At 67.3% G+C, this 115,343-nt stretch carries 98 protein-coding genes and 2 pseudogenes (1 of these 100 running past the window's edge); 60 read left to right on the top strand and 40 right to left on the bottom strand.

Annotated features, from left to right (window positions below; genetic code table 11):
• Together A5758_RS19550 and A5758_RS19545 are read right to left on the bottom strand one after the other, a co-directional pair.
• Positions 1-483, bottom strand: partial view of a hypothetical protein gene (locus A5758_RS19550; protein WP_067743324.1) — the 5' portion only. The gene continues 159 nt to the left of window position 1, outside the view; the window shows 483 of its 642 coding nt (coding positions 1-483); its start codon is at positions 481-483; its stop codon lies beyond the left edge, outside the window.
• A gap of 9 nt (positions 484-492) precedes the next feature.
• Positions 493-1,677 carry a hypothetical protein gene (locus A5758_RS19545; RefSeq protein ID WP_067743322.1) on the bottom strand — a complete coding sequence of 395 codons (1,185 nt, stop codon included), beginning with the start codon at positions 1,675-1,677 and terminating at the stop codon, positions 493-495.
• Between the two features lie 88 nt (positions 1,678-1,765).
• Between A5758_RS19545 and dop the strand changes: the two genes are divergently transcribed.
• The 11 genes from dop (at position 1,766) to A5758_RS19490 (ending at position 13,941) form a co-directional block, all read left to right on the top strand.
• On the top strand, positions 1,766-3,274 hold the full coding sequence (gene dop, locus A5758_RS19540) for a pup deamidase/depupylase (RefSeq protein ID WP_067206855.1): 1,509 nt from the start codon (positions 1,766-1,768) through the stop codon (positions 3,272-3,274).
• A 117-nt stretch (positions 3,275-3,391) separates the two neighbouring features.
• Positions 3,392-3,586 (top strand): ubiquitin-like protein Pup, encoded by a 195-nt coding sequence (locus A5758_RS19535; protein ID WP_007170369.1) that lies wholly within the window; start codon positions 3,392-3,394, stop codon positions 3,584-3,586.
• Complete coding sequence (gene prcB / locus A5758_RS19530; RefSeq protein WP_067206858.1) at positions 3,583-4,458, top strand: proteasome subunit beta; 876 nt, start codon at positions 3,583-3,585, stop codon at positions 4,456-4,458. Before A5758_RS19535 ends, prcB begins: the two co-directional genes overlap by 4 nt.
• Positions 4,455-5,225 carry a proteasome subunit alpha gene (gene prcA / locus A5758_RS19525; protein ID WP_067743319.1) on the top strand — a complete coding sequence of 257 codons (771 nt, stop codon included), beginning with the start codon at positions 4,455-4,457 and terminating at the stop codon, positions 5,223-5,225. The genes prcB and prcA overlap by 4 nt, the downstream gene beginning before the upstream one ends.
• Before the next feature lie 188 nt (positions 5,226-5,413).
• On the top strand, positions 5,414-6,772 hold the full coding sequence (gene pafA / locus A5758_RS19520; protein WP_156622714.1) for a Pup--protein ligase: 1,359 nt from the start codon (positions 5,414-5,416) through the stop codon (positions 6,770-6,772).
• A gap of 205 nt (positions 6,773-6,977) precedes the next feature.
• On the top strand, positions 6,978-7,973 hold the full coding sequence (locus tag A5758_RS19515; RefSeq protein WP_067743357.1) for a YafY family protein: 996 nt from the start codon (positions 6,978-6,980) through the stop codon (positions 7,971-7,973).
• Complete coding sequence (locus A5758_RS19510) at positions 7,970-8,941, top strand: YafY family protein (protein WP_067206868.1); 972 nt, start codon at positions 7,970-7,972, stop codon at positions 8,939-8,941. Before A5758_RS19515 ends, A5758_RS19510 begins: the two co-directional genes overlap by 4 nt.
• Positions 8,942-9,013: 72 nt before the next feature.
• Complete coding sequence (gene tatA / locus A5758_RS19505; RefSeq protein ID WP_067206871.1) at positions 9,014-9,301, top strand: Sec-independent protein translocase subunit TatA; 288 nt, start codon at positions 9,014-9,016, stop codon at positions 9,299-9,301.
• Positions 9,302-9,346: 45 nt separating this feature from the next.
• Complete coding sequence (tatC, locus tag A5758_RS19500; protein ID WP_156622713.1) at positions 9,347-10,312, top strand: twin-arginine translocase subunit TatC; 966 nt, start codon at positions 9,347-9,349, stop codon at positions 10,310-10,312.
• Between the two features lie 19 nt (positions 10,313-10,331).
• A complete protein-coding gene (locus A5758_RS19495; protein ID WP_067743317.1) occupies positions 10,332-13,103 on the top strand; it encodes an RNA helicase in 2,772 nt (923 codons plus the stop codon).
• A 79-nt stretch (positions 13,104-13,182) separates the two neighbouring features.
• A complete protein-coding gene (locus A5758_RS19490) occupies positions 13,183-13,941 on the top strand; it encodes a DUF4333 domain-containing protein (RefSeq protein ID WP_067206879.1) in 759 nt (252 codons plus the stop codon).
• Between the two features lie 4 nt (positions 13,942-13,945).
• Here the strand turns inward: A5758_RS19490 and A5758_RS19485 are convergent, their stop codons facing one another.
• The gene (locus A5758_RS19485; RefSeq protein ID WP_067743314.1) at positions 13,946-14,902 is read right to left on the bottom strand and encodes a 5'-3' exonuclease; all 957 of its coding nucleotides are present in this window, start codon (positions 14,900-14,902) and stop codon (positions 13,946-13,948) included.
• 47 nt (positions 14,903-14,949) lie between these two features.
• Between A5758_RS19485 and A5758_RS19480 the strand changes: the two genes are divergently transcribed.
• The 5 genes from A5758_RS19480 to A5758_RS25385 all read left to right on the top strand — a co-directional run bounded on the left by A5758_RS19480 (position 14,950) and on the right by A5758_RS25385 (position 22,037).
• Positions 14,950-16,077 carry a Xaa-Pro peptidase family protein gene (locus A5758_RS19480; protein WP_067743310.1) on the top strand — a complete coding sequence of 376 codons (1,128 nt, stop codon included), beginning with the start codon at positions 14,950-14,952 and terminating at the stop codon, positions 16,075-16,077.
• A gap of 35 nt (positions 16,078-16,112) precedes the next feature.
• Positions 16,113-18,368 (top strand): alpha/beta hydrolase-fold protein, encoded by a 2,256-nt coding sequence (locus A5758_RS19475; RefSeq protein WP_067743307.1) that lies wholly within the window; start codon positions 16,113-16,115, stop codon positions 18,366-18,368.
• Positions 18,369-18,458: 90 nt separating this feature from the next.
• Positions 18,459-21,506, top strand: a complete 3,048-nt coding sequence (locus A5758_RS26090; RefSeq protein ID WP_197503983.1) for a hypothetical protein — start codon at positions 18,459-18,461, stop codon at positions 21,504-21,506.
• Positions 21,507-21,518: 12 nt separating this feature from the next.
• Entirely contained in the window at positions 21,519-21,782 is a 264-nt protein-coding gene (locus tag A5758_RS25390; RefSeq protein ID WP_082939772.1) for a hypothetical protein, read from the top strand.
• Positions 21,783-21,824: 42 nt separating this feature from the next.
• On the top strand, positions 21,825-22,037 hold the full coding sequence (locus A5758_RS25385; protein WP_082939769.1) for a hypothetical protein: 213 nt from the start codon (positions 21,825-21,827) through the stop codon (positions 22,035-22,037).
• A 50-nt stretch (positions 22,038-22,087) separates the two neighbouring features.
• Here the strand turns inward: A5758_RS25385 and A5758_RS19460 are convergent, their stop codons facing one another.
• Positions 22,088-22,501, bottom strand: coding sequence for a F420-dependent biliverdin reductase (locus tag A5758_RS19460; RefSeq protein ID WP_066949040.1), 414 nt, complete (start codon positions 22,499-22,501; stop codon positions 22,088-22,090).
• 35 nt (positions 22,502-22,536) lie between these two features.
• Here A5758_RS19460 and A5758_RS19455 point away from each other — a divergent pair, with 35 nt between their 5' ends.
• From A5758_RS19455 to A5758_RS19440, 4 genes are read left to right on the top strand one after another with little or no spacing between them, the layout of a single operon-like run.
• The gene (locus A5758_RS19455) at positions 22,537-23,286 is read left to right on the top strand and encodes an SDR family NAD(P)-dependent oxidoreductase (protein WP_067743301.1); all 750 of its coding nucleotides are present in this window, start codon (positions 22,537-22,539) and stop codon (positions 23,284-23,286) included.
• Positions 23,287-23,335: 49 nt separating this feature from the next.
• Positions 23,336-24,508: a bifunctional cobalt-precorrin-7 (C(5))-methyltransferase/cobalt-precorrin-6B (C(15))-methyltransferase gene (locus tag A5758_RS19450; protein ID WP_067743298.1), complete on the top strand. Its 1,173-nt coding sequence runs from the start codon at positions 23,336-23,338 to the stop codon at positions 24,506-24,508.
• Entirely contained in the window at positions 24,505-25,260 is a 756-nt protein-coding gene (cobM, locus tag A5758_RS19445) for a precorrin-4 C(11)-methyltransferase (protein ID WP_067743354.1), read from the top strand. The genes A5758_RS19450 and cobM overlap by 4 nt, the downstream gene beginning before the upstream one ends.
• A complete protein-coding gene (locus A5758_RS19440; protein WP_067743295.1) occupies positions 25,260-25,985 on the top strand; it encodes a cobalt-precorrin-6A reductase in 726 nt (241 codons plus the stop codon). The genes cobM and A5758_RS19440 overlap by 1 nt, the downstream gene beginning before the upstream one ends.
• Here the strand turns inward: A5758_RS19440 and sigC are convergent.
• Both sigC and A5758_RS26325 read right to left on the bottom strand, forming a co-directional pair.
• A complete protein-coding gene (sigC, locus tag A5758_RS26330; protein ID WP_231987362.1) occupies positions 25,982-26,539 on the bottom strand; it encodes an RNA polymerase sigma factor SigC in 558 nt (185 codons plus the stop codon). The two genes, A5758_RS19440 and sigC, sit on opposite strands and share 4 nt — an antisense overlap.
• Before the next feature lie 114 nt (positions 26,540-26,653).
• Positions 26,654-27,337 (bottom strand): annotated as a pseudogene (locus A5758_RS26325) (DUF2275 domain-containing protein); the annotation flags it as partial.
• 162 nt (positions 27,338-27,499) lie between these two features.
• On the opposite strand from A5758_RS26325, the gene A5758_RS19430 reads away from it, so the two are divergent.
• Positions 27,500-29,083, top strand: a complete 1,584-nt coding sequence (locus tag A5758_RS19430) for a PPE family protein (protein WP_067206919.1) — start codon at positions 27,500-27,502, stop codon at positions 29,081-29,083.
• Here the strand turns inward: A5758_RS19430 and A5758_RS19425 are convergent.
• From A5758_RS19425 to A5758_RS19410, 4 genes are all read right to left on the bottom strand, one after another.
• Positions 29,080-30,561, bottom strand: a complete 1,482-nt coding sequence (locus A5758_RS19425; protein ID WP_067743292.1) for a precorrin-2 C(20)-methyltransferase — start codon at positions 30,559-30,561, stop codon at positions 29,080-29,082. The two genes, A5758_RS19430 and A5758_RS19425, sit on opposite strands and share 4 nt — an antisense overlap.
• On the bottom strand, positions 30,558-31,184 hold the full coding sequence (locus A5758_RS19420) for a precorrin-8X methylmutase (RefSeq protein WP_067743289.1): 627 nt from the start codon (positions 31,182-31,184) through the stop codon (positions 30,558-30,560). Before A5758_RS19420 ends, A5758_RS19425 begins: the two co-directional genes overlap by 4 nt.
• 4 nt (positions 31,185-31,188) lie before the next feature.
• Complete coding sequence (gene cobG, locus A5758_RS19415; protein WP_067743287.1) at positions 31,189-32,286, bottom strand: precorrin-3B synthase; 1,098 nt, start codon at positions 32,284-32,286, stop codon at positions 31,189-31,191.
• 62 nt (positions 32,287-32,348) lie between these two features.
• On the bottom strand, positions 32,349-33,173 hold the full coding sequence (locus A5758_RS19410; protein WP_067743284.1) for an SDR family oxidoreductase: 825 nt from the start codon (positions 33,171-33,173) through the stop codon (positions 32,349-32,351).
• A 155-nt stretch (positions 33,174-33,328) separates the two neighbouring features.
• On the opposite strand from A5758_RS19410, the gene A5758_RS19405 reads away from it, so the two are divergent.
• Positions 33,329-33,997 carry a S9 family peptidase gene (locus tag A5758_RS19405; protein WP_067207203.1) on the top strand — a complete coding sequence of 223 codons (669 nt, stop codon included), beginning with the start codon at positions 33,329-33,331 and terminating at the stop codon, positions 33,995-33,997.
• A 3-nt stretch (positions 33,998-34,000) separates the two neighbouring features.
• The gene (cobN, locus tag A5758_RS19400) at positions 34,001-37,573 is read left to right on the top strand and encodes a cobaltochelatase subunit CobN (RefSeq protein ID WP_067743281.1); all 3,573 of its coding nucleotides are present in this window, start codon (positions 34,001-34,003) and stop codon (positions 37,571-37,573) included.
• A gap of 11 nt (positions 37,574-37,584) precedes the next feature.
• On the opposite strand, the gene A5758_RS19395 is transcribed toward cobN, so the two are convergent.
• From A5758_RS19395 to A5758_RS19380, 4 genes are read right to left on the bottom strand one after another with little or no spacing between them, the layout of a single operon-like run.
• A complete protein-coding gene (locus A5758_RS19395) occupies positions 37,585-38,388 on the bottom strand; it encodes an SDR family NAD(P)-dependent oxidoreductase (protein ID WP_067743278.1) in 804 nt (267 codons plus the stop codon).
• Between the two features lie 14 nt (positions 38,389-38,402).
• Complete coding sequence (locus tag A5758_RS19390; protein WP_067206940.1) at positions 38,403-39,074, bottom strand: TetR/AcrR family transcriptional regulator; 672 nt, start codon at positions 39,072-39,074, stop codon at positions 38,403-38,405.
• The gene (locus A5758_RS19385; RefSeq protein WP_067743274.1) at positions 39,061-40,206 is read right to left on the bottom strand and encodes a sulfotransferase; all 1,146 of its coding nucleotides are present in this window, start codon (positions 40,204-40,206) and stop codon (positions 39,061-39,063) included. Before A5758_RS19385 ends, A5758_RS19390 begins: the two co-directional genes overlap by 14 nt.
• Complete coding sequence (locus A5758_RS19380) at positions 40,203-41,426, bottom strand: DUF1214 domain-containing protein (RefSeq protein WP_197503982.1); 1,224 nt, start codon at positions 41,424-41,426, stop codon at positions 40,203-40,205. The genes A5758_RS19385 and A5758_RS19380 overlap by 4 nt, the downstream gene beginning before the upstream one ends.
• Before the next feature lie 122 nt (positions 41,427-41,548).
• On the opposite strand from A5758_RS19380, the gene A5758_RS19375 reads away from it, so the two are divergent.
• Together A5758_RS19375 and A5758_RS19370 are read left to right on the top strand one after the other, a co-directional pair.
• Positions 41,549-41,935, top strand: a complete 387-nt coding sequence (locus tag A5758_RS19375; RefSeq protein WP_067206947.1) for a PPOX class F420-dependent oxidoreductase — start codon at positions 41,549-41,551, stop codon at positions 41,933-41,935.
• A 7-nt stretch (positions 41,936-41,942) separates the two neighbouring features.
• The gene (locus A5758_RS19370; protein WP_067743271.1) at positions 41,943-42,797 is read left to right on the top strand and encodes a type 1 glutamine amidotransferase domain-containing protein; all 855 of its coding nucleotides are present in this window, start codon (positions 41,943-41,945) and stop codon (positions 42,795-42,797) included.
• 5 nt (positions 42,798-42,802) lie between these two features.
• On the opposite strand, the gene A5758_RS19365 is transcribed toward A5758_RS19370, so the two are convergent.
• A complete protein-coding gene (locus tag A5758_RS19365; RefSeq protein WP_067743268.1) occupies positions 42,803-43,510 on the bottom strand; it encodes a dienelactone hydrolase family protein in 708 nt (235 codons plus the stop codon).
• 73 nt (positions 43,511-43,583) lie between these two features.
• On the opposite strand from A5758_RS19365, the gene A5758_RS19360 reads away from it, so the two are divergent.
• The 3 genes and pseudogenes from A5758_RS19360 to lnt all read left to right on the top strand — a co-directional run bounded on the left by A5758_RS19360 (position 43,584) and on the right by lnt (position 48,604).
• Positions 43,584-44,120: an FxsA family protein gene (locus A5758_RS19360; protein ID WP_067743265.1), complete on the top strand. Its 537-nt coding sequence runs from the start codon at positions 43,584-43,586 to the stop codon at positions 44,118-44,120.
• 96 nt (positions 44,121-44,216) lie between these two features.
• Entirely contained in the window at positions 44,217-45,758 is a 1,542-nt protein-coding gene (locus A5758_RS19355; protein WP_067743345.1) for an amidohydrolase, read from the top strand.
• A gap of 181 nt (positions 45,759-45,939) precedes the next feature.
• Positions 45,940-48,604, top strand: a pseudogene (lnt, locus tag A5758_RS19350) (apolipoprotein N-acyltransferase).
• Here lnt and A5758_RS19340 read toward each other — a convergent pair.
• A complete protein-coding gene (locus tag A5758_RS19340; protein ID WP_067206967.1) occupies positions 48,579-48,914 on the bottom strand; it encodes an RNA polymerase-binding protein RbpA in 336 nt (111 codons plus the stop codon). The pseudogene lnt and the gene A5758_RS19340 overlap by 26 nt on opposite strands.
• A 169-nt stretch (positions 48,915-49,083) precedes the next feature.
• On the opposite strand from A5758_RS19340, the gene A5758_RS19335 reads away from it, so the two are divergent.
• The 3 genes from A5758_RS19335 to A5758_RS19325 all read left to right on the top strand — a co-directional run bounded on the left by A5758_RS19335 (position 49,084) and on the right by A5758_RS19325 (position 64,914).
• On the top strand, positions 49,084-49,443 hold the full coding sequence (locus A5758_RS19335) for a hypothetical protein (protein ID WP_197503981.1): 360 nt from the start codon (positions 49,084-49,086) through the stop codon (positions 49,441-49,443).
• Between the two features lie 338 nt (positions 49,444-49,781).
• A complete protein-coding gene (locus A5758_RS19330; RefSeq protein ID WP_067743257.1) occupies positions 49,782-62,291 on the top strand; it encodes a type I polyketide synthase in 12,510 nt (4,169 codons plus the stop codon).
• Between the two features lie 25 nt (positions 62,292-62,316).
• A complete protein-coding gene (locus A5758_RS19325; RefSeq protein ID WP_067743253.1) occupies positions 62,317-64,914 on the top strand; it encodes a sugar epimerase family protein in 2,598 nt (865 codons plus the stop codon).
• Here the strand turns inward: A5758_RS19325 and A5758_RS19320 are convergent.
• The 11 genes from A5758_RS19320 to A5758_RS19275 form a co-directional block, all read right to left on the bottom strand.
• Positions 64,911-66,161, bottom strand: coding sequence for a cytochrome P450 (locus tag A5758_RS19320; protein ID WP_067743340.1), 1,251 nt, complete (start codon positions 66,159-66,161; stop codon positions 64,911-64,913). The genes A5758_RS19325 and A5758_RS19320 overlap by 4 nt on opposite strands.
• Positions 66,162-66,175: 14 nt before the next feature.
• The gene (locus A5758_RS19315) at positions 66,176-66,598 is read right to left on the bottom strand and encodes a hypothetical protein (protein ID WP_067743250.1); all 423 of its coding nucleotides are present in this window, start codon (positions 66,596-66,598) and stop codon (positions 66,176-66,178) included.
• A gap of 19 nt (positions 66,599-66,617) precedes the next feature.
• The gene (locus tag A5758_RS19310) at positions 66,618-67,670 is read right to left on the bottom strand and encodes a dihydrodipicolinate reductase (protein WP_067743240.1); all 1,053 of its coding nucleotides are present in this window, start codon (positions 67,668-67,670) and stop codon (positions 66,618-66,620) included.
• Positions 67,667-68,098 (bottom strand): hypothetical protein, encoded by a 432-nt coding sequence (locus tag A5758_RS19305; RefSeq protein WP_067743236.1) that lies wholly within the window; start codon positions 68,096-68,098, stop codon positions 67,667-67,669. Before A5758_RS19305 ends, A5758_RS19310 begins: the two co-directional genes overlap by 4 nt.
• A gap of 18 nt (positions 68,099-68,116) precedes the next feature.
• On the bottom strand, positions 68,117-68,815 hold the full coding sequence (locus A5758_RS19300; protein ID WP_067743232.1) for a hypothetical protein: 699 nt from the start codon (positions 68,813-68,815) through the stop codon (positions 68,117-68,119).
• On the bottom strand, positions 68,812-68,940 hold the full coding sequence (locus tag A5758_RS26400; RefSeq protein ID WP_046182590.1) for a hypothetical protein: 129 nt from the start codon (positions 68,938-68,940) through the stop codon (positions 68,812-68,814). The genes A5758_RS19300 and A5758_RS26400 overlap by 4 nt, the downstream gene beginning before the upstream one ends.
• A 14-nt stretch (positions 68,941-68,954) precedes the next feature.
• Positions 68,955-69,764: a CbbQ/NirQ/NorQ/GpvN family protein gene (locus A5758_RS19295; protein WP_067743229.1), complete on the bottom strand. Its 810-nt coding sequence runs from the start codon at positions 69,762-69,764 to the stop codon at positions 68,955-68,957.
• Positions 69,761-71,296, bottom strand: coding sequence for a nitric oxide reductase activation protein NorD (locus tag A5758_RS19290; RefSeq protein ID WP_067743226.1), 1,536 nt, complete (start codon positions 71,294-71,296; stop codon positions 69,761-69,763). Before A5758_RS19290 ends, A5758_RS19295 begins: the two co-directional genes overlap by 4 nt.
• Before the next feature lie 261 nt (positions 71,297-71,557).
• Entirely contained in the window at positions 71,558-72,304 is a 747-nt protein-coding gene (locus A5758_RS19285) for a hypothetical protein (RefSeq protein WP_231987361.1), read from the bottom strand.
• 107 nt (positions 72,305-72,411) lie between these two features.
• Positions 72,412-73,485: a dihydrodipicolinate reductase gene (locus A5758_RS19280; RefSeq protein WP_067743223.1), complete on the bottom strand. Its 1,074-nt coding sequence runs from the start codon at positions 73,483-73,485 to the stop codon at positions 72,412-72,414.
• Between the two features lie 69 nt (positions 73,486-73,554).
• The gene (locus A5758_RS19275; RefSeq protein WP_197503980.1) at positions 73,555-74,472 is read right to left on the bottom strand and encodes an NAD(P)-dependent oxidoreductase; all 918 of its coding nucleotides are present in this window, start codon (positions 74,470-74,472) and stop codon (positions 73,555-73,557) included.
• Positions 74,473-74,790: 318 nt separating this feature from the next.
• On the opposite strand from A5758_RS19275, the gene A5758_RS19270 reads away from it, so the two are divergent.
• Positions 74,791-75,918 (top strand): dihydrodipicolinate reductase, encoded by a 1,128-nt coding sequence (locus A5758_RS19270; RefSeq protein ID WP_067743220.1) that lies wholly within the window; start codon positions 74,791-74,793, stop codon positions 75,916-75,918.
• Between the two features lie 12 nt (positions 75,919-75,930).
• Here the strand turns inward: A5758_RS19270 and A5758_RS19265 are convergent, their stop codons facing one another.
• On the bottom strand, positions 75,931-76,530 hold the full coding sequence (locus A5758_RS19265) for a TetR/AcrR family transcriptional regulator (RefSeq protein ID WP_067743217.1): 600 nt from the start codon (positions 76,528-76,530) through the stop codon (positions 75,931-75,933).
• 211 nt (positions 76,531-76,741) lie between these two features.
• Here A5758_RS19265 and A5758_RS19260 point away from each other — a divergent pair, with 211 nt between their 5' ends.
• The 3 genes from A5758_RS19260 to A5758_RS19250 all read left to right on the top strand — a co-directional run bounded on the left by A5758_RS19260 (position 76,742) and on the right by A5758_RS19250 (position 79,497).
• Positions 76,742-77,530 carry an SDR family NAD(P)-dependent oxidoreductase gene (locus tag A5758_RS19260; RefSeq protein WP_067207019.1) on the top strand — a complete coding sequence of 263 codons (789 nt, stop codon included), beginning with the start codon at positions 76,742-76,744 and terminating at the stop codon, positions 77,528-77,530.
• A 64-nt stretch (positions 77,531-77,594) separates the two neighbouring features.
• Complete coding sequence (locus tag A5758_RS19255; RefSeq protein ID WP_067743214.1) at positions 77,595-78,677, top strand: dihydrodipicolinate reductase; 1,083 nt, start codon at positions 77,595-77,597, stop codon at positions 78,675-78,677.
• A gap of 4 nt (positions 78,678-78,681) precedes the next feature.
• Positions 78,682-79,497 (top strand): mycofactocin-coupled SDR family oxidoreductase, encoded by an 816-nt coding sequence (locus tag A5758_RS19250; protein ID WP_067743211.1) that lies wholly within the window; start codon positions 78,682-78,684, stop codon positions 79,495-79,497.
• Positions 79,498-79,502: 5 nt separating this feature from the next.
• Here the strand turns inward: A5758_RS19250 and A5758_RS19245 are convergent, their stop codons facing one another.
• Entirely contained in the window at positions 79,503-80,132 is a 630-nt protein-coding gene (locus A5758_RS19245) for a TetR/AcrR family transcriptional regulator (RefSeq protein ID WP_067207027.1), read from the bottom strand.
• Between the two features lie 93 nt (positions 80,133-80,225).
• Here A5758_RS19245 and A5758_RS19240 point away from each other — a divergent pair, with 93 nt between their 5' ends.
• The gene (locus tag A5758_RS19240) at positions 80,226-81,449 is read left to right on the top strand and encodes a cytochrome P450 (protein WP_082939766.1); all 1,224 of its coding nucleotides are present in this window, start codon (positions 80,226-80,228) and stop codon (positions 81,447-81,449) included.
• 8 nt (positions 81,450-81,457) lie between these two features.
• The gene (locus A5758_RS19235) at positions 81,458-82,405 is read left to right on the top strand and encodes an SDR family NAD(P)-dependent oxidoreductase (RefSeq protein WP_067743208.1); all 948 of its coding nucleotides are present in this window, start codon (positions 81,458-81,460) and stop codon (positions 82,403-82,405) included.
• On the opposite strand, the gene A5758_RS19230 is transcribed toward A5758_RS19235, so the two are convergent.
• Positions 82,392-83,063, bottom strand: a complete 672-nt coding sequence (locus tag A5758_RS19230) for a hypothetical protein (RefSeq protein ID WP_067743205.1) — start codon at positions 83,061-83,063, stop codon at positions 82,392-82,394. The two genes, A5758_RS19235 and A5758_RS19230, sit on opposite strands and share 14 nt — an antisense overlap.
• 79 nt (positions 83,064-83,142) lie before the next feature.
• On the opposite strand from A5758_RS19230, the gene A5758_RS19225 reads away from it, so the two are divergent.
• Genes A5758_RS19225 through A5758_RS19215 form a run of 3 tightly spaced genes read left to right on the top strand, consistent with a single transcriptional unit; the run spans position 83,143 to position 87,164 of the window.
• Positions 83,143-84,648: a carboxylesterase/lipase family protein gene (locus tag A5758_RS19225; protein ID WP_067207032.1), complete on the top strand. Its 1,506-nt coding sequence runs from the start codon at positions 83,143-83,145 to the stop codon at positions 84,646-84,648.
• Positions 84,649-84,666: 18 nt separating this feature from the next.
• Positions 84,667-86,673 (top strand): phosphotransferase, encoded by a 2,007-nt coding sequence (locus A5758_RS19220; RefSeq protein ID WP_067743197.1) that lies wholly within the window; start codon positions 84,667-84,669, stop codon positions 86,671-86,673.
• Positions 86,670-87,164, top strand: a complete 495-nt coding sequence (locus tag A5758_RS19215) for a gluconokinase (protein WP_067207037.1) — start codon at positions 86,670-86,672, stop codon at positions 87,162-87,164. Before A5758_RS19220 ends, A5758_RS19215 begins: the two co-directional genes overlap by 4 nt.
• A gap of 4 nt (positions 87,165-87,168) precedes the next feature.
• Here the strand turns inward: A5758_RS19215 and A5758_RS19210 are convergent, their stop codons facing one another.
• A complete protein-coding gene (locus tag A5758_RS19210; RefSeq protein WP_067743194.1) occupies positions 87,169-88,200 on the bottom strand; it encodes a DoxX family protein in 1,032 nt (343 codons plus the stop codon).
• Between the two features lie 95 nt (positions 88,201-88,295).
• On the opposite strand from A5758_RS19210, the gene pncA reads away from it, so the two are divergent.
• Positions 88,296-88,856, top strand: coding sequence for a pyrazinamidase PncA (pncA, locus tag A5758_RS19205; protein WP_082939770.1), 561 nt, complete (start codon positions 88,296-88,298; stop codon positions 88,854-88,856).
• On the top strand, positions 88,856-89,656 hold the full coding sequence (locus A5758_RS19200; RefSeq protein ID WP_067743188.1) for a ketosteroid isomerase family protein: 801 nt from the start codon (positions 88,856-88,858) through the stop codon (positions 89,654-89,656). Before pncA ends, A5758_RS19200 begins: the two co-directional genes overlap by 1 nt.
• A gap of 13 nt (positions 89,657-89,669) precedes the next feature.
• Here the strand turns inward: A5758_RS19200 and A5758_RS19195 are convergent, their stop codons facing one another.
• Positions 89,670-90,020 carry a DoxX family protein gene (locus tag A5758_RS19195; protein ID WP_067743185.1) on the bottom strand — a complete coding sequence of 117 codons (351 nt, stop codon included), beginning with the start codon at positions 90,018-90,020 and terminating at the stop codon, positions 89,670-89,672.
• 168 nt (positions 90,021-90,188) lie between these two features.
• On the opposite strand from A5758_RS19195, the gene A5758_RS19190 reads away from it, so the two are divergent.
• From A5758_RS19190 to A5758_RS19165, 6 genes are read left to right on the top strand one after another with little or no spacing between them, the layout of a single operon-like run.
• Positions 90,189-91,181 carry a sigma-70 family RNA polymerase sigma factor gene (locus tag A5758_RS19190; protein ID WP_067743183.1) on the top strand — a complete coding sequence of 331 codons (993 nt, stop codon included), beginning with the start codon at positions 90,189-90,191 and terminating at the stop codon, positions 91,179-91,181.
• Positions 91,171-92,493 carry a sugar ABC transporter substrate-binding protein gene (locus A5758_RS19185; RefSeq protein ID WP_067743181.1) on the top strand — a complete coding sequence of 441 codons (1,323 nt, stop codon included), beginning with the start codon at positions 91,171-91,173 and terminating at the stop codon, positions 92,491-92,493. Before A5758_RS19190 ends, A5758_RS19185 begins: the two co-directional genes overlap by 11 nt.
• Entirely contained in the window at positions 92,490-93,431 is a 942-nt protein-coding gene (locus A5758_RS19180) for a carbohydrate ABC transporter permease (protein WP_067207060.1), read from the top strand. The genes A5758_RS19185 and A5758_RS19180 overlap by 4 nt, the downstream gene beginning before the upstream one ends.
• Positions 93,432-93,435: 4 nt before the next feature.
• Positions 93,436-94,260: a carbohydrate ABC transporter permease gene (locus A5758_RS19175; RefSeq protein ID WP_369816465.1), complete on the top strand. Its 825-nt coding sequence runs from the start codon at positions 93,436-93,438 to the stop codon at positions 94,258-94,260.
• 3 nt (positions 94,261-94,263) lie between these two features.
• On the top strand, positions 94,264-95,334 hold the full coding sequence (locus A5758_RS19170; protein WP_067743169.1) for an ABC transporter ATP-binding protein: 1,071 nt from the start codon (positions 94,264-94,266) through the stop codon (positions 95,332-95,334).
• A gap of 24 nt (positions 95,335-95,358) precedes the next feature.
• The gene (locus tag A5758_RS19165; RefSeq protein WP_231987358.1) at positions 95,359-96,324 is read left to right on the top strand and encodes a patatin-like phospholipase family protein; all 966 of its coding nucleotides are present in this window, start codon (positions 95,359-95,361) and stop codon (positions 96,322-96,324) included.
• Between the two features lie 22 nt (positions 96,325-96,346).
• Here A5758_RS19165 and A5758_RS19160 read toward each other — a convergent pair whose 3' ends face one another.
• Entirely contained in the window at positions 96,347-96,634 is a 288-nt protein-coding gene (locus A5758_RS19160; RefSeq protein WP_067207077.1) for a DUF3349 domain-containing protein, read from the bottom strand.
• Positions 96,635-96,850: 216 nt separating this feature from the next.
• Here A5758_RS19160 and A5758_RS19155 point away from each other — a divergent pair, with 216 nt between their 5' ends.
• From A5758_RS19155 to A5758_RS25380, 11 genes are all read left to right on the top strand, one after another.
• Positions 96,851-97,684 carry a DUF3097 family protein gene (locus tag A5758_RS19155; RefSeq protein ID WP_067743164.1) on the top strand — a complete coding sequence of 278 codons (834 nt, stop codon included), beginning with the start codon at positions 96,851-96,853 and terminating at the stop codon, positions 97,682-97,684.
• 60 nt (positions 97,685-97,744) lie between these two features.
• Positions 97,745-99,352 (top strand): iron uptake transporter permease EfeU, encoded by a 1,608-nt coding sequence (efeU, locus tag A5758_RS19150; RefSeq protein WP_067743161.1) that lies wholly within the window; start codon positions 97,745-97,747, stop codon positions 99,350-99,352.
• 43 nt (positions 99,353-99,395) lie between these two features.
• The gene (gene efeO / locus A5758_RS19145; RefSeq protein ID WP_369816464.1) at positions 99,396-100,565 is read left to right on the top strand and encodes an iron uptake system protein EfeO; all 1,170 of its coding nucleotides are present in this window, start codon (positions 99,396-99,398) and stop codon (positions 100,563-100,565) included.
• A gap of 4 nt (positions 100,566-100,569) precedes the next feature.
• Positions 100,570-101,853 carry an iron uptake transporter deferrochelatase/peroxidase subunit gene (efeB, locus tag A5758_RS19140; protein ID WP_067743151.1) on the top strand — a complete coding sequence of 428 codons (1,284 nt, stop codon included), beginning with the start codon at positions 100,570-100,572 and terminating at the stop codon, positions 101,851-101,853.
• 163 nt (positions 101,854-102,016) lie between these two features.
• On the top strand, positions 102,017-102,541 hold the full coding sequence (locus A5758_RS19135) for an OsmC family protein (protein WP_067207089.1): 525 nt from the start codon (positions 102,017-102,019) through the stop codon (positions 102,539-102,541).
• Between the two features lie 22 nt (positions 102,542-102,563).
• The gene (gene cynS, locus A5758_RS19130; protein WP_067743144.1) at positions 102,564-103,040 is read left to right on the top strand and encodes a cyanase; all 477 of its coding nucleotides are present in this window, start codon (positions 102,564-102,566) and stop codon (positions 103,038-103,040) included.
• Positions 103,037-104,104 carry an acyl-CoA dehydrogenase family protein gene (locus A5758_RS19125; RefSeq protein ID WP_067743141.1) on the top strand — a complete coding sequence of 356 codons (1,068 nt, stop codon included), beginning with the start codon at positions 103,037-103,039 and terminating at the stop codon, positions 104,102-104,104. Before cynS ends, A5758_RS19125 begins: the two co-directional genes overlap by 4 nt.
• Positions 104,105-104,114: 10 nt before the next feature.
• On the top strand, positions 104,115-104,735 hold the full coding sequence (locus tag A5758_RS19120) for an RNA polymerase sigma factor (protein WP_067743138.1): 621 nt from the start codon (positions 104,115-104,117) through the stop codon (positions 104,733-104,735).
• The gene (locus A5758_RS19115; RefSeq protein WP_067207098.1) at positions 104,732-105,001 is read left to right on the top strand and encodes a hypothetical protein; all 270 of its coding nucleotides are present in this window, start codon (positions 104,732-104,734) and stop codon (positions 104,999-105,001) included. Before A5758_RS19120 ends, A5758_RS19115 begins: the two co-directional genes overlap by 4 nt.
• On the top strand, positions 104,998-105,912 hold the full coding sequence (locus A5758_RS19110) for a formate/nitrite transporter family protein (protein ID WP_067207104.1): 915 nt from the start codon (positions 104,998-105,000) through the stop codon (positions 105,910-105,912). Before A5758_RS19115 ends, A5758_RS19110 begins: the two co-directional genes overlap by 4 nt.
• A 136-nt stretch (positions 105,913-106,048) precedes the next feature.
• Positions 106,049-106,939 carry a universal stress protein gene (locus A5758_RS25380; RefSeq protein ID WP_082939765.1) on the top strand — a complete coding sequence of 297 codons (891 nt, stop codon included), beginning with the start codon at positions 106,049-106,051 and terminating at the stop codon, positions 106,937-106,939.
• Here A5758_RS25380 and A5758_RS19095 read toward each other — a convergent pair.
• From A5758_RS19095 to A5758_RS19085, 3 genes are read right to left on the bottom strand one after another with little or no spacing between them, the layout of a single operon-like run.
• Complete coding sequence (locus tag A5758_RS19095) at positions 106,831-108,468, bottom strand: bifunctional 3-(3-hydroxy-phenyl)propionate/3-hydroxycinnamic acid hydroxylase (RefSeq protein ID WP_067743129.1); 1,638 nt, start codon at positions 108,466-108,468, stop codon at positions 106,831-106,833. The two genes, A5758_RS25380 and A5758_RS19095, sit on opposite strands and share 109 nt — an antisense overlap.
• Positions 108,465-109,415 carry a fumarylacetoacetate hydrolase family protein gene (locus A5758_RS19090; RefSeq protein WP_067743125.1) on the bottom strand — a complete coding sequence of 317 codons (951 nt, stop codon included), beginning with the start codon at positions 109,413-109,415 and terminating at the stop codon, positions 108,465-108,467. The genes A5758_RS19095 and A5758_RS19090 overlap by 4 nt, the downstream gene beginning before the upstream one ends.
• Positions 109,412-110,542: a VOC family protein gene (locus tag A5758_RS19085; RefSeq protein ID WP_067743122.1), complete on the bottom strand. Its 1,131-nt coding sequence runs from the start codon at positions 110,540-110,542 to the stop codon at positions 109,412-109,414. Before A5758_RS19085 ends, A5758_RS19090 begins: the two co-directional genes overlap by 4 nt.
• 95 nt (positions 110,543-110,637) lie before the next feature.
• Here A5758_RS19085 and A5758_RS19080 point away from each other — a divergent pair, with 95 nt between their 5' ends.
• Complete coding sequence (locus A5758_RS19080) at positions 110,638-111,279, top strand: TetR/AcrR family transcriptional regulator (RefSeq protein WP_067743119.1); 642 nt, start codon at positions 110,638-110,640, stop codon at positions 111,277-111,279.
• On the opposite strand, the gene A5758_RS19075 is transcribed toward A5758_RS19080, so the two are convergent.
• From A5758_RS19075 to A5758_RS19060, 4 genes are all read right to left on the bottom strand, one after another.
• Positions 111,276-112,127: a pyridoxamine 5'-phosphate oxidase family protein gene (locus tag A5758_RS19075; protein ID WP_067743116.1), complete on the bottom strand. Its 852-nt coding sequence runs from the start codon at positions 112,125-112,127 to the stop codon at positions 111,276-111,278. The genes A5758_RS19080 and A5758_RS19075 overlap by 4 nt on opposite strands.
• 79 nt (positions 112,128-112,206) lie before the next feature.
• A complete protein-coding gene (locus tag A5758_RS19070) occupies positions 112,207-112,680 on the bottom strand; it encodes a type II toxin-antitoxin system Phd/YefM family antitoxin (RefSeq protein WP_156622711.1) in 474 nt (157 codons plus the stop codon).
• A 15-nt stretch (positions 112,681-112,695) separates the two neighbouring features.
• Positions 112,696-114,252 carry an MlaD family protein gene (locus A5758_RS19065; protein ID WP_067743113.1) on the bottom strand — a complete coding sequence of 519 codons (1,557 nt, stop codon included), beginning with the start codon at positions 114,250-114,252 and terminating at the stop codon, positions 112,696-112,698.
• On the bottom strand, positions 114,246-115,340 hold the full coding sequence (locus A5758_RS19060) for a virulence factor Mce family protein (protein ID WP_067743330.1): 1,095 nt from the start codon (positions 115,338-115,340) through the stop codon (positions 114,246-114,248). Before A5758_RS19060 ends, A5758_RS19065 begins: the two co-directional genes overlap by 7 nt.
• Positions 115,341-115,343 lie beyond the last annotated feature (3 nt).

Here is a 115,343-nt window from a genome sequence, read left to right as displayed (position 1 = left end):
TTGCGACAGGTTGGGGTCGGCGACCTGGCTCAAGGTCTGCATCACCCAGTGCTGTCCCTGGGGGTCGGTGAGTTCGTAGATCTGTTGTCCGGCGTTGAAGACGAAGACCGTGTGGCGATTGACCTTGTTCGGGATATAGGGCGCGGGATTCATCGAGGACAACAGGACCGTTGCCTGCTGGATCATCTCGATGCCGCCGAAGGTCTTGGTTACCTGGGGACCTTGGGCTTCTTTCTCGATGGCGTTCATCAGCCAGTACCGCGGACCGTTGAGCAGCGCTGCGGCCACGCCGTTTTCGGCGGCGATGGCGTGCGGGTCGAGCGCGGACCACAGTTCGGCGGGGCAGTCGTTGAGCGGAAAGCTGTTGTAGACCGTTGCCTGCGGGCCGGCCTCGCCGGCGGTTACCAGCAGCACTTCGCCGTAGCGTTTTCCGGCCAGGTCGAGCGCGTGTTTACCGACGTGGTCGGATTCGGGGGCGGACACACGGTGAAGTTAGTCACTACCGTCGGTGCCGTCAACAGCAAGCGCGGACGACGCGACGGCGCCGCGGTAGCGGTTGCGGGCCGCCAGGGCAGTGTGCAGATCGTCGATCAGCGGGTCGAGGAACATTCCCCGGTACTCGGCGTCGTCGACCGCGCGGGCGCTGATGTACATGAACGTCAGCGCGCCCAGGAACAGGCACATGTGGATCAGCGAATCTGGTGCCGGGAACGTGAAGCCGAATACCGTCGAGGTGGTGGCGGTGTTGTGCGCCCATTCCTTGAGCAGCGGTGGCGTCAAAATGATCAGGCCTAGGACCAGATACATCGTCGCGCCGACGGCGGCCACCACCAGGATCTCGATGAGTTGTGAGGTCGCCAGCAGGAACACCACGTTGAGGCGCTCTGCGCGTTTCAGCGGGGAGCCGGCCGCGTTCTCATGCATCGTCGCAAACGGCGTGCCGGCAAGGTTCTCGCTGCCTTGGGGCAGCGATGCCATCGACTCCAACAGGGGCCGCACCCGTTCCACGGTCTTGGACACGACGAAGGTCCCTGCAATGCCGAGCAGGAAAACGATTGCCAGCGAAAGTCTTTCGCCATTGATGTTCGCCGCCATCAGCCAGACGTACGTGTTGAAGAACACCAACGCGGTCAGCAGCACGATGGGCAGGGCACGGACCGCCAGCGTGCCGACCGTGGACAGGTGCTCCATCGTCATGCGCACCGCCCAGGCGAACACCGACCCGACGCCGCTGCCGGTCAGCACCAACACCAGGACCAGGATGACGGCGTGCCGGGTCAACTGCATGGGGCCGGATTCGATGACACCGCACGCGACCGCGAGGCCCAGTGCCACGGTCGCCACGGTCGCGCGGTTGCGCCCGCTCGACGTCCGCGACACCAGCCAACCGGCCAGCACGGCCAGCGGGAGAGCGAGCGCGAGCAGCGCCAGAATCACCCACTGGTGAGTCGTCGGCGTTCCGCTGATGAAGACCTCGTTGCCGTCGCTGACGAAATAGACGCCCAGCAGGCAGACCTCCACCGCCGCCCAGGCCGCCAGCACGGGAGCGCATCGCGGCCACAGCCGCCGCCACCGGCCGCGCCGGGTCAGCACCGACGGCAACCCACGCTTTAAGAACCACTGTTCAGCCGCGGCCGCCTGCCTGCGGTCCGGCGTGCGGCGCAGAGTTGGGTCCACATCCGGTCACCCTAGTGGCGCGGCAACCTCGTGCCGGGCGTTTTCCCCCTGCGCGAGGACGGATAGTCGCCCGGCCTACGCTGAACGCATGCAACGGATTATCGGGACGGAGGTCGAGTACGGAATTTCGTCGCCGTCCGACCCGACCGCCAACCCGATCCTCACCTCGACCCAAGCGGTGTTGGCCTATGCGGCCGCCGCCGGCATTCAACGCGCCAAGCGCACCCGATGGGACTACGAGGTGGAATCGCCACTGCGCGACGCCCGTGGTTTCGACCTGAGCCGCTCGGCCGGACCGCCGCCGGTGGTCGACGCCGACGAGGTCGGCGCTGCCAACATGATCCTGACCAATGGGGCGCGGCTCTACGTCGACCACGCCCACCCCGAATACTCGGCGCCCGAGTGCACCGACGCGCTCGACGCGGTGATCTGGGACAAGGCCGGCGAGCGGGTGATGGAGGCCGCCGCCCGGCACGTCGCCAGCGTGCCCGGGGCCGCCAAGCTGCAGCTCTATAAGAACAATGTGGACGGCAAAGGCGCCTCCTACGGCGCGCACGAAAACTACCTGATGTCGCGGCAGACGCCGTTTTCGTCGATCATCGCCGGGTTGACCCCTTTTCTGGTGTCCCGGCAGGTGGTGACCGGCTCCGGCCGGGTCGGCATCGGGCCGTCCGGGGACGAGCCCGGGTTCCAGCTGTCGCAGCGCTCCGATTACATCGAGGTCGAGGTCGGCCTCGAAACCACCCTCAAGCGCGGCATCATCAACACCCGCGACGAACCGCACGCCGACGCCGACCGGTACCGCCGGTTGCACGTCATCATCGGCGACGCCAACCTGGCCGAGACGTCGACCTATCTGAAGCTGGGCACCACGGCGCTGGTGCTGGACCTGATCGAAGTCGGCCCGGAGCACGGGATCGATCTGAGCGACTTGGTGCTGGCCCGGCCGGTGCATGCGGTCCACGCGATCAGCCGCGATCCGTCCCTGCGGGCCGTCGTGGCGCTGGCCGACGGTCGCGAATTGACGGCCCTTGCGTTGCAACGGATTTACCTGGACCGCGTGGCGAAGCTGGTCGACAGCCGCGACCCCGACCCTCGCGCCGCCGACATCGTGGAGACCTGGGCGGAGGTGCTCGATCAACTCGAGCGGGACCCGATGGAATGCGCCGAGGTGCTCGACTGGCCGGCCAAGCTGCGCCTGCTCGAGGGTTTCCGGCAGCGGGAGAATCTCAGCTGGTCGGCGCCGCGGCTGCACCTGGTCGACCTGCAGTATTCCGACGTCCGGCTGGACAAGGGCCTGTACAACCGGCTCGTCGCGCGTGGCTCGATGAAGCGTCTGGTCACCGAACACCAGGTGCTGGAGGCCGTGGACAACCCGCCGACCGACACGCGCGCGTACTTCCGCGGTGAATGCCTGCGCAGGTTCGGCGCCGACATCGCCGCGGCCAGTTGGGACTCGGTGATCTTTGACCTGGGTGGCGACTCGCTGGTGCGGATTCCGACACTGGAGCCGCTGCGCGGCAGTAAGGCGCACGTCGGAGCACTGCTGGACTCGGTGGATAGCGCCGCCGAACTGGTGGAACAACTCACCAGCTAAGCCGGTTAAACCGGGGAACGTCGGGGTTGACCGGTAGGGTAGAGATACCAGCGGGGCAGTGTGGCTTTGGAACCAAGCAAGCCGCTGAACAAGTTCAGATGAAGCAGGAGGCCGGCGATGGCTCAGGAGCAGACCAAGCGTGGCGGTGGTGGTGGCGACGACGACGATTTCGCCGACAGCACGGCCGCGGGCCAGGAACGCCGCGAGAAGCTAGCCGAGGACACCGACGATCTGCTCGACGAGATCGATGACGTCCTCGAAGAGAACGCTGAAGACTTCGTCCGGGCATACGTCCAAAAGGGCGGACAGTGACCTGGCCCTTCTCTGACCGCCTGTTCACCAACTCCCCACTCCCGGCAAATCCCGCCGTAGACCTGTCGTCGTTTGCTGACTTTCTGCGCCGTCAAGCGCCGGAGCTGTTGCCGGCGAGTCTCGGTGGCGCGCAAGCCGGCGGGGCCGGCTCGCAGCTGCCGCACGGCACCACCATCGTGGCCCTGAAATATCCCGGTGGCGTTGTCATCGCCGGCGACCGTCGCTCGACCCAGGGCAACATGATCGCCGGGCGTGACGTGAAGAAGGTGTACATCACCGACGACTACACCGCCACGGGCATCGCGGGCACCGCGGCCATCGCCGTCGAGTTCGCGCGCCTCTACGCGGTGGAACTCGAGCACTACGAGAAGCTCGAAGGCGTGCCGCTGACGTTCGCCGGCAAGGTGAACCGGCTCGCGATCATGGTGCGCGGCAACCTGGCCGCCGCGATGCAGGGCCTGGTGGCCCTGCCGCTGCTGGCGGGTTACGACATCCACGCGGCCGACGCTGAGGGCGCCGGCCGGATCGTCTCGTTCGACGCCGCCGGCGGCTGGAACGTCGAAGAAGAGGGCTATCAGTCGGTTGGGTCGGGGTCGATCTTCGCCAAGTCGTCCATCAAGAAGTTGTACTCGAGGGTCGTCGATGCCGATTCCGCGGTGCGGGTGGCCGTCGAGGCACTGTACGACGCCGCCGATGACGATTCCGCCACCGGCGGACCCGACTTGGTGCGCGGTATCTACCCGACGGCGGTCACCATCGGTGCCGAAGGGGCGGCCGAGGTGCCCGAGCGGCGGATCGCCGAGCTGGCCCGCGAAGTCATCGAAAGCCGCTCGCGCGCAGATACTTTCGGCCCCGATGGCGGTGAGAAGTGAGCTTTCCCTATTTCATATCGCCCGAGCAGGCGATGCGCGAGCGCAGCGAGCTCGCACGCAAAGGCATCGCGCGCGGCAAGAGCGTGGTCGCGCTGGTCTACGCCGGTGGTGTGCTGTTCGTGGCGGAGAACCCGTCGCGGTCCCTGCAGAAGATCAGCGAACTCTACGATCGCGTGGGCTTCGCGGCCGCGGGCAAGTTCAACGAGTTCGACAATCTGCGGCGCGGTGGAATCCAGTTCGCCGACACCCGGGGCTACGCCTACGACCGCCGCGACGTCACCGGGCGCCAGCTGGCCAACGTTTACGCCCAGACCTTGGGCACCATCTTCACCGAACAGGCCAAGCCGTACGAGGTGGAGTTGTGCGTCGCCGAGGTGGCGCACTACGGCGAGACGAAACCGCCTGAGTTGTACCGCATCACCTACGACGGGTCGATCGCCGACGAACCGCATTTCGTGGTGATGGGCGGTACGACGGAGCCGATCACCACTGCGCTCAAGGAGTCCTACGCCGAGAACGCCGACCTGCGCGACGCGACGCAGATCGCCGTGAAGGCGTTGCGGGCCGGCAGTGCGGACGGTTCCAACGGGGATCCGTCTCCGGATGTGGGCAGCCTGGAGGTTGCCATCCTGGACGTCTCCCGGCCGCGGCGAGCGTTCCGGCGGATCAACCGGGCCGCCCTGGAAAGCCTGCTGCAAGAGGGGGATTCGAAGCAGCCGGAAACCAACGGCGAAGCACCGGATTCCAACGGCGACTCCGCGGGCTGAATCGGGCGTGTCCGCGCGTGTTCGCTATCGGCAGAACACCGAGCGCACGGGCGCGGTTCTGGGACAGCTGGTGCCCAGGGTGCTGGTGAGCCGTCGCGGGAGGCGCTAGCGGGCCGCGCGAAACTCGTCGGGGCCCGTAGGCGCGGCTTCCGTGCCCTCCCGGTCAGACAACCAGTACCCTCGATTACGTGCAGCGACGAATTATGGGCATCGAGACCGAGTTCGGTGTCACCTGCACCTTCCACGGCCATCGCCGGCTTTCCCCGGACGAGGTCGCCCGTTATCTCTTCCGCCGCGTCGTGTCTTGGGGGCGCAGCTCCAACGTCTTCCTCCGCAACGGTGCCCGGCTGTATCTCGACGTGGGCAGCCACCCCGAGTACGCGACGGCCGAGTGCGACAGCCTGGTGCAGCTGGTCACCCACGACCGGGCCGGCGAATGGGTGCTGGAAGACCTGCTCATCGACGCCGAACAGCGGCTCGCCGACGAGGGCATCGGCGGGGACATCTACCTGTTCAAGAACAACACCGATTCGGCGGGCAACTCCTACGGCTGCCACGAGAACTACCTGATCGTGCGGGCCGGCGAGTTCTCCCGGATCTCCGATGTGTTGCTGCCGTTCCTGGTCACCCGACAGCTGATCTGCGGGGCCGGCAAGGTGCTGCAAACCCCCAAGGCGGCGACGTTCTGCCTTTCCCAACGTGCCGAGCACATCTGGGAGGGTGTCTCCTCGGCCACCACCCGCAGCCGGCCGATCATCAATACCCGCGACGAGCCGCACGCCGACGCCGAGAAGTACCGGCGGTTGCACGTGATCGTCGGCGACTCCAACATGTGCGAGACCACCACCATGCTCAAGGTGGGCACCGCGGCGCTGGTGCTGGAAATGATCGAGGCCGGCGTTCCCTTCCGCGACTTCTCGCTGGACAACCCTATCCGTGCCATCCGGGAGGTCAGCCACGATGTCACCGGCCGGCGGCCGGTGCGGCTGGCCGGCGGGCGTCAGGCCAGCGCGCTGGACATCCAGCGCGAGTACTACACCCGCGCCGTCGAACACCTGCAGACCCGTGAGCCCAACGCCCAAATCGAGCAGGTGGTGGACCTGTGGGGGCGTCAGCTCGACGCGGTCGAGAGCCAGGACTTCGCCAAGGTCGACACCGAAATCGACTGGGTGATCAAGCGCAAGCTGTTCCAGCGCTACCAGGACCGCTACAACATGGAGCTGTCCGACCCCAAGATCGCCCAGCTGGACCTGGCCTATCACGACATCAAGCGGGGGCGCGGCGTGTTCGACCTGCTGCAGCGCAAGGGCCTTGCGGCGCGCGTGACCACCGACGAGGAGATCACGGAGGCGGTCGACCATCCGCCCCAGACCACCCGCGCCCGGTTGCGTGGCGAGTTCATCAGCGCCGCCCAGGCCGCGGGCCGCGACTTCACCGTCGACTGGGTGCACCTCAAGCTCAACGACCAGGCCCAACGCACCGTGCTATGCAAGGACCCCTTCCGGGCGGTCGACGAGCGGGTCAAGCGGCTGATCGCCAGCATGTAGCTCGACCGCTCACCATTGGTCGCACCGGTCACACGAGCCCCGCCGTGGCTGCCCATGCTCGCGCCGGAAACGTGATAGCGCCGGCGCTATCAAATCCTCAAGGGCTGGGGTGCCCGCCAGCTCGTGACTGATGTGGCGATTGTTAATGCTGCGACTCGCCAGCCGGTGCAGGCGCGGCGCGCGCGCCAGCTATAACCTGGTGCGAATGGCGACCTCGAAAGTCGAGCGGTTGGTCAATCTCGTCATCGCCCTGCTGTCCACCCGCGGCTACATCAGCGCGGAGAAGATCAGGTCCAGCGTGGCCGGGTACGCGGACAGTCCCAGCGCCGAGGCGTTCTCCCGCATGTTCGAGCGCGACAAGAACGAGCTGCGCGATCTGGGCATACCGCTGGAGGTCGGCAGGGCGTCGGCCCAGGACCCCACCGAGGGCTACCGCATCAACCGCGACGCCTACTCGCTGCCGGCAGTCGAGCTGACTTCGGACGAGGCGGCCGCGGTTGCCGTCGCGACGCAATTGTGGGAGTCGCCCGAACTGATCACCGCCACCCAAGGCGCGTTGCTCAAGCTGCGTGCCGCAGGGGTGGACGTGGACCCGGACGCCCCGGTGGCCATCGCTTCCCCGGCCGGCGTGCCCGGGCTGCGCGGGTCGGAGGAGGTTCTCGGAGTCCTGTTGTCGGCCATCGATTCCCGGCAGGCGGTGCAGTTCCCGCACCGGCCGTCGCGGGCCGAGCCGTACAGCATGCGCACCGTGGAACCGTGGGGCGTCGTGACCCAGAAGGGTCGCTGGTATCTGGTGGGCCACGACCGTGACCGCGACGCCACTCGCACCTTTCGGCTGTCGCGGATCGGCGCCGAGGTCAGGCCGATCGGGCCGCCCGGTGCAGTCGTTGTGCCCGAGGACGTGGACCTGCGCCAGATCGTCGCCCGTACCGTGGCCGAGATCCCGACCGGGGGGCAGGCGCGGGTGTGGGTCGCCGACGGGCGGGCCACCGCGCTGCGGCGCGCCGGGAGGTCCACCGGCACGCGGCAACTGGGCGGCCGCGACGGCGACGTGGTCGAGATCGACATCGGATCCAGCGACCGGTTGGCGCGCGACATCGCCGGCTATGGGGCCGACGCCGTCGTGCTCGAGCCACAGTCACTGCGCGACGACGTGCTGGCGCGGCTGCGCGCCCACGTGGAGGAGGCGAACCGCCCATGACTCCCATATCCACCCGATTGATCCGGCTGCTCAATATGGTGCCGTATTTCCAGGCCAACCCGCGGGTCACCCGGGCCAAGGCGGCCGCCGACCTGGGGGTATCCGCCAAGCAACTGGAAGAGGACCTCAACCAGCTGTGGATGTGCGGCCTGCCCGGCTACTACCCGGGTGACCTGATCGACTTCCAGTTCTCCGGCGACACCATCGAGGTGACGTTCTCCGCGGGCATCGACCGGCCGCTCAAGCTCACCTCGCCGGAGGCCACCGGTCTGTTGGTGGCGCTGCGCGCACTCGCCGATATCCCGGGCGTCGTCGATCCGGAGGCGGCGCGCAGCGCGATCGCCAAGATCGAGGCGGCGGCCGGCGCCATCGGGCACGACGCCGCCGGCTCGGTGGCAGCGGTCGACGAGCCAGCGCCTGCGGAAAGCCGCGCGGCGGCCGCAGTCCGCACGGCCGTGCAGCACAAACACGCGCTGGCCATCGACTATTACTCCGCGTCGCATGACACCCTTACCAGCCGGATCGTCGACCCCGTCCGGGTACTGCTGATCGGCGGCCACAGCTACCTGGAGGCCTGGTCACGGGAAGCGGACGGGGTGCGGCTGTTCCGCTTCGACCGGATCGTCGATGCCACCGAGTTGGACGAGCCGGCGGCTCCACCCGAACTGGCGCTGCAGGCGCCGCCGGACACGTCGTTGTTCGACGGAGATCCGTCACTGCCGTCGGCCAAACTGCGGGTCGCGCCTTCGGCGTCGTGGATGTTCGAGTACTACCCGATGCGTGAGGTGCGGGAGTTGCCGGACGGATCCTGCGACGCGGTGATGACCTACGCCTCCGAGGACTGGATGACGCGCCTGGTGCTCGGCTTTGGGTCGGACGTGCGGGTGCTTGAACCGGAGTCACTCGCGAGACGTGTCCGGGATGCGGCGGCCGCGGCGTGCGAGTCCTATCAGGCGCTAACCCGTTGACGTGACGGCGCGGGCGGCCCGGTGGACCGTCGCACTGCGGTAGCATCGGGTAGACGTCTGGAGGTAATCAAAGTGGGCAGTCTTAGTCCGTGGCACTGGGCGATCCTCGCTGTGGTGGTGATCCTGCTTTTTGGTGCCAAGAAGCTCCCCGATGCAGCACGTTCGTTGGGCAAGTCGATGCGCATCTTCAAGTCTGAGCTGCGCGAAATGCAGACCGAGAACAAAGCGGAGTCGCCGGCCTTGGAGACCAACAGCGCGACCAACAGCGCCCCCTCCGCGGCGAACCCCACTCCCGTGCAGTCGCAGCGAGTTGACGCTCCGGCGGCCGAGCAGGGGCACTCCGAAGCACGCCCGGCGTAGCCCGCCGTCATCGTCGCGGTGGCCGAACGCTACTGAACGAGCGTTGTGAAAGTTTTCAAGGTTTCAGCGCGCACTGCCGGCGTGCTGAAGCGCCTCAATCCGCGTAACAGGCGCAGCCGAACCAATCCCCACGCGACGATGTCGCTCGTCGATCACCTGACCGAGCTGCGCACCCGGTTGCTGCTCTCGCTGGCCGCCATCCTGATCACCACGATCTTCGGGTTCTTCTGGTATTCGCACTCGATCTTCGGGTTGGAAAGCCTCGGCGAGTGGCTGCGCCACCCCTACTGCTCCCTGCCCCAATCGGCACGCGCCAGCATCAGCGCCGACGGTCAGTGCCGACTGCTGGCCACGGCGCCGTTCGACCAGTTCATGTTGCGGCTCAAGGTCGGGCTGACCGCCGGGGTCGTGCTGGCCTGCCCGGTGTGGTTCTACGAACTCTGGGCGTTCATCACGCCGGGGCTGTACCAAAAGGAGCGTCGCTTCGCGGTCGGGTTCGTGATCCCCGCGGCGCTGCTGTTCGTCACGGGCGCGATCCTGGCCTACTTCGTGCTGTCCAAGGCGCTGGGCTTCTTGCTGACGGTGGGCAGCGACGTGCAGGTGACCGCGCTGTCCGGGGACCGGTACTTCGGGTTCCTGATCAACCTGTTGGTGGTGTTCGGCGTCAGCTTCGAATTCCCGCTGCTGATCGTCATGCTCAACATGACGGGCGTGCTGCCCTACGAGCGGCTCAAGTCCTGGCGGCGCGGCCTGATCTTCGGGATGTTCGTGTTCGCCGCGGTCTTCACGCCCGGGTCCGACCCGTTCTCGATGACCGCGCTCGGCGTGGCGCTCTCTGTGCTCCTCGAGTTCGCCATCCAGATCGCCCGCCTGCACGACAGGCGAAAGGCCAAGCGCGAAGCCCAGGCGGTGATCCCGGACGACGAGGCATCGGTCATCGAGCCGCCCGCACCGATACAGGACCCGGTCTGGGAGCCGTCGTTCACCGGCCAGCATGACGATGTCACCTAATCCGTCGGTGCCACAGGACGTGACGGAGCTCGTCGAGCTGACCCGATTCACCGAAGAACTGCCCTTTGCGCTGGACGGCTTTCAGCGACGGGCGTGCGCCGCGCTCGAGCGCGGTCACGGCGTGCTCGTTTGCGCGCCGACCGGGGCCGGCAAGACGGTGGTGGGCGAATTCGCCGTGCATCTGGCGCTGGCCGCGGGCGGAAAGTGCTTCTACACCACGCCGCTCAAGGCGCTGAGCAATCAGAAGCACACCGACCTGACAGCGCGCTACGGCCGCGACCGGATCGGCCTGCTCACCGGCGACATGTCGGTGAACGCCGACGCTCCCGTGGTGGTGATGACCACCGAGGTGCTGCGCAACATGCTCTACGCCGATTCGCCTGCGCTGCAAGGGCTTTCCTACGTGGTGATGGATGAGGTGCATTTCCTGGCCGACCGGATGCGCGGCCCGGTATGGGAGGAAGTGATCCTGCACCTGCCCGACGAGGTGCGAGTGGTCAGCCTGTCGGCGACGGTGAGCAACGCCGAGGAATTCGGCGGCTGGATCCAGACGGTGCGGGGCGATACGACCGTGGTGGTCGACGAGCATCGGCCGGTGCCGCTGTGGCAACACGTCTTGGTGGGCAAGCGGCTTTTCGATCTGTTCGACTACCGAAACCCGGAAGCCGGCGAGCAACCAACGGCCGTCAGCGAGGCGCGCGTCAACCCGGACCTGGCGCGCCACATCGCGCACCGCCGCGAGGCGGACCGGATGTCGGACTGGCAACCGCGGCGGGGGCGCGGCGGACGCGGTGCGCCCGGCCGGCCGCGGTTCTATCGGCCGCCCGGCCGGGCGGACGTGATCGCGACCCTGGACTCCGAGGGACTGCTGCCGGCGATCACGTTCGTGTTCTCCCGTGCCGGCTGCGACGCCGCCGTCCAGCAGTGCCTGCGCTCGCCGCTCCGGCTGACCACCGAAGAGGAGCGCGCGCAGATCGCCGAGGTGATCGAGCACCGGTGCGGTGATCTTGCCGACGCCGACCTGGCGGTGCTCGGCTACTACGAGTGGCGCGAAGGGCTGATGCGCGGTCTGGCGGCCCACCACGCCGGGATGTTGCCGGTCTTCCGGCACACCGTCGAAGAGCTGTTCACGGCCGGTCTGGTCAAGGCGGTCTTCGCCACCGAGACCTTGGCGCTCGGCATCAACATGCCCGCCCGCACGGTGGTGCTCGAACGGCTGGTGAAGTTCAACGGCGAGCAGCACATGCCGCTGACGCCGGGGGAGTACACGCAGCTGACCGGGCGCGCCGGGCGGCGCGGCATCGACGTCGAGGGCCACGCGGTGGTGCTCTGGAATCCCGCCGAAGAAACCACCGAACCGTCCGCGGTCGCGGGATTGGCTTCAACCCGCACGTTCCCGCTGCGCAGCTCGTTCGCCCCGTCGTACAACATGACGATCAATCTGGTGCAGCAGATGGGTCCCGAGCAGGCCCATCGGCTGCTGGAGCAGTCGTTCGCCCAGTATCAGGCCGACCGCTCGGTCGTCGGCCTGGTCCGAGGTATCGAGCGCGGCAACGCGATGCTCGGCGAGATCGCCGCCGAGCTGGGCGGGCCGCAGGCGCCGATCCTCGACTACGCCCGGCTGCGTGCGCGCATCACCGAGATGGAGCGCGCGCAGTCCCGCGCGTCGCGGCTGCAGCGCCGGCAGGCGGCCAGTGACGCGCTGGCCGCGCTGCGGCGCGGGGACATCATCAACATCACCCACGGCCGGCGCGGCGGGCTGGCGGTGGTGTTGGAATCGGCCCGCGACGGCGACGACCCGCGCCCATTGGTGCTCACCGAAAACCGCTGGGCGGGCCGGATTTCGACGGCCGACTACTCGGGTGCGGCGGCCCCGGTCGGTTCGATGCCGTTGCCCAAGAGGGTCGAGCACCGCCAACCGCGCGTCCGTCGTGACCTGGCGTCCGCGCTGCAGTCGGCGGCCGCCGGATTGGCCGTTCCGGCGAGGCGGCGCAGCGGCCGCGGCGACCACGACGGCTTTCACGACCCCGAGCTGGCGTCTTTGCGAGAGGAGCTTCGTCGGCACCCGTCACACAACAACGCCGGCCTGGAATCCCAAGTCCGGCTGGCCGAGCGCTACCTGCGCATCGAACGGGACAACGCCCAACTGGAGAAAAAGGTTGCCGCCGCGACCAATTCGCTGGCGCGGACGTTCGATCGGATCGTGGGCCTGCTCACCGAGCGTGGCTTCGTTCAAGGCCCGGACATCGATCCCCACGTCACCGACGACGGCCGGCTGCTGGCCCGCATCTACAGCGAGAGCGACCTCCTGGTCGCCGAATGCCTGCGCACCGGCGCGTGGGCCGATCTGAAGCCCGCCGAGCTGGCCGCGGTGGTCTCGACGGTGCTGTACGAGACCAGGGGCGGTGAGGGCCCGCGGGCGGCGTTCGCCGCCGAGGCGCCGACCCAGGAAGTGCGGCAGGCGCTGCAGCAAACGTCCCGGTTGTCGTATGCGCTGCGCACCGACGAGCAGACGCACCGGATCGCACCCAGTCGGGAGCCCGACGACGGTTTCGTCAACGTCATCTATCGCTGGGCCAAGACCGGCGACCTGGCCGCTGCGCTGGCGGCCGTCGACCCGGTCGGCACCGGCTCGCCGCTGCTGGCGGGGGATTTCGTGCGCTGGTGCCGCCAGGTGCTCGATCTGTTGGACCAGGTTCGCAACGCCGCCCCGGACCCCGAGCTGCGGGCCACCGCCAAGCGCGCCATCAATGACATTCGGCGCGGCGTCGTCGCTGTTGACGCCGGGTAGGCTGAGCCGAAGCTACCGTAGATGCGGAAATCACAACGCCGATGATTCGTGCCGAGACACAAGGGGCTGAGGAGAGACGATGAGCGGACCGCAGGGACCGGAACAGCAGTGGCAACCGCCCGGCCAGGGTGGCGATCACTCCTCCGAGCCGACGCAGGTCGGTTCGCCCTGGCAGCAGCAGCCGGGCCAGGAGGCGACCTGGCAGGCGCCGGCGTACACGCCGCCCGCCGATTACCCGCAGTACCAACAGCCCGCCGAACAGGCGTACCCGCAGCAATACCCGCAGCAGCCCGGATATCAGCAGCCCGGGCAGTACGGGCAGCCCGGGCAATATGCGCAGCCCGGCCAGTACGGGCAGCCGGGGCAGTACGGCCAGCCGGGCCAGTACCAGCAGCCGGGGCAATACGGGCAGCCGGGACAGTACGGTCAGCCCGGGCAATACGGTCAGCCGGGCCAATACCCGCAGCAGTACCCGCCGTACGACCAGCAGCCGGCCAAGAAGCGGTCGGTCGGCGTGATCGCCGGCGTGGGCGGTGTGATCGCCTTCCTGCTCATCGCGGTCGTGCTGATACTCGGCTTCTGGCAGCCCGGGTTCTTCGTCACCACCAAGCTGGACGTCAATAAGGCGCAGACCGGTGTGCAGCAGGTCCTGTCCGACGAGACCAACGGCTATGGGGCCAAGAACGTCCAGAACGTCAAGTGCAACCACGGCCAGAACCCCACCGTCAAGAAGGGTGCCACCTTCGACTGCGACGTCAGCATTGACGGCGCCCCCAAGCACGTCACGGTGACTTTCCAGGACAACAAGGGCACCTACGAGGTCGGCCGCCCGCAGTAGCCGGTTACGTCGGCAGCGCGTCGAGCGCTTTCTGCAACCGGGCTATCGAGGACCCGACGCCCAGTTTGGTCGCCAGCTTCGCGGTGCGTTGCGGGTCGTCGGCCACCAGCGGTAGCGCGTCGGTCGGCGTGGACAGGCTGACAGGCGCGTCGGTGGCCACCCGCACCACCTGCCCTGCGGCCTCGATGTAGTCGGCCGCGCCCAGCAGTTTCGAGCGCAATCCCTTGGCCATCTTCGATTTCGGATCGTGGGCGGCCGCCAGGATTTGTTCCAGCGACCCATGCTGAGCCAGCAGGGTCGCCGCCGTCTTCTCACCGACGCCCGGGACGCCCGGCAGGCCGTCGGACGGATCGCCGCGCATCAGCGCGAATTCGGCGTAGGCCGGCCCCGCCCGATGCTCCGGCACACCGTAGTGTTCAGCGACCTCAGGCGGCCCGAACAGGGTGGCTTTGGTCAGCCCGCGGCCCAGGTAGAGCACCCGGACCGGAACCGGATCGTCCGACACCACCTGCAGCAGGTCGCGGTCGCCACTGACCACGACCACCGGGTCACGGCGTTCTCGGGCAGCCAGCGTGCCGAGCACATCGTCCGCCTCGAATCCTTCGGCGCCCGCGGTCGGGATCCCGAAGGCGTCCAACAGGCCCATGATCATGTCGATCTGCGGTGTCAGGTCGTCGGGGACCTCCTCGACGTCTGGCTCGCCTGCGGGCTCTGGCTGCGCGACGCGATGCGCCTTATAGGAGGGGACGAGGTCCACCCGGAACTGCGGTCGCCAGTCCAGGTCCAGGCAGACCACCAGCCGGCTGGGGCGTTGTTGGTTGATCACCACGGCCATCGAGTCGATGAACCCGCGCACGGCGTTGACGGGCCGGCCGTCTGGGGCGGTGATCGAGGACGGCACCCCGAAATACGACCGGAACCACATGCTGGCCCCGTCGAGTAGCAATAGCGGCGCAGGCATGCTGGCTATCCTGCCAGCGCCGACGCCAACCGGTTAGCCTGGCTGCCATGGAATCTCATCGGTTCGGCGCCGGGGTGTATGCCCGCCGGCTGGCGGTGGCGGCCGCGGCGACCGCCGACGCGGGGTTGTCCGGGCTGGTTATCACGCCTGGGTACGACCTGCGTTACCTCGTCGGGTCGCGCGCCCAGACGCTCGAGCGGTTCACCGCGCTGGTTCTGCCGGCGTCCGGCGACCCGATGGTGATAGTCCCGCGGCTCGAGCTGGCCTCGCTCAAGGGGTCGGCCATCGCGGAACTGGGGCTGGCGGTGCGAGATTGGGTGGACGGGGACGACCCTTACCAATTGGTCGGGGCGGCGTTCGGCGGCGGTCCCGCGGCAACCGCCGTCACCGATTCCATGCCGGCCCTGCACCTGCTGCCGGTGGCCGGGGTGCTCGGGGTGCTGCCCGTCCTGGCCACCGACGTGATGCGCACGCTGCGGATGGTCAAGGAGGAAGGCGAAATAGACGCGCTGCGCAAAGCAGGCGCGGCTATCGATCGCGTGCATGCCCGGGTGCCGGAGTTTTTGATCCCTGGCCGCACCGAGGCCAACGTGGCCGCCGACATCGCGGAAGCGATTGTCGCCGAAGGGCATTCAGAGGTGTCGTTCATCATCGTCGGCTCTGGACCGCACAGCGCCGACCCGCACCACGGCTACTCGGACCGCGAACTGCAAGTCGGTGACATCGTCGTCGTCGACATCGGCGGGGCGTACGAGCCCGGCTATCACTCCGACTCGACCCGCACCTACAGCATTGGCGAGCCGAATTCCGAGGTGGCACAGCGCTATTCGGTGCTGCAGCGCGCGCAACGCGCGGCCGTCGAGGCGGTCCGCCCCGGCGTGATGGCCGAGGCGGTCGACGCGGCGGCCCGCGATGTGCTGGCCGATGCCGGGCTGGCGGAGCATTTCGTGCACCGCACCGGTCACGGCATCGGCCTCTCGGTTCACGAGGAGCCCTATATCGTCGCGGGCAACGACCTGCCGCTGGCCGCGGGCATGGCCTTCTCCATCGAGCCGGGCATCTACTTCCCGGGCCTATGGGGTGCCCGTATCGAGGACATCGTCGTCGTGACCGAAGACGGCGGCCTGGCCGTCAACAATCGGCCACACGAACTGATCGTGGTGCCCGCGGCTTAGCATCCGGGCGTCTCCGGCGCGTAGGTTTGGGCTTGATGTCACTTCTGGATCTGACTCTTCTTCCAATTCGCATCGCACGCCACATCGCCGACACGCTGGTGCATCCCGCCACAACGGCACCCACGCCACCAGCTGAACTCGTCGTGGTCGACGGGATGCCCGAGGGTGTGCCGCCGGCGGCCCTGCGCCCAGAGCCGCAACTTCCGGTGCCGTCGGGATGGCCGTTCGGCGAGGAGTTTCCGCGCACCTGTGGCACCGGCCGCGTTGCCGGCGGTGCCCTCTTTTGGACCGACTTCCTCTACGACGACCACGGCGCTACCGGCCTACCAATCGGCGACCTGAAGGTGCAGGCGCCGCCCCGCGGCACCTACGTCTATCCCGACGGCCCCGCAGCCCGCAACGGTGCCGACATCTTCCGCGTCGCGATCGGGCTCACCGCGACCCACACGTGGTGGCGGATCGACTGGAACACGCTGCTGGACGCGTCGGTCCCCATCGCGCTGTTCACCCTCGATACCGGCCCCGCCCGGACCGCGCCCGAGCAGTGGCCCGCCGGGGCGGGAGTGCGCTCGGCCGGGATCGACATGGCCCTGCTGGTTTCGGGCAGTCGCGCCGCGCTGATCGACCTGACCAACCGATCCACCTCCCCGGTACCGCACAGCGTCGACATGGGATCGCGAACGTTCCTGGCGCAGGTGCCGCGGACCTGGCTGGAGCCGGCCGGCGACTGGACGGTGCGGTTGGCGGCTGGGCTGGCCAACGCCGCGGGTGACGGGTTCGCCGACGTGCCCGCCGAGCGTGGCGCGTTGCCCGGGCAGCCCAACGTCTACAACGTCGCGTTCCGCACCCACGAACAGGAGCCGCCGCACCTGAACTTCTGGTCGGATTCCGCCCAGGCCGAGGCCTTGACCCGCGGCGACGTGTCGAAGTTCGCCGTGACCGTGGCGTGGGATCGGCTAGCGGCCGGCGAGACCGCTGCCGAGCCGGTGATCACCGGCCCGTCGACACGGTGGTACGTGTCCTCGGTCGAGTTGGGCCAGGGTGTCGCCGCGGATGACGTCTTGAGCACCAAGCCGCAGTTTCTCGGTCGGGTGCAGCCGTATTCGGTATGCCTGCCGTCGACTTTCAAGCCGGGCCGCACGCTGCCGTTGACCCTGCTGCTGCATTCGCTCGCCCTGGGGCAGAGCCAGTTCGCCGCCATCGACCCCCGTTTGCTGCACCAGGTGTGCGAGGGCCGCGACTCGGTGGTGGTCACGCCGCTGGCCCGAGGCCCGTCGACGTGGTACTTCGACACCGGAGAACTCGACGTCTGGGAAGTGTGGGCGCGCGTCGCCGAACAATTGGGCACCGATCCCGATCGCACCGTGATCTCGGGCTACTCGATGGGTGGTTATGCGGCCTACAAGTTGGGATTGACTTATCCGCAAGTGTTTTCGCAGGCGGTCGTGCTGGCCGGTCCGCCGGCGTGCGGGGTGCGGCTGCTTCCCGACGTCGACATCCCGGCCGACCTCGACCCAAACTCGGCCTGTGCCCGCGAGGGCGATACCTGGAAGCTGCTGGTGAACGCCCGCTGGCTGCCCTATGTCATCGCGCACGGGCTGGTCGACGAGCTGGTGCCGTTCCCGTCGGCCGCCGAGCAGGTGCTCGAACTCGACCGGCTGGGCTACCGGCACCGCTTCACCGTGTATCCGCTCGAGGATCACATCGCCTGGGTGTTGCAGGACAAGTTCGAAGACCCGATCGCCCACATGGAAACCGGCTTACGCCAAGCGGATCCGGGACACATCACGTTTGCGTGGCATCCGCAATTGGTGCGCGACGACCTGGGTATCGGGCCGCATCGGGTGTGGTGGCTGTCGGGCTTGACCGCGGATCCCGCGGTGACGGCGCGGCGCGGGGCCATCGCCGAAGTCGACGCGCGTTCGTATGCGCGCCCGGACCCCACGCACACCGTTCGGCATCATCGCGGGTTCATCCTGAACTTCGACCCGACCCCGGGTGTGTATAGCGAACTGGACTGGCGGGTGGGCCCGCCAGTCGGTCTGCTGCCGTATCTCACGCTGCGGCTCACCGGCATCGCCGGTATCACGGTGGATGTCCAGCGCGCCGGACTGGCAGCCTTGCCGGCGTCGACGATCACGGTGGCCACCGACACCACCGCACGGATCACGCTGAGTGGGCTGCCTGACGGGGTCAGCGTCCAACTCGATGGCCAGCCGGCTAAGCGAACCTTGGCGGTGGCGGTGGGACGGCACCGCATCACGCTGGCCACGCGGGCTGTTGATGAATGAGTTGTGGCTGCTGTACGGCCGCGGCTAGCTTGGCAAAGGCCATCATTGGGTGAATAGCGCCTGCGTGCGGTCTCGACCAGAATTTCGCGCGTGGCTCCGTTGGTGGTCGATCCCGAGGCGATGTTCGCTGCGGGTAGCGCGGTGCAGGCCGCCGGCGAGGGGTTGGCAGCGAATCTGGCGGTGCTGACCGCCGGTTTTTCGGCGCACACCGGTGTCGACCGGGCCGGCGAGGTGTTTGGCTTGGCGTATCAGGAGAAGGCCGAGTCAGTGCTGAAGGCGGCCGCTGCCGCCGTCAACGCTTGCCGGAAATGCGGGGGCGTCATCCAGCAAGGCGCGTCGAACTACTCACACGCCGAGGCGGCTTCGACGCTGGGCGGCGGAAGCGGAGCTTTAGAGCCACCGTCCCCGCCGGCCGAGCTTGCCGCGCCGGGGCCGCCTGGAACGTGGGGGCCAGGCCAGCCGCCCCCACCGCTGTGGTCGCTCGTGCAATCGTTTGTCCTCGAGGCATGGCCCGATGGCGATGTGGCGGGTCTGCGTGCGGCTGCATCTCGTTGGCGTGCCTTCGGTGCGGCGGCCGAGGGTGTGAAGGGAACTCTCAACGCATCGAAGACGCTGTTCGACAGCCAACACATTCCTGAAGGCGAGAAGATCGACAACGCTTTGAGCGAAATCGGCTCGTCGACAGCGATTGTCGGCGAGCTGTGCGGCACACTGGCCGACACCATCGACACGTTCGCGAACAGGGTGGACCACGCCCAAACCGCGATCCGGGATCTGTTGCGTCGGATCGAGTCCCTGGGCGACCTCGGTCATGACGTCATGCTCATCATCGACGGTGACGCGTGGGATGAGATCAAACAGATCGTCAAGGACATCAACGCGGTGCTGCAGCGTCTTGGGCAGGAAGCCAGGGCCTGTGAGCAGGCGATCAAGTTCCTCATGCAAGCGGCCGATCGCACGGTCATCACATGCGAGAAGTACGCGCGCCGCGGGCTCGTCCAATTCCTAGGAGACGACGTCGGTAACGCCGTCGCGACCGTCGCCGACACCTGGATCAATGCCCATGAGGGGGTCCTCAAAGGTGCGGTCGGCGTGGGGCTGGGCCTCGTCGACCTGAGCCCGCACTGGATCGCTGCCGATCCCCAGGGTGCGGCCGCCACCTGGACGGGCATGGTGAAAAACGCCTGGAAAGAAAGTCTGATCAATGCCGCGGTCAATCCCGAAGAATTTTCGGAAGCGAGGCTGCAGGAGCTGAAAGGCCTTGTGCATGCCAAGGATTGGAGTACGGCTCGGCCGGGACTGGGCGCCGGTGAAGTCACATTCGACGCCGCCACGCTGATCGCCCCGGGCCTCGGTGAGGCAGGTGCGGCGGCCGATGGTGCGGGAGCCGCTGCACGTGGCGCCGAGGAAGAGGCGGAGGCCGCGGGTGGCGCTGCTGGGCGTGCCGGTGGGGAGGGCGCGGCGGGAGCGCGCGGCGCGCTGACCGACATCACCAAGGCCGGCGGCGACGTGACCAAGAACCTCGAAGGCGCCATCGGGGACCTGCCGGAAATCAAAGCTCCGCCCGCTGGCGGTACTCCTGTCGGTCTACCGTCCGGCAAGCCACTTGAGGCGCCCGTCGAGGCGACACCACACCCGTCCGACACTGCACCGGGTGCGCCGCACGATCCAGCTGCCGCTCCGGGGGCTGGGGCCGGGAGCGGTCCGCATGAGCCGGCGCCCTGGCCAGTGGGGGGTGCACCACACGATCCGGCGGGGGAGCCCGCAGCAGCACCAGCGCCTGCGGGTCCGGGTGATCCCCATGAGCCCGCGGCTGCTCCGGCGCCAGCGTCAACGCCTCCGCGCGGCGACCCCCACGATCCGATGTTCTCGCCGGTTGAGTCTGTGCCGGCTACGGCGACGGGTAGTCCCCATGATCCGGTGTCTCCGCCGGTGGAGCCTGTGCCAGCCCAGGCGACGGGGGCAGGCAGTTCCCACGAAGCGGCATCGGTGCCGGCAGAGGCTCCCGCTCCCTCTGCGGCGTCCGCGGGCGGTGTTCCGCATGAACCAGGATCGGTTCCTGCCCCGAGCCCCCATGACCCGGCGTCGGTGCCGTCCCCTCGCCCCCATGAGTTGGCGCCGGCGCCGGTGGGCGGTCCGCGGGAACCGATCCCAGCCTCGGTGCCTGGCTCAGCTGCGGCAGCCGTACCTGCCGCAGCGGGCGAACGAGCGCCAGCAAGCGTGGCGCAGTTAGCGGAACATTTGCCGGCGCGTGCCCCAGTGGCGCCGAGCGGATCGCCGATTGAGGGCGCGCCGGTCAGCGCCAGTGCGCCAAGACTCGCGCCGGCCGCCTCGCCCTCGGGGTCGACGCCGCATTTCACCGCCCCGGGTGGCCGCCCGCCGAAAATGCCCGCACCGGGTCGCACATCGCACAGCCCTGGCGATGGTGGGCCGCCTGACGGTCAGCCGCCGCATGGCGGAAAACCGGGCGGTCCGGGCGACGGCGACCCGGCTGGCGGTAAGCCAGACGAACAACGACCAAACGGTGGCGGTCGACGCGGGCATGGAGATGAGGATTCACCCGGCCGCCGCGGGGATGGGCACCCGCATGATGGCGATGGGCCGCCACATGCGCATGACGAGTCTCATCCCGCCCCCGGAGACCAGGAGCCCTCAGACGGGCTGAGTGCTGAAAAACGACATGAAATCCTTGCTATGCCGAAGGGCAGTCGCCCTGATCCATCAGAGTATTTGTCGCCAAAATACATTCATAATCATCTCGAGAAATTTAGTGACGGAGCGACGCGATTTATGCCACAAACCAATCTTGAGAAATATGGCATCGCGCAGCGAGACGGGACATCGTTCGTGATGCCCAAGCATGAAGCTGACGCCATGCTCGAGGCGGCAAAAGGCAATCCGCGGATAATGGAGAGCGAACTCGGACTGCCCGAGGGCTTCCTTGACTCAACCAACATTGCCAGAATCGATATCGTAGATCCAGAGGAATTTAATCTGCGGATTCCATCAGGCAACGAGGCGGGCGCCAATGAACAATGGATTCCCGGTGGCCTCCTGCCAGATGGTTCTTCCGAGGCTGTAGTAGACGGCGGCAGAATACCACCGGAGGACTACACTGTAACAGAGATATTTAATTAGATGGGGAGGCAGATGAAATTCGACGACACATTCTTTTCGCGAGAGGAAAGGTATTCAATTGGCGTTGAATCAGAATCAGGCCGCTACTATGCGTCAATACCAGTGAGCAATGGCATTGTCGACTATGAAGAGTATTTCGAGCTTACTCCTGACCAATACCATCGTTTCCTAGATGACCGGGAGGCTGCAATCAAGTTCATAGAGGCGTGCCGTAGGAGAGAGCACGATGACCTCCTACTCCAGAAGCCCGGCAGTAACCGAGGAACACCTGTTTAAGACGTAGGAAAAACTGGCGCAGAAGAATGGCGGTACGGTGTCATGAGGAAAATCGCGGGGAAGATCTTTTGCACTCCAGAAGAGGCTGGCGTGACTCCGCCGACAGAAGCGGAGTTGGCGGAGGCGCGCAGGGTTCTTGATGAATTTGAGGAGAAAGTAAACGCTGTTGCTCCGGAAGACAGGGCGACGGATGTCTCGCCAAAGTTCTGGGATGACATTTCAGGGACCGAGTACGACCCGCGGAGAAAAAAATAGCTAAGCAGATTGCGCGTTTTGGCCGGACGAGGTAGCCAGACCCAAACCCGCTACTGCTCACCCCGGTCCAGCAATCCCGACGATCCCAGCACCCGCTCCACCCGCACCTCGATGACGACCCGGCGCGGGTTCGGGCGCGGGGTGCGATAGCGCTGGGCGTACCGCAGTTCGGCATCGCGGACGGCGTCGCCATCGCTGTTCACCTTGGACCGGCCCTCCAGCGACAGCCACCGCGCGCCATCGACCTGACTGAGCACCGCCACCCCGCCACGGTCGGCGTTCACCGCCTTCTGCGAGCCGCCGGTGGTGATGACCCGCGCGATGTGCGTCTTGGGGTCGAAGGTGAAACCCACCGCCACCACATGGGGCGAATTGTCGGCTCGCAACGTGGTCAGCATGGCCAGATGCCGTTCAGACAGAAACGCCAGCGCATCGTCGGTGAGCCGGGTAGTGGTATTCGCCATCACCGCCCACGCTAGCGCAGGCGATAATCGCAGCCGTGGACGACACGGGCGCGGGACCAGTGCTAATCCTGGGCGGACGTAGCGAGATCGGCATCGAGCTGGCACGGCTCCTGGCGCCCGGGGCGACAGTGGTGCTGGCCGCCCGCAAGGCCGATCAACTCGACGAGCAGATCGCTGCGCTCAAAGCCGCCGGCGCGACGGCGGTGCACACCGTGGAGTTCGACGCCGCCGACTTGGGGTCGCACGGCCCGCTGGTTGCCTCGGTCGTTGCCGATCACGGCCCCATCGCCACGGCCGTGCTGGCGTTCGGAATCCTCGGCGACCAGTCCCGCGCCGAGACTGACGCCGCCCATGCGGTGGAAATCGTGCACACCGATTACGTCGCCCAGGTCAGCATGCTCACCCACCTGGCCACCGCGATGCGCACGGCCGACAAAGGCGAACTGGTGGTGTTCTCCTCGATCGCCGGCGCGCGCGTGCGTCGCGCCAATTACGTCTACGGCTCGGCCAAGGCGGGCCTGGACGGCTTCGCCAGCGGTTTGGCCGACGCCCTGCATGGCACCGGGGTCAAACTGCTGATCGCCCGTCCGGGTTTCGTGATCGGACGCATGACGCACGGTATGGATCCGGCGCCACTGTCCAGCACCCCCGCGCAGGTGGCCAAGGCCACGGCGCGAGCCCTGGCGAAGGGCCGGCGCACCGTATGGATCCCGTGGGCGCTGGGGCCCGCCTCCGCCGTGATGCGGCTGCTGCCGCAGTTCATCTGGCGCCGGATGCCGCGATGATCCGCGCCGGTGACGATGCAGAGCGAAGCGATGAGGAGGAACGGCGCTCATGATCATCGTGGTCGGCATCGGAGCCGACGGCATGGCTGGGCTCGCGGAAACGTCGCGTCATGAATTACGCAGGGCAACAGTGATTTACGGGTCAAAGAGGCAACTCGACCTGCTCGACGGCACCATTGCCGCGCCGCGCCGGCAGTGGCCCTCCCCGATGTTGCCCGCCCTGCAGACCCTGCGAGACCGCCACACCGAAGACATCCACGTGGTGGCCAGCGGCGACCCGCTCCTGCACGGCATCGGGGGCACGCTGATGCGGCTCTATGGCCCAGACCAAGTCAGCGTGTTGCCGCACGTGTCCTCGGTGACCCTGGCCTGCGCGCGGATGGGCTGGAACCTCCACAACACGGAGGTGATCAGTTTGGTCACCGCGCAGCCGCACACCGCGGTTCGCCGCGGCGGCCAAGCCATCGTGCTGTCGAAAAACGCAGCCACACCGAAAGAACTCGCCGCACTCCTCGACGCGCATGGCCGCGGCGACTCCGAGTTCACCGTTCTGGAAAACCTCGGCGGCCCAACCGAACACCGTCGTGACGGCACCGCACGCCACTGGGCAGAGAGCGCGCCGGCGGACGTCGACGACCTCAACGTCGTCGCCATCCGCTACCTGCCCGACGAACGCCTGTCGCCGCTGCCCGACGACGCGTTCGTCCACGACGGGCAGATCACCAAGCACGGAATCCGCGCGGTGACGCTCGCGGCGCTGGCCCCACGTCCGGGCGAGCGGCTCTGGGACGTCGGCGCGGGCTCGGGCAGCATCGGTGTCGAGTGGTGTTTGAGTTGGAGCGGTTGCAGCGCGGTCGCATTCGAACGTGATGAGCAGCGCCGACGCAACATCGGTTACAACGCAGCGGCTTTCGGCGTCGACATCGAAGTCCGTGGTGACGCCCCGGAAGCGTTTGACGGGCTCGAGCCGCCGGCAGCAATCTTCATCGGTGGGGGCCTCACCCAGCCCGGCCTGCTCGACGCATGCCTCGACCACTTGCGCATCGGTGGTCGCCTCGTTGTCAACGCGGTCACCGCGGAATCCGAAGCGGCCCTGGCGCAGTCACATTCGCGTCTGGGAGGTCAGCTGCGGCGCTTCCAGCACTATCAGGGCGAGCCGCTCGGGGGCTTCACCGGATGGCGCCCGCAGATGCCGGTCACCCAGTGGGTGGTGACGAGATGACGGTGTACTTCATCGGTGCGGGTCCGGGCGCCGCCGACCTGATCACCGTCCGCGGCCAGCGGCTCCTCGAGCGATGCCCGGTGTGCCTGTACGCGGGTTCGATCATGCCCGACGACCTGTTGGCCCTGTGCCCACCCGGTGCGAAAGTCATTGACACCGGCCCGCTCACGCTGGAGCAGATCATCACCGAACTGACCGACGCCGACGCCGCCGGCCACGACGTGGCGCGGCTGCATTCCGGTGACCCGTCGCTCTACAGCGCCCTGGCCGAGCAATGCCGCAGGCTCGACGCGCTGGGCATCGACTACGACATCGTGCCCGGTGTACCGGCGTTCGCCGCGGTGGCGGCCGCGCTCAAGCGCGAGCTCACCGTTCCCGGCGTTGCGCAGACCGTAACCCTGAGCCGGGTCGCCACTCTGTCGACCGCCATGCCGCCCGGTGAAGACCTGACCGCGCTCGCCCAGTCCGGCGCCACGCTGGTCCTGCATCTGGCCGCAGCCCAGATCGACGCCATCGTCCCGCAACTCCTCGAAGGCGGCTACCGACCCGAAACACCCGCTGCCGTCGTGGCTTTCGCCAGCTGGCCGCAACAAGTCGTGCTGCGCGGCACGCTTGCCGACATCGCAGAGCAGATGCACCAGGACAACATCACCAAGACCGCCGTGATCATCGTCGGCGACGTGCTGGCCGCCGGCGGATTCACCGACAGCTACCTGTATTCGTCCGGGCGGGCGCGGGGGAGCGGGCACTGATGCGCGTGCTGTTGCTCGGCGGCACCGCCGAAGGGCGCGCGCTGGCGAAGGTCCTACATTCGCGCATTGACATCGTCAGTTCCCTGGCGGGCCGGGTCCCCGACCCCGCGCTGCCGGTCGGCCCGGTTCGCATCGGCGGCTTCGGCGGCGTCGACGGGCTACGGCGCTGGCTGCTCGACGAACGCATCGGCGCCGTCATCGATGCGACCCACCCGTTCGCGGCCACCATGACAGCACACGCCGCCCAAGCCTGCGCTGAGCTGCAGATCCCGCATGTGGTGCTGGCCCGCCCGGCGTGGGAGCCCGGCGATGCGATCGTCGTCGAATCGGACAACATAGCGGCGGAAGCCGTCGCAAAGCACGACTTCTCGCGGGTGTTTCTCACCACCGGACGCTCGGGGACGAGGGCCTTCGCGGGCAGCGATGCATGGTTTCTGATCCGCGCGGTCACCGAACCCGACCCCGCGTCGCTGCCGCGCCGCCACCAGTTGTTGCTCTCCCGCGGCCCGTATCGCTACGACGGCGAGCTCGCGCTGTTGCGGGAACACGGCATCGACGCCCTGGTCACCAAGAACAGCGGCGGACAGATGACGCGGGCGAAGCTGGATTCCGCTGCGGCACTGGGCATTCCGGTGGTGATGGTGGCGCGCCCGCCGCTACCGGTCGGGGTGGCGGCGGTGGACAGCGTCGAACAGGCCGCCGAATGGGTAACGGGGCTGGGCTAACCGGTCAGGTCGTCGCGCTCGGCGTCGGCGGCCAGCAGCGCGTCACGGGCGCGCGCGACGCGGGACCGGATGGTGCCCACCGGGCATCCGCACACCGCCGCGGCGTCGGCGTAGGGGAGCCCGAGCAATTGGGTGAGCATCAAGGCTTCCCGTTGCTCGGGGGTGAGGCTCGCGATCATCGTCGTCACCTCGACCAGGTCTTCGAACCCCCGGGCGTGGCGGTCACCGCGCAGAACGTGTTCCGGGTCGGCCCCGAGGGCGGCGCGCGGCCGCGACTGCAGGTGGCGGATGTGGTCGGCCACGACGCGGCGCGCAATGGAAAGCAGCCAGGTCCGGGCGCTCGAGCGCCCGGAGAACCGTTCGATGGCGCCGATCGCGCGCAGGAACGTTTCCTGGGTGAGGTCGTCGGCGCTGCCCGCGTCGGACAGATATGTGACAAACCGCCACACGTCTTGCTGGGTGGCTTTGATGAAACTCTCTAGCGCCCGGTCATTTCCACGCGCGGCGGCCAACGCGAGCTCGGTAACGGCCTCGTCATCGCTTGGCGCGACCATGGCGAACCACCTTTGTTTCGCGGGCTGATCGAGTCTACGACGGCCTGTCGTAGGGGCTGCGGTGGGGTCGAGGGCCGCCCGGTTGATGGGCCATAGGTGACCGCGTCGCCGGGCAACCGGGGAGTCCGCCGACCAGGCGGCGTCGTCCGCCACGTCGGACGCGCCGGCTCGGTCTGATCGGACCCGTTCCCGCGCCACCAGCAGCGCGAACGCGAGGCCTAACAGCAAGGGCATGTGGCTGGCGATCCGCGTTGCCGTGACGTCGCCCGCGATTGCGTCGACGATCACGTATCCCAACAGTGCGACCGAATAAACGCCCGTAATCGCCGCCACCCCAATCGCGGTGACGGGCCAGACACCGGCGGCGACCATCGCAAGGCCCAGGGCCAGCAACCAAGCGGTGGACTCGTGCATCAGGTGCTCACCGGACATCGCGCCGTGCATGTGGCTCGACACCATCCCGAAATCGATGCCGCTGATCTGGGCGGCGGCGATCGCCACCTGGAACACACCGACAGCGATCAGGCCCCACCGGCGGTAGTGCGAGCGCAGCCAGCGCATCCGGCGCTGGTGCCCCGAGGACTCCTCGCCGATGCTCGCCATGATCTTCGCGACCAGGTCGGGCCCGTCGCCCGGCTCGACCGTGGCCAGCCGGCGAGTCTGGGCCGCGGCGCCGATGAGCCAGGAGCGGCAACGTCGGCACGATTCGAGATGGGCGTCGACCTGCTGCGCGAGCACCTGGGGACGTTCGCCGTCCAGTCGAGCCGAAAGCGCCTCACGCGCCGCGTCACACCGCATCCCTGCATCGTTGCGCATGCCCGGTCCGCGCGCAAAGAACAGGGAAATCAAACGACGGGAACTAAACCGTCCGGCAAACCGACCACTGAACGTACGCAACGCCAGCCCACCCCTGACATTCACCGAAGAGGTATTCGTGTTCGTGCCCGAAGGCCACCGACGATGACCGTCCCGATCTGGATCGCTTTCCCGCCTGAGGTGCACTCGACCTTGCTCAGCAGCGGCCCCGGGCCCGGGCCACTGCTCGCCGCCGCCGCGACGTGGTCGGAGATGGGCACTCAATACGCCGACGCGGCAGACGAACTCACCGGCTTACTGGGCGCCGTGCAGGGCGGTGCATGGGAGGGCCCCAGCGCCGAACAGTACGTCGCGGCCCATGCCCCGTATCTGGGCTGGCTGCTTGAAAGCTCCGCCAAGAGCGCGACCGCGGCCGCGCTGCACGAGACGGCGGCCGGCGCTTACACCGCGGCCCTGGCCGCCATGCCGACGATGCCCGAGCTCACCGCTAACCATGCGACCCACGCGGCGTTAATGGCGACGAATTTCTTCGGCATCAACACCATCCCCATCGCCGTGAACGAAGCCGACTATGCGCGCATGTGGGTGCAAGCCGCCACGAGCATGACCACCTACCAAGCCGTCAGTGAATCCGCCCTCGCGGCGGTTCCCGCCACCGCGCCGGCGCCGGCGATCGTCACCCCGGGCGGGGAGGCGAGCGTCGCGACCCTGCAGGCGGCCGACACCCAGCAGCAGGCGACCCAGACCTATCCGTCTTGGCAGGACCAGCTCACGGCATGGCTGCAGCAGTACACCAAGAATTTCGCATGGCCGGTGTCCAAAGACCTCAATCCCGGTGGCTGGCCGTTCCCGCCGGTGCCGTTCGTCAACGGCCTCGCGTCCTTCTTCGGCCAATTGGGCCTCTCACCGGCCCTCTCCAGCGCGCTCGGCTGGGCGATTTTCCACACGCTGATGATCTTCTGGCCCTTCATGCAGGCCGCGATCCAGATGGCCGTGGTGCTGGCCCCAATGGTCGTTTCCGTCCTGGGCGCCGCCGCGGCAGGTGGAGCGGCGGCGGCGGTCACCGCGGTCAGCATCGCGGCCCCGCTCTCGGTCGCCCCGCCGCTGCCCGCGGCCGCGCCGGCACCGGCGCCGATGGTGTCCGCGCCGAGTCCGGCCATCAGCACCGCGCCGGCAAGCGTGAGCAACGCCCCGACGATGTCCAGCGCGCCCGCATCGACGGTGGCCTCGCCGGCCGGCGCCGGACCGGTCGGCGGCGGGCCGGGCGCCGGTTTCAGTCCCACGGCCACGGACGGTATTGGCGCGGGTATGTCCGACGCCCTGTACGCGGTCGGACTGTCGGGGCTGGCGGCGCGCGGCAGCGCGAGCGGGCGGGCACGCCGCAAGTCCGAGGAGCCGGCGCTCGACGACGTCGACGCGCCCGCCGCGGCCGCGGCGGCGACGGCGGCCAAGAAGAAGGCCCGGGCCCGTCGGCGGCGCGCCGGGACGGCCACGGACCGCGCGTACCGCTACGAATTCATGGACCTCGACGAGGACCCGGGCGTGGACGGGGAAGACGCGGACACCGTCCGCGACTCGGGTCAGGGTGCGGGACCGCTCGGATTCGCCGGGGCCGCACCGAAATCCGGTGTCAACCTGCCCGCCGGGTTGGCGACGCTGACCCGCGACGGGTTGAGCGATGGCCCCACCGTACCGATGATGCCCAGCAGCTGGGGCAGCGACGATTAACCGACCGGGTAGCGCCGCGGTGTGAACACCCGGTCGCCGGAATCGCCCGCGTGCCACTGGGTTTGCGAGGAACCGACGATCAGCAGGCAGCGCATGTCCACCTCGCCGGGGTCGAGATCGGCCAGCCGCACCACGCGGACGTCCTCGTCGGGCCCAGAAACACTGCGGCCGATCACTACCGGCGTCCCGGGCTCGCGATGTTCCAGCAGCAGGTCGCGCATCGCGCCGACCTGCCAGGTTCGCGTCTTGGACGCCGGGTTGTAGATGGCCAGCACGAGATCGGCGGCGGCCGCGGCGGCCAGGCGCTGCGAGATGATTTCCCACGGCTTGAGCCGGTCGGACAGTGAGATCACCGCGTAGTCGTGGCCTAGCGGAGCGCCGACGCGGCTGGCGACGGCCTGTGCGGCCGTCATCGCCGGAATGACCCGGACCCGCACTCCCGGCCACTCTTTGGCCTCTTCCAGCACGGCGGTGGCCATCGCGAAGACTCCGGGATCGCCGGACGACACCACCGCCACGGCTCGCCCTTGCTCGGCCAACGTGCACGCCAGCCGCGCGCGCGCGGGTTCGTCGGTGTTGTCGCTGGGGTGCCGCCGTTGGCCGTCGCGCATCGGGACGCGGTCCAGGTAGCCGCCGTAGCCGATCAGGTCGGTGGCGGTGGCCAGCTCGCGCCGGCTCTGTGGCGTCATCCAGTCGCTGTCGCCGGGCCCCAGACCCACCACCGCGACGGTGCCGGCGTGGGACGACTGTCGTCCGCGGCGCCCGCCCGGCAGCATGGCCAGCGAGAAGTACGGCACGCCGGCCTCGTCCACGTCGGCGGCGGGCAGGATGCGCTGCCCGGCGGTGCTGGCGCGCTCGACGTAATAGGCGTCGTCAAGCTGTCCGGAAGCCGAAAGTGCTTCCCGTACAGCATGATACGAACGGCCCAGCTTCAGCACCACGGCGGCGTCGGCATCGGCCAGGCGCCGGGTCAGCTCGGCGACCGGCAGGGTGCCCGGCAACACGGAGAGCACCTCGTCACCGGCCACCAACGGCGTCGCGATGGCCGCCGAGGCGGCGCTCACCGACGTCACTCCCGGCACGATGACGGCGTCGAACCGCTGCGTCAGCCGGGTGTGCAAATGCATGTACGAGCTGTAAAAGAGTGGGTCGCCCTCGGCAAGTAACGCCACATTGCGGCCCGCGTCGAGGTGCGCGGCGATGCGGGCGGCGGATTCGACGTAGAAGTCCTCCAGCGCCCCCGCGTAGCCGCCGGGGTGGTCGGTCACCTCGGTGGTCACCGGGTAGACCAGGTGCTCCTCGATCTGGCCGGGCCGCAGGTACGGTTCGGCGATGCCGCGCGCGATGCTGCGGCCGTGCCGGGCGCTGTGGTAGGCCACGACATCGGCCTCGCCGATCACCCGGGCCGCCTTGACGGTCACCAGTTCCGGGTCGCCGGGACCCAGCCCGACTCCCCATAGCGTTCCCCGGGCGGTCATTCGCGGTCGCTCGCGATCGCGTTGACCGCCGCGGCGGCCATGGCGCTGCCGCCGCGGCGGCCCCGCACCACCAGATAGGACATCCCGCGCGGACAGTCGATGAGCTCCTGCTTGGACTGGGCCGACCCGACGAATCCGACCGGACCGCCCAGCACCCCGGCCGGCGGGGGAACCCCTTCGTCGATCAGCTCGAGCAGCCGGAACAGCGCGGTCGGGGCGTTGCCGATCGCGAGCACCGCGCCGGGCAGCCGGTCGGCCCACAACTCCACCCCGGCCGCCGATCGAGTGGTGTGCCGGCGCGCCGCCCGCGGGGCGGCGCGCGGATCGGCCACCAGCGACACCACCTCGTTGCCGGCCGGCAGCCGCGCACCGGTGATCCCGGCCGCCACCATCGACGAATCGCACAGCACCGGGGCGCCGCCGCGCAGGGCGGCGCCGACGCGCGTGACGACGTCGTCCGTATAGGCGACATGCTCAGCGACATCGACCTGCCCGCAGGTGTGGATCAACCGGACCACCACCCGCGCGATGTCGTCCGGGAAGCGGGTCAGGTCGGCTTCGGCCCGAATGGCCGCGAACGACTGGCGATAGATCTCAGCTGCGTCGCGGATGTAGTCGAGCACCCGATTACCGTAGCTGGCGGTATCCGTCGCCAGTCGCCAGCAGCACCTCACCGGTAAGCGGGCTGCCGCACCCGCGGTCGCAGCCGACGAAGTGGCGATGCACTCCCGCATCCCCGCCCAGCGCCGCGGCCGCGTCGGCCCGCACATCGGCGACCGAATGCGCGCACCCGGGGCTGCCGGTGCAGGCGCTGACGTTCAGCCAGGGGGAGTTCTCGTCGAAGACCAGACCCAATGGCGCCAACACCCGCAGCGCGACGTCGGCGACGGCCTCGTCGACATCGCAGACCAACACCGATCGCCACGGCGTGATTACCAGCGGGGCCTCGATCGCCGCCAGGTATTCCGCGACGCGCGCGGACAGCACCCCCAGCGGCACCGCGGCGCCGAGCGCCACCCGGCCGTCATCCTGGTTGATCCAGCCCACCGGGGGCCTGGTGACCGCGGGAAATGGGGCGGCACCGAGCTCGACTCCGGGCAGCAGGCTTTCGATATCGTCCAATTCCTTGATGCGCCAAGCGGTTCCGCGCGTGGTTGCAAAGCGGTTCGCGATGACGACCAGCGTCTCGACCACCTCGCTGGCCGCGAGCCGGACACCCGTGTCGCGTCCGGTAAGCAGCAGCGCGCAGCCGTCGGGGAACGCGTGCACGCCGACATCGGCGCACAGGCCCGATACGTCGGCGCGCCCGTCATCGAAGCTGAACCAGAATCGGCCGCCCAGCCCGGCGAGGCCCGGCTCGGCGCAGATGGCCGCGTCCAGCTCGGCCACCCACGGCCGCACGTCGAGATTCCCGCCGGCGCGGCCAGACAGCGGCGACGCGACGATATTGCGCACCCGCTCGTGGGTCTCCGAGGGCAACAACCCGGCGTGGGCGATCGCCTCGGCGGCCGCCGCCACGTCGGTGATGCCGCGCACCTGCACGTTGCCGCGCGCGGTGAGCTCCAGCGTCGACAAGCCATATGTGCTCGCCACGTGTGCCAGCGCCGCCAGCTGACCGGCTGTCAGCATGCCGCCGGGCAGCCGGATCCGCGCCAGGGCACCGTCGGCCGCCCGGTGCGCCTGCAGCGCACCCGGGCAAGCGTCGGCGTCGCGTGTCCTGGCCACCCGTCTACGGTACCGAGGCCGCAGAGGTATGAATTCTCGACACTTTCGCGAGTGCGTGACGGTCAGGAGGTTCCCGTCCGCCGGGCATACTCCGCGCGCTCATCGGCTCGGAGGTCGCTGGTGAAGACGCGGTCGGTGCCGACCGCACGTCCCATCGCTTCCGAGACCGACTGCGGCATCAACCGCTGCACGGACACCAGCATGCCCATCGACGGCGGAACTATCACGCGCCGCTTGGGGTTCGCGATCACTCCGGTGACCGCTCGGGCGACGTCTTCGGGCTCAGCATTCTTGAAGCCCCGCGCGTGTCCGGCGCCCGCGACCATCTCGGTGTTCGTCAGGGTCGGCATGATCACCGAGAAGTGGATGCCGCGCCCACGGTTCTCCATCCGCACGGAATCGGTGTACCCGAGTACGGCGTGCTTGGTCGCGCAATACGTTGCGATGCCGGCAGCCGGGAGCACGCTGCCCAGCGACCCGACGTTGACGATGTGCCCGCGTCCGCGCGGCAGCATCCGTTGCAGCGCAAGCTTGGTGCCCAGCATCACGCCGAAGACATTCACATCGAGCACCCGCTGGGTGATGGCGTCCGGCTCGTCAACCGCGGCACCGGCCGCGATGAGGCCGGCGTTGTTCACCAGAACGTCGAGTGATCCCAGCTCGCTTTCCACGGCGTCCAGGAATGCGGTGAAGGACGGGCGATCCGTCACGTTCATTCCACGGCTGACCGGCAGTCCCAACCGGGCACCGGCATCCTTGGCGGCGGCTTCGTCGATATCACCGATTGCGACCTTGGCGCCTAGACCGTGCAGCGCCGTGGCGATCGCCAGGCCGATGCCGCGGGCACCGCCGGTGATGGCAATGACTTTTCCTGCTACTGAATTCATCACGTCACGCTCCCTCGAAAGCTGGTGCCAGTCTCGCGCCGAACGTGCACTCGCCGCGCGAATACGGCGAAATCGTCGCACCGAACGCACGTTGGGTGGGTCTTTCCGCCGACCCGGGGGATTGATTCGGCTCCGCCCAGGGCACCCTCGTGTTCGTGCAGACAGTGGAGTACGCCCCAACACGTTTGGCCGATGTCTACGGCGACTCGACGCAACCCACCGTCCTGCTGTGGCACGGCATGCAGACCGATGCCCGCGCCGCGTTCCGTCCTCTCGCCGGGATGCTCGCCGAGCACGGCGCGGCGGTGGTGGCAGCGGACTGGAATTCACACGCCGACGACGGCGGGCGCGGGGACCTGCTGGGATCGCTCGACTTCGCCCGCAACTTCGCCGACGCCCCCGACAACATCGTGCTCGTCGGGTGGTCGATGGGAGGCGTCGCCGCGGCGGCCCTGACGCTGCGCGGCGAAGCGCAATTGGCGCACACCGTGTGCCTGGCGGGTGCCTTCATGGTCCCCGACCCGATCTTCGGTCGGCGCGTCGACGACGAGCTGTCGGCCGGCCGTATCGGCACGCCGTTCACGTTGCTGCACGGCCTGACTGATGACGTGGTTCCCGTGACGGCCAGCAGGGAGTTCGCCGAAAGCCTCCGACGGGTCGGCTGGCCGGTCGAGCTGGTGGAGCTGGGGGCCGATCACGGGTCCATCGCCGGCGCCGACTACGACCCGGTCGCCGACCGCTATGAGCCCGGCACGAGTGAAGAGGCGTTGCGGGTGGCCGGAGAGGTCGCCGCCCGGATCGCGGCGACGCTGCTGTACGAATGAGGGGTGGCTGAGCCGACCATCCTGCTGCTGTCGACATCCGACACGGACCTGATCAGCGCCCGATCCAGCGGCAAGAATTATCGGTGGGCCAACCCCTCGCGCCTGGACGAGAGCGAGCTCCCGAAGCTGCTGGAGAATGCGTCGATCGTGGTGGTCCGCATCCTCGGCGGCTACCGCGCCTGGCAGAGCGGCATCGACGCGGTCATCGCCAGCGGGGTGCCGACGGTGTTGGTCAGCGGCGAGCAGGCCGCCGACGCCGAATTGACCGGCCTGTCCACGCTGGCCGCCGGCATCGCGGTGCAGGCGCACATCTACCTGGCGCACGGCGGCGTGGAGAACCTGCGCCAGCTGCACGCCTTCCTGTCCGACACCGTATTGATGACGGGTTTCGGCTTCAGCCCGCCGGTGGTGACGTCGACCTGGGGCGAGCTGGAGCGGCCTGCCTGCGACGCCCAAGGTCCGACGATTGCCGTGCTGTACTACCGCGCGCAGCAGCTGGCCGGCAACACCGGCTACGTCGAGGCGCTGTGCCGGGCCATCGAGGACGCCGGCGGGCGGCCGATGCCGGTCTACTGTGCATCGCTGCGTACCGCCGAACCCGAACTGCTGCAACGGCTGGGCGACGCCGACGCCATGGTGGTCACCGTCCTGGCCGCCGGGGGACTGAAGCCGGCCACGGTGTCCGCGGGCGGCGATGACGACAGCTGGAACGTCGAACACCTTGCGGCTCTGGGCATTCCGATCCTGCAGGGACTCTGCCTGACCAGCTCCCGGGCTCAGTGGAGCGAAAACGACGACGGGCTCAGCCCGCTCGACGTCGCCACCCAGGTGGCGGTGCCCGAGTTCGACGGCCGCATCATCACCGTCCCGTTCTCCTTCAAGGAGATCGACGACGACGGGCTGATCTCCTATGTCGCCGACCCGGAGCGTTGCGCGCGGGTCGCAGGCCTGGCGGTCCGGCATGCACGGCTGCGTCACGTCGCCCCGGCCGACAAGCGGGTCGCCGTGGTGTTCTCGGCCTATCCCACCAAGCACGCGCGGATCGGCAACGCGGTCGGCTTGGACACGCCCGCCAGCGCGGTCGCGCTGCTGCGGGCCATGCGCGAGCGCGGGTACCAGGTGGGCGAGTTGCCCGGGGTCGATGCCAACGACGGGGACGCCCTGATCCACGCCTTGATCGAGCGTGGCGGCCAGGACCCCGACTGGCTCACCGAAGGGCAGTTGGCCGGCAACCCGATACGGGTGTCCGCCAAGGATTATCGCGATTGGTTCGCCACCCTGCCCGCCGCGCTGACGGACGCGGTGACACAGCATTGGGGCTCGCCGCCCGGCGACTTGTTCGTGGACCGTACCGGCGACCCCGATGGCGAAATCGTCATCGCCGCAATGCAAGCGGGCAACCTGGTGCTGATGGTCCAGCCGCCCCGCGGCTTCGGCGAGAATCCGGTGGCGATCTATCACGACCCGGACCTGCCGCCCAGCCACCACTATCTGGCCGCCTATCACTGGCTCGACACCGGATTCGGCTCGGACGCCGTGGTGCACCTGGGCAAGCACGGCAACCTGGAATGGCTGCCGGGCAAGACGCTGGGCATGTCGGCGGCCTGCGGATCCGATGCCGCGTTGGGCAACCTGCCACTGATCTACCCCTTCCTGGTCAATGACCCGGGAGAGGGCACCCAGGCCAAGCGGCGGGCGCACGCGGTGCTCGTCGACCACCTCATCCCGCCGATGGCGCGCGCCGAAACCTACGGCGACATCGCCCGTTTGGAACAGCTGCTCGACGAGCACGCCAACGTCGCCGCGCTGGATCCCGGCAAGTTGCCCGCCATCCGCCAGCAGATCTGGACGCTGATCCGGGCCGCCAAGATGGACCACGATCTCGGGCTGACCGAGCGGCCCCCGGAGGACTCGTTCGACGACATGCTGCTGCATGTCGACGGGTGGCTCTGCGAGATCAAGGACGTCCAGATCCGCGACGGCCTGCACATCCTGGGCCAAAAGCCGTCCGGGGAAGTCGAACTCGACCTCGTGCTGGCGATCCTGCGGGCCCGCCAACTGTTCGGTGGTGAGCAGACCCTCCCCGGGTTGCGGCAGGCGCTGGGCCTCGCGGAGGACGGCACCGACGAACGCACGTCGGTCGACCGGGCCGAAGCCGCGGCGCGCGAACTCGTCGCCGCACTGCAGGCCAGCGGTTGGGATCCCGAAGCCGCCGAACGCATCACCGCGGACACCGAGGTGGCAGCCGTGCTGCGGTTCGCGGCCACCGAGGTGGTGCCCCGGCTCGCCGGAACGGCCGCCGAAATCGAGCAGGTGCTCAACGCGTTGGACGGCCGGTTCATCCCGGCCGGCCCGTCCGGCTCGCCGCTGCGCGGCCTGGTCAACGTGCTGCCCACCGGCCGCAACTTCTACTCCGTCGATCCCAAGGCGGTGCCGTCCCGGCTGGCCTGGGAAGCCGGTGTGGCCCTGGCGGATTCGCTGGTGAGTCGCTACCGCAACGACCACGGACGGTGGCCGCAATCGGTGGGACTGTCGGTGTGGGGCACCTCGGCGATGCGCACCGCCGGCGACGACATCGCCGAAGTGCTTGCGCTGCTGGGTGTCCGACCGGTCTGGGACGATGCGTCGCGTCGAGTCGTCGACCTGACGTCGATCCCACTGGCGGAGCTGGGCCGCCCGCGCATCGATGTGACCGTGCGGATCTCCGGGTTCTTCCGGGACGCCTTCCCACACGTGGTGACGATGCTCGACGACGCGGTGCGGCTGGTCGCCGGTCTCGACGAGCCCGCCGACGACAACTACGTCCGCGCGCACGCGCAGGCCGACCTGGCCCAGCACGGCGATCAACGCCGCTCCACGACAAGAATTTTCGGCTCCAAGCCGGGCACCTACGGCGCCGGTCTGCTGCAGCTGATCGACAGTCGCAACTGGCGCGACGACGCCGACCTGGCGCAGGTGTACACGGCGTGGGGAGGGTTCGCCTATGGCCGCGACCTGGACGGCCGCGAGGCGGTCGACGACATGAACCGCCAATACCGTCGGATCGCCGTGGCCGCCAAGAACACCGATACCCGCGAACACGACATCGCCGACTCCGACGACTACTTCCAGTACCACGGCGGCATGGTGGCCACGGTCCGGGCGCTGACCGGGCAGGCGCCCGCCGCTTATATCGGTGACAACACCCGACCCGACGCGATCCGCACCCGCACGCTGTCCGAGGAGACCACCCGGGTGTTCCGAGCCCGCGTCGTCAATCCGCGCTGGATGTCGGCGATGCGCCGGCATGGTTACAAGGGTGCGTTCGAAATGGCGGCGACCGTTGACTACCTGTTCGGCTACGACGCCACCGCCGGGGTGATGGCCGACTGGATGTACGAGCAGCTCACCGAGAGCTACGTGCTGGATCCCGAGAACCGAAAGTTCATGGCCGAGTCCAACCCGTGGGCGCTGCACGGCATGGCCGAACGCCTGCTGGAGGCCGCCGGCCGCGGCATGTGGGAACAGCCGCAACCGGAGACCCTCGACGGCCTGCGGCAGGCGCTGCTGGAAACCGAGGGCGACCTGGAGGGCTGACCGCCTTTGGCTCAGATGAAGTCCGATCCGCCGTCGACGTTGACGGTAGCCCCGGTGACATAACCGTTTCGCCGCGATACGAGGTAGGCGGTAATGGAGGCGACCTCTTCGGGAAGTCCGGCGCGGCCGAGATCGCAGGGCTGGTGAAAGTTGTTGTCGATCCAGGTCATGACGTCGACCGGATCAGTGGCGTCGAGGCCGTCGGCGGCAAGGATGTCTTTGAGTGCCTCGGTGAAGCTGGCCGTCACGATCGTCCCAGGGCATATGCAGTTGACTAGAATGCCGTCCTTGGCAAGGCTTTTCGACAAGTTCTTGGTGACGCTGGCCAGTGCCGCCTTCGACGCCGTATAGGCGACGATGCGCGGGTTCTGGCGCTGAATCGAGTGTGCGGCCAGCGTCACGATGCGGGCCCAATCCGCGGTCCGCAGCAGCGGCAACGATGCACGGATGGATCTGACGCCCGACATGGTGCCGAGTGTGAACGCCGCTTCCCACTGCGCGTCGTCCATCTGCTCGAAATAGCCATCGCCGGGCCCAATGGTGTGGACCAGACAATTGAGTCGACCCCAACGCTCCGAGATCGTCGCGAAGGCATCACTGATGGACTGGGGATCGGCCATGTCGACGCTGATTCCCACGGCGTCCGGAGCGCCGGCCGCACGCAGTGCTGTGACCGCGGTTTCGAGCGCGCCGCGGCCCCTGGCCATGACGGCCACGCTGGCTCCCTCGGCCGCAAGGGTTTCTGCGATGGCCAGTCCCATCCCTTTGCTCCCGCCGGTGACCACGGCGGTCGACCCCGCGAAACCGAGATCCATCATCGACTCCTTCGCTACTGGTTGTTGGAGCAAATCCGCTCGATTGCTTCCGGCGTCACGCCCAGCCCGCCCAGGCAGAAAAGCACACTGCGCCGGCGGAGATCGTCGCGGTCACAATCTCCGGCCGCCCACTGTTGGTCAATGGCCGCCCAGACCACGCCGTGAATGAATTGGGCGTCGGCCACCGGATCGATGTGGTGAAACATTCCGTTGTCCATGCCGCGCCGAAGTGCGTCACTGAGTGGTTCGAGGATCTCGGCGTATGCGGGCTGAACGAGAATGGGGGAGGCGAACATCTGGGATTGAGCCTCCATCGACAGGCGGCGCAAGTCAGCGCCGATGGTTTCGTCGAACGCCAGGTCGAGTCGCCCGTCAATCCATGCCGCCACCGCCTCGATGTCCGTCGTGGCACGGCTCATTCGGCGCCGCAGGCGCCGTTTCTCGACACGCGCGTTCTCCAGAAAGACGGCGGCAACCAATTCGTCTTTGGAGGCGAAATGCCGATAGAACGCGCGTGTGCTCAATCCTGCCCGTTCCAGCACGGCGGTGATACCGAGTCCGCGAACTCCATGCTCGCGCAAAGCGATCGATGCGGCCTGCAGGATCTCGCGGCGTACTGCCGGGTCGGGACCCAGCTTGTCGCGTCGCCGCGTGCGAGGAGCGGCCACGTAGTCATCCGGTCGCATCGTAGGTGGCGAGGTAGTCGGCGAACCGTTCGCGAACGCCTTCGGGCGTCAAGCCGTAGTCGGCCAGCTCATAGTCATGCGCGCCACGGGCGCCGGGTCTGTGACCCTTGGCCCACTGCTCTACGGAAGCCATCGTGGCGTCGGTGAAGCTCAAACCCAAGGCCTCGTAGCTGGTTCGCAGGGTAGGCACTGGATCGGTCTGCAAGTCGGCGAACGAGACGTCTGCGAATCGGTCGTCGCCGACGCGGCTGCGGAAATCCATTGCCCGCCGTACGGCTTCAACCCAGCTGTCGACTTGTTCGGCGCCGAGTTCGTTGGCGTCGTTGCGGTCGCTGCTCCAGCTGCGCACGTACTGAATGAGGCTGCACACCGATCCCATCACCTTCGCCGGGTCACGATGGCTCCAAAGGAATTTCGCGTTCGGGTAAGCCTCGACGAGCGCGTCGAGTGCGAACATGTGCACGGGCGTCTTGAGGTGCCATAGACGCGGCGGGCAATGCCATTGCAACAGCTTGAGCACTCGCCGGTGAAACGTGTAGGTCCCGCGCATGTCGCAGTCCATCAGCCACGCGAGGTAACCGGGCGCGCGAACGGCGCCGTCAAAGTGGAAGGTGCGGAAGCTCATTCCCATCAGGTCCTGGCATTCGGTCGGTGCCGTTGGCTCGGAGTTATACAGCGTCTTCATGAGCGGGAACATGTCGTCCAGCATCTTCAGGCCGGCCTCGGCCTGTGCGATCCGCGGATCGGTGTGTTGGGTCGCGGCCTCCGGCGGCGGGGTGGGGGCTTGCGATTCCCACATCCGTAGCGACCGGAATTGCGGGTCGGCGGCCACCAGCTGACTCAAAGCGGTGGTCCCGGTGCGGGGTAACCCGATCACGAATACGGGCCCGTCGACCACCTCGTCGTCGATCTCGGGGTGGCGGCCGTAGGTGTCCTCGATTTTGAGGCGCTGAATCAAGGCGTTACTGATGGTGGCGTGCTGGATGATCCTGCCCATGTCGTTGAGGTCGGCCTCGGTGTTCAGCGCATCGACGATGCGCTCGAGCCCCTCGCGATAGTAGGGCGAACCGAAATCCTCGAGACCCGTTGCGGCGCGGGCGCCGTCTTCCAACTTGTCGGCGTCGAACATCATTGTGCAAACCTCTTGTGCACGGCGCGGCGACGCGCCGCGAGGACGGACCGGCGCTCTTCGGGAGTGACTCTTGCGGTATCCGGAGGTAACTCCGCATCAATCTCGGCAAACGGCACGACGCGGGTGGTCGGCGTCGGCGCCGTCTCGGTGCGCACACAGCGCAGGATGATCGGGCCGTTGCTGTGGCCGGCGGTGTCGAGCCAATTGGCGACGCCCGGATCGTCAGAGCACAGCACCAAGCGCACCATGCCATCGGCGTCCACGACGGCCTGATGGGCATTGAGGCTGGACTGGTGGCGCCCGTAATGGATCGTCTCCCACCACGGATTGCCGATGGAGAAGCTCCAGTAAAGACCCTGGGGCGGCTCCACTTCCACGATGAGCGCCTCATTCGGGCCCAGCTCCCACCGGCCGATCACCGGCCTGTTCTCCGCTGCCGCACCCATATCGGTGCGGTCGATCGGCGGCAGGAATCCGTTGGGCGGTGCCGCGGCGCCGAATTGCAGGAAGAACGCCAGATTGTCGCCGACGAAGTCACCGAGCGCGGTGATCTGCCGGGACACCACCATGTCCGGATCAACTGATGGGTCGTCGGTTTGCACCGCTTCGCCGCTTCGCTCGATGCTCAGCGACGAGGCCACCTCGGTGTCCCAGTCGTAGAAGAAGTGCCGCACCGTCAACGTGGGATGGTCTCCCTCGATGCGCATCCAATTTCCCGGTCGGTCATCGGCTGATAGCACGACCTCGAAGTTGCCGTCCGCATCCACGTCGAGCTCATCCACCAGTTCGTTCGCCGTCGCGGCGACGCCGTTCATTGTCTGCAGCCCGATGTACCGCGCGGTGCCTCGATTCCCAAACAGGCGATAACTCTCGCCGCCGCGCAATACGGCACGGGTGTAGAGGCAGTCGGGGCACTCCATGCCCCAGGTCACCAGGTCGTCAGTGCTGGTACGGCGCACGCTCAGAACCGGGTGCGGATCGAACCGCAGCACCTCGTCGATTCCGGCGGCAAGCAACACCAACAGATGCCGGATGCCGGCGGCGAGGTCGATTCGGTTTCGGCTCGCCGGGTCGGATTCGACGGTCTGTGCGGCTTCACCTAGCCGGGCCAGCAGATGGGACCACGCTTGAAAAAGGTCCACGTTGCCGAGTTCTTCCGACAATGCCGCCTCTGCGATCGAGAACGGCAGCCACGCCAGCGGTGTTCTCGGCTCGCTCACGTTCTCCGCTTCCGTCGTGCCGCCAGTCTTAACTGAAAACAATATTTTCGTTTACGGGTGGCATGACTATCGCAGTGAGCGCTCACGATGTCAATGACGGGTGTGCAGCGTAGGTTGTTACCGTGACGCCCACATTCGCCGATCTCGCCAAGGCGCAGTACATCCTGTTGACCACCTTCACCAAAGACGGCAAGGCCAAGCCGACGCCGATTTGGGCTGCCGCCGACCAAGACCGGCTCCTGGTCATCACTCAGGAAAAGTCCTGGAAGGTCAAGCGGATTCGCAACACTCCGAGGGTCACGCTGGCGACCTGCACCATGCAGGGCCGCCCGACAAGCGAGGCCGTCGAAGGCACCGCCGCGATCCTGGACAAGGCGCAGACCGCCGTGGTGTACGACGCGATCGGAAAGCGTTACGGCATCGTCGGCAAGGTGTTCAATCTCTTCAGCAAGCTGCGCGGCGGCATGGAGAACAATGTCGGTCTCGAGCTCAGGGTGGCGCAGGCCTAGGGGCCTCATGGGCACCGTTCTCGTTCCGATCCCGGACCGCGACTTCGACCCGACCGAGGTCGCCGTCAGTTGGCGCGTCCTGACCCGCAACGGCCATCGGGTGGTGTTCGCCACCGAAGGCGGATCGCCCGGTGCGGCGGACGACATCATGGTGAGCGGCCGCGGTTTGGACGTGTGGTCCGCCCTGCCGGTGCTGGGCGCCGTCCCGGTGATCGGGCTGATGCTGCGCGCGAATAAGGACGGGCGCCGCGCGTACCGGGACATGTTGGCGTCAAACGAGTTTCAGCACCCAATCGCGTGGGCGCAAGCCGGTCTCGCCGGAGTCGACGCCGTGCTGCTGCCCGGCGGGCATCGCGCCCGCGGCATGCGCAGCTACGTCGACAGCGGCGTCCTGCACCGGCTCGTCGTCGACGCCTTCAAGCGGGGGGTCATCGTCGCCGCCATCTGTCACGGCGTGCTGCTCGCCGCGCGCAGCGTCGACCCCGCGACGGGTCATTCGGTGCTCTACGGACACAAGACCACCGCGTTGACGTGGGCGATGGAGGGCCTGGCGTGGCGATTGACGCGGTTCACCCGATTCTGGGATCGAAACTACTACCGCACCTACACCGAGCAGCCAGGCCAGCCCCGCGGTTACATGTCGGTGCAGTCGGAAGTGACTCGCGCACTTGAAAATCCGACGGATTTCTGCGACGTCGTGCGCGGTTCGCCGGGCTGGCGGCGCAAATCCTCCGGGATGTCACGCGACACCGCGAGCGACTCGCGGCCCGCGTTCGTCGTCGACGACGGCAGCTACCTGTCGGCGCGCTGGCCGGGAGATACGCACACGTTCGCGACGGTCTTGTCGCGAAAGCTGGTGTGACGCAACTACGTCGTCGCGCCCGACGCCAAATGTTCGCCGAAGAACGCGAACACCCGGCGCCAGGCGTCCTCGGTGGCGGCCTCGTCGTAGCCGAAACCGGTGATCCGCAGCAGCGGCTGGGCGGGCAGTTCGTTGGCGAAGCTGTGCCCGACACCGGGATAGACCTTCACGTCGGCGGTGATGTTCTTGTTGGCGATGGTCTCGCGCAGCTTCTCGGGCGCGCCCCTCCCCAGCGGGTCACGGGCGCCGAAGCTGGCCACGATGGGACACGCCCCATCGAGCGTCTTGTCGAGGTTGCGGGGCAGGGGAGCGCCATAGAACGGCGCCGAGGCGCCGAACCCCTTGGGCGACATCACCAAAGCGAACTGGCCGCCCATGCAGAAACCCGCGATGCCGACCTGACCCGAACATTCGGGCATGGCTTTCACGTGATCGCGGGCCGCCAGGATGTCGTCCAGGGCGCGGCCGCGCTGCGTCTGCAGCTCTTTCATCACCCGGGTGATGCAGCGGATGCGGCCGCCGCGCGCGTACATGTTCGGGGTGATCGCCACATAGCCGGCCTGCGCGATGCGCTTGTTCGTCGACTCCTTATCCCTCCCGTATCCGAACGCGTCGTGAATCACGACGACGCCGGGCCAGGGGCCATTACCGCTGGGAAGGTCCAGCAGCGCGTCGATCGGTCCGTCGGGCGTGTCGATCTCAATCGTGGTCATAGCGTCATCTAACTGCAATCGCCCCGGACACCACCATGGGAACTTCGACGCCGTTGGCAGACGTTGGCTGGACATGCTGTCACGGCTGTTTCTCGTCTACGCCGCCGTCGAGCTGGCGGCGACCATCGCCCTGGTTTCGACGATCGGGTGGGGTTGGACGCTGCTGGCGCTGGCGGGCACCTTCCTGCTCGGATGGGGCCTTCTGGTGCCGGTGATGGGCTCGCACCTGCTTCGTCAGATCGGGCACCTGCGCTCCGGCCTGGCCGAACCGCGCACCGCCGTGCGAGACGGGGCGTTGGTCACGCTGGCCACCCTGCTGGTCCTGGTGCCCGGACTGGTCACCACGACCCTGGGGCTCTTGCTGCTGATGCGGCCCGTCCGCGCGGCGGTCGGCCCCGGTCTGGCCGCGGTCGCGATGCGTGGGCTACGGCGGCGGGTGCCGCTGTTCGCCGACACGACGCTGTTCGCCGCGGGCGTGCGTCAGCGCGGCGGCGCTGCGGCGGACGACTACATCGACGGCGAGGTCGTGGACGTCCACGACATCAGGCCGCCCGCCCTACCGAACGAGCCGGTGCGGGGCGGATACCCGGGGCGGCCCGCCTGGGACTAACCACCGGCCCGCCACCACACGTAGTTTTGCCCTGTGAGCGACACGCTGCTGGTCAACGGCCGGGTGCACAGCCCGACCCATCCCGACGCCACCGCCATGGCGGTGCGGGACGGCGTGGTCGCCTGGCTGGGCAGCGATGACGTCGGCCGCAGCTCGTTTCCGGGCGCGGACGTCGAGGACTTGAACGGCGGTTTCGTGGCGCCCGGCTTCGTGGACAGCCACATCCACCTGACCGCGACGGGCCTGACGCTCAGCGGGCTCGATCTACGCGCGGCGAGCTCGCGCACGCAGTGCATCCAGATGCTCGCCGACTATGCGGCAGCCCACCCCGGCCGTCCGGTGTGGGGGCATGGCTGGGACGAGTCGTCGTGGCCCGAGAACAGCCCGCCGAGCACCGCCGACCTCGATGCCGTGCTCGGTGACCGCGCCGCCTACCTGTCCCGGGTCGACGTGCACTCGGCGCTCGCCTCGACGGGGTTGCGCCGGCTGGTCGCGGACCTACCGGCGGCGGTCGGCTTCGCACCCGACCGGCCGCTCACCGGCGACGCCCACCACCTGGTCCGCGCCGTCGCCCGCGACCTGTTGACGCCCGAGCAGCTGGCCGAGGCCCGCGCGGCCGCCCTGCGAGCCGCCGCGGCGGCCGGCATCGTCGCGGTGCACGAATGCGCGGGGCCCGAGATCGGCGGGCTGGACGACTGGCTGCAGCTGCGCTCCCTCGGTGAGAGTGATCGAGGCGTCGAGGTCACCGGCTACTGGGGTGAGGCGGTGACCACGCCCGCACGGGCGCGTGCGCTCATCGAGGAGACCGGAGCCCGCGGGCTGGCCGGCGATCTCTTCGTCGACGGCGCGCTCGGGTCGCGCACCGCCTGGCTGCACGAGCCGTACGCCGACGCCGAGGACCGGCTCGGCACCTGCTATCTGGACCCCGACGCCATTGAGGCGCACGTGCGGGCGTGCACCGAGGCGGAGGTGACCGCGGGCTTCCATGTCATCGGCGACGCCGCCGTCTCCGCGGTTGTCACTGCCTTCGAGCGGGTAGTCGCGCAACTCGGGGCGGTCGCCGTCGCCCGGTGCGGGCACCGCCTGGAGCACGTCGAAATGGTCACCGCCGAGCAGGCCGCCCAGCTGGGGCACTGGGGCGTCATCGCCAGCGTGCAGCCCAACTTCGATGCGTTGTGGGGTGGCCCCCAGGGCATGTACACGCGCCGCCTCGGCGCCGAACGAGGCAGTCGGCTCAATCCGTTAGCGCTGTTAGCATCCCAAGGCGTGCCCCTCGCGCTTGGTTCCGACGCACCGGTAACAGGCCTCGACCCCTGGGCGAGCGTGCGCGCGGCGGTCCACCATCGGACCCCTGGCAGCGCGGTCTCCGCGCGCGCCGCGTTCGCCGCCGCAACCCGTGGTGGCTGGCGGGCCGCCGGCGTCCACGACGGCAAGACGGGGACCCTGGTGCCCGGTGCGCCGGCCTCCTATGCCGTGTGGGACGCCGGGCCCCTCGACGTCCACGCACCTCGCGACGCCGTGCAGCGCTGGTCGACCGACCCGCGCGCCCGGGTGCCGGCCTTGCCGCGCTTGGGCCCGAACGACGCCGTGCCGCGATGCCGGCGAACGGTGCATCGGGGCGCTGTCATCCATGGCTGAGGATTGGTCCGGCCGAAAGGACCGCCCTGAGGGAGCCGGCGAGGCCGACCCGGTGGACGACGACCTCGCGACGCACTCAGATACCGGCCCGGCAAGCGGCGCAGCCGCGTTGGAGGGCGACGACAAGCCCGAAGACGACGTCGACTCCCGGGAATCCGGCGCGCCGCCGCTGACGGACCGGATGGCGGCCGCGGCACGCCGGGTGGGCGCCGGGGCGCTCGCGCGGCTGCCTGCCGTCCGGGCCGCCATGCTGCCGCGGCTGACCCGCTTGGTCTGCGCCATAGCGGGCGGTGTCCTGCTCTTCACCAGCTTCCCGTCGCTGAACTGGTGGTGGGGTGCGGTCGTCGCGGCCGCGCTGCTGGCCTGGGTGCTCAAGCATCCGGCGACGACGCCGGCGGGCGGTTTGGGCTACGGGTTCCTCTTCGGGCTGGCGTTCTATCTGCCGCTGCTGCCGTGGATCAGCATGCTCGTCGGCGCCGTGCCCTGGATGGTGCTGGCGATGACGTGTGCGCTGTTTCCCGCCCTCTTCGGCCTGGGCGCCGTGCTCGTGCGGCAGCTGCCGGGCTGGCCCGTGTGGTTTGCGCTGGTGTGGACGGCCCAGGAGTGGCTGAAATCGATCGTCCCGTTCGGCGGCTTCCCATGGGGGTCGGTGGCATTCGGCCAGGCGCAGGGCCCCTTCTTGCCGTTGGTCCAGCTCGGGGGCGCCGCGTTGCTCTCCACGGCGATCGTCCTGGTTGGGTTCAGCGCGACCGCCATCGAGCTCGAAATTGTGAAGTGGTGGCTCGCCGGTAAGCGGGCGCAGCGCGGCGCCGACGAATCGGCGAACGCCGATGCGGAACCGCCCGCGGTGGTGCTGCCTGGCGTCTGCATCTGCCTCGTGCTGTTCGCGTCCGTCGTCGTCTGGCCGCAGGTTCGGCATGCCGGCACGGGATCGGGCGGCGAACCCTCGGTCACCGTTGCGGTGGTGCAAGGGAATGTGCCGCGGCTGGGTCTCGACTTCAACGCGCAACGTCGGGCCGTGCTCGACAACCACGTCCGCGAGACCCTGCGGCTGGCGGAGGACGTGCGAGCGGGACACGCGCCGCAACCCCAATTCGTCATCTGGCCGGAGGACTCCTCGGACATCGATCCACTGGTCAATGTCGACGCCGCGCTGGAAATATCGCAGGCCGCGACCGCGGTCGGCGCGCCGATCCTGATCGGCACCGTGTCGGAACTGCCCGGCAGCCCGCCGGAGAATCCGCAGTACACCAACACGATGATCGTGTGGAACCCGTCGACCGGACCGGCCGACCGGCACGACAAGGAAATCGTGCAGCCCTTCGGCGAATACCTACCGATGCCGTGGCTGTTCAGCCATCTCTCCTCGTACGCCAACCGCGCCGGGAACATGGTGCCCCGGCCCGGCACGGACGTCGTGCACATCGCCGGGGTGCCGGTCGGGGTGGCCACGTGCTGGGAAGTGATCTTCAACCGCGTCCCGCGCAAAGCGGTCCTCAACGGTGCCCAGTTGCTCGCCGTGCCGAGCAACAACGCCACCTTCAACAAGACGATGAGCGAACAGCAGCTGGGATTCGCCAAGGTGCGGGCCGTCGAACACGACCGATACGTGGTGGTCGCGGGCACCACCGGGATCAGCGCGGTGATCGCGCCGGACGGCGCCGAGCTGGTTCGCACCGACTTCTTTCAGCCCGATTACCTGGACATCCAGGTGCGCCTGAAGACGAAACTGACGCCGGCGACCCGCTGGGGTCCCATCCTGCAATGGCTCCTGGTTGCGGCGGCCGGAGCGGCCATTCTGGCCGGGATACGGCACAATAGATGGTTCCCGCGTCCGATTCGTCGGAGGTCCGAGGCCCCGGACGAATCCCCGAACGCCGGTACGCCCCCGGGCGAAATCCCGCCCGACGAGGACGGGGACCAGGCGCCGCCGGAGGACGGCGGTGACTACACTCCGCTCCACGAGGGCGGCCAACGACCGTCGCGACACATCAGGCGACACAGAGGAGCTACATGACCACCGGCCAGCCGGCGCCCCGGGACCCGGGAAGTCGTCCCAGCGAGCGCGTCCTGGTGATCATCCCCACCTACAACGAGCGGGAGAACCTGCCGGTGATCCACCGGCGGCTGAAGGACGCCTGCCCGCACGTGCACCTGCTCATCGTCGACGACAGCAGCCCCGACGGCACCGGCGAGCTCGCCGAGGAACTGGCGGCCGCCGATGCCGGTCGCACTCACGTGATGCACCGCACCGCCAAGGACGGCCTGGGCGCGGCGTACCTGGCGGGCTTCGCCTGGGGTCTGAGCCGCGACTACTCGGTGCTGGTGGAGATGGATGCCGACGGCAGCCACGCGCCCGAGCAGCTCCACCGTCTGCTGGACGCGGTCGACGCCGGAGCCGACCTGGCCATCGGATCCCGCTACGTCGAGGGCGGGTCGGTGCGAAATTGGCCGTGGCGGCGCTGGGCGCTGTCGTGGACGGCCAACACCTATGCGCGGCTCGCCCTGGGAATCGGCGTCCATGACATCACCGCCGGCTACCGCGCCTACCGCCGAGAAGTCCTCGAGGCGATCGGCCTTGAGGCGGTGGACTCCAAGGGCTACTGCTTCCAGATCGACCTGACCTGGCGCACCGTGTGCAACGGGTTCGTCATCGTCGAGGTGCCGATCACCTTCACCGAGCGTGAACTCGGCGTATCCAAGATGAGCGGATCCAATATCCGGGAGGCGCTGATGAAGGTCACCCGATGGGGCATCGAGGGCCGCAAGGCCCGGGCCGGCAGCCAGCGCGCCGACAACCGCAGCTAATGCGGTCGGGGGTCAGCCGCGGCGGCGTGACCGGATGATTTCGAGCCGCTCCTTGAGCAGCTCTTCGAGCTCCTCGACCGAACGGCGCTCCAGCAGCATGTCCCAGTGCGTACGCGGCGGCTTGACCTTCTTCGGCTCGGGCAGGTCGCCGTCGATCAACGTGCCGTCCAGGCCGTTCTTGCAGGGCCAGGTGCCGGGAATCTCGGCGTCGTCGGCGAACGGGACCTCGAACTCCTCGCCGTTCTCCGTGCGGTACCGCGCGATCTGACGCGGGGCCAGGTCGTGGTTGCGGTCGGTCTCGTAGCTCACGGCTCCGAGCCGGCTGCCCCTAAGGACGCGATCAGCCATGTTGCTACTCCTCTAGGTCTTTTGAACTTTCGGGCTGCTGTAATGCAATTCTGTCCGCTTGGCAAACGTTGCGGCGGTCCGCGTAGTTCCCCGGTTGGCGGGCGGCGTACGCGACGCGACCTTCAATGATACCGGGATGGCCGCGCAATCCCGACTAAAGTCGGCAGGCGTGAGCCGCCGTCCCCGCCCGCAGCCGTGTCGTTGGTGCGGTCGAGACGTGTCCGACGCCGGGATGGGACGGCGACGCCAGTACTGCCGCCAGTCGTGCCGGCAGCGGGCATACGAACAACGCGCATCGTTGACCCGGGGCGGCGCCGGGGCCTCGCTGGCCTTGCCTCCCGACGCGGTGGTCCTGTCGGCCGACGACGCCGCCGACCTGTCCGACCGGGTCTACCAGGTGCGGTGTGCGGCGGAGGATGTCGTGACCGCCCTCGACGAGGGAGCGCAGGCGACCGAACTGCGCGAATTGTGCGACCTGCTGATCAGGGCCGCGCGGGCGGCCGACGGCTGGCGCCGAGTGGGCGTCTGAGCCGTCCTGACCACTGCCGATGCATAGCCGGGTACAGTCGCGCCATGGACGGCGCTGTACTTGTATCCCGGCGTACCGGGGTCGCGAGATGCCCCGACACCCGCGGGCGCAACGGCGCGTTCCGGATCCCCTGGGACAAGGCGTGCCTCACGCCGAAGCCGATTCTCCTGTAGCAGCCGGGAGCATCGGACGTTTTGAAATACCGTCAGAGTTGGCCATACTCACCAGCGACATTCTTGGGCCGGAGAGCGGCACGGCATCGCATCGTGCAGCAAATTCCGTGACTCGGCGAGAGTCGCATCGGGGCAGCTGACGGCCAAGTTAGGCGAGAGGTAGTGATGGCGGATCAACTCCAGCATGCGACCGAAGCGCTGCGCAAAGCGCTGGTCCAGGTCGAGCGCCTGAAACGCACCAACCGTGCGCTGCTGGAGCGGTCGAGCGAGCCGATCGCGATCGTAGGCATGTCCTGCCGCTTCCCCGGCGGAGTCGAGACACCAGAAGACCTGTGGCAGATGGTGGCCGACGGCCGCGATGTGATCACGGAGTTCCCCAACGATCGCGGGTGGGACCTGGCGAGCCTGTACGACCCGGACCCCGACGCCCGCCACAAGACCTACGCGCGGACCGGCGGTTTCGTGGACGGTGTCGCCGACTTCGATTCGGCCTTCTTCGGCATCGCTCCGAGCGAGGCGCTCGCGATGGACCCGCAGCATCGGATGCTGCTGGAACTGGCGTGGGAGGCGTTGGAACGGGGCGGCATCGACCCCAGCGGGCTGCGGGGCAGCGCGACCGGGGTGTTCGCCGGGCTCATCGTCCAGGGCTACGGCATGCTCGCCGAGGAGATCGAGGGCTACCGCCTGACCGGCATGACCTCCAGCGTCGCCTCCGGCCGGGTGTCGTATGTGCTAGGGCTCGAGGGCCCGGCGGTGTCGGTGGACACGGCGTGTTCGTCGTCATTGGTGGCGTTGCACATGGCGGTGCAGTCGTTGCGTTCGGGGGAGTGCGATCTGGCGCTGGCCGGCGGCGCGACCGTCAACGCGACCCCGACGGTCTTCGTCGAATTCAGCCGCCACCGGGGGCTGGCCCCCGACGGCCGGTCCAAGGCTTACGCCGGAGCCGCCGACGGCGTCGGCTGGTCGGAGGGCGGCGCCATGCTCGTCGTCGAGCGGCTCTCGGATGCACGGCGGTTGGGTCATCCGGTGCTGGCGTTGGTGCGCGGCTCGGCGGTCAATCAGGACGGTGCATCGAACGGGCTGACCGCGCCGAATGGTCCGTCGCAGCAGCGGGTGGTGCGTGCGGCGCTGGCCAATGCCGGCTTGTCGACGGCCGACGTCGACGTGGTGGAAGGCCACGGAACCGGCACCACGTTGGGCGACCCCATCGAGGCCCAGGCGTTGTTGGCGACGTACGGCCAGGACCGGTCCGAGCCGCTGTGGCTGGGGTCGATCAAGTCGAACATGGGTCACACCCAGGCCGCGGCGGGCGTGGCCGGTGTGATCAAGATGGTGCAGGCCATGCGCCACGAAATATTGCCGGCGACACTGCATGTGGACGTGCCCAGCCCGCATGTCGATTGGTCGGCGGGAGCGGTCTCGTTGCTGACCGAAGCGCAGCCCTGGCCGGCGAGTCGCCACGTGCAACGGGCCGGTGTGTCGTCGTTTGGCATCAGCGGCACCAACGCACACGTGATCATCGAGGCGGTCCCGGTGCCCGAGCCGCTGGCGGACCGGCCGCGGCCCGTTGCGGTGCCGTGGGTGGTTTCGGCGAAATCGTTGCCGGCGTTGAGGTCTCAGGCGGCCAGGCTGGCCGGACATCTGCGCGGCCATGGCGAGCTGGATGTCGCCGACGTGGCCTGGACGCTGGGGGGCCGCGCGACCTTCGAGCATCGGGCCGTCGTGGTCGGAGGCGACCGGGATCGGTTGCTCGCCGGGCTCGACGAGTTGGCCGGTGACGACCCGACCGGTTCGGTCATTCAGGGCAGCGCGGTGCCGGCGGGCAAGAACGTCTTCGTTTTCCCCGGCCAAGGTTCCCAATGGCTGGGCATGGGGATCGAATTGCTGGACACCGCACCGGTATTCGCGCAGCAGATCGACGCGTGCGCGGAGGCGTTCGCGGAATTCGTCGACTGGTCGCTGATCGATGTCCTGCGTGGCGTCCCGGGTCCCCCGGGCATGGATCGCGTGGACGTGGTGCAGCCGGTGCTGTTCGCGGTGATGGTGTCCCTGGCAGAACTGTGGAAATCGATCGGAGTCAACCCGGACGCGGTGATCGGCCATTCGCAGGGGGAGATCGCCGCGGCGTATGTCGCGGGCGCGCTGTCGCTGCGCGACGCCGCTCGGGTGGTCACGCTGCGCAGCAAGTTGTTGCGGTCGCTGGCCCACTCCGGTGGCATGCTCTCGATCGCTTGCAGCACCGAACGGGCACGGGAGCTGTTGGCGCCCTACGGCAATCGCGTCAGCATTGCGGCCGTCAACGGACGCTCGGCGGTGGTGGTATCGGGCGAAGTGGCCGCGCTCGACGAACTCGTCGGGTTCTGCGCCGACCTGGAGCTGCGCACTCGCCGGATCGACGTGGACTATGCGTCGCATTCGGTCGAGGTCGAGGCGATTCGGGATGAGCTGGCCGAGGCGCTGGCCGGCATCGAGCCGAGTTCCTCCCGCATTGCCTTCTTTTCCACGGTGACCGGAAACCGTTTGGACACGGCCGGTTTGGACGCCGCCTACTGGTATCGCAACATCCGGCAGACCGTGCAGTTCGACCAAGCGGTGCGCGCCGCATGCGAGCACGGGTATCGCACGTTCATCGAATCCAGTCCGCATCCAGCGCTCATTGCCGGCATCGAAGACACCGTGAACGACTGCCTGAAAGACTCGGCCGGCGACCCCGAGGCCATCGTGGTTCCCACCCTGGGCCGCGATGACGGCGGCCTCGAGCGGTTCCTCACATCGGCCGCCGCCGCATTCGTGGCCGGTGTGAGCGTGAACTGGCGTGGTGTGTTGTCCGGGGCGGGCTTCGTGGAGCTGCCGACGTACGCCTTTGACCGGCGCAGGTTTTGGCTGTCGGGTGAGGGCATCGGAGCCGACGCCGCGGGCTTGGGGCTCGGGACCAGCGGGCACGCGTTGCTCAGCGCGGTCGTCGAGCTGCCTGCTTCCGACGGGGTGCTGCTGACGGGTCGTCTGTCGCCCAGCCTGCAGGGGTGGCTGGGCGATCATGCGGTCTCCGGTGCGGCCGTTTTCCCGGGCGCTGGGTTTGTCGAGTTGGCGATCCGGGCCGGTGACGAAGTCGGCTGTTCGGTGGTCGACGAGTTGACGCTGCAGGCGCCCCTGATGTTGCCTGCCTCCAGTTCGGTTGCCCTGCAGGTGGTTGTCGGTCCCAGCGACGATTCGGGACGGCGCGCCGTCTCGGTGTTTTCCCGTGCCGACGCCGGTTCGGGATGGATATGTCACGCGGAGGGAGTCTTGAGCTCCCGGTCGATTGAACCCGGCGCCGATCTGTCGGTGTGGCCGCCCGCGGGCGCGGTCGCCGTGGACGTGGCCGACGGCTACGACCGGCTGGCCGCGCATGGGTACGGCTACGGCCCGGCGTTCCGGGGATTGACCGCGACGTGGGTCCGCGGCGACGAGGTTTTCGCCGAGGTGCGACTGCCGGACGCGGCCGGAGGTGCCAGCGGGTTCGGCGTGCACCCGGCCCTGCTCGACGCGGCGATGCACGCCGTCATCATGGCCCAGCAGGCGGCGGGCCAGCCCGTCGATGTGATGTTGCCGTTCTCGTGGCAGGACGTCTCGTTGCACGCCGCGGGTGCGACCGCGGTTCGCGCCCGGATTGCGCCGACCAACCGGGGCCCCCAGACCGGCGGGGGCGCTTCGATCTCGATCGAGCTCGCCGACGGGCTGGGCCTGCCGGTGTTGTCCGTGGGCGCGATGGTTGCCCGCCCGGTCAGTGAGCGGCAACTGCGCGCGGCGATGTCGACCTCTGGCCCCGAGCGACTGTTCGAACTGGCGTGGTCGCCGGCAACCGTGCCGGCCACCGCCGCCAACCCGGCCCCGGCCTACGAGATTCTGGAATCGGTTGCCACCGAACAGGATCCGGTCACCGCAACTTATGAGCGTACCCACCGGGCGTTGACCGCCGTGCAGTCATGGTTGACCGAGCGCGACGCCGGTGTGTTGGTCGTGGCAACTCGCGGCGCCGTGGGATTGGCGGGGGAGGACGTCACCGATCTGCCCGGCGCGGCGGTGTGGGGCCTGGTGCGCTCAGCGCAAACCGAGCATCCCGGCCGGATTGTCCTGGTGGATTCCGATGTGCCACTGGATGATTCGGCCGTCGCGTCGGCGCTCGCGGCCGGGGAGCCACAGATATTGCTGCGCAACGGCCAGGTCCATACGGCGCGGGTGCGGCCGAGCCGCGCAGTCGACGACCTCTTGGTCCCCCCGGGTGACGGACCCTGGCGCCTCGGTATCAGCAGCGCCGGCACGTTCGAAAATCTGCGGCTGGAGCCGGTTCCCAACGCCGACGCGCCGTTGGAGCCGGGTCAGGTTCGGGTGGCCCTGCGCGCTATCGCCGCCAACTTCCGCGACATCATGATCACCCTGGGCATGTTCACCCACGACGCGCTACTCGGCGGTGAAGGCGCGGGCGTGGTGGTCGAAGTCGGCCCGGGTGTCACCGAATTCGCCGTCGGCGACTCAGTTTACGGGTTCTTCCCCGACGGAAGCGGCACGCTGGTCGCCGGCGACGTCCGCCTGCTGCAGCCGATGCCGGCGGACTGGTCATACGCCGAGGCCGCCGCCATCTCGGCCGTCTTCACCACCGCGTATATGGCCTTCGTGCACCTGGCCGATGTCAAGCCGGGCCAGCGGGTGTTGGTGCATGCGGCCGCCGGCGGTGTCGGCATGGCCGCGGTCCAGTTGGGCCGGCATCTGGGTCTCGAGATATTCGCGACGGCCAGCCGGGGTAAGTGGGACACGTTGCGGGCCATGGGCTTCGACGACGACCACATCTCGGATTCCCGCAGTCTGGAATTCGAGGACAAGTTCCGGGCGGTGACCGGTGGCCGCGGCATGGACGTGGTGCTGGATTCGCTGGCCGGCGACTTCGTCGATGCCTCCCTGCGGCTGGTTGCCCCCGGCGGCGTGTTCTTGGAGATGGGCAAGACCGACATTCGCGATCCCGGCGTGATCGCCCAGGAATATCCGGGCGTGCGTTACCGCGCCTTCGACCTCTTCGAGCCCGGCCGTCCGCGGATGCACCAGTGGATGATCGAGCTGGCCGGGCTGTTCGACGCCGATGTACTGCGGCCGTTGCCGGTGACCACCTTCGACATCCGGCGCGCCCGTGCGGCGTTGCGGTACCTGAGCCAGGCCCGCCACATCGGCAAGGTTGTCATGACGGTTCCGGACGCCTGGGCGGCCGGCACCGTGCTGATCACCGGTGGCACCGGAATGGCGGGTTCGACGCTGGCCCGCCACCTGGTGACGCAACACGGTGTGCAGAACGTGGTGTTGCTGAGCCGCAGCGGTCCCGACGCGCCGGGCTCCGCGGAGTTGATCGCCGAATTGGCGGAAGCCGGGGCCCTGGTGCGCGCGGTCGCGTGCGACGCGGCCGACCGGGAGGCGCTGGCGGCGGCGATCGCCGAAATTCCGGCGAGCCATCCACTGACCGGGGTGATCCACGCCGCCGGTGTGCTCGACGACGCAGTCGTCACGTCGTTGACTCCGGAGCGAGTCGATGCGGTGTTGCGCGCCAAGGTGAATGCGGCCTGGAACCTGCACGAGCTCACCCGCGATCTCGACTTGTCGGTGTTCGTCATGTTCTCGTCGATGGCCGGCCTCGTCGGGTCGTCGGGGCAGGGTAACTACGCGGCGGCCAACTCCTTCCTGGACGCTTTGGCCGCGCATCGGCGGGCCCTCGGGTTGCCGGCGATCTCACTGGGATGGGGGCTGTGGGATCAGGCCAGCGCCATGACCGGTGGGCTGGACGCCGCCGACCTCGCCCGCCTCGGTCGCGACGGGATCCTGGCCCTGTCTTCGGACGAGGCGATGGAGTTGTTCGACACCGCACTGATCGTCGACGAGCCGTTCATGGCGCCCGCCCGCATCGACCTGAACGCGCTGCGTGCCCACGCCGCCGCGGTGCCCCCGATGTTCGCCGACCTGGTCAACGCGCCGGCGCGGCGCCAGGTCGACGACTCGCTGGCGGCCGCGAAGTCGAAATCCGCTCTGGCGCATCGTCTGCACGGGTTGCCCGAACCGGAACAGCATGCGGTGCTGCTGGACCTGGTCCGCTCGCACATCGCCACGGTGTTGGGTAACACCACGCCGGAGGCGATCGACCCGGACAAGGCGTTCCAGGACTTGGGCTTCGACTCACTGACCGCGGTCGAAATGCGAAACCGGCTGAAAACGGCCACCGGGCTGGCGCTTTCACCCACCCTAATCTTCGACTACCCGACACCGAACGGGTTGGCGGGCTACATCCGTAGCGAACTCGCCGGGGTGCCACAAGAAATCACGCCCGCCCCGGTCGTTCGCGCCGTCGGCGACGACCCGATCGTGATCGTCGGCATGTCGTGCCGCTATCCGGGCGGGGTGAATTCCCCCGACGATTTGTGGCAGATGCTCATCGAGCGCCGCGACGTGCTCTCGGAGTTCCCCGCCGACCGCGGCTGGGATCTGGCCGGCATTTACAGCCCGGATCCCGATGTTCCGGGCACCTGCTACACCCGCACCGGCGGCTTCGTGGACGGAGTCGCGGACTTCGACCCCGCGTTCTTCGGCATCGCGCCGAGCGAGGCGCTGGCCATGGATCCGCAGCAGCGGATGTTCCTCGAGTTGTCGTGGGAAGCCTTGGAGCGGGCCGGGATGGAGCCCGGTGCGTTGCGGGGTAGCGCGACGGGCATTTTTGCCGGGGTCTATACGCAGGGCTACGGCATGGGCGCCGCCCCGGCCGCGGAGGGCTTCCGCCTGACCGGGCAGTCGTCGAGTGTCGCGTCGGGCCGAGTGTCGTATGTGCTGGGGCTGGAGGGGCCGGCGGTGTCGGTGGACACGGCGTGTTCGTCGTCGTTGGTGGCGTTGCACATGGCGGCGCAGTCGCTGCGCTCCGGCGAGTGCGACCTGGCGCTGGCCGGCGGCGTCACCGTCAACGCCACACCCGACATCTTCGTGGAGTTCAGCCGCATGCGCGGGCTGTCCGCGGATGGCCGGTGCAAGGCCTACGCGGGGGCAGCCGACGGCACCGGGTTCTCCGAAGGCGGCGGCATGCTCGTCCTGGAGCGCTTGTCGGATGCGCAGCGTCTGGGTCACCCCGTGCTGGCGGTGATGCGGGGCTCGGCGATCAATCAGGACGGCGCCTCCAACGGCTTGACCGCGCCCAACGGTCCGTCCCAGCAGCGAGTGGTGCGCGCCGCGCTGGCCAATGCCGGATTGTCCGCGGCCGAGGTCGACGTGGTCGAAGGCCACGGCACGGGAACCACGTTGGGCGATCCCATTGAGGCACAAGCGCTGTTGGCCACCTACGGGCAGGACCGCGCCGAGCCCCTGCTGTTGGGGTCGATCAAGTCGAACATGGGACACACGCAGGCCGCTGCCGGTGTGGCCGGCGTGATCAAGATGGTGCTGGCGATGCGTCACGATCTGCTGCCGGCGACGCTGCACGTCGACGAACCCAGCCCGCACGTCGACTGGTCGATGGGATCGGTGGCGCTGCTGACCGAGCCGCAGCCCTGGAAGGCGAAACGTCCGCGCCGCGCCGGCGTGTCGTCATTCGGCATCAGCGGCACCAACGCGCACGTGATCATCGAGGCCGCGCCCGTCGAGGCCGCGTCCGTCGTGGAACGCGCCACGCTGCCGGTGTTGCCGTGGGTGGTGTCAGCAAAGTCGTTGCCGGCGTTGGGCTCTCAGGCCACGCGGCTCGCCGAGCACGTACGCCAGCGCGGTGACCTCGACGCCGGTGATGTGGCGTGGTCGTTGGCGGGCCGGTCGAACTTCGAGCATCGTGCCGTCGTTGTCGGTGCTGATCGCGAGCGGTTGCTGGCCGGCCTCGACGAGTTGGCCGCCGGTGAACTCGGATCGGTCGTCCAGGGCACGGCCACGCCCGGGGGCAAGACCGTCTTCGTCTTCCCCGGCCAGGGCGCCCAAATGCTCGGCATGGGCATGGGTTTGCACGCCGCCTACCCGGTGTTCGCCGAGGCGTTCAACACCGTCGTGGCCGAATTGGACCGGCATCTGCTGCGGCCGTTGCGCGAAGTCATGTGGGGCCACGACGAAAAGCTCTTGAACACAACCGAATTCGCCCAGCCGGCGTTGTTTGCGGTGGAAGTCGCGTTGTTCCGGTTGCTCGAATCCTGGGGTATCCACCCCGACTTCGTGCTGGGCCACTCGATCGGCGAGTTGTCGGCCGCGCACGTCGCCGGCGTCTTGTCGCTGGAGAATGCGGCGGTGCTGGTTGCCGCTCGCGGCCGCTTCATGCAGGCCCTGCCGGAGGGCGGGGCGATGATCGCGGTGCAGGCCACCGAAGAGGAGGTGGCGCCGCTGCTGGTGCCCTCCGGCGTCGGCATCGCCGCCGTCAATGGGCCCACGTCGGTGGTCATTTCGGGCGCCGAGTACAAGGTGTCCGCCATCGCGGGCCGACTCCGCGCCGACGGCCGCCGCGTCCACCAATTGGCGGTTTCGCACGCGTTCCACTCGCCGTTGATGGACCCGATGATCGACGAGTTCGGCACGGTCGCAGCCGGACTCGCCGTCGGCAAACCGGTGATTCCGATCGTGTCGAACCTGACCGGGCAGCTGGCGGGCGACGACTTCGCTTCGCCGGCCTACTGGAAACGCCACATTCGCGAAGCGGTGCGGTTCGCCGACAGCGTGCGCTTCGTGCACTCGGCCGGCGCAAGCCGCTTCCTCGAGGTGGGTCCCAGCAGCGGGCTGACGGCGTCGATCGAAGAATCGCTTGCCGACGCCCCGGTAATCACCATGTCGGCGCTGCGCAAGGACCGCCCGGAACCGGTGACCCTGACCAACGCCGTCGCGCAGGGATTCGTCGCAGGGATGGACGTGGACTGGCGAAGCGCAATCGGTAAAGCCAATTTCGTGGAGCTGCCCACCTATGCGTTTGAGCGCCGGAGGTTTTGGCTGTCCGGCGACGGCGCCGCGGTCGACGCCGCGGGTTTGGGGCTCGCGCCCGGCGAGCACGCGCTGCTCGGCGCGGTGGTGGAACTGCCGGCGTCCGGCGGGGTCGTGCTGACCGGCCGGTTGTCTTCCAGCTCGCAGGGCTGGTTGGCCGACCACGCCGTCGGCGGCGTCGTGCTGTTCCCCGGCGCTGGATTCGTGGAACTGGCGATCCGCGCGGGCGACGAGGTGGGCTGCGGCGTTGTCGACGAACTGAATCTGGCCGCGCCGCTGGTGTTGCCGGGCTCCGGGTCGGTCGCGGTGCAGGTCGTGGTCGGCGGTGCGGACGAATCGGGCACCCGTGCGGTATCGGTCTTTTCGCGCGCCGACGCGGGTTCGAGCTGGTCGTTGCACGCCGAGGGCGTGCTGCGCGCCGGATCGGTGCAGCCGAGCGCGGACCTGTCGGCGTGGCCACCGATCGGTGCGCACCCGGTGGATGTCGGTGACGGCTATGAGCGGCTGGCCGAGCGCGGGTATGGCTACGGGCCCGCGTTCCGCGGCCTGACCTCGATGTGGCGCCGCGGTGACGAAGTGTTCGCGGAGGTGACCCTGCCCGCGGACACGGGGGTTTCGGCGGCCGGGTTCGGCGTCCACCCGGTGATGCTCGACGCGGCACTGCACGCAGTGATCTTGGCGTCCGACGGCGATGAACTCGCCGAAGGTTCGATGCTGGTGCCGTTCTCGTGGCAGCAGGTGTCGTTGCACGCCGCGGGCGCGACGGCGGTGCGGGCGCGGATCGCGCCGGTGAGTGATTCGGCGGTCTCGATCGAACTCGCGGACGGACTGGGCCTGCCGGTGCTCTCGGTGGCGTCGATGGTGGCCCGGCCGGTGACCGACCAGCAGCTGTTGGCGGCGGTGTCGAATTCGGGGCCGGACCGGCTCTTCGAGGTCATCTGGTCGGCGCAGCGGTCGACGTCGGTGCAACCCGTCTCTGTGTCGTATTGGGGCGCAACAGAATCGGATAGCGCCGAGGCGCAACCGTCGGCGGTGGTGTTCGAGTCGGCGCCGGTGGCCGACGACGTCGTGGCCGACGTATACGCGGCCACGCGGGCGGTGCTGCCGGTGCTGCAGTCCTGGCTGGCCCGCGACGGGGCGGGGACCCTGGTCGTGGCGACCCGCGGGGCAATGACATTGCCGGGGGAGGACGTCACCGATCTTGCCGGCGCGGCGGTGTGGGGCCTGGTGCGCTCGGCGCAGACCGAGCACCCCGGCCGAATCGTGCTCGTCGACACCGATGGTCGGTTGGACGCGGAGTCCGTCGCCGCGGTTTTGTCGGTCGGCGAGCCGCAGGTACTGATGCGCGGCGGGGCGGTGTACACCGCGCGGGTGCTTGGCAGTCGCGCCGTCGGCGGCCTGCTGGTGCCGCCGGCTGACGGGCCGTGGCGACTGGGTATGAGCAGTTACGGCACGTTCGAGAATCTGCGGTTCGAACGCATCCCGGACGCCGACGCCCCGCTGGCGCCCGGGCAGGTTCGGGTCGCCCTCTCGGCCCTGGCCGCCAACTTCCGCGACGTGATGATCGCGCTGGGGCTCTACCCGGACCCGGACGCCGTCATGGGCATCGAGGCATCCGGCGTCGTCATCGAAACAGGTCCGGACAGCGCGCGTTTCGCGGTCGGCGACCGCGTGATGGGCTTGTTCCCCGATGGCACGGGCACGATCGGCAGGACCGACCAGCGCCTGCTCGCCAAGATGCCGGTTGGATGGTCGCACACTGCGGCCGCCACCACCACGGTGGTATTCGCCACGGCCTTCTACGCGCTGGTGGACCTGGCCGCCGTCAAGCGGGGCCAGCGGGTGCTGGTGCATGCCGCCGCCGGTGGGGTGGGAATGGCCGCGGTGCAGCTGGCCCGTCACCTGGGCCTGGAAGTGTTCGCCACCGCCAGCCGCGGTAAGTGGGACACATTGCGGGCCATGGGCTTTGACGAGAACCACATCTCGGATTCCCGCAGCCTGGACTTCGAGGACAAGTTCCGGTCGGTCACCGGTGGGCGCGGCATGGACCTGGTGCTGGACTCGCTGTCCGGCGACTTCGTCGACGCGTCCCTGCGACTGGTCGCCCCCGGCGGCGTGTTCCTGGAGATGGGTAAGACCGACATGCGCGAGCCGGAAGCGGTCGCTCAGGAACACCCCGGTGTTCGCTACCGCGCCTTCGATCTGTTCGAGGCCGGCCCGGACCGCATCGCGCAGATACTCGACGAGCTGGCCACATTGTTCGGCGACGACGTGCTGCGGCCGTTGCCGGTGACCAGGTTTGACGTGCGCCGCGCGCCGGCTGCGTTGCGGTATCTGAGCCAGGCCCGCCACGTGGGCAAGGTCGTCATGACCATGCCGGACGCCTGGGCGGCCGGCACGGTATTGATCACCGGTGCCACCGGGATGGCGGGTTCGGCATTGGCCCGTCACGTGGTCACGCGCCACGACGCACGAAACCTGGTGTTGGTGAGCCGGCGCGGTCTCGACGCGCCGGGCGCCGCCGAACTGGTGACGGAACTCAACGCCGCCGGCGCCCAGGTGCAGGTGGTGGCGTGTGACGCCGCCGACCGCGAGGCACTGGCCAAGGTGATCGCCGACATTCCGGTGCAACGGCCGCTGTCGGGTGTGATCCACGCGGCCGGCGTACTCGACGACGCGGTGATCTCATCGCTCACTCCCGAGCGGGTGGAGGCGGTGTTGCGGGCGAAGGTCGATGCCGCATGGAACCTGCACGAGCTGACCCGCGACCTCGATGTGTCAGCGTTCGTGATGTTTTCGTCGATGGCGGGGCTGGCGGGAGCGTCGGGTCAGGCCAACTACGCGGCGGCGAACTCGTTCCTGGACGGGTTGGCCGTGCACCGGCGCACGCACGGACTGCCCGCGATGTCGCTGGCCTGGGGCCTGTGGGATCAGGCCAGCGCCATGACCGGAGCGCTCGGTGCCGCCGATCGTGCCCGGTTCGGCCGCGACGGAATCGTCGCGATGTCCGCCGACGAGGCGCTCGAACTGATGGACACTGCGCTCATCGTCGACGAGCCGTTCCTGTTGCCCGCCCACATCGACCTTGCCGCCTTGCGGGTCAAGTTCGACGGCGGGACGCTACCGCCGATGTTCATCGATCTGATCAACGCGCCGACCCGGCGGCAGGTCGACGATTCGCTGGCCGCGGCGAAGTCGAAATCGGCTCTGCTGCAGCGCCTCGAAGGGCTGCCCGACGACGAGCAACAGGCGGTTCTGCTGGACTTGGTGCGTGCCAACATCGCCACCGTGCTCGGCAACTCCAGCCCCGAGTCCATCGATCCGGACCGCGCATTCCAGGAGTTGGGTTTCGACTCGCTGACCGCGGTGGAAATGCGCAACCGGCTGAAATCAGCTACCGGCTTGGCTCTGTCGCCCACGCTGATCTTCGACTACCCCAACTCCGCCGCGCTGGCCGGTTACATGCATCGGGAACTCATCGGTGCGGCCGAGCAACAGAGTCCCGCCGCCGCGCCCGGGGAAGCCGAAATCCAGCGCGCCGTGGGGTCGATCCCGGTCAAGCGCCTGCGACAGGCCGGGGTGCTGGAGCTGTTGCTCGCGTTGGCGAATGAGGCCGACGGCGGTCGAGCTGACGGACAGTCGCCGCCCGCCCCGGTGACCTCGGAGAAGGACATCGCGGACATGGACCTCGAGGATCTGGTCAACGCGGCGCTGATGGACGACGACGAATAGCCATGAACGTGCGCAGGGCCAATCAGTGAGAATCGCCGTCACCGGCGCCGGCGGCGTGCTCGGCCGGGGCCTGACCTTCCGCTTGCTCAGCCAGGGCCACGACGTCATCGGATTTGCCCGTCATCGACCCGAAAGCTGGCCCAGTGCGGCTGAATTCGTCGCGGCCGACATCCGGGACACCGATGCGGTCACCCGCGCGATCGCCGGCGCGGATGTCGTCGCCCACTGCGCGTGGGCGAACAGCCCGGGCGCCGACGCCCGGATCAGCCACCAGGTCAACGTCGAAGGCACCCGCAACGTTCTGCAGGCGATGGCCGAAACCGGGGCCAGGAGGATCGTTTTCGCATCGTCGCCGCATGTTTACGGCGGGGGAGACGCGCCGAAGACCGAGCACGATGCGAGAACGCCGGTCAGCGCAGACGGCCAATGCAAGGCCCGGGTCGAGGGGATACTCGAGGAGTCGGGACTGGAATGGGTCGCGGTCCGCTCCGCGCTGATTGTCGGCCGAAACGTCGATAATTGGGTGCGTCGGGTGCTGGCGTTGCCGGTATTCCCCGACGGGTCGGCCGACCGTCTCATGCAGGTCGTCCACCTCGACGACGCCCTCAGACTATTCAACCGGGCGATCGTGGACACCGGAATCGGCAGTGGCCCGGTTAATCTCGCGGCCTCGGGCGAGCTGACCTTCCGGCGCCTCGCCGCGGCGCTTGGACGCCCGGTCGTGCGGTTGGGCTTTGAAGTCGCCGAGCTGCAACTGGTGCATAGCGCGGCGTTCATGGATACCGCGCGGTTGCGTGAGCAGTGGGGCTTCCGGCCGGCGTGGAACTCCGGTGAATGCGTCGAAGATTTGGCGCTCGCGGTGCGCGGCCGGGTGACCGTGGGCAAGCGCGTGGTGTCGCTGCCCTGGCGGATGGCCCACATAGGCGATCTCCCTTCCGTCGACGCGCCGACAGAGGACGGGGTGAAACCCAATTGGGCTGGCCCAGCAGGAGATAACGGGGAGTTCGATACCCCGATCGACCCGCGTTTTCCGACCTTCCTGGCCACCAATTTGTCGGAGGCGCTGCCGGGCCCGTTCTCGCCGGCGTCAGCATCGGTGACCGTGCGCGGACTGCGCGCCGGCGGTGTGGCCATCGCCGAGCGGCTGCGGCCAGGCGGGATCGTCCAGCGTGAAATCGCCACACGGACGGTCGCCGTTTTCGCCCACCGGCTCTACGGTGCCATCACCTCGGCGCATTACATGGCCGAAACCGTACCGTTTGCCAAGCCTGCGATGATCGTCAGCAACAGCGGATTCTTCGGCCCCAGCATGGCATCGTTGCCGATCTTCGGCGCGGAGCGCCCACGCTCCGAAACCGGCCGCATCCGAAAGCAACTGCGGACCGTTCGTAACATCGGGGTATTCGGCGTCAACCTCATCGGCCTGTCCGCCGGCTCGTCGAAAGACACCCACGAGTTCGTCGCCGATGTCGATCACCTGGAACGCCTGGCCGACGACGTCACCCGGCTGGACGATCGCCGGCTGCTCAGCCTGATCTCGTTGGCGCGCGACGACGTGGTGCACGGCTGGGTGCTGGCATCCGCGTCGTTCATGCTGTGCGCCGCGTTCAACGTCCTGCTGCGCGGTTTGTGTGGGCGCGACACCGCCGCGCCGGCGGGACCGGAACTGGTCAGTGCGCGATCGGTCGAGGCAATGCAGCGGTTGGTGGTTGCAGCACAGCGCGACCCGAAAGTGACGGCGCTGCTGGCCGAACCGGGCGAGCGGCTGGGCAAGCTGGCCGTCGAGGCGCCGGAGTTTCACGCCGCCGTACTGGCCGAGCTGGCGCTGATCGGGCATCGTGGCCCCGCCGAGCTCGAGATGCTGTCGATCAGCTACGCCGATGACCCCGAGTTGCTCGTCCGGATGGTGACCAGAGCGATGGGCGTCGCGCCGCCGCCCCAGCCCCAGCGGGCCCGGATTCCACTGCACGCCAAGCCGATCGCACAGCTGGCAGCACGCCAGCTCCGCGACCGCGAGGTCCGCCGCGACAAGGTGGTGCGGGCCAACTGGGTGTTACGCGACCTCATGCGCGAGTACGGGCGCAGGTTGGTCGAGGCCGGAACGTTGGATACCGCCGACGATGTGTTCTATCTGCTCGTCGACGAGCTCGATGCGCTGCCGCCGGATGTCGGCGAGCTGGTGGCCCGGCGCCGTGCCGAACAACGCCGGCTGGCCGCCGTGGTTCCGCCGACCGTGTTCAGCGGGAGCTGGCAGCCAACCGCAACGACGTCGGCGGTTCTCACCAGCGGTGAGACGCTGCGCGGTGTCGGCGTGTGCGGGGGGAGGGTGCGCGGCCGGGTGCGTATTGTGCGGCCGGAAACGATCGACGACCTGCAGCCGGGCGAAATTCTTGTCGCGGAGGTCACCGACGTCGGGTACACCGCGGCGTTCTGCTATGCCGCCGCTGTGGTGACCGAACTGGGCGGTCCGATGTCTCACGCCGCCGTGGTGGCCCGCGAATTCGGGTTCCCCTGTGTGGTGGACGTGCAGGGAGCCACCAAGTCGTTGCCGCCCGGCGCCCTCGTCGAGGTCGACGGGACTACCGGGGAAATCGAAGTGCTTGAATTAGCCCACGGCGATTAGTAGTCGGCTACGGCATCGAATTCGATGTCGAGATCAAGCGGCCCGCTCAACCCCAGCATCGGTTTCCAGCGTGACGTGGCGAGGCGGCGCGGGTTCGGTATGCGCCGGGCGAGGATTTTGAGGGCCCCGGCAAGCTCCGCTCGGGCGAGGTTTGCGCCAAGGCAATAGTGGGCGCCGCCCCCGAAGGTCAAAATCGGTGGCGGGTCGTCCCGGGAGATGTCGAATCGGTCCGGTTGAGGATAGATCTCTGGATCGCAGTTGGCCGCAAAGGTATTCACCGATATGAAGGTGCCGGCCGGAAAGGTGTAATCGGCAAAGGTGACATCTTCGAGGGCCATGCGAAGAGTGGCACATACCGCCGGTGAATGGCGCATGCATTCTTCGACGGCCCGCATCGCGAGGTCGGGATGGTCGCGGAGCAAGGCCAGCTGATCGGGATGATCACACAGCACATGCATGGACGCGGCCAGTTGATTGCGGGTGGTGTCGGTACCGGCGCTCAGAATGCTGAATGCCAGCATGCGCATTTCAGCGTTGCTGAGTCGGTCGCCGCCATCCTGGGCGCGAATCAATTCCGAGATCAGGTCGTCGGTCAGCCGGCTGCGCCTGTCGGCAATCATGTCGTCGATGTAGGCGTCGAACTCGTCCCACGCCCGCATGACGACGTCCTGTTCCTCGACCAGGTTGGAGTCGAGTCTCACGATCTTGAAGATGTCCTCGGCCCACAGTGAAAACTGCTCCCAGTCCTCCGGCGGTGCGCCCAGCAGCGCGCAGATGATCGGGATCGGGTAGGGGCGGGCAATGTCGGTGACGAAATCACACCGGCCGACTGGGCCAGCTGGAGCGACCTGGTCGATCAACCCGTTGATCACCGCGTCGATGGTGCCTTCCATGCGCGCCGAGGCTCGCGGGGTGAACGCCTTGGACACGAGGCTGCGCAGGCGTCGATGTTCGTCGCCTTCCATGCCGAGGATGGTGCCGAGCACCCTGTCGTAGAGCGGGCCGGACGTTATCCCGCGAGCCGTCATGTGCAGCCCGGGCGGGAACACGAACCGGGGGTCGCGAAGCATTGCGCGGGCGAGCTCGTAGCCGAGCACCTCGGGTCCTAACGGCCCAATGGCCATCGGCGACTGCTTTCGCACCTCGTGGATACGCGGGGCGACTTCGTGCACAGTTTCGGTGATGTCGTAGTGCAACGTCGGGAGCCCGGCGTCGAAGACGCTGGGCGCTGCGATGTCGACGGTCATGTTGCTGTCCCCGATCACGGAATATTGGTTGCCAGGAACGTCAGCGGCAGGCCCAGGATCGACACGTCGTTTTCGTCGAGGTAGGAACCCTCGCCCTCGAAGTGCTGCCGGAATCGCGTTGTCGCACCGTAGCGCTCGGCCACAGCGTCAGCAGAAGAGGCATCCGGCACTCCGATAACCACGGTGTACACGCCGTCGCCGTGACGTTGCAGGAACTCAGTCACCGCGCCGGCTACCTGCCCGGTCGACCCGGGTATCGGGCTGATCAGCTCGATACCTCGACTCCAGTCGAGGTGGATGTCCAAGCCGAGCTCGGTCAGCTGAAGGGGCTCGAAGACGAATCCCAGATCGCTGAAAATTTGCGCCGCGACGGCGTGCCGTTCCGGCGCCACGGCGAAGACGACGTGGTGCAGCGACGGTTCCTGCTTTGCAGTCATGGAAGGCCCGGCTTTCTCTTCAACTGGTTTTCAAGACTCCGCGCGGGAGGAGCAGGGGCAGGTCGTTGTAGGTGGCGATGCCCGGTGGAGCGCCGACGACGGCGGGTATCGCGGTTATCGCCGGCATGGCGGTGATGGTGAGGCCCAACATGATGTAGTCGTCCAACGTCTCACCCTGAAAGTCTGGCGGCGGAAGGAAGCTCAGCGTCGTCTTGATCGTCGGCTGGCCTTGCACCTCGATGGTGTAGCCCATGTCCAGCGGCCAATCCGGTTCCAGTGTTTGACCCTTGCGCCATCGCCCGCGGATCTCAATGATCTCGCGGCCGGCGAACATTCCTTTCCACCGGACGTCTACGCCGGCGACACATCCTTTTGCAATCGTCCAGTCGCCGGGTAGCTCAAGGTCCTCGGTGGTCTCGGCATACGCGACCTCGCAACGCACTTCGTCGAGCTCCACACCGAGAGCGTCGGCGATCAGCAGCACAGCGTCCCGGAAGACACCGGACCCCTTCTCGGTGATGGCCGGCAGATCTGCCTGGTCGATGGGATAGCCGAAGCCCATCGGTATTTCGGTCTCGGGGGAGTTGTAGATGGTGGTGTCAGCGGATTCCAGCATGGACACCTTGTCCACTCGGTCCGAGAGGCCCGCCGACACGATGGCGAACAGTTGGATGAAACCGGGGTTGATGCCGCTGCCGAAAATGGTCGACCCGCCTTGCCTACAGGCCTCGGCGATGCGATCGCGTCCCGTGCCGAGGAAGTGGCCGGTGACGAACCCCGCCGTACCCACCACATTGATGCCCGCTTCGAGGATGCGGACCAGCTCGTCGACATCGGCGAACATCGGGTTGTAGACCACACAGTCCGGCTTGAGCGCGAGCAGCGCGTCAATGTCGTTGGTGGCCTTCACATCGAGCGGTTCAATCCCGCACAGCTCGCCGACATCGCGGCCGACCTTCTCCGGCGACCAGGCGTAACACCCGACGAGCTCCAGCGTGGGGTTTGCGGCGATCGCGCGCACCGAACTCTTGCCGACGTTGCCCGTCGTCCACTGAACGACCCGATAGCTCACGGGTGCGGCGCCGTGTGCTGTTGGGCGGCCTGGCGAGCGAGCCTGTCGTTGTGGATCTTGACGAGTTCGCGGAACCCGAGCCTGTGGTATTTCGGTATCGGCTGGATGCCCCACACGTCCTGCGCGGTGGCCTTGCCCTCGGCGCCCTCCGGCGGCCCGAAGGGCGGGTACGGATACTTGCACTCCAGGGTGTCGTTGGAGTAGCGAATCTTGAGCAACTCGCTGCAGATTTGGGTGAGGCTAAGCGTGGGGTAGCCGTAATAGACGGCCATGAACGGCAACGTGAACGCGCCTTCGAGCACCAGTGCCACCAGGCACACCAAGACGGCCCGCTTGATCCATTTGTGCATGCGTGCGTAATACGGTGTGGTCCCGGGCTCGAGATCCGCAGTGGGGCCGTGTTCTTCGGTGGGCGACGGTGCGGTCATGGCACTGCTCCTTAAGACCTAGTCGGTGAAGATTTCGCGGTTGACGGTGTGCAGGTAGGGGATGGCGAGGAAAGGGGTGATGTAGAAGATGTCGTAGAGCCACCAGCCGATGACCGGGAATACGACGCCGGCGTAGCGCACGTCGGCGAACATGGTCATGTTGAACACGTAGGCGGACCAGATCACCACGCCCATCCAGCAGGTGACGACCATCCACTGATGGCCCCACCGCTTCATCTGTAGAAACCCGATCGCCGCGGCCACCCGCATGGAGAACACCGTGAGGATCAGCCCTGCCACATAGGCCTTCTCGCCCGGTCCAGCCGCACCGCCGATCCAGAGCTCGTTGTAGTGCCAGAAGTAGCCGGCATCGAACATGTTGCCCCACCCCACCATCAGCACCCGGTTGATCAAGGTGTGGTTGGCGACCAGGTCAAGCGCCCAGCCCAGACTGTTGAGCATTCCGTCGATCAGGACCAGATAACCGATCAGCGTCACGATCATGGGCCGAACCGACAGGCCGGCGCGCAGCGCTTGGCGCTGCAGCCACACCCCACGCATGAAGATGGGAAACCCGATGAGCCCCGGAGCCCACATGCCCATCAGGGCGGCGCCGACGATCATCCACTTGTCGGCTCGGCGCTGTGCCTGGCGGGACTCGTCGTGGTGATCCTCGAAGCTGACGGAGCTCGCTGTCTGCGCGGCAACAGGGTTCACAGATCCCACCACCCGCGGGCGAACGACATGTACAGCTGGATGCCGAACATCACCAGCAGGTAGCCGTAGATGAAGATTTGGAAGACGATGAGCGCCCTCTTGCGCTTCTGTTCCTGTTGGTCCATGCCGGGCTCCTTTCTCAGGGGGTTGCGCTCGGGGTGTCGGTGGCGGCCAGGCTGGCTGCCGCGACTTCACGTAGTCCGTCGGTGACTGCGCCGTCGGTACTCAGTGGCGCGAGTATGCACGCGTCGGCTGCATCCAATTCGGTTGCGCCGGCGGCGATCAAGTGCGCGGCCGTGACCAACACCCTGGTCGACGGCGGCTCGAAGTGAAAGGCCTCGTCGGCCGTGCGGATGGCAACCGCACATTCGACCAACCGCCGCGCCGTCGTGAGGGGAATTCCGGCCTCGGCGACAATCACTTCGGCCTCGCGCTCGGGGGGCAGATACCTCATCGCGAGTGTGACAAACCGCTGGCGGAACGACGGTTTGAGCTCCTTGAGCGAGCTGCGATATGCCGGGTTGTAGGAACACACCAGCATGAACTCCTCCGGTGCCGTCGCGACTTCGCCGGCTCGGTCGAGGTACAGCGCACGCCGGTGATCGGTGAGGGAATGCAGGATGGCCAACGAGTCGTGGCGAGCTTCGACGACTTCGTCGAGATAGCAGATCGCGCCGGCTTTGACGGCCCGGGTCAGCGGGCCATCGGTCCACACCACGTCGCCACCGGTCACCATGAAGCGGCCGACGAGATCGGAGCTGGTGAGGTCGTCGTGGCAACTGATGGTGACGACCGGTCGTTGCAGCAGCAGGCCCATGTGCTCGACGAAACGTGTCTTGCCGCATCCCGTTGGGCCGGTGAGCATCACGGGCATGTGCTGGCGGAAGGCCTGCTCGAACAGCTGAACTTCGTTGCCGTTGGCGAAATAGAGATCGGTGGCGGCGTTCATGCGGTGACCAGTTCACGATGGACATGGGCCAACACCCTCGGGAGCTCCTCTACGCGTCGGATTCGTTGCGACCTCCGGGGCCCGAACACTTCCGGAAGGGGATCGACGCGGGTGGGTCCCACGCCGAGGTAGTACGTCGACACCCCGGCATCGTTGGCCTCCTCGACGGCGTGTGCGGCATCCGCCCAGGCGTACCGGCCTTCATAGCCTTCATCGGAGATCAGGCCGTCGCCGATGACGATCAGCAGCCGACGCTCGGAGGGCTGCGCCAGGAGCCGGCTCGTCAAATGGCGCAGCGGCGCGCCGAGCCTGGTGTATCCGCGGGTGGACAGGCCCAGCCCGCTTGGAGCCACGAACCGGCGGTCTTCGAAGTCCTTGAGGCAATGGACCTCGACCCGATGGCGGGTATTGCCGGTGAATACAAAGACGCCGTGTCGCTCGCGCGCCAGTGTCATGGCGCGCGAAAGCGCGTCGGCACAGGCCAATTCCAGTCGGAAGATTCGCCCGCCGTGCACCCCGAGCGAGGAACTGCCGTCGAGCAACACGGCGGTGGTGACGTCGCGGCTGCGAGGCAGCAACTCGCGGAATATCTTCGGCTCCTTGGCTTCGCCGGTGGTCAGGTCGATGTAGTGGTTGACGTATTGGTCGACGTCGAGGTCGGAGCCGTCTTCGAGGCGATTTGTCATGGCGCGATGGGTGTGTTCTTCGAACCACTTCCGTACGTCGACCGCTACGGGCACCGGACGGCGACTGCGCCGGGCGTCTGCACGCTCGATCACGGCGACGTGATCGCGCATGAATCGCTGTGTCCACATGTTCCATTCGGGGTAGGGAATCCCGGGCCGGTGTTCGGGAGTGACGTCGAAATCGTTGTCCTGGGGCCGGCTCGGCGGCGGCAGGTTGGGATTGCGGACGCCGCCGTCGCCGCCGACGGGGACCGAGTACGGCCGCGGAAGGCGCTTTTGCGTTGTCGTCCATGGCATCCTGCCGAAGCTGCGACGCAACCGGTCGGTCACGCCCTGCGGCATCGTGTAGGCGAGCGGCAGATTGCCCAGCAGTGGATGAACCGTCAATGCCTGCTCTGTGGCCGCCAACGTGATTGCCCGGTTGAGCATGTGTTCCGCGGCCATATCGCCGGGTTCGGGATCGATCTCCGGGAGCAGCCGCTGCAGCTCGGGCAGCAGGCCCGGCCATCGCGATGCTATCCAGCCGAGTGCGACGCCGGCTTCGACAAGCGTGAGCGCACGCAGTTCCCGAGCGGACAACTCGTTCAGACGATATTCGGTGATCCGTTCTTTCGACGGTGAACATTGAAGGGCCACACCGCATGTCAGTGTTCTGCGTGTCCAGCCGGGGTTCGTGAGACCGGTCGCGGGGTAGGGCACATGAACGAACGTGAGCGCGGCATTCAGACCGAAGCAGCGCCGATCACCGGTGACGAGCCGGACGCCCTCGCGACGTTGCTCACTGAGCGCGACCGCCGTCACGGAGCAGCTCCGTTCCAGGGCCATCGCCTGGGAATCTTCGGCCATTAGCCGGACTCCCATGCGTTCCGGCGGCCGGGTCCACCGTTCAGAACGTACCGATGTTGGAAAACAGCCAATACCAGAACCAGATGATCAGGCCGGTGCCGCCCCACGCGGCGACGTAGCGAAGGATTTCCCACACATAGCCCACGATTTGACCTCCTCGGTGACGTAGTCATGCGATGCGTGCTGACATCTCGAAAACTGTCTCGGTACACCGAGACTCCCCGGCGATCGGCTTGTCGACTGGATTCCACGTCGCGCATTTCAGTCGGAGAAGAGTTCGCGGTTGACGGTGTGCAAATAGGGGATCGCCAGGAACGGGGTGATGTAGAAGATGTCGTAGAGCCACCAGCCGACGACCGGCAGTACGACGCCGGCGAAGCGCACGTCGGCGAACATGGTCATGTTGAAGACGTAGGTAATCCAGATCACCACGCCCATCCAGCAGGTGACGACCATCCACTGATGGCCCCAGCGCTTCATCTGCAGGAAGCCGATGGCCGCCGCGATTCGCATGGTGAAGACCGTCAGGATGAGACCGACCTCCATGGCTTTTTCGCCAGGACCGGCCGCGCCGCCGACCCACAGCTCGTTGTAGTGCCAGAAGTAACCGGCGTCGAACATGTTGCCCCACCCGTTCAGCAGCACACGGGCCAGCAGAGTGTGGCTTGCAACCAGGTCGAGTGCCCATCCGACAGTGTTGATCGCGGCGTCGATGATGACCAGGTAGCCGAGCAATGTGACCAGCATTGGACGGACGGAAAGCCCATCCCGTTGGGCCCGGCGCAGCAATCGCACTCCCCAGAGGAACAGCGGCAACCCAAAGACGCCCAGGGCCGCGGTGCCGATCAGGAGACTGCCCGAGATAAGCCATTTGTCGGCCTGACGCTGCGCCAGTTGTGACCGTTCCAAGTGCTCGTCGAACGTCAGACCCGTTGCGGCGCCGCCGGTTTCCGCCGAGGCCCGTGCGATGCCGCCGGCAGTGCGTTGGTGCAGCTTCGGCAGGTTCACAATCCTCCGCGTCATCGAGGCCGATTGGGTTCGCTCGTGAACTATACAGACTGACTGTAGTCAGCGTAAAGTGCCGGCACGGGTCCGCGAGAGTGAGGCGTGAGGCGTCACTGAGCTAAGGGTGGCAGCATGTTCGCCGGCGGAATGTCCTCCAGGGCAACCAGGCCCGCTGGGGCTTCGCACACCCAGTTGATCGCGTTCAGGACGCGCGCTGCGGTCGACATGCATGCGGCGTCTGTGGAGTCCAGCAGCGGATGAGATACATGGGTGTTGATTTCCACCCGAGGGTCTCCCTCGACGGTTACTCGGTGAACTCCGGTGAGACCTTCTGGCGGGTAGACCCAATCGGGTCCTGCAGCGTTTGTGAGCCGAGTGACGTGTTCGATGGTGATCACCGGCTCCCCGTTGAGGACGCCTTCGACAGCGAATCGAACGGCGGCCCGACCTCCCGGATCGACGGTCATCATCGTGCATGCGATCGGCTCTGGGGTGTACCAACTTTCGGTTCGCTGACGCGTTTCGTCGAGCTCTATCCCCATCAGGTCGGCCAGCCTACGTACCTGCCCGCCCCACATGAAATCTACGATCCCCGGCTGAAATAGCAGAGGTGGATCATCGTCGGGCCCCTTGTTGAAGCCCATTCCCTCACCGGTGAACTCGGCATCGTCATAGTTTCCGTAGTCGAATATCTCTTGCACCGTCACCGAGCGCACACGGGTCACCAGGCTCAGAGCTGCGTGAGTGAGAGTATCTGCCGAGAAACCGGGATCGACCCCATTGACGTATAGCGACGAGCTGCCCTTCTCGCACGCCCGGATCAGAGGATCCCGTATCCAGTCCTGCGCGTAGGTTGGTGCCACCAGCCAGACCAACGAGCTCCCAACGACGTTGGTGCCAGCGGACAGGAATTGCGACATCTGATCGATTACTTCCATCGGCCGGGTTTCGGCCTGCGGAGTGAAGACGACGCAGTCCGCCCGTAGGTCGACGAGTGCGTCGATGTCGTCCGTCGCGATAACGCCCGTGACTTGGCTTATTCCGCAAAGGTCGGCGGCGTCGCGCCCGACCTTCTCGGGGCTGGCGGCGTGTACGCCGACCAGTTCGAGGTCTGGCCGTTCAATGATTGTCTTCAGCGAGTGTCGGCCGACGTTGCCTGTCGAGAACTGGATCACCCTGCGCACTGCTTGTCTCCATTCGCTCCAGTCGCGGCCAATTGCCTGCGTCTTGTTCGACCGGTCCGTCCGGTGCTGCTAATCGGCGACGCCGATCAAACCGAGCCTGGAAAACGTGTCCCGAACGCCTTCCTTCCAGTGCTGCGAGCACTTGCCGATGAGTTGCTCACGGCGGGTGTTGTCGGACCAGAAGCTGTCGAAACTGACGGGCGACTCGACAAAACTTGCGGTCACCCCCGTGAGTTCGGCGACGTATTCACCCATCTGCTGGTCCGTGACCGGGTCATCTCCGCCCCAGTTGACGATCGTCGCAGGGACAGTGGCGATTTCAAGCAGCTTGTGCGCTTGGTCGGCGATGTCGACGCCCCCGATGGGTGACCCGATGTTGTGGTAGCCCAACGGAATGAGCCAGGGTTGTCCACCCTTAAAGGTCTGGTATTGCATGACGGGAAGCCCGCCATGACCCGTCCAGCTGTACCCAACGTTCATCCTGGCGATGGTGGTGGGGAGGTCCAACATGCGTGCGGCGGCACGAACGCTGCCCTCGGAGGTGATCTTTGCGATCGGATAGACCTCGGCATAGCTGGCGAGACCGCCGAGCGGGTCGGTCTCCGCGTAAGCGTGGTTGGGATGATCTGCGTGAGGCTTATAGACACACGTGCTAGAGACGTGAAGAAACGCCTTCGCCTTGCGGCAGTGCTGCATCAGTAGCGCAGATCCTTCTGCGTTGTTGGTAATCGCTTGGTCGTAGTCAGGGCTGAGGTTCAGGGCCGAATGGACCACGTGGGTGAAGTCCTCCGGCAGCGACGAGTTGTCGCCCGTGTCCATGTCCCATACGCAAGTCTTGATTCCAAGCGCCTCGAGTTCTGCTCTTCGGTCTGGATTGCTGAACCGCGCCGCGATCCACACCTCATTGCGCTTGGCGAAGTCCTCGGCAATCGGGCCGGCGATCTGACCTGTGCCTCCGGTCACGAGGATCTTGCGGTCTTGCAGCATGCAGCAACCCCTTCGCTCGCCGATGAATGACATAGCTCACTGACTGTACTCAGTAAAGGTGCGCAGTAGTAGTCAAAGGAAGAGCTTTTCAAACAAGCTCGAATGCCACTTCGGAGGGCTTCACGGCCGATACGTCTGGGCATTGCTACTGACAAGAGTCAGGCGGTAATCGTTGACACCATGTTGGCGAGGTGCCTACGCTCAGCCGCTAAGGCTTGGTGAATTGTCTGCGAGCTAGCCTCTCCGGCCGGCATGATGCTGCCGGCAAAGAGCCCGCTCGTTCGTCATAACGTTGCCCGCGCATGCAAAGGAGTAGCAATGACGCTGACCCAAGAATCAACAGTCACGGGAAAATCGCCGGCCGAGAAGAAGTACCGCGTCATCCAATGGGGCGTCGGCAACGTCGGAACGGTGGCGCTGCGCCATTTCGCCCATAACCCGGCCTACGAACTGGTCGGGGTGCTCTGCAATCGTCCGGAGAAGGTCGGCAAGGACGCCGGCGAGCTTTGCGGCAAACCACCGACTGGAGTGCTCGCTACCGATGACAAGACGGTCATCGAGGCTCTCGATGCGGATTGCGTGTTCTACGCGCCGCTGTGGTCTGATCCTGACGAAGTCTGCCGCCTGCTGCGCGGTGGGAAGAACGTGGTCGCGTCGGGCGGCGCGTGGTGGTACCGAACCGAGCACAGTCAGGCGGATATCGACAAGATCCACGCCGCGTGCCTCGAGGGCGGCACATCGTTCCACGCAGGTGGGGTTAATCCCGGTTTCGCGGGTGACCTCCTTGTCCTGACGTTGGCCCGGATCGTCAGCCAAATCGACACCATCCACATCTACGAGGTCGTGAATTTCGGCAGGGACACCCTGAAATACTTGTTCGAGATGGGGATGGGCAGCGATCCGGCCGGCTTCGAGGACGGCCCGAATCTGCTGGGGCAAGCCTGGCCGCTGTTCGCACAGTCGATGGCAATGATCGTCGAGCACATGGGTAAAACGGTCGAAAGGTATACGACGGAGGTGGAGCTCGGCGTCGCCACGCGGGACATCCCGTTCGAAGGCGGGGAAACCAGCGACATGCCGGGCTTCAAGGGGGTGATCAAGGCGGGTACCGTTGCCCGCCAGCATCACAAATGGACAGCGTGGGTGGAGGGTCGGCCGCTCATCGTCTTTCACGAGATCTACACGATGGACACATACGATGCTATTGAGCCGCAGGAGGATTGGCCCCAGCACTATCACTACCGCATCGTGATCGAGGGTGACTCATCCACAGAGCTGATCCTCCAGGGGGCGCAGGACCCTGACGGCGGCTACGCGTTGCCCGGCTACACCTGGACAGCGATGGGCCCCGCGAATGCCATCCCCGCCGTCTGCGACGCCCCGCCAGGCTTCATGTCCCACAACGAACTTGGGCTCATGCCGCTGCGCGGGGTGATACGGCCTTAGTGCCGCGGCACATCAAGGCTTTAAGCTACGCAATGTCCTCGCGACGTAGTCTTCCAGGAGGCTGTGGCCAGTCGGCCAGTGGCTCGTGGTAATCAACAGCGCGTAGAGACCCAGCAGGAAGAACACCGCACTGTTCATGGAATTGACGTCCGGGTCCGTCTCGCCGCGTTCTTGAGCAAGCGCGATCTCCTGGGCGACCAAGACGATCAAGGGGTGATCCCTGCCGTCTTCGGTTTGCGGCCGGGTTTGGGAGAAGTGCAGTGCGAGAAAGTCATTGAAGAGCAGATCGCCTAGCCGACGTTCCAATCCGACCACGAGGCGGACGGCCTCGTTCAAGGCTGAAGTCAGGTCGTGCTTGGATTTCAAGAATTGCGCGAACTGCTTGGCGATGCGGTCCTCTTCGCGCCGCTCCAACTCGAGCAGAACATGTTCTTTGGTCGGGAAGTGAAAGAAGAAGGTTCCATGGGCGACCCCTGCTGCCGCCACAATGGTGCTGACGTCGGCTTCTGCCATCCCGGATCTGGTGAACTCGGCGATGGCGGCGCCCATCAATCGCTCCTTCGTCTGCAGGCGCTTTGCTTCGCGCGCAGAGAGCCTGTCCGTTACGGCCATTTCTTTCCTCACAGTTGACTCGACTCATGCCAGAGTGCCGAGGTTAACCAGACCATTATGCCGTGTTCCGGCCAGAAAGGCTTGCATAACTTGGTCATTCTTGGACCATCCCTGGCATCGCGGAGTTCGATTCCTGATCGTCATTGACTTTAGTCAGCAACATTCATAGATTGAACTGCGCACATACCCCGCACGGTCAAAGGAGCCCGGCATGGCATTGGAGCAGTTCCGGCTCGATGGACAGGTCGCGATCGTCACTGGCGCCGGGAAGGGCGTCGGCGCGGGCATTGCGCGGGTTTTGGCGGAGGCCGGCGCCACCATCGTCGGCACCGCGCGCACCGAGGCGGATATCGTTGGCACGATTCAAGGCATCGAGGCGGCGGGCGGCAAGGGGCTGGCGCTCGTGGCCGACGCGATGAGTCGTCCCGACGGAGAGCGGGTCGTGAACGCCGCGATGGAGCGCTTCGGCCGCATCGACATTCTCGTCAACAATGTCGGCGGGTCCACCTACGCGCGGTTTCTGGACATCACCGACGAAGACTTTCGGCACACCTTCGACTGGTGCGTGACTTCGGCCTTCATCATGAGTCAGCTCGCCGCCCCGCACATGCTCAACGCCGGGCACGGTTCCATCATCAACATCTCGTCGGGCTCGGCGCGGTTCGGCATCCGCGCGCTGACCGCGTATTGCGTTGCGAAGGGCGGCCTCGAAGCGCTCACCCGCGCCATGGCACAGGAACTCGCCCCCAAGATTCGCGTCAACGCCATCGCCCTGGGTTCCTTCGCCACCGACGGTCTGAAGGGCAGCCTGGATCTGATGCCCGGGTCGCTCGAGAAGATGCAAGAGGCCACCCCGCTGCACCGGCTGGGCGACGTCGAGGATCTCGGACGGCTCGCGGTGTATCTGTGCACTCGGGATTGTTATGCAACCAACGCGACCTTCCACGTCGACGGCGGCATCGACTCCAACAATTCGCCGCTGCCGATACCCGACTACTGACCCGCGCCGCGATTGAACGCGCCATGATGGTGCATCACCCGCCGCTGGAAGGACGAAGGTAACCGTGCGCAGAGTCATCCAATTCTCCACCGGAAACGTGGGCCGGCACTCGTTGCGAGCCATCATCGGCAGACCGGATCTCGAACTCGTCGGCGTGCACGCCGCCAGCGCCGAGAAGATCGGTCAGGATGCGGCGCAGTTGTGCGGACTGGACGAACCGACCGGTGTCATCGCCACAAACGACATCGACGCGCTGGTGGCCCTCAACGCCGACTGCGTGGTTTACACGTCGCAGGGCGAAACTCGGCCGATGGAAGCCATCGAACAGATGGCCAAGTTCCTCGCGGCGGGCGTCAACGTCGTCGGCACGTCGATGGTCTGGCTGGTCACGCCTCACCATGCCGACGATTGGTTGCGGGAGCCCCTGGAGCGGGCCTGCGCGGCGGGCAACACTTCTCTCTACGTCAACGGCATCGACCCCGGTTTCTCCGGCGACACGCTGGTGCACTCAGCGGCTAGCCTGACCACTCGCATCTCCTCGATCACCGTGCAGGAGATTTTCGATTACGGAAACTATGACGATGCCGAGTTCACCGGCGCGGCAATGGGATTCGGGTCGACGCCTGACGACGACTCGCCGATGATGTTCCTGCCCGGGGTGATCGTGTCGATGTGGGGAGGTCAGGTCCGCAGCCTGGCGGATAATCTCGACATCAAACTGGACGACGTGCGCCAGCGCGTCGAACCTTGGTACACGCCGGAACGAATCGAATGCACGATGATGACGGTGGAGCCCGGACAAATGGCCGCGGTGCGCTTTGCCACCGAGGGCGTACGTGACGGCGAGCCGGTGATCACCCTCGAGCACGTCACCAGGCTCACGCAGGCTGCGGCGCCCGACTGGGAGTACCCGCCCGAGGGGCATACCGGGGTACACCGCGTCGTCGTGGAGGGCGAACCGCGGGTGGAAATCAACACCCACGTTTCGCACCCTCTTTTCGATTCCACTGATGCCGGCTGCATCTCGACGGCGGGCCGGGCGGTGAATGCCATCGACTGGGTGTGCCGCGCGCCGCAAGGACTCATCGGTGTGGAGGACATCCCGCTGTCCGCGACAATGCGTGGCCTGATGTGGAACGAGCGCTAGCCGGGTGACACCACATCCGGGACGCGTTGCCGGTAAACGCATTCTGATTACCGGTGCCGCCCGCGGTATGGGGCGCAGCCACGCGCTCCGGCTTGCCGAGGAGGGCGCCGACCTGATCCTCGTCGACATCTGCCGATCTTTGCCCGAGATCGAATATCCCTTGGCCACAGAGCAAGACCTCGACGAGACGGTGCGGCTGGTTCGCGAGGTCGGCCGCCGCTGTGTGAGTCGGGTCGTCGACGTCCGCAACGAGGCCGAGTTGCGCGAGGCGGTCGATGACGGCGTCGCGGAACTTGGCGGTTTGGACGGCGCCGTCGCCAACGCCGGCGTGCTGACGGTTGCGCTGTGGGACAAGACGACCCCCGAGGACTGGCGCACGGTGGTCGACGTGAACCTCATCGGCGTGTGGAACACTTGCGCGGCGGCCATACCCCACTTGCTTGACCAAGGCGGTGGCAGCCTGGTCAATATCAGCTCTGCCGGTGCCATCAAAGGCTTTCCTTTGCAGCTGCCTTACACGGCCGCGAAGCATGGTGTCGTGGGTTTGACCTTGGCGTTGGCCAACGAACTGGCCGCCCAGAATGTTCGGGTCAACTCGGTGCATCCGACGGGATCGCCCACCGGCATGATCCCGCCGTCGATCGGGGCCGCTCTGGGCGAATTGCGGCCCGACCTGATTCCCATCTTCGTCAATGCGATGCCCACCCCGGCCATCGAGCCCCTCGAGGTCAGCCACGCGGTGCTGTTCCTGCTATCCGACGAGTCCCGCTATGTGACGGGGTTGCAGTTCAAGGTCGACGCCGGCGTGACGATCAACTGAATCGTCTACAGCGGCCAGCTATTCGGCCCGACCTCGTAACGCAGTGCCGCCGCCGGAGGCAACGGCAGCCGCTCACTCACCGATATCGCGTCGACAACGAGTGCGACATAACGCCGCCAGCCATCGCTGTCCGCATCCATCGTCGACAGCACGCTGAAGAGCATCGCGACCAGGCGGGGTAGGTCGTCGCTGACCAAGTCGGCACGGATGCTGCCGACTCTCTGACCTTCGCGGGTAAGGTCGCCGAGCGCCTCGTTGAGCGAAACCGAGATGTCAGACGACAGTGACCCGGCCCGGCGTGCAGCGGTCAACAGGTTGTGTTCGCGGGCCCCCAGCGAGATCGCCGCTTCGATCAGTTGGGTGAGACCGCGTAGCGGATCCTTGGAGACGCGGGCGGTGTCGATCACCGGCGTGAGGTCCTCCGCGATGCTCTGATCCAGGGCGGCCCGGACCAGGGCGGCCTTCGCCGGGAACCTGCGGTAGAGGGTTCGCTCGCCCACGCCGGCTCGGCGCGCGACCGCCTCCACGGGGGCGTCGGGCCCCAACTCGGCATATACCTCGCGCGCCGCGCGCAGGATGCGCTCGACGTTGCGTGCCGCGTCCGCCCGCAACGGCCGGTCCTCAACCGCGGTCATGGTGACGAGCCTAACTGACAGTTGACTGCCAGCAAACGCAGCTTTACGCTCTACAACTGGCAGATAACTGACACTTAATGGGAAACGCTGGTTATGTCAATATCTTTCGAGACCTCCGACTCCTGCTCCGACGCCGAGCTCCCGGTGCTGCCGGTACCGCGTCCTGGACATTGCCCGCTCGCGCCCCCGCCCGAGTTCGCCGAGTGGCGAGAACAACCCGGGCTACGAAAGGCGATGTTCCAGGGCAACCCGGTCTGGGTGGTCAGCCGCTACCAGGACATCAGGGCCGCGCTGGTTGATCCGCGCCTGTCCGCGAAGACCATTCCGGATTCGATGCTGCCGACGGACGCCGACAACAAGGTCGCGGTGATTTTCGCGCGGACCGATGATCCCGAGCATCACCGATTGCGGCGCATGATGACGAGCAACTTCACCTTCAGGCGTTGCGAATCGATGCGGCCGCACATTCAGGAAATGGTCGACCACTACCTCGGCCAGATGATCGCCAACGGTGCGCCGGGTGATCTGGTGCGTGAATTCGCCTTGCCCGTGCCGTCAATGGTGATCGCATTGTTGTTGGGGGTGCCGCCCGAAGACCTCGAAATCTTCCAGCACAACACCACGAAGGGGCTTGACCAGAAATCCACCGACGAGGAAAAGGGCCACGCGTTCGGGGCGATGTACGCCTACATCGAAGAGTTGGTGGAACGCAAAGCGCGCGAACCCGGCGACGACTTGATCAGCCGCCTGCTGACCGAATACGTGGCGACGGGCCAGCTGGACCACACCACCACGGCCATGAACAGCGTGATCATGATGCAGGCCGGCCACGAAACCACCGCCAACATGATCGCGTTGGGAACGGTTGCGCTGCTGGAACATCCGGACGTATTCGAGCGACTCGGACAAACCGACGACCGTGCGGTCGTCGCGAACATCGTCGAAGAGCTCATGCGCTACCTCAGCATCGTGCACAGCCAGGTCGATCGCGTGGCGACCGAAGACCTGATGATCAGTGGTGAGCTGATTCGCGAGGGCGAGTTCGTCATGATGAGCCTGCTCGCCGGGAACTGGGACGCCGAATTCGTCGACAATCCCGAATCCTTCGACGCCGACCGAAACACCCGCGGACACTTGGGCTTCGGGTATGGCGTGCACCAATGCATCGGAGCGAATCTGGCCCGCGTCGAGATGCAGGTCGCGTTCGCCACGCTGGCACGCCGACTACCCGGGCTGAAACTGGCGGTGCCGCCGGAGAAGCTGAGATTCAAAGAGGCCCACATCTACGGCATGAAAGAGCTTCCGGTCACCTGGTGACAACGACCATGCGATTCGCCGATCAGGCCGCCGTAATCACCGGCGCCGCCGGAGGTCTGGGCAAGCAATACGCACTCCTTCTCGCCTCGCGCGGCGCCCGGGTCGTGGTCAACGACACGGGTGGATCGGTGACCGGGGACGGTTCTAACACCTCGGCGGCCGACACCGTCGTCGACGAGATCCGCCGGCAAGGCGGCGAGGCTGTCGCAGACAACCACAGCGTGACGAGTCCCGAAGGTGCAGAGGCGATTATCGACACCGCCCTGCGTGCCTGGGGGCGCGTGGACATCCTGATCAACAACGCCGGCATCGTGGGTGACACGCCGTTCGAAGACATGACCTCCGATCGGCTCGACCCCCTGGTGGATGTGCACCTGAAGGGTGCCTTTTACGTGACGCGGCCGGCGTGGCGGGCCATGCGGGAGCAGCGCTACGGCCGCGTCCTCAACACCTGCTCGGCCGCCGGAATCCTCGGCGCCGAACGCATGAGCAACTACGGCGCGGCGAAGACCGGGCTGGTCGGTTTTACCCGCGTGCTGGCCGCCGAGGGGGCCGAGCACGGCATCAAGGTCAATGCCATCGCGCCGATCGCCTACACCCGGATGCTGAGGCACTCGCTCGACGGCGCCGGCCCGCAGGATGACCCGGCGGCGCGGGCGGTATTGGACGACCTTGTGGGCCAATACCTTCGAAAACTAGACCCGGCGCAGGTCGCGCCGGTGGCGGCCTTCCTGACGCACCGGGAATGCCCCGTTTCCGGAGAGATCTACACGGTCGGTGCCGGACATGTCGCGCGCTTCTTCATCGCCCGGACAAAGGGTTTCTATGACCCCGGCCTGTCGATCGAGGATGTGCGCGACCATCTCGATGAGATCCGGGACGAAGCCGGCTACACGGTCCCTGGTGGGCCCGCCGACGAGATGGCCGAGCTGTTCGCGACCATCACGAACAGCTGAACGCCGTGCCCACGCCATCCGGTGCGGGCGCCGGCCGTAGGCAGCCGTACGGTTGGCTGCCCGCGGGGCTCAATCGGGCGGCCGACTGGTGGGCGTAATTCACGCAGTACAGTCCGGTTTGATCGGCGCGGCAACGATAGTCGCCGAATGACAGCGAGTCACCGTTCGCCAGTTCCGAACCATTGCCGTTAATGAACGGGCCGGGATCGGCGCGCGAAGCACCCACCTGCAGGTTGACGCCGTCGAAGGTCACCCAACCGCCCTGCCAGCCGCCGTAGGACGTCGGGGGAGCGGGTGGTGGGTTGGTCAGGCTCACCAGGCAGAGCAGGGCGGCACCCGTGTGCTTGGAATCGGTCGTGCAAGACGCTTTGCCGGCGGCGGCCGTGAACGCGATGTCGTTGCCGAGTGGCGTGGTCGCACCGTCGCGAATCGCGTTGTGATAGCGACCGGGGTCTGCGGGATGGCCGGCCTCGATCCATGCGATGACGTCGGAGATCGAGGCTCCCGCCGCCGGTGCGGCAGAGGGGGCCGGGGGTTTGCTGCCAGGTGGAGTGGAGGCGGCGGTCGTCGACGTCTGAGTTTGCTGGGACTGGCCACCGACGGTGTGTGAGCACCCGGCGATCAGTAACGACGCTGCCAGCAGCGCGGCGATCCGCATCTAGTCAGGCTAAACCGCCATGCCCGCAAATAAGGCGCTGCGCGCGCGTTACGCCCGTCATGTCGGCTAACGTCGGGTTATGCATCAGCGCACCGTCCGCGCACGCACGAGCATCGGCACCGTGGAAGGCTTCACCCGCGACGGCGTCCACCGCTGGCGATCCATCCCGTACGCTCGGCCGCCGGTCGGGTCGTTGCGATTGCGGGCGCCCCGGCCGGCGCAACCGTGGTCGGGGGTGCGGCACTGCCACGGCTTCGCCAACTGCGCGCCCCAGCAGCGCCGCTACACCATGCTCGGAGTCGGCCGCTACCAGCCGATGGGGGAGGACTGCCTCACCCTCAACGTCGTCACCCCCGAGGGCCCCGCCGAAGAGCCGCTGCCCGTCATGGTCTTCATTCACGGCGGTGGCTACATCCTCGGCAGCTCGGCCACGCCGCTGTACGACGGCGCCGCATTGGCGCGCCGCGGTTGCGTGTACGTATCGGTGAACTACCGGCTGGGCGCGTTGGGATGCCTGGACCTGTCGTCCCTTTCGACCCCGGACATCACGATCGACAGCAACTTGTTCCTGCGCGACCTCGTGATGGCGTTGCGCTGGGTGAAAGACAACATCTCCGCGTTCGGCGGCGACCCGGATAACGTAACCATCTTCGGGGAGAGCGCAGGCGCGCACATCACCGCCAGCCTGTTGGCGGTGCCGGCGGCCGAAGGGCTGTTCGCAAGGGCCATTTCGGAAAGTCCGGCCGCCGGCATGGTCCGGTCGCAAGAGACCGCCGCGGAATTCGCGACACGCTTCGCCGCGCTGCTGGGCGCGCGCCCGCAGGACGCCGCCGAGGTGCTGATGCAGGCGTCACCGGCGCAACTGGTCGACGCCCAGCACCGGCTGATCGACCAGGGCATGGAGGACAGGCTGGGCGCCTTTCCGATCGGCCCGGTCGCCGGCGACGACGTCGTGCCCATCGATCCGGTCGAGGCGATGCGCGGAGGGCACGCGCACCGGGTGCCACTCATCGTGGGCACCAACGCCGAAGAGGGGCGCCTGTTCACCCGGTTCCTCAAAATGCTGCCGACCAATCAAACGATGATCGAGGAACTGCTGGCCGACACGGAACCGGCTGCGCGCGAACGTATTACGTCCGCGTACCCGGATTATCCCGCGCCGTCGGCATGCATCCAGCTCGGCGGCGACTTCGCCTTCGGTTCGGCGGCCTGGCAGATCGCCGAGGCCCACAGCGCACACGCGCCCACCTACCTCTACCGGTACGACTACGCCCCCCGCACGCTGCGCTGGTCGGGGCTGGGTGCCACCCATGCCACCGAGTTGCTGGCCGTCTTCGACGTCTATCGCACCCGATTCGGCGCGCTGCTGACCGCCGCGGCCGATCGGCGCGCCGCGCTGCGGGTCAGTAACCAGGTGCAGCGGCGGTGGCGGTCCTTCAGCCGCCACGGTGCCCCGGGCGACGACTGGCCCACCTACACCACCGCCGACCGTGCCGTCATGGTCTTCGACCGCAAGAGCCGCGTCGAGTTCGATCCACACCCGCACCGCCGGATTGCCTGGGATGGCTTCTCCCTGGCCCAGTGACCTGGCACGCTGACCCTCATGCATGCCGACACCGCAGAAGTCATCGAACGGCCCGGCGACCTGACCGCCGCATGGCTGGAAGCCGCGATCGGCGCCGGACCCATCGCCGATTTCGCCGTCGAGCGCATCGGCACCGGGCAGATGAGCGAGTGCTACCGCATCCGGCTCAGCTACGCCGAGGCCGCGGCGGCCTCCGGCAGGCCCGAGTCGGTAGTGCTCAAAGTGGCGGCCACCGACCCGGTGAGCCGGCAAACCGGGCTTGCCCTTGGCCTCTACGAGCGGGAGGTGCGCTTCTACGGCGACATCGCGCCACGCCTGGGTGGGCCGATAGCGCCCTGCTACCACGCCGCCGTCGATACTTCGACGGGCGCGTTCGATCTGTTGCTGGGTGATGCCGGGCCGGCCGTGGTCGGGGACGAAATCGCCGGCGCGACAGCCGAACAGGCGCACCTCTGTGTCGTCGAGCTCGGGCGGCTGCACGGGCCGCTGCTCGGCGACACCACGTTGGCCGAAGCCCCGTGGCTGAACCGGGAATCGCCGCTCAACCAGGCGATGATCGCTCCGCTGTACGCCGGGTTCATCGACCGCTACGGCGACCAGATCGCACCGGAGCACCGCATGGTGTGCGAACGCCTGGTCGCGTCCTTCGACGGCTACCTGGCCGCCGAGTCGGCGCCCGACCGGACCTGTGGGCTGATGCACGGTGACTACCGCCTGGACAACCTGTTGTTCGGCACCGCCGCGGCCGACCGCCCGCTGACGGTCGTCGATTGGCAGACGGTTTCCTGGGGTCCGGCGCTGACCGACCTGTCCTACTTCCTCGGCTGCGCGCTGCCGACCCCGGATCGCCGGGAGCAGTACGACGCGTTGTTGCTGGCCTACCACGAGGCGCTGGGGCCCGCGGCGCCGCTGTCGCTCGCCGACGTCGCCGAAGGTGTTCGCAGGCAAAGCTTTTTCGGCGTGATGATGGCGATCGTCTCTTCGATGCTGGTGGAACGCACCGAGCGCGGCGACCGGATGTTCATGACGATGCTGCAACGGCACTGTGATCACGTGCTCGACACCGACGCGCTGGCGACCCTGCCCGCCGCGCAGACGCCCGAACCCTTGCAGCCCACGGAGGAGGACGAAGGTGCGCACGCGCCGACCGCCGAACCACTGTGGAGCGAGAGCTGGTATGCCGACTTCGCCGATGCGGAACAGGGATTGGGCGGCTGGTTCCGCCTCGGCGTGATCGCCAACGAGCAGAAGGCGTGGGTGCACGCGCTGCTCTGCGGGCCCGGCATGCCCACCGTGGCCGTCGACGCGCAAGTACCGCTGCCGGCGGACCCGTGGGACGTGCGCACCGAATCCTTCGAGCTCGGCCACTCCGCGACCACCCCGCTGCAGACCTACCGCGTCGACCTGCACGCGCGCGCTCACGCTTACCCCGATCCGTCGGCGTTGATGCGCGGGGAACCCGGCACCCCGGTCGAAATGACCATGAGCTTGGTGTGGGACACCGACGGCGTTCCGTACAAATACCGGTTGACGACGCGCTACGAGATCCCGTGCCGGGTCTCGGGCACGGTGACCATCGATGACGCCAGCTATCGCGTCGAGTCGGTCCCCGGCCAGCGCGATCACTCGTGGGGCGTGCGTGACTGGTGGAGCATGGACTGGATTTGGAGCGCGCTGCACCTGGACGACGGCACCCACCTGCACGGCGTCAACATCCGGATTCCCGGCGCGCCGGCGTTCAGCATCGGCTACTCCCAGGACGCGCGGGGAACGGTCACCGAGCTGCAAACGGTGGATTCACGAGAGTCGTTCGGCGTCAACGGATTGCCGCTGGAAGCCACCTTGGAGCTCAATCCCGGCGAGATCACCGCGGACGTCGAGGTCCGCGGCCAGGCTCCGGTGCGTCTGATCGCCGCGGACGGGCGGGTGAGCCAGTTCCCGCGGGTCTGGGCGACCGTCCAGACTGCCGACGGACGCAACGGCGTCGGCTGGCTGGAATGGAACCGCAACCTCGCGTCCGAGTGAGCGGACGGGCCCCCGTCGTGGTGATGGGTGTTTCCGGATCGGGCAAGTCGACCGTCGGAGCGGCGCTCGCGCGACGCTTGCGGGTGCCCTTCGTGGACGCCGACTCCCTGCACCCGCCGGCCAACATCGCCAAGATGGCGGCCGGTGAACCGCTCGACGACGACGACCGCTACCCCTGGCTGGACAAGGTCGGGGAGTGGTTGGCCGGCCACTGCGACGGAGGCGTGGTGAGTTGTTCGGCGCTCAAGCGCAGATACCGCGACCAGTTGCGCACGCACTGCCCGCAGGTCGAATTCCTGCACCTCGCCGGTTCACCGGCACTCATCAGCGGCCGGCTGGCCGCCAGGACCGGTCATTTCATGCCGGCCGCGCTGCTGCGGTCCCAATTCGACGCGCTCGAGCCGCTCGGCGCCGACGAGGCCGGCGCGACCATTGATGTCGGCCCCGGCGTCGATGCGATCGTCGACGCCTATCTGCGCGGCGACGCGTGAACCCTCAGGAAAGCTTGCGGCGACCCGTCTTGACCTGTTCACCGAGTCGTTCGCGCGCGGTGTCGGCCAGGTAGCCCCCCCGAGCCCGGGCCGTGTCGGCGAGGTAGATGCCGCGCGCGCGGGCGGTGTCGGCGAGGTCTTCGCCGCGATCCAATGCCGTGCTCGCCAGGTCCTCACCGCGCTTGCGTGCCTCCTTGGCCAACTTCTCGCTGCGCTTGCGGGCCTTCTTCGCCAGCGGCGCCGCCCAGTCGGCGGCTTCGTCGGCGAGTTCTTCACCGCGCTTGCGCGCCTTCTTCGCCAACGGCGCGGCTCGCTCGGCCGCCTCGTCGGCCAGCTCCTCGCCCCGTTTGCGGGCCTTCTGGGCCAGCGGCTTGCTCCGTTCGGCGGCCGTGCTGGCGAATTCGCGACCGCGTTCGAGCGCGGCCTCCGCGTACGGCGCGCCTCGTTCGGCCGCCGTGCTGGCCAGTTCGCGACCGCGTTCGGCGCCGATCTGCAGGCCGTGCACGATCTTTTCGCCCAACTCCGAAAAGTCGGTATCGAAGTGGGCGTCGTCGGAGCCGGGCAGCGCCGAAGACACTCGCTCGGAGAGCCGCTCGGCCGCCCGGCGACCGCGCCACCCGAGTGACGGCTTGCCCGCCGTGTCGGCGGACGCGATCAGCAATCCACCCACCAGGCTGAGGTCGGTGAGAAACTGCTGGCGCTTCTGCGCTTTCGCCTCCGGATCGCTCTCGTTCCAGAACGAGTGCGCCCCGAGGTTGGCCGGTACCACCGTGAACGCGAGGGCGGCCGAGGCGACGCGCGGCAGCTTGCCGGTGGCCAGCAGCAGGCCGCCGCCGATCTGAACGGCCGCAGTGATTTGTGCGACCGTCTCGGGGTCACTCGGAATGTTGCCGCTCACCGAATTCGGCAACGCCTGCAAACCATCCACCGCGGGGGCGGCCGCTGCCGCCGCCGATTTGGGGTTCAGCAGGGAATTGACTCCTTGGCCGATGAAAGCCACTGAAAGCAACGGGCGCGCGATTCTCCGGATCAACATGGCCGGTGGATTACCCGACTGGTTGGCGAACAAACCGTCCCACCCATACGCCCAGCTGAAGCGCCGTGACGGGCGACACCGATAGGGTGAAACGCGTGAGGGCGTTGATCATCGTCGACGTGCAAAACGATTTCTGCGAGGGTGGCTCGCTGCCGGTGACCCGCGGTGCCGCCGTGGCGCCCGCCATCAACGACTACCTCGCCGGCGAGCCGGGCTACCGGCACGTCGTAGCAACCCAGGATTTCCACGTCCAGCCGGACGACCACTTCTCCGACCGGCCGGACTATTCATCATCGTGGCCACCGCACTGCATCGCCGGAAGTGCCGGTGCGGAGCTGCGGCCCGACCTCGACACCAGCCGGATCGAGGCAGTCTTCCGCAAGGGCGCCTTTGCCGCGGCATACAGCGGCTTCGAGGGTGTGGACCAGAATGGGACCCCGCTGTTGGACTGGTTGCGGGAGCGTGGGGTCGACGAGGTCGATGTGGTCGGCATCGCCACCGATCATTGCGTCCGGCGGACCGCCGAGGACGCCGCGCGGGCGGGCCTGTCCACCCGGGTGCTGGTAAACCTGACCGCGGCCGTCTCGCCGGACTCGGCCGCGGAGGCGCTTGAGAAGATGCGGGCCACGGGTGTCGAAGTGGTCGGGGGTCCGTGATGGGGGTCGCGCCGGATCGGGAGCATCTCCTGGCCGCCGTCGAGCGCTCGCCGCAGGCGGCCGCCGCGCACGACCGCGCCGGGTGGGTGGCGTTGTTCACCGACGACGGCCGCGTCGAGGATCCGGTCGGGTCGCGGCCGCACGTCGGGCAAGAGCAGATCGGCCGCTTTTATGACACCTTCATCGGTCCGCGTGACATCAAATTCCACCGCGACCTCGACATCGTCGTCGACACCGTGGTGCTGCGCGACGTCGAGCTCGAGGTTGCGATGGGCACGGCGATCACGATGTACATTCCCGCGTTCCTGCGCTACGACCTGCGAGACACCAACGGCGAGTGGCGCATTGGCGAACTGCGGGCTTATTGGGAACTGCCCGCGATGATGCTCCAGTTCCTGCGAACCGGATCACGCGCGGTCGGACCCGCCCTGCAACTGTCTCGGGGCTTGTTGAGCAATCAGCGGTTGCGCGGCACGACCGGCTTCATGACGGGATTCCGGCGGGTTGGTGCGCGGCACAAGAAGCTCGCCGAGGCATTCCTCGGTGCCGCCGCGCGGCAAGATCTCCTCGCGGCGTCGCGTGCGTTATCACCCGGCGCGACAATCACTCTCGGCGACCACGACGCCCTCGACCTCGCTGAACTCGTCGAGCAGCTGGACGGCGGCGGTTCGACCAAGATGATCGGCGCGGGCCCCACGGTGACGGTGTCGGTCCACTCCGGCCGTGGGCGGGGAATACTGTTCGCCGACATGGCCTGGCGGGGCGACGCCATCAACCGGATCCGGTACTTTCCCGGCTGATCGCGACCCCCGGTCAGCGCAGCACCATCAACGCCAGCGATGCCACCGACATGCACAGGTACGCGCCGGGAAACGCGATGTTGTACAGGACGCGGGCCCGCAGGTGGGTCACGACTGCGCCGACAAAGAACAGCACCAGGCCGGTGGCGGCAGCGATTCCCAAGGCGGGGAGGCCCACCAGGCCCACGATCAGCCCCGCCGCGCCGGCCAGCTTGACCGCCCCCAGCGCCGGCAACCACGAACGCGGCACCCCGACTTCGGCGGAGTTCGCCAGGACGAAACCCGCCGGGATCAGATCGGCCACGGCGATCGCGGCGGTGATGGCGGCGGTAAACAGCGTGATCGCAACGTATGCGGTGTTCATCTGCGGCAAACCCTTGTCAGACAGCCGTTTTTGCGGCGGCGAGCCGGATGGTCGCCGCAGGCGCTACGGCGCACAATCGATAAGGTCATGGTGCTGGCCTCCTTTGCAACAGAGAGCTTGATGGACGCAGTCATCTTCTTGACGGCTCCTGTGCGGAAAAGGTGACCCATGAGCGCCCCGAAAAATTTGACGGATCTTGCCCAGCGTTTCGACGCGGACCGGCGACACCTGAGGTCGGTCGCGTTACAGCTGCTGGGATCGGCGGCCGATGCCGACGACGCGGTTCAGGCGGCGTGGCTGAAGGCCAGCCGTGCGGATTTCGCCGCTGTTGACAACCTCACCGGCTGGTTCACCACGATCACCGCCCGCGAGGCCGTCGACCAGCTCCGGGCACGCAAGCGACGTGCGGAACAGCCGCTCGCCACCCCCGACGAACTGGACCGGATCGCTGCGACCGCGTCGCCGCCAGCGGACGAGGAAGCGCTCTTGACGGAGTCGGTGAGCAGCGCGCTGCTCGTGGTGCTCGACCGGCTCTCACCGGCGCAGCGCGTCGCGTTCGTCCTGCATGACGTGTTCGCCGTGCCGTTCGAGAGAATCGCCGGTCTGCTGGACCGGTCGCCGGAAGCCGCGAAGAAGCTGGCAAGCCGGGCGCGTGCGCGGGTGGCCCACCCGGGCGGCGAGCCCGAGCGCATGGCGAAGCACCTCGAGGTCGTCGAGGCGTTTCTCGCGGCGTCCCGCGGCGGTGATATCGCCGGTCTGCTCGCACTGCTGGCCCCGGACGTGGTCCGCAGGGTCGATCGGGCACTGGTCCCCGACGACGTGCCGACCGAGCTACGCGGCGCCGCACGGGTCGCGGAGGAGACCCGTCGATTCGCTCTCCGGGCACGGGCCGGTGCGGTCGTGCTCATCGATGGGGCTCCGGGGATCGCGATCGCGCCAAACGGGCACGCCGAGGCGCTGCTGCTGATCGCCGTCGGAACCGATGACCGCATCCACGCGATCGACATCACCGGGGACGCCGGCCGCATTCGCCGGGCCGTGCTGGCCCTCCCGAGTTGGCCGATCCAGCAACACCACAGCCGCATCGGGTACCAAGGACAGGAGAAACCGCCGGCCGGGCGGCCGGCAACGGGGCGAGAACGGGAGCACCATGCTCGATAAGCCGTTCGGACGGCGCGGGCTGCTGCGCGGTGCCGGCGCGCTCACCGCGGCATCCCTGGCGCCGTGGGCCGCCGGCTGCGCACCCGAAGAAGACGCCTTGACGTTCTTCTTCGCGGCCAACCCCGACGAACGCGATGCCAGGATCCGCATCGTCGACGAGTTCGCGCGCCGCCACCCCGATATCAAGGTCCGCCCGGTGCTTTCGGCTCCGGGCGTGATGCAGCAGCTGTCGACGTTCTGCGCCGGCGGAAAATGCCCGGATGTGTTGATGGCGTGGGACCTCACCTACGCCGAGTTGGCCGCCCGTGGCGTGCTGCTCGACCTCAACACCATGCTGTCCCGCGACCAGGCCTTCGCCGCCGAGCTGAAATCGGACGGTATCGGGGCGCTCTACGACAGCTTCACGTTCAGCGCAGGCCAATACGCACTCCCCGAGCAATGGTCCGGAAACTACCTGTTCTACAACAAGCGGCTCTTCGCCGAGTCCGGGTTGCCGCCCCCGCCCAAAACGTGGCAAAACCCGTGGAATTTCACCGACTTCTTGAACACCGCCACGGCACTCACCCGGCGGGATCGCTCCGGGCGAGTGACCCAGTGGGGCTTCGTGAACATGTGGTTCTCCTACTATTCGGCCGGGCTGTTCGCCATGAACAATGGGGTGCCGTGGTCCACCCCGCTCAAGAACCCGACCCACTTCAACTTCGACAACGACGCCTTCATCGAGGCGGTGCAGTTCTATGCCGACCTGGCCAACAAGCACAAGGTCGCGCCCAATGCGTCCGAGGTGCAATCGATGTCCACGCCCGACCTGTTCGCGGCGGGCAGGGCGGCGATGGCGATGGGCGGCCACTGGCGCTACCAGACCTTCATCCGGGCCGAGGGCCTGGACTTCGACGTCACCTCGTTGCCGGTGGGGCCGCGCCGGCAGGGCCAGCCCGCCCATTCGGACATCGGTTCCACCGGATTGGCCATCTCCGCGAGCAGTCAACGCAAGGAGCAGGCATGGGAATTCGTGAAATTCGCGACCGGCCCCGTCGGGCAGGCGTTGATCGGTGAATCCAGCCTCTTTGTGCCGGTGTTGCAATCGGCGCTCGACTCGGCCGGCTTCGCCAAGGCCCACCAGAACCTCGACAACCTCGCCGTCCTCACCCAAGGACCCGCGTACTCCGAAGGGCTGCCCGTCACCCCGTCATGGGAGAAGATCGTCGCCTTGATGGACCGCAGCTTCGGGCCCGTGCTGCGTGGATCACGGCCCGCCACGTCGCTGGCGAGTCTGTCGCCGGCCATCGACGAGGTGTTGCGCAACCCATGACGTCGGTCGATGCCACCACGCGCACACCCGCCAAGGGCGCCGGTCCGTGGCGACGGCGGGCCCGCGCCGGCCGCTTTTTCGTGGCGCCGAATCTGGCCGCCGTCGCGGTGTTCATGCTGTTTCCGCTGGGATTCTCGCTCTACATGAGCTTTCAGCGGTGGGACGTCTTTCGGCCGCCAAAGTTCGTGGGCCTGAGGAACTTCCAAGAGCTGTTCACCTCGGACCCGCTCTTTCTCATCGCCATTCGCAACACCGTCGTCTTCACCCTCGGAACGGTCGTGCCGACCATCGTCGTCAGCCTCGTCGTGGCCGGCGTGCTGAACCGAAAGGTGAGGGGCATCGGCATTTTCCGCACCATCGTCTTTCTGCCGCTGGCCATCTCGTCGGTCGTCATGGCGGTCGTCTGGCAGTTCGTCTTCAACACCGACAACGGGTTGCTCAACATCATGCTGGGCTGGGTCGGGGTCGGCCCGGTCCCGTGGCTGGTCGAACCCCGATGGGCGATGGCCTCGCTGTGCATCCTCAGCGTGTGGCGCAGCGTGCCGTTCGCCACCGTCATCCTGCTCGCGGCGATGCAGGGCGTTCCCGAGACCGTGTACGAGGCGGCGCGAATCGACGGGGCCGGCGAGATACGGCAGTTCGTGTCGATCACGGTGCCGCTGATCCGTGGGTCGATATCATTTGTGGGCGTCATCTCGATCATTCACGCGTTCCAGGCTTTTGACATGGTCTATGTCCTCAACGGCGCGAACGGCGGCCCCGAAACCGCCACATATGTCCTGGGCATCATGCTGTTCCAGCACGCGTTCTCCTTCCTGGAATTCGGGTATGCGTCCGCGCTGGCGTGGGTGATGTTCGCGATCCTGCTGGTGCTGACCGTGGTGCAGCTGCGAATCACTCGGCAACGGTCTTGGGAGACTTCTCGTGGCCTCAGCTGAGCGGGTGTTCACGCGCAATGTCGTTCGTAGCCTGGTGGTCTACACCGCGCTGCTCGCCATCGCCTGGTGCTGGTTGTTCCCGATCGCCTGGGCCGTGTCCGGCTCATTGAAGCGGGAAGGCGAGATCACCGAGCCAAGGCTGCTACCGGCGCACCCGCGGTGGTCCAACTACACCGAGGTGTTCTCGTTGATGCCGTTCGCGCGGATGTTCTTCAACACCGTGCTGTACGCCGGGTGCGTGACCGCCGGCCAGGTGTTCTTCTGCTCGCTGGCCGGATACGCGTTCGCCAGACTGCAATTCCGCGGTCGCGACACACTGTTCGTGTTATACCTTGGCACCTTGATGGTGCCGCTGACCGTGACCGTGATCCCGCAGTTCATCTTGATGCGGACGGTCGGGTGGGTCGACACACCCTGGTCGATGATCGTGCCGGGCTTGTTCGGCAGCGCGTTCGGTACCTACCTGATGCGGCAGTTCTTCCGGACGCTTCCGACCGACCTGGAGGAGGCGGCGATACTCGACGGTTGTTCGCCATGGCAGATCTATTGGCGAATCCTGTTGCCCCACGCCCGCCCAGCGGTGATGGTGCTGGCGGTGCTCACCTGGGTCAACGTGTGGAACGACTTCCTATGGCCACTGCTGATGCTCCAGCGCAACAGCCTGGCCACGCTGACGCTCGGCCTGGTGCGCATGCGGGGCGAGTATGTGGCGCGCTGGCCGATCATCATGGCGGCCTCGATGCTCATCATGCTGCCGTTGGTCATCATCTATGCGATCGCGCAGCGGTCCTTCGTCAGGGGGATCGCTGTCTCGGGGCTGAACGGGTAGCCCATGGCCTCAGTGACTTTCGACCAAGCGACGCGGTGTTACGCCGGAGCCGACCGGCCGGCCTTGGACGGCCTCGACCTGGACGTCGGCGACGGCGAGTTCGTCGTCCTGGTCGGTCCCTCCGGATGCGGCAAGACCACCTCGCTGCGGATGGTGGCGGGGCTGGAATCGCTGGACTCAGGGCGCATCCGGATCGGTGACCGCGACGTCACCACCGTCGATCCCAAGGACCGTGACGTCGCGATGGTCTTCCAGAACTATGCGCTCTACCCGCACATGACGGTCGCGCAAAACATGGGCTTCGCCCTGAAGATCGCCAAGACACCGAAGCCCGAAATCCGCGACCGGGTCCTGGACGCCGCGAAACTGCTTGACCTGCAGCCCTATCTGGACCGCAAACCCAAGGACCTCTCCGGTGGGCAACGCCAGCGGGTGGCGATGGGACGTGCGATCGTCCGCCGGCCGCAGGTCTTCCTGATGGACGAGCCGCTGTCGAATCTCGATGCCAAACTGCGCGTGCAAACCCGCAACCAGATCGCGGCGCTGCAACGGCGGCTCGGCACCACCACCGTCTACGTCACCCACGACCAGGTCGAGGCGATGACGATGGGTGACCGCGTCGCCGTCCTGTGCGACGGCGTGCTGCAGCAGTTCGCCGCGCCACGCGAGCTGTACCGCAATCCGGTCAACGTCTTCGTCGCGGGTTTCATCGGGTCGCCGGCCATGAACCTGTTCACCCTGCCGATCGTCGATTCCGCCGTGTCGCTGGGGGATTGGCACATCCCGCTACCCCGGGAGCTCACCGATGCTGCGAGCGAAGTCGTCGTGGGGGTCCGCCCCGAGCACTTCGAACTGGGCGGCCTCGGTGTCGAGATGGAGGTCGACGTGGTCGAGGAGCTCGGGGCGGATGCCTACGTCTACGGCCGAATCACCGGCTCCGGCAAGGTCATTGATCAGCCCGTCGTTGCGCGTGCCGATGGACGCCGGCCTCCGGAAAAGGGCAGCCGGGTGCGCCTGCACCCGGAGCCGGGGCACCTGCACTTCTTCGGTGTCGACGGCCAACGAATCTGTTGAGGGGGTAGGCCTATGGCGTCGACGGTGAGCACGTCCCGCGCCGATCTGGTGTGTGAGGGCGGCGGCGTCCGGGGCATCGGGCTGGTCGGCGCGGTCGACGCGCTGTCCGGGGCCGGTTACCGGTTTCCCCGCGTCGCGGGTAGCAGCGCGGGCGCGATCGTCGCGTCGCTGATCGCGGCGCTGCAGGTCGCGGGCGAACCGCTGAGCCGGCTCGCGGAAGTCATGCGGTCCATCGACTACCGGAAGTTCCTGGATCGCAGTCTGATCGGACACGTGCCGCTGATCGGCGGGGGATTGTCGCTGTTGGTGTCGGACGGTGTCTACCGCGGGGCCTACTTGGAACGGCTGCTCGCCGGTCTGCTCGCCGACTTGGGTGTGCGGACGTTCGGTGACTTGCGCACAGGCGAGGAGCCGGACCAGTTCGCGTGGTCGCTGGTGGTGACGGCCAGTGACCTGTCCCGGCGCCGGCTGGTGCGCATCCCGTGGGACCTCGCTTCCTATGGCATCGACCCCGACCAGTTTTCGGTCGCCCGCGCCGTGCACGCCTCGTCGGCGATCCCCTATGTGTTCGAACCCGTTCGGGTCAGCAACGCCACCTGGGTCGATGGCGGCTTGCTCTCCGATTTTCCGGTGGAGCTGTTCGACCGGCCCGACGCTGAGCCGCGATGGCCGACATTCGGGATCCGGCTGTCCGCGCGTCCCGGCATCCCGCCCACCCATCCGGTGCACGGACCAGTTTCGTTGGGAATCGCGGCGATAGAGACACTGGTAAGCAATCAGGACAACGCCTACATCGACGACCCGTGCACCGTCCGGCGCACCATCTTCGTCCCCGCCGAAGAGGTCAGCCCGATCGACTTCAACATCACCGCCGAGCAACGCGACGGCCTGTATCAACGAGGATTCCAGGCGGGCCAACAGTTCCTGCGGACCTGGAGCTACCCGGACTACCTGGCGGCGTGTGGCGGACCGGCGAAAGGCGCTAAGTAGGAGTCAGATCCCGCGTCGAGGCTTATCCGCGCGCGCAGCGGATCTCATCGAGGCGATGTCCGACCCGCTCAACGTCGGCCGGCAATGGCAATTGGTTGGTGACACGGGTGATTTCCACACCGATATCAACGGGGCTGATCGGCCAGAATTGGCGCCTCATGAGTTTGCTTGCAATGGCGGTGATCTCGTCGTCGCAAAGTCGCCGGCGGGTCAAGGCCGCCAGGGTCGCATATCCGGTTGTCGGCATGCCTGCGGGGTAGCCGGCCCGCACGAAAGCCACGATGCTCGACACCCAAAGGGCCAGGTCCATATTCCCACCTCGCTCACCGCCGCGATGTAAAGAGCGGCAGATCTTACAAGTAGCAACGTACCATCGGCAACGTCATCAGCTGAGTAACGCCACACAGTTAAAACGCATTTTTTACTCGTCGGTGTTGCGCGGGCGGCGGGGCGATCTTCGCCACGATCCTGCGCCGACGGGCGCGCCGTAACGACGTTTGGCCGCAAGGCTTTCTAGGATTGCCGCGTGGTTGATCGCTACGGAACCGATGTCCTTGCCGCAGGCCGGCGCAAGCCCCGCTCGACCGAGCACCCAGCCGAACTGGGCCTCGTGGTCGAGGACGTGCAGACCGGGTACGTCGGTGCGGTGGTGAGGGTCGAGTACGGGCGGGTCGATCTGGAAGACCGGCGCGGGCACGTGCGCGGCTTCCCTTTGGGCCCTGGCTATTTGCTCGAGGGCCGTCCGGTGATCCTCACCCCGCCGCGTCGTGCGGCGCCTGCCGCCGCCACGAGGACGGCGTCCGGCTCGGTCGCCCTGCCGGGAGCCCGCGCCCGGGTGGCCCGCGCCAGCCGGATCTACGTCGAGGGGCGGCACGACGCCGAACTCATCGCGCAGGTGTGGGGCGAGGACCTGCGGATCGAGGGTGTCGTCGTCGAGCATCTCGGCGGCGTGGACGACCTGGTGGAGATCGTGGCGGAGTTCGCGCCCGGTCCGGGGCGCCGGCTCGGTGTGCTCGTCGATCACCTGGTCACAGGTTCGAAGGAGGCGAGGATCGCCGACGCGGTGCGGCGAGGGCCGGGTGGCAGCGACACGCTGGTGGTCGGCCATCCCTACGTCGACATCTGGCAGGCCGTGAAACCCCAGCGGCTCGGCCTGGCGGGCTGGCCGGATGTGCCACGGCACATCGAGTGGAAGCACGGGGCGTGCCGGGCGCTCGGCCTGCCCCACGCCAACCAGGCGGACATCGCCAGGGCCTGGCGGCATATTCGGTCCCGGGTGCGCGACTGGAATGACCTCGAGCCGGCGCTGATCAGCCGGGTCGAAGAACTCATCGACTTCGTGACGCAGCCGGCCTCGTGACGCAACGGGCTTAGGCTAGGCTAAGCCGGGATCCCGACCCGCGGGACAGAAATCGGGCGCATGCAGGGCGTATTCGGCGTACTAATCGGCACCTTTCTCATCGGCCTCCGTGAAGGCCTCGAGGCGGCGCTCATCGTGAGCATCGTCGGCGCCTTCCTGAAACGAAACGGCCAGCCGATACGGCCGATGTTTGCCGGCGTCGCCTCGGCGGTGCTGATCAGCGTCGCGGTCGGGGTGGGCCTGAATCTGTTCGCGACGAGCCTGCCGCAGGCGCAGCAGGAGATGATGGAAACCGTCATCAATGTCATCGCCGTGGTGTTCGTGACGTCGATGATCATCTGGATGAACGGCAACGCCGCGCAGGTCAAGGGCGAGCTCGAGCGCGATGCCCGGCAGGCGATCAACCGCGGCGGTGCGCTCGCCTTGGCCGCGATGGCCTTCCTCGCCGTCCTCAAGGAGGGCTTCGAGACATCGGTGTTCTTGTTGGCGGCCGCCCAGACGTCGCACGGCAACCGATGGTTCGCCGTACTGGGTGGTGCGCTGGGGATCGCGGCGGCGGTCGCGATGGGTGTCGCGCTGTACTTCGGCGGATTGAAACTCAACATCGCCCGCTTTTTCCGGGTCACCGGGGTGTTCTTGGTGTTGATCGCCGCCGGGCTGGTGCTGGGGGCGCTGCGTACCGCACACGAGGCCGGCTGGGTGAACATCGGGCAGCGGCGGGTGTTCGACCTGTCCGCCTGGCTGCCCAGCAACTCGGTGCTCGGCGCGGTGACCGCCGGGATGTTCGGGATACCCGCCGACCCCCGAGTCATCGAGGTGGTGGGCTGGCTGCTCTACGCGGTACCCGTGCTCGCCATCTTCTTGTGGCCCGCTCGCCTTGCCGCCGCCCCGCGGGACAGGGGGCGCCTTTTGGCGGCCGCCTCGATGCTGCTACTCCTCACCGCCGCCGCGCTGGTGGCGCTGGTGCCGGCCGGCGGCTCTTCGGGCGACCCGCGGACCCGCACCGTCAGCGATCGTGCCGGCCACACCGCCACGGTGTCGCTGGTGAATGGGCCGCACGGACGGGAGCTCGCCATCTTCGCGCATGGCACCTCAACCGTCCGCAACATCCTGCTCGTCCCGGCGGACGACAAAATCGTGGACGGCTTGCCGGTACAGGTATGGCAGGCTTCTGAGGCTGCCGGGGCCGACGGCGCGTCGGAAGTAACGCTGGATCAGTTGCTGAGCATGACCGGGGGCCGGCTGCCGGTCGGTTTGGCGGTTGGGCGCACTCCGGGGCCGTTTCAGGGTCAATGGTCGACAACCACCGTGTATACCGTGCTTGCGCACAGCGATTCCGTGCTAAATGCGCAGGCAACGAGCAACCGCACGGCGGTTTTGACCGGCGGTGGGCTGACCGGGGCCAAGACCGTCAGTCTTGGCGGGCTGGCGACGGACTGGTCCACGTCCGGGGCCGAAGACCGCTCGGCCGCCGCGCAGATCGCGGCAAGTCATCGAAACCGTGCGGAAGCGCAGCTGTGGAAGGTATGGCTTCCGCTGGCACTGGGTGGTTTTGCTCTGGCCTGCGTCCTTGGCGCTGTAGCCTCGGCGCGGCGCGGGACGCCGACCGAACAGGAAAGGAAGACGGTTGACACCGAATCGAATCGCCCGAAGTTACCGGTCCTTTGAGTTCTGGCCGGCCGCAACGGCGTTGGTCGTAATCACAACGTCCTTGGCGACGGCCTGTAGTCACTCGAGTGGCAACGCGAGCCGCGCGGAATCTCAGAAACCCGGCGGCACCAACGCGGTCAAGGTCACCATGGCCAGCACCGGCGGCAAGGACGGCTGCGCCCTTGACAACACCAGCGTGCCCGCGGGGCCGGTGACCTTCACGGTGGCCAACACGAATGCGCCCGGTATCAGCGAAGTCGAATTGCTCAGGGACCAGCGGATCGTCGGCGAGAAGGAAAATCTCGCGCCCGGCTTGGATCCGGTCTCGTTCACGGTCACCTTGGACGGCGGCGCGTATCAGCTCTACTGTCCGGGCGCGAGCACCGAATACCAAACCCTCACCGTCACGGGCAAAACACCGGCGGCGCCGACGGGCACCGTGGCCGGCATCCTCAGCCAGGGGACCAAGGACTATGCGGGCTACATCGTCAGCCAGATCAGTCAGCTCAACGATGGCGTGAAGGCACTCGATGCCGCCGTGCAGTCTGGCAACGTCGACGCCGCGAAGAGCGCTTACGCCAAAGCCCGGCTGTTCTGGGAGCGCTCGGAGTCCACCGTGGAGGGCTTCGTGTTGCCGGGCTTCGCGGTCGGCGACAATGCCGGCAGCCTGGACTATCTGATCGATATGCGTGAGTCCACGCCGGTCGACGCCAAGGTCGGGTGGAAGGGCTTCCACGCCATCGAGCGTGACTTGTGGCAGGGTGGCGCGATCACCCCCGCCACCAAGGCATTCAGCAGCGAATTGGTCGGTAACGTCGGCAAATTGAACGGCATCGTCGCCAACCTGCAGTACAAGCCCGAGGACTTGGCCAACGGTGCCAGCGACCTGATCGAAGAGATCCAGAACACCAAGATCACCGGCGAGGAGGAGGCCTTCAGCCACATCGATCTGGTCGACTTCTCGGGCAACGTGGAGGGCGCTCAGCAGGCGTACGCTTCGCTGCGGCCGGGCCTGGAGAAGATCGACGCCAATTTGGTCAACCAGATCGATCAGCAATTCCACACGGTGCTGGCCACTTTGGACGGATACCGTGACCCGTCCGCGCTCGGCGGCTTCCGGACGTACACCCCTGCGCTGAAGGCCAGCGACGCGCCAAAGCTCACCGCGGTCATCCAGCCGCTGCACCAGAGCCTGTCGACGGTCGCCCAAAAAGTCGTCTCGGCGGGCTGACCTCGTGACCGACGACACGACCGAAACCGCCGAAGCCGCAGCGGTTTCGCGCCGGCGGATGCTTGGCGGTGCCGTGCTGGCCGGACTCACCGGCACCGCGGTCGGCGCCGCGGGTGGAGGCTTCGCGGGTTACGCGCTGGCGGCCGAACGCAAAGGCGATGACGACGACAACGTCGACCTGCGGCGTAGTTATCCTTTCTACGGCCAGGTGCATCAGGGCGGAATCGCCACGCCGCCACAGCGTTACGCCATGTTCATGTCCTTTTCGCTGGCCGCCGGCGCTGGCCGCACCGAGCTGCAGACCCTGCTGGCGCGCTGGTCGGCCGCGGCCGCGATCCTGCAGCAGGGAAAGCCCGTCGGCACCGTGCAGCCACAGGTCGAGGTGCAGCCGCCCGTTGATACCGGGGAGGCCTATGGGCTGAGCCCGGCCAGTCTCACCGTCACCATCGGTTTGGGACCGTCGCTGTTCGGCGATCGCTTCGGCCTGGCCGCACGGCGGCCCGCCCTGTTCATCGATCTGCCCCCGCTCAACGGGGACAACCTGGACCCCCGCCTGCGCGGCGGCGATCTGTCCGTCCAAGCGTGCGCCGACGACCCCCAGGTCTGCTATCACGCCGTGCGGAACCTGGCCCGGCTGGGCCGCAACATCGTCTCGCCGTCCTGGGCGGTGCTGGGATTCGGACGAGCATCGGCCGGCCCGGGCCAGCACACGCCCCGAAACCTCCTGGGTTTCAAAGACGGAACCCGCAACATCGCCACGGATGCGGAGTACGACCGGTTCGTCTGGGTCGAGGACAGCGACCAGCCGTGGATGAACGGCGGGACGTATCAAGTCGTGCGCAAGGTTCGGATGCTGCTCGAGACATGGGACGTCGACCGCATCGGCAATCAACAGCGGATCTTCGGCCGCACCAAAGAAGAGGGGGCGCCGCTGAGCGGCAAGGGCGAATTCGACACCCCGGACTTCACCGCCAAAGGCGCCGACGGCAACCCGCTGATCGACCCGATGTCTCACGTCGGCCTGGCCGCCCGGGAGAACAATGACGGCATCATGATCCGGCGCCGGTCCTACAACTACACCGACGGTCTCGACGCCAACGGCCAGCTCAACGCCGGCCTGCTGTTCATCTCGTACCAAAAAGATCCGCAAGATTTTATTCGCCTGCAGAACCGGTTGGGCGCCCACGACCTGCTCAACGAATACATTCGCCACATCGGCTCAGCAATCTTCGCGGTGCCGCCGGCGCCCGCCGAAGGCCACTACATCGGGCAAAGCCTTTTCAGCTAAGCAAATCTCCCCGAGAGTCGTCCGACGTTGGACGGCGCCGCGTTTCGGCTGTGTGATGTTTCGTGTCGCCCACGTAAATCAATGCCGCCCGCCGTCACACATCGGCCGTCGTAGAGCACTAACTCCGTGAAGCCACAAAATCAGCGAAAACGGAGGAATTCACATGACCGACGCGCTCGTCATCGACGCCGAAGGCCTCGACAAGCTGTCGTGTAACGCCAGGACCAACCCGGAGACCGGCAGGAAGACCCTGAAAGCCAAGACGGTGTGCGAGACCGGGTTCCGCAACATGACCTACGTCCGCGACCTGGCGCCGATGCTGGTGGGCGAGCCGCCCGCGCTGCTCGGCGACGACTCGGCGCCCAACCCCTCCGAGACCGCGCTGGCGGCGCTGGGTTCGTGCGTGTCGGTGGGCTTGCTGGCCAACGCGACACACCGCGGGGTGACACTGACCAAGATCGAGGTCGAGATGGAGGGCGACATCGACATCTCCGCGGTTTGGGGGGTGGGTGACACGCCCGAGGGAAAGCGGCTGGGCTTCAGCGCGGTCCGGTGCAAGGTGACGCTGGCCGGAGACGCCGACGACGCGACACTCAAGGAGATCCACGACAACGCGATCGCCTGGTCACCCGTGGTGAACACGTTCCGCAACCCGGTGAGCGTCGACTCGACTCTGTCCACCGAATAGGCATCGAGACGGGAAGCATTCCGTGACAACAATATTGACCAAGACCGATCTTGCCGAGCTGATCAGGCTGGCCCGCGTCCGGCGGGGATTGAGCTGGGCGAAGATCGCCGAATCGATCGCCAAGGACCCGGTGTGGACCGTCGCGGCGCTACTCGGACAGCATCCGCTCTCGGCCGGCGACGCGGCAACGGTCGCATCGCTTCTCGACCTCGACGACGAGGCGGCAACGGTTCTGCAAATGATGCCGTACCGGGGTTCGGATGCGACCATGGTGACAGACCCGACGATCTACCGGTTCCATGAGGCGCTGGCCGTCTACGGCCCGGCGATCAAGGAACTCATCCATGAAGAATTCGGTGACGGCATCATGAGCGCGATCAACTTTCAGATGAGCGTGCGCCGGCGCCCGCACCCCGAAGGCGACAGAGTGGTCGTCACTTTCGACGGCAAGTTCCTCGACTACGCGTGGAAACACTCCGCCCAGGAGGTATCGAGATGACGACGACGATGAATCCGGCTGCCAGTCAGTTGAATATCGAACTGCTGGAAGACATCCGGGCCCATGCCGGGGCACTGGACCGCGGCGAGCATCAATCCCGTCGCAGTTTCGCCGCACTGGGTACCGCCGGCCTGCTCGGGCTCGGCGCGCCCGCCAACGCCGACGGCAGGCTCCCCGACATGGCCGAAGTGATCCGGTTGATCTCCGGAGAATGCATGAGCACCGGGTTCTCATTGTGGGCCCATCGCATGGCCGTGGACTACTTGCTCACGGCGGCAACGCCTTACAGTACGGTGGCGGCCCGGTCGCTCCTTGCCGGGACCACGCTGGGGGTGACCGGCATGGCGTCGGCATTCAAGGAGGCGGCGGGCTGCGGAAGCCTGGAGTTGACCGCCACGCCGGTCGAGGGGGGCTACGAGGTGGCCGGGGCGATCAGGTGGGCCAGCAACCTCTACCCCGACTCGACCATGGTGACCGCGGTGCGTACCGACGCCGGGGAGAGGCTGATCGTGGCCTTGCCGCTGAACATGCCGGGCGTGGTGGTGGGCGATCACTTCGACCTGCTGGCGATGGGTAGCACCGCCTCGTCGTACCTGAACCTGACGGGCGCCTATGTCCCCGCGGAGCAGGTGTTGTCCCGTGACTTCGAGGACTTCCTGCAGGCGGTCCGTCCGACGTTCCTCGTCTTGCAGTCGGCGATGTGCCTGGGCCTGACCCGGACTGCGGTAAATCAGGCCAAAATCGGTCTCGGCGGGGTGAACTCGGTGTTCAGCACCCAGGTCGAGCACGTGGCGGAAAAGCTTGCCGATGCGGAAACCACGCTGGCGGAACTTGCCGCGGCGGTGGGCGGTGTCGAGTCGCCCACCAAGAAGGAGCTGTTGTCGCTGCGACTCGCCGCGGCCGAACTGTCCAGCGCCAGTGCGGATCTCGAGATCCGCACCGCCGGTGGCAAGGGTTATGCGAGCAGGACATCGGCCAGCCGTCGCTACCGGGAAGCGGCGTTCATCCCCGTCCAATCCCCGTCCGAAGGGCAGCTTCGCTGGGAACTGGCCGCATGCGCTTGAGTGCGAGACGATGGTGACCCCGGTGGCGGTGCCGCCGGGGGGCACCGAATCGGAACGGGTGGTCGGCGGCATTCCGCTGGCCAATCTGGTCCGCGACTTTCATCGGCCGATGGTCAATTTCGCCCGCACCATGGTGGATTCGGCGACGGTGGCCGAAGAGGCCGTGCAAGAGGCGTGGGTGCAGGTGCTGCAGTCCGCGGATTCATTCGAGGGGCGCTCCTCGGTCGGCACCTGGTTGTTCGGGATCGTGAAGAACACCGCGTCGCGGCACCGGCGCCGTGAATCCCGCATCCGCGACCACGAGGTGCTGTCCGCGGATGACGTCGACCCCCTGGTGGGCCGTATGCATCCCGCCGGCCATCCCGATGCGGGGCACTGGAGTATCCCGCCGTCGCGGCGCTTTCTGCCGGAGGACCACACCGTCGAGAACGAGCTCATCGGATATGTCCGTACGGCGTTGGACGCGCTGCCCGAGCGGCAACGGCAACTGGTCATCCTGCGGGACGTCGTCGGCACGACGGCTGAAGAGGCGGCCGAACTTCTCGAACTGACCACCGAGGGGCAGCGGGCGCTGCTCTACCGCGCCCGCGGAAATCTTCGCAACGAATTGGAAAAGCGGTATCGCCGATGACCATCCACGACAACGCGGTCCCCGCGATCGACTGCGTCGACTTCGTCCGCCTCGTCGACGAACTTGTCGACTCCGATCCGCGGCAGTGGGGACCGATCGTGGCCAAGCACCTCGACGAGTGCCCCCCGTGCCTGGTCTACCTGCAACAGATGCTCGACCTCAAGATTCTGCTCAACCACGTCTTCGAGGGGGAGAAGCTCAGCGCGGAGCACATCACCGGGGTCATCAACGCGATCAACGCTTTACGGAAAGGCGAACACCGATGACCATCGACGCGCAAGCGCCACAGTTGGAAAGCGCGGCCCCGGCGCCACCCGCATTCGCCGCCTTCTCCGCCGGTGTCGCGACGAACGCCGTCGCCGACGATCCGTTCGAACCGCTCAGCGTGGGGGCCATGGTGGACCGAGTGGCCGCCATGGCCGTGGAAAAGGCGACGCACCCGTGGGCGTTTCTGATGCGCTCGGTGGTCGGCGGTGTGATGGTCGCGTTCGGGGCGCTGCTGGCGTTGATGGTAAGCACCGGAGTCAAGACCCCGGGTGTCGCAAGCCTGTTGATGGGCCTGGCGTTCGGCATGTCGTTCGTCCTCATCCTGGTGTCCGGCATGTCGCTGATCACCGCCGACATGGCCGCGGGATTTCTGGCCGTCCTCAACCGCGTCATGAGCGTCGGCGGCTACGCCTTTCTGGTTACCGTCGGCCTCATCGGCAACGTCCTGGGCGCGCTGGTGTTCGTCACGGTGTGCGGGGCCGCGGGAGGCCCATACCTGGGCGCCTTCGCCGAACGGGCGGCTACCGTCGGCGCGCAGAAGGCCGGCCAGCCGTTCTGGACCGCACTGCTGCTCGCCGTGGTGTGCACCTGGTTCCTGCAGACGTCGATGTGCATGTTCTTCAAGGCTCGCAGCGACGTCGCCCGCATGACGTTCGCGTTCTACGGACCGTTCGCATTCGTGATCGGCGGCACCCAGCACGTGATCGCCAACGTCGGCTTCCTCGGTCTTCCCCTGTTGCTCAACCTGTTTCACCCGGCCGCACCGTGCGGCGGGATCGGTTGGGGATTCGGCCAACACGGCCTGCTCACCAACCTCGGCATCACCACCGTGGGCAATCTGATCGGCGGCACGCTGTTCGTGGCGTTACCTTTCTGGGTCATCGCGCGGCTACAACGGCACCGCGCCTAGCCGGCAAGTGACCGTGCCGTTACAGCGGGCTTAACAGCTCCCGCGAAAGCCCTCCGTCCCGTGGGTTAGGGACTTAAGCCTCACGACCGACGACCCCCTGGGTTTATAGCGTCGCCGGTGATGGAGGGAGAGCGAAATGTCCGGACCTGATCAAGAGCGCGGCGTCGTCGTCGCGGTGGACGGCTCGAAGGCATCGAACGCCGCGGCGATTTGGGCCGCCCACGAGGCAGCGATGCGGAAAATTCCGCTGACCGTCGTCCACGCGGTGACGACCCCGACCGCCACCTGGCCGCCGGTCCCATACCCCGAGTCTCTAGCGGTGCGGCTGGAAGACGAGGGCAAGAAGGCGGTCATGCACGCGATCAAGCTCGCCGAAGAGGCGCTGCCGGCGGACCGAAAGGCCGCCATCCACCGGGAACTCGTGTACTCCAGCCCGGCACTGGCCCTGATCAACATGTCCGGCGAGGCGGAGCTGATCGTTGTGGGCACGGCGGGGCGAGGATTGCTGGCCCGGGGTGTGCTCGGTTCGGTCAGTGCGACCGTGGTGCGGCACGCCCATTGCCCGGTCGCGGTCATCCATGGCGACGACCTGCCGGACATGGACAACGCTCCCGTCGTCGTGGGGGTCGACGGCTCGCCGGCTTCCGAGCTCGCGATCGAAATCGCCTTCGACGAAGCCTCCCGTCGCGGTGTCGGCCTGACGGCCCTACACGCATGGAGTGACATCACGATAAGCGAACTCCCGGAAGCGGATTGGTCGTCGCTGGAAGCGGAGGCGCACCGCAGCCTGGCCGAGAACCTGGCGGGTTGGCAGGAACGCTATCCCGATGTGACGGTGCAGCGACTGGTCGTACGTGACGCGCCGGCCCGGCAGCTCGCCGAAAAGTCGGAAACCGCCCAGCTCCTCGTCGTCGGCAGTCATGGGCGCGGCGGTCTGACCGGTGTGCTGTTGGGATCCGTCAGCAACGCGGTCCTGCATTCGGTTCGGACGCCTGTGATCGTCGCGCGGCCTGCGGCATCCGCCTGAACTGCGGCGGGGCGAATGACGGTTGCCGTCCAGGCACAAAGGGCGGCAAGGTCGCGTTCGGCGTGCGCCACGGTACGGTCGGGGCGCACCAGTGCGGCGGTGGCACGGCCTCGTTTTAGCCATGCCTCCAGCGGGCTGCCGGCTTCGGCGACCAGCACGGTGACTTGGCGCTGCCGCAGCGCCGCCTCGTCGGCCGCACCAGGGCGGGCGGTGCTGATCAACGCGAAACCGCCGCCGAGCACGTCGTCCAAACGTTGACCGTCGCGTAGCGTCGGGTTCGGGCAGAGCATGCCGGCGAGCCGGTGCGGTCGCAGGGATCGGCGTACCAACGCGGAACGGTGCAGCGCAGGGGTTCTCGAGTCGACGACCTTGTCTCGCAGGCCGGGGATGAGCCGCAGCCGTGGCAACACCGCCCGGCGGGCCGCATTGCCCAGGCGGCCGCCGCCGGTCATGGCCCAACCGACGCTCAGCGCCAGGCGAATCATCGATCGGGTATGCGGTTTACGTTCCCGCTCATAAGTCTCCAGAACGCTCGGCGCCAGGGTGCCGTGGTGAACTCCGGCAATCTTCCACGCGAGGTTGGCCGCGTCTCGCAGTCCCGCTCCCATACCCTGGCCGATGAACGGGGGAGTGAGGTGCGCAGCGTCGCCGAGGATGAAGACGTTGCCTCGACGCCAGCGATCGGCGATCTGCGCGCGGAAGGTGTACTCGGCGACCCGCAACAGCGTCAGCTTGCCGATGGGTACGGTACTCGTCCACGGCTCGATCAAGGGCCGCAATCGGTCCAGGCTGCCGAAGTCATTCGCGGTTTCGCCGGCCAGCAATTGGAACTCCCACCGGTAGCGGGCCGGCCCGATGCGCATGTAGGTCCCCGCGCGACCCGGGTCGCACACCTGGTGGACCCCGTCCCACTGGCCCAGATCCGCGTCGCTGGCGATGTCCACAACCAGCCAGCGCTGCTGAAAGTTCAAGTCCCGCATGGCCGAGCCGATCTGGGTGCGCACCATGCTGTTGGCGCCGTCGCAGCCCAGCAGGTAGTCGGCGTCGACCTGGTGAGCGCGGCCGTCGGAGCGATCGGTGAAGGTGACCCGGACACGTGTTGCGCCCGTCACGATGTCGGTGACGTCGGCGTTCCCGCGCAGCCGGGCGTTGGCGTGGCGTTCGAGGTTGGCCCGCAGCAGGGCCTCCAATTCCGGCTGGTCGAACATGTTGGCCTGCGGGTAGCCGTGCACACTGCGCCCGGGATCGCGGTTGAACTCGGCCAGCGTGCGGAAACGGTTGTCTACCAGCCGCAGGCCCAGCGTCGGCCGCGACATCGCGGCGAACTCGTCGGCGATCCCGAGGCGGGCGATGATGCGATAGATCTCATCGTCCAGGTGCACGGCGCGCGGTTGGGCGTACACGCCGGGCCAACGGTCGAGCACCAGGCAGTCGACGCCGTACTGCGCCAACAACGTGGCGGCGGTGACGCCGGTCGGTCCGGCGCCGACGATGACGACGGGGACCCGGCGGGTCGACGGGGTGGTCACGCGAATCGGACTGCGGTGCGCTGCGTTCCGAGATCGATGGCCCCGTCGTCGGTGGCCACCGACGCCTCGACGACGTCGCCGTCATGCAGGTAATTCTGGTTGGCGGCCTGGCGCGAGAAGAACATCTTCCATTTCATGGCGGGCGGCAACAGGTTTCCGATGAGCTGCACGGGCTTCGGCGGGGCGCTCAGCGCGGTGCCGGCCGGGGTGCCGGTGAGCACCAGGTCACCCGGGGCGAGTTCCTGGAACTGGGTGAGCGACTGCAGCGCTTCCAGTGGCCGATACAGCATGTCGCCCTCGACGAGGGCGTTTTGACGTTCCTGGCCATTGACACGCAGGCGCAGGCGCAGATCGCCGAAGCGCTTGAGCTCATTGGCGGTGAGTAGCACCAGCTCCGGGCCGACCGGTGTGAAAGTCGGATACGACTTGGCCTCGTAGAACTGGGTTTGCGGAAGTTGAATGTCCCGCGCGGAGACGTCGTTCGTGACGACCAACCCGGCGACGAAATCGTCCAGGTTGTCTTCGGAGATGGTGGTGCCGATGGCAATCGCACGGCCGATGACGAGGCCGATCTCCACCTCGTAGTCGAGCAGCCTGACGTGCTGCGGTTTGACGATGTCATCGAAAGGCCCGTTGATGGACGCCGATGCCTTGCGGAAGAACGTGAGCGGGATTGACGCCGGATCCATGCCCGCGTCCCTGACGTGCGATTCGTAATTGGTCATTTGGGCGATGACTCGGCACGGCCGGGTCACCGGTGAGATCAAGTTGAGGGTGTCGACGGCAACGGTCTCGGTACCGTTGGCCGCTCTCTCGATGGCGGCCCGGTCGGCCAGCAGCGCTGCGGTGCTGGTGGCCGTGGTGTCGATCTTGACTGCGCCGTTGGCGGTCTTGAGCCACCAGCCGTGGCCGGTTTCAGAGGCGGTGTGCAGCACGGAAAGGGTCATGAGGTGGGAACTTTCAGTAGGCCGACCAGGCGTTTGACATCGAATTCGTTGTCCGCGCGGAGCGCGGTGGCCATCGAAACCAATTCGCGCCGAGCCGATTTCGCGTCGGTTCCGAGGAAATCCTTGGTAGCCGGTGGCCCCCACTGGGCCAGCCCGGATGCGGTGAAGGGCGCCCAGCCCGGGTCCAGCGTGTTGTCGAACAAGTCGCCATCGGTGAAGTGTTCGAACAGATAGCCATCGGGATCGCGCCAGTAGTCGAAGATCTGACTGCCCTGAATGTGCCTGCCGATTCCCCAGGACCGGGAATAGCCCCGCGCACCAAGGTATTCGCCGCCGGCGGCCAGCGCGTCGAGATCGCTGACCTGATATGCCGAATGGACGTAGCGGTTGGCCGGACCGAGGGCCATCGCCAAGGTGTGATGGTCGGCCGGTGTCGAGCCACGGTCGCACCGGATGAAACTCATGGTTGGGCCTCGGTCGCGCTGGCCGGGGAAGTACAGGAAATCGCTGACGATCATGCCCAGGTTGTCCAGATACCAGTTCAGCGCCTCGACGTACTTGGTCGACTGCACCACGAGGTGGCCCAGGCGCTGCACCCGCGCGGGCTCTCGGGGCGGACGCTGGCCGGTGTTGACGCGCCGCATGTCGTTTCCGAAATTGAAGGCGGGGGTTTGTTGGCCCGGCAGTTCCGGGAGTTCATGCAATCCGGCGACGACGCGGACCGGCATGCCACTGGGGTCGATCAACTCGACCGACACCCCGCCGATGGTTTCCGGCAGCGGCCGCACGGATGCGCCCGCGGAGTCCGCCAACCGGAGCACGTCGGCCTCGTCGGTCGCCCGGAACGCCGCGCCGGCGAAGCGGCTTCGCCGGCCGCGACGCAAGATGAGGCATGGCGCTCCCGCCCATGTTCCGCGTAACTGCAGTTCGTCCGGGCCGTGTTGTGCCGTGTGGAAGCCGAACGTCCGCGCGAACGCCTCGGCCCGGGTCAGGTCCGGGCGCTCGAACTCCAACCACGCGATGTCGGCGACTTTGATCACCGGGTTACGCGACCGCCCCGGATGCTCGCCGGGCCGTGCGGTCTGCTCGCTGTGCGCCTGCCGGCTGGCGCTATCGGTCAAATCCATGACAACTCCCAACTAACTGACGAAATCGTCACATACGAGAGAAGGTTCAGTCAAGGATCTGACGGAATCCTCATAACTGATGCATACTGCTATGAATGAGCGCGACGGCAGAACCGACCAGGCTGGAGCGGCGCAAGCGGCGTACCCGGGCTGCGCTGGTCAAAGCCGCGCAGCGGCTGATCGCCGAGGGCAAGGTAAACGTCCCGGTCCTGGAAATCACCCAGGCCGCCGACGTCGGGATGGGGTCCTTCTACAACCACTTCGACAGCAAGGAGCAGTTGTTCGAGGCCGCGGTCGCCGACGTCCTCGACGCCTACGGCTCGATGCTCGATCAGCTCACCGAAGCCATCGAGGACCCGGCCCAAACTTTCGCCACCAGTTTTCGGCTGACTGGCCGGCTGTTTCGTCGGCACCCGCAGGAGAGCCGGATCTTGTTGGCCAACGGGCTGGAACTGCTGTCGTCGGAACGGGGTCTGGCCCCGCGCGCACTCCGCGACATCAAAGCCGGCGTGGCGGCCGGGCGGTTCGACGTCGAGGACCCCGAGTTAGCCCTCGCCATGGCCGGGGGAGCGCTGCTGGGCCTCGGAAATTTGTTGCGTGACCATCCCGATCGCGACGATGCGCGCGCGGCCGACGTCGTCACCGAAAACGTTCTGCGGTTGTTCGGGCTCAGCGCCGACGAGGCGCACGCCATCTGCCAACTCCCCTTACCGGACGGGGGACTCTTCGAAGGCTAGCGGGCGACGGCGTCCACGGCGAATGCGACGTTTCGACCCACTCCGCCGTCATCGCCTGCCTCGCCCGGGGTGGTCCACCGCACGTGTGCGGTGCCGGTTATGTGCAGGGTGGCGCCGGTTTCGAAATCGAGGAACAGCAAAGCGGCCTCGTCGTCGACGGCCAGGTTGCCATAACTGTTGAACATGTTGTTCCCCGGAAAATCCGGCCACCACAGTCGGTCTGCGGAGTCGACTCGGACGAATCCCGGTGGTCCTCCGCGATGTGACGCATCTCGACCACGGGTGGGATGGCTGGTGCCGAGAAAGAACGTGTCGGCCCGTGCAATCAACGCTTGATCGGACGCATCCAGAACGGTCGCGCGTCTCGCAGCTATTTGAGGAGGGGCAGCAAGGGTGGCCCCATCGATGGCGTGGCGATGAATGTACTTGGGGCAGTTGCCGTATGACTGATCGACGCGGACGGTCATACCACCCGGGTGGTCAGCACTGACAAGCTCGCCGTTGACCCGTAGCCTGCGGCGGGTGGCGAAGTCGATGGCGATCAGTCCTACCTGTTGGCCGGTCGGGATCTCGTGCAGGGGATCGCCGCCGCGGGGGAACGCCGACACCCGCAAGATGTCATGGTGGCCGCGGAGGAAACCCGGCGGTGCGGCCAACGGCGAGATCCAGAGGACCCCCGCGTGGTCGCGCGCGGTCAGCACGGCGAACCGCTGTGACGCGAGAAACTTTGCGGCGCCCGGAGACAGGCCCGATGAGTCGAGCATGCCCTCGAGCCGCCTGGCCTCGGCTTCGACGCCCGCCCGGCGCTGCGTTGCGGTCTCGCCCTCGTGGAAGCCGGTCGCGGTCACATGAGCCGTAACGCCGCCGCGACCGCAAACCTTCCGTGCATCGCGGGAAACCAGCGGCTGTTCATGGCGGGCGGTGTCCCTAGGCGACCGACACGATGCGGGCAACCAGCTTGCCGCCCCGGATGACGTCGATCGTCTGGCCCGCCGCAACCTCGTCGAAGTAGCGCCCCGCACGCTTTCGCAATTCGTCGAGCTCGATCCCGCCGCCGGTGTCGACCGGGCTCGGGGTCCTCTCCGCTTCACCGGCGGACACGATCTGCGCCAACAATCTGCCGCCGCGAACAACGCTGATCGTCTCCCCGGCCGCGACCCGGTCGAAGCAGCGCCCGGCGCGCGTTCGCAGTTCGTCCAGCCCGACCCACCCGCCGGCGTCCCGCGCCGCGAGTTTCGCAGACCGCGCCGGGATGGGAGCCACCCTCCAGTCACCGACGGGCACCATCCGCGCCACGAGCTTGCCGCGACGGACGACATCGATGGTCTCCCCGGCGGCAACCCGTTCGAGATACGTACAGGCGTCACTCCGAAGTTGGCCTAGGCCAATGGCTTCCCGCATTTCAATCCAATCCCTTCATCGGCTGGCCGGCGGCGCCAGCATGTCCTTCCAGCCGTCGTCTCCCGTTTTGCTCGAGTTGTCGACCGCGTACTTCACACCGTCGGGCCCCACCAGTTCGCCGCTCTGGGGGAGGTAAACGGCCGGGGGAGGACCGCCGGGGGTGTAGACGCAGGGATTCGGCTGCTGCCCATTGCATTCCACGGTTCCCGATCCCGGCCGCTGCAGTGGATCGCTGATCGGGGGTGGCGTCCCCGCCACCCGGTCGGAGGGCGCCGGGTTGAGGCCGTTGTTGACCGACGGCGCGGGTATCACCAGCCCCGGCTTCACCGGCTGGTCGCAGCGCGCCGCCGGCGCCGGGCAGGTGACGAGCTGGTTGGGGTCGCCGTACCACGGGTTGGTTCCCAACGGAACGTACGGTTTGGGGTCGCGGCACTCACGCGGCGTCGCAGCCCGCTTACCCGGGACATCGACACACGGAAGGTTGCGTGCGCCGCGCACCGCGTTGGCAGGGGTGTCCTGCGGGATCTTGCAATACGTTCCGGACGGCATCGGCGCCAGGCTGGTATCCGCGGGAGACCGCCACTGGGATGCCGGGAGAAACCCGGTCAGACACGGCGGGGGCTGGTTGATCGTCAGCGAGGTCCCGAGCGATGCGTAGCCCGGGAAGGCAGTCGTGACCGTCTGACCTTCCGAGGCGCCCTGCGGATAGGCCACCAGCAGTTGCTCGACGCCCTTGTGGTAGCGCTTGAGCATGTCGAGCACGATTTCGAGATTCGCCAGTGTCTGCGGGAGCGACTCTCGGACATCGCTGAACACCTCGTTGACCTGATCGGCGGTCGGCGCCGCCTGGGTCAGGATGCTTTGTAGGTGCTGGTCGTTTTCCGCGCTCTGCGCGGCCAGGATGTTCAGGTTGTGCGACCAGCGCTCGATCGAGTCACCGGAGTTGACCTGGCTGTCGATGATGGGCCCGGAGTTTTGGACGATGTCGTTGATGTCGGAGATGTTGGTCTTGAAGTCACCGGCGATCGCCTGCGTCGCATCGACCAGTCGCTGCAGCGCGGGGCCCAATCCGCCTACCGCTTGGGCTGTTTCGTCGAGCAGCGTGGCGATCTTGTCCTTGGGCAGCGCGGCCAGCCCCCGGTTGGCGGCATCGATCGCCGGCCCGATGTCGGTGGGGATGGTGCCCTTGGTGATGGTCTGACCGGGCGAAAAGTATTGGCGCGGGTTACCCACCGACACCAGGTCGAGATACTGCTCACCGACTGCCGACACCGAATGCACGTTCGCCGACGCGTCAATCGGGATCCTGTAACGATCGCCGATGCTCATCGTCACCCGCGCGCCCGTAGCGGTCGGGTCGACAGCGGTGACCGTGCCGATGGTTTCACCGCGATACGTCACGTTGGAGGTCTTGTACAGACCGCCCGACGCGGGCAGGTCCGCCTGCAGCGTGTACTGGCCGATCCCGGCCGCGGCGGGAATCTGCAAGTAGTACCAGCCCAGCGCAACCGCGGTGATCGCAGTCAGGACGCCGAACATGACCAGCTGGCGCTTGATGAAGCGGGTCAGCATTGCCTGTCCGCCCTTTCGACCAGAGGGCCGCCGGGGGCGTCGTTGGGGTTCGGCGTGTACCGGACGTCCGGGATCATCGTCTCGGGGTCGCGGCCCCACGATTGCTCGAGCGCACGCAGTGCTCCGGAGAACCCGGTCCCGGTGAGGACTGCGTTGTCGACAGCGCTCATCGTCAGGTCGAGCGTCAGCGACAAGTTGAAGTAGTCGCCGCGGAACGCCTTGGGCACGGCGTCGATGTCGAACGGCCGGACCAGGATCAGCTTGAGTGCGCGAATCAAGTAGGGGGAGGCACGGCCGAGTTCCCGCAACGGGCACTGCAGCGACAACAGATCCTGGTGGAGGTCGCCCCGCGCGGCCGACAGGTATTGGTCGGCAACTCCGCTGAGCCGCCCCGTAGCGTCGACCGCGTCGATCAGAAGTTGCTGTTTATCGGCGAAATGTTTGAGCAGTGGCGGGAATTCGGTGAGGACCCGATCCAGGACGTCGGAGCGGGGACCGACGTACGCCAGCAACCGGTTGGTGGAATCGATGGCCCGGGTGATGTCAGCGCGTTGCTCGTCGAGCCGGGCGGTGAAGGTGTCCAGCTTGCCGAGGAAGGCACGGATCTGCTCGGCCCGACCGTTCACGATGTTGTAGACCTCGTTCTGCAGCACTTCGAGGTTCGGGATGCCTCCGCCGCGCAGCACGATGGCGAGACTCGCGAGCGTCTGCTCGGTCGTGGGGTAAGTGGACGCATTCTTGAGCGGGATGGTGTCGCCGTCCCTCAGTAGCTCCGGAGACGGGTTGGGGGGCGCCGCCAGCTCCACATGCTGCGAACCCAGCAGGCTGGTCTGTCCGATCTTGGCGGTCGCGTTCCTGGGCAACTTGACGTTCTTGCCCAGACGTAGCGTCAGCGTCGCGACCCAGTTCTTCAGTCCGATCGCGCGCACCGTGCCGACAAAGACATCGGCCACCCGCACCCGGCTGTTGTCGTTGAGGGCCAGCGTGTCGGGCATCTGCACGTAGACGGTGTAGGAGCCGGGTCCGGAGCCCGGGCCGCCCGGCATCGGCACGTTCGCGATTCCATGCCACTTCTGTCTCTTATACACATC

The organism is Mycobacterium sp. 852014-50255_SCH5639931, from assembly GCF_001665605.1.
Taxonomy (GTDB): domain Bacteria; phylum Actinomycetota; class Actinomycetes; order Mycobacteriales; family Mycobacteriaceae; genus Mycobacterium; species Mycobacterium paraffinicum.
Note: the sequence above shows the minus strand (reverse complement) of the source record. Positions and strands in the feature narration are given on the sequence as shown.

Excerpts from the sequence above, each read along its gene's own strand:
- A5758_RS19535 (WP_007170369.1), top strand. The coding sequence starts at position 3,392 with ATGGCTCAGGAGCAGACCAAGCGTGGCGGTGGTGGTGGCGACGACGAC.
- A5758_RS19450 (WP_067743298.1), top strand. The coding sequence starts at position 23,336 with ATGATCATCGTGGTCGGCATCGGAGCCGACGGCATGGCTGGGCTCGCG.
- A5758_RS19330 (WP_067743257.1), top strand. The coding sequence starts at position 49,782 with ATGGCGGATCAACTCCAGCATGCGACCGAAGCGCTGCGCAAAGCGCTG.
- A5758_RS19290 (WP_067743226.1), bottom strand. The coding sequence starts at position 71,296 with ATGGCCGAAGATTCCCAGGCGATGGCCCTGGAACGGAGCTGCTCCGTG.
- A5758_RS19390 (WP_067206940.1), bottom strand. The coding sequence starts at position 39,074 with ATGCGACCGGATGACTACGTGGCCGCTCCTCGCACGCGGCGACGCGAC.
- sigC (WP_231987362.1), bottom strand. The coding sequence starts at position 26,539 with ATGGTCGCGCCAAGCGATGACGAGGCCGTTACCGAGCTCGCGTTGGCC.
- A5758_RS19115 (WP_067207098.1), top strand. The coding sequence starts at position 104,732 with ATGACCATCCACGACAACGCGGTCCCCGCGATCGACTGCGTCGACTTC.
- A5758_RS19480 (WP_067743310.1), top strand. The coding sequence starts at position 14,950 with ATGGAATCTCATCGGTTCGGCGCCGGGGTGTATGCCCGCCGGCTGGCG.
- A5758_RS19085 (WP_067743122.1), bottom strand. The coding sequence starts at position 110,542 with ATGGATTTGACCGATAGCGCCAGCCGGCAGGCGCACAGCGAGCAGACC.
- dop (WP_067206855.1), top strand. The coding sequence starts at position 1,766 with ATGCAACGGATTATCGGGACGGAGGTCGAGTACGGAATTTCGTCGCCG.
- A5758_RS19430 (WP_067206919.1), top strand. The coding sequence starts at position 27,500 with ATGACCGTCCCGATCTGGATCGCTTTCCCGCCTGAGGTGCACTCGACC.
- A5758_RS19195 (WP_067743185.1), bottom strand. The coding sequence starts at position 90,020 with ATGAACACCGCATACGTTGCGATCACGCTGTTTACCGCCGCCATCACC.
- A5758_RS19270 (WP_067743220.1), top strand. The coding sequence starts at position 74,791 with ATGACGCTGACCCAAGAATCAACAGTCACGGGAAAATCGCCGGCCGAG.
- A5758_RS19180 (WP_067207060.1), top strand. The coding sequence starts at position 92,490 with ATGACGTCGGTCGATGCCACCACGCGCACACCCGCCAAGGGCGCCGGT.
- efeU (WP_067743161.1), top strand. The coding sequence starts at position 97,745 with ATGCAGGGCGTATTCGGCGTACTAATCGGCACCTTTCTCATCGGCCTC.
- A5758_RS19475 (WP_067743307.1), top strand. The coding sequence starts at position 16,113 with ATGTCACTTCTGGATCTGACTCTTCTTCCAATTCGCATCGCACGCCAC.
- A5758_RS19370 (WP_067743271.1), top strand. The coding sequence starts at position 41,943 with ATGGGCACCGTTCTCGTTCCGATCCCGGACCGCGACTTCGACCCGACC.
- A5758_RS19065 (WP_067743113.1), bottom strand. The coding sequence starts at position 114,252 with ATGCTGACCCGCTTCATCAAGCGCCAGCTGGTCATGTTCGGCGTCCTG.
- A5758_RS19185 (WP_067743181.1), top strand. The coding sequence starts at position 91,171 with ATGCTCGATAAGCCGTTCGGACGGCGCGGGCTGCTGCGCGGTGCCGGC.
- A5758_RS19315 (WP_067743250.1), bottom strand. The coding sequence starts at position 66,598 with ATGACTGCAAAGCAGGAACCGTCGCTGCACCACGTCGTCTTCGCCGTG.
- A5758_RS26400 (WP_046182590.1), bottom strand. The coding sequence starts at position 68,940 with ATGGACCAACAGGAACAGAAGCGCAAGAGGGCGCTCATCGTCTTCCAA.
- A5758_RS19395 (WP_067743278.1), bottom strand. The coding sequence starts at position 38,388 with ATGGATCTCGGTTTCGCGGGGTCGACCGCCGTGGTCACCGGCGGGAGC.
- A5758_RS19460 (WP_066949040.1), bottom strand. The coding sequence starts at position 22,501 with ATGGCGAATACCACTACCCGGCTCACCGACGATGCGCTGGCGTTTCTG.
- A5758_RS19490 (WP_067206879.1), top strand. The coding sequence starts at position 13,183 with ATGAGCGGACCGCAGGGACCGGAACAGCAGTGGCAACCGCCCGGCCAG.
- A5758_RS19210 (WP_067743194.1), bottom strand. The coding sequence starts at position 88,200 with ATGTTGATCCGGAGAATCGCGCGCCCGTTGCTTTCAGTGGCTTTCATC.
- A5758_RS19190 (WP_067743183.1), top strand. The coding sequence starts at position 90,189 with ATGAGCGCCCCGAAAAATTTGACGGATCTTGCCCAGCGTTTCGACGCG.
- A5758_RS19230 (WP_067743205.1), bottom strand. The coding sequence starts at position 83,063 with ATGCGGATCGCCGCGCTGCTGGCAGCGTCGTTACTGATCGCCGGGTGC.
- A5758_RS19080 (WP_067743119.1), top strand. The coding sequence starts at position 110,638 with ATGAGCGCGACGGCAGAACCGACCAGGCTGGAGCGGCGCAAGCGGCGT.
- A5758_RS19515 (WP_067743357.1), top strand. The coding sequence starts at position 6,978 with ATGGCGACCTCGAAAGTCGAGCGGTTGGTCAATCTCGTCATCGCCCTG.
- A5758_RS25380 (WP_082939765.1), top strand. The coding sequence starts at position 106,049 with ATGTCCGGACCTGATCAAGAGCGCGGCGTCGTCGTCGCGGTGGACGGC.
- A5758_RS19160 (WP_067207077.1), bottom strand. The coding sequence starts at position 96,634 with ATGGACCTGGCCCTTTGGGTGTCGAGCATCGTGGCTTTCGTGCGGGCC.
- A5758_RS19305 (WP_067743236.1), bottom strand. The coding sequence starts at position 68,098 with ATGACCGCACCGTCGCCCACCGAAGAACACGGCCCCACTGCGGATCTC.
- A5758_RS19070 (WP_156622711.1), bottom strand. The coding sequence starts at position 112,680 with ATGCGGGAAGCCATTGGCCTAGGCCAACTTCGGAGTGACGCCTGTACG.
- A5758_RS19410 (WP_067743284.1), bottom strand. The coding sequence starts at position 33,173 with ATGAATTCAGTAGCAGGAAAAGTCATTGCCATCACCGGCGGTGCCCGC.
- A5758_RS19110 (WP_067207104.1), top strand. The coding sequence starts at position 104,998 with ATGACCATCGACGCGCAAGCGCCACAGTTGGAAAGCGCGGCCCCGGCG.
- A5758_RS19135 (WP_067207089.1), top strand. The coding sequence starts at position 102,017 with ATGACCGACGCGCTCGTCATCGACGCCGAAGGCCTCGACAAGCTGTCG.
- A5758_RS19425 (WP_067743292.1), bottom strand. The coding sequence starts at position 30,561 with ATGACCGCCCGGGGAACGCTATGGGGAGTCGGGCTGGGTCCCGGCGAC.
- A5758_RS19365 (WP_067743268.1), bottom strand. The coding sequence starts at position 43,510 with ATGACCACGATTGAGATCGACACGCCCGACGGACCGATCGACGCGCTG.
- A5758_RS19295 (WP_067743229.1), bottom strand. The coding sequence starts at position 69,764 with ATGAACGCCGCCACCGATCTCTATTTCGCCAACGGCAACGAAGTTCAG.
- A5758_RS19240 (WP_082939766.1), top strand. The coding sequence starts at position 80,226 with ATGTCAATATCTTTCGAGACCTCCGACTCCTGCTCCGACGCCGAGCTC.
- A5758_RS19120 (WP_067743138.1), top strand. The coding sequence starts at position 104,115 with ATGGTGACCCCGGTGGCGGTGCCGCCGGGGGGCACCGAATCGGAACGG.
- A5758_RS25390 (WP_082939772.1), top strand. The coding sequence starts at position 21,519 with ATGAAATTCGACGACACATTCTTTTCGCGAGAGGAAAGGTATTCAATT.
- A5758_RS19235 (WP_067743208.1), top strand. The coding sequence starts at position 81,458 with ATGCGATTCGCCGATCAGGCCGCCGTAATCACCGGCGCCGCCGGAGGT.
- A5758_RS19385 (WP_067743274.1), bottom strand. The coding sequence starts at position 40,206 with ATGATGTTCGACGCCGACAAGTTGGAAGACGGCGCCCGCGCCGCAACG.
- A5758_RS19200 (WP_067743188.1), top strand. The coding sequence starts at position 88,856 with ATGGGGGTCGCGCCGGATCGGGAGCATCTCCTGGCCGCCGTCGAGCGC.
- A5758_RS19485 (WP_067743314.1), bottom strand. The coding sequence starts at position 14,902 with ATGCCTGCGCCGCTATTGCTACTCGACGGGGCCAGCATGTGGTTCCGG.
- A5758_RS25385 (WP_082939769.1), top strand. The coding sequence starts at position 21,825 with ATGAGGAAAATCGCGGGGAAGATCTTTTGCACTCCAGAAGAGGCTGGC.
- A5758_RS19440 (WP_067743295.1), top strand. The coding sequence starts at position 25,260 with ATGCGCGTGCTGTTGCTCGGCGGCACCGCCGAAGGGCGCGCGCTGGCG.
- A5758_RS19275 (WP_197503980.1), bottom strand. The coding sequence starts at position 74,472 with ATGCTGCAAGACCGCAAGATCCTCGTGACCGGAGGCACAGGTCAGATC.
- A5758_RS19265 (WP_067743217.1), bottom strand. The coding sequence starts at position 76,530 with ATGGCCGTAACGGACAGGCTCTCTGCGCGCGAAGCAAAGCGCCTGCAG.
- A5758_RS19220 (WP_067743197.1), top strand. The coding sequence starts at position 84,667 with ATGCATGCCGACACCGCAGAAGTCATCGAACGGCCCGGCGACCTGACC.
- A5758_RS19225 (WP_067207032.1), top strand. The coding sequence starts at position 83,143 with ATGCATCAGCGCACCGTCCGCGCACGCACGAGCATCGGCACCGTGGAA.
- A5758_RS19510 (WP_067206868.1), top strand. The coding sequence starts at position 7,970 with ATGACTCCCATATCCACCCGATTGATCCGGCTGCTCAATATGGTGCCG.
- A5758_RS19245 (WP_067207027.1), bottom strand. The coding sequence starts at position 80,132 with ATGACCGCGGTTGAGGACCGGCCGTTGCGGGCGGACGCGGCACGCAAC.
- cobM (WP_067743354.1), top strand. The coding sequence starts at position 24,505 with ATGACGGTGTACTTCATCGGTGCGGGTCCGGGCGCCGCCGACCTGATC.
- A5758_RS19360 (WP_067743265.1), top strand. The coding sequence starts at position 43,584 with ATGCTGTCACGGCTGTTTCTCGTCTACGCCGCCGTCGAGCTGGCGGCG.
- A5758_RS19170 (WP_067743169.1), top strand. The coding sequence starts at position 94,264 with ATGGCCTCAGTGACTTTCGACCAAGCGACGCGGTGTTACGCCGGAGCC.
- A5758_RS19090 (WP_067743125.1), bottom strand. The coding sequence starts at position 109,415 with ATGACCCTTTCCGTGCTGCACACCGCCTCTGAAACCGGCCACGGCTGG.
- A5758_RS19355 (WP_067743345.1), top strand. The coding sequence starts at position 44,217 with ATGGCGGTGCGGGACGGCGTGGTCGCCTGGCTGGGCAGCGATGACGTC.
- A5758_RS19340 (WP_067206967.1), bottom strand. The coding sequence starts at position 48,914 with ATGGCTGATCGCGTCCTTAGGGGCAGCCGGCTCGGAGCCGTGAGCTAC.
- A5758_RS19320 (WP_067743340.1), bottom strand. The coding sequence starts at position 66,161 with ATGACCGTCGACATCGCAGCGCCCAGCGTCTTCGACGCCGGGCTCCCG.
- A5758_RS19260 (WP_067207019.1), top strand. The coding sequence starts at position 76,742 with ATGGCATTGGAGCAGTTCCGGCTCGATGGACAGGTCGCGATCGTCACT.
- A5758_RS19125 (WP_067743141.1), top strand. The coding sequence starts at position 103,037 with ATGACGACGACGATGAATCCGGCTGCCAGTCAGTTGAATATCGAACTG.